The following is a 108,807-nucleotide window of genomic DNA, read 5'->3' as shown; positions in this document are numbered from 1 at the left end:
TCCGTCCGGTATTTGCGTCAAACAATACGATAGACCGGTTCTGCGTTTCCGCGAAACGATGAACCGTCCAGCGGCGGTCAGATCGCCGGCACCCACTTCCAGAACACGCCTTCCTTGCGTTCGGGGTAGTGCTTGAACTCGCATTCGAAGCGCCAGCCGTAGTTCTTGGCGGCGGCAAGCGCCTCCTTGCTGACCGGGTTCATGCCGGTTCCCGGCGCAAACCAGTCCTCCAGCAAGTCGTCGGGGATATAGGCGCCTATCCTCAAAGGCAGCTTTTCGAGGACGACATCCATTTCAGGTGGTGCAGGCACGGGGGGCGCTCCTTTGAAACCTACCCGCGAAGAAGCCGTTTAACGCCAAGCGGGTTCATTCTTCTGTTCATAGTCCTGGAACGCCTTCTGGAGACCGCCGATCACCTCGGCGGACGTCTCGAACATCGCCTTCAGCTGCGGCTCATCGACCTTCTCGATGTCCTCGCGAAGGTGCTGCTTCACCTCCTCCAACTTTTTCTGCATTTTCTGCGTGTGGTGGCGCGGATCGCGGTCGGCAGCGCTAGTCATGATCAATCTCCAATTTGTGGATCTCGGAAAACTCGCCCGGCTCTGAGGATCGACAGGCGGGTTTGCAGCGTAAACGGCTTGCCGATAGCTGTGGTTCCCGACTGCGGATGCGGTCTTCGCGCGCCCAACGCGCTGTTCCTGGGTTCAACCGCCCGGTAGCAAGTCCGAAGGGCGCTTGCCGCGAATTCAAGACGCAAGCAGTGGCAGACGAGCATTGATGAAACTGAGAACTGATGGCGTCTCTGGCCAAGGACGGCAATCCACGACCTATAGCCTACGCCTCGTCCGCGATCCATTCGAGCGAGGCGCCATGCGGGTCAGTCCAAGCTACAGGGGAGCCGTTCGCAGATAGGAGGAAGCGGCCAGGCGGCCAGCTTGTTCCGGCGCGTGTGGCGATGGACGGGAAGACGCGAGGGAACTCGTTCGATACCCAATAAGGCGAGAGACGCATCGCCTGCTCGGCGAAAGCTTCTCTGTCACCAAGGTCGGAGACATAGTCGAGGACGGCTGTGTGAAAGATGACGAGTGTAGCGTCGTTTGGCGCTTCGTTGCAGAGTTGCACGAGGTCGCTCCCGCGCAGGTCGCCCTTCACCACCCGAGGCTTGACTGTGGCAGCGATCTTTAGGGCCGCCCGCAGATTGGCAAGCCGTGCTGTCTGTTCCGGCCAGACCAGTGTCTCAAGCCATGCGACTTGCGAGTCGTCCGAAGCATCTATCGGGCTCAGGTCCAATCCAGCCCGCCAGACGACTTGCGGCAAGGCCGTCGGCAATGGCGTTGTTTCGCTAGCGAGGCATCGGAAGACAGGCGGCTCCAAGGCCATTGCAGGTGCGCGGATCACCTTGCGTCCGTAGTCATAGCCGTAGAGGTCGGGCATGAGGCAGAGCCCTGCGGAGGTCCCGACCTCGATGAGGGCCAGCGGCTGCGGCAAACGCGCCAGGACGGGGAGCAGGGTGGCGCATCTTCCCGGCTCGTTGGTTTGCGTTGAGCGCTCGAGCATGAGCGAGCGGATAGCGTCGGGATTAGCCTGAAGCGCCTGGCGAAGCTCGGTCCACCCTGTTGGCGTGCCGAACAAGTGACGCACCGCTGCAAGTAGAAGGTTCGGTTGCCGCTTTAGGTCCGGAAGAGTCGACAGGAAACCGAGCGCCTCCCGATCCCCAGCGACTGCCCGAGCCAACTCCTCGTAGAGCGGCGAGCGACCGCGAGCTTCCGTATCGGCGAAGCGAATATATCGGGCTGAGATCTCGGCCAAGCCCTCCTCGTCCATATCCGCTGATCCTCGGTCCCGACGTCCCATCACAATACACGATCCACGGATCTGATTGGACCAGGCCACGGCGTTTTTACACAGGCTTGACCCCAGCGGACTTGCCGCGGTCGCCTACTTAACCGTTGCGTTATGAGGTCGTACGCAATCCAAAATCTGGGGAACTGTCCCTAATTGGTGTCTCACCCAGGGATGCGGTCCACCATGTCTCCGGTATAAACCGCAACCCATGTCTCCGGGTTGGACAATTTGAGATTTGGCGCACCCGACAGGATTCGAACCTGTGACCTCTGCCTTCGGAGGGCAGCGCTCTATCCAGCTGAGCTACGGGTGCTTTCAGGATCGGTGATCCCAAAAACGAACCAGCCGGTAAACCGGCCAGCCACGGCTTCTTAGCGGAAGCAGGCGCCGGCTTCAACGGGCAATCGCCAGCGGGCTCAAACTGCCGTAGCAGCCCGGGGGAGACAGACACCGTCCCGTCCGCCGCCACCGCCTGCTCATTCGGTCACGGTAAGCACCGCCTTGCCGCTGATGCTGCGCTGCCGCAGCGCGTCGAGGGCTTGACCGACGTCCCGCCACGGCACGGTGAGGACCACCCGCGTTTCGAGCCGGCCGGCTGCGATCGGCGCGAGCAGCGAGGCGATGTCGGCGCCTACCTCCGGACCGGAAGCGTAGTAGGCGAAGGTCTGCAGCCGCGCACCTTCGTGCCCCGGAACGAACTGGCGGAAGCCGATGGGCGTGAGTTCGCCGCGGCTCGAGCCGAACATGACGACGGTCCCGCCGGGCGCGATCCGTTCGATCGCGTGGGCGAGGCTATCGCCGCCCACCGATTCGGTAATCAGCGAGAACAGTCCTTCGGTCAGCTCGATCGTTTCGACGACCCGCTCGGCTCCGAGGCCGCGGAGATCGTCGGCATGCCGTTCAGCGGCGACCGCCACCACCGACGCGCCCTGCTGGCGGGCGATCTGGATCTGGAAACGGCCGACCGCGCCGCTTGCGCCGGTAATCAGGACCCGCTGGCCGGCCAGGTCGCCGCCGAGGCGCAGGGTCCGCAGCGCGGTCGTGCCCGCGACCGGAACAGTGGCGGCGGAGACGAAGCTGACGTCGTCCGGCAGGACGGCGAGGTGGTCGGTCGGAACGGCGACCCGTTCGGCCCACCCGGCCTCGTCGACCAGAGCCGCAACCCGGGCGCCGACGGCCGGCCCGGAGCCGTCGGCCGCGGCGCGCTCGACAATTCCGGCGACGTCCTGGCCAGGCACCCAGCCGTTCGGACGGATGTTGAGCAAGCGCAGTTCGCCGCGGTTCAGCGAGACTGCCCGGACCGAGACCAGCGCCTCATGCGGGGCGGGCTCGGGCTCACCAAGCTCGGCGAGCCGCAACCCGGTGGCGCTGTCGGAAGATGTGACCAAGGCGAGCATTGGTATCGTCCCTTCTTGCTGCGTGGCGGACGCCAGCCTGTTTTCGTGCGCCGGGCTTGTTGGTCCGACGTTCAGAACGCAAGCAGGGCATGGCTAAATGGAAGTCCGCCTGTCGGCTTCTGAGTTACTCATCCCTAAACTATCGACTTTCCTGTTTGAGTAATTTAGATATCTTGGCAGTCGATCGCTAAAAACAGTCAATGTGAGACAGCCGCTCCGCTACCCCTGGCCTTTCGATCCGGATGACGTCCTCGCCCCGGCAATCGCCGTGCGCGTTGACGTTACCGAAACCGGGGCGGAGGTGCCGGACCACCACCACCGCAAGGGGCAACTCGTCTTCGCGCTGGGCGGCGGCGTCACATGTCGCGTCCCCAGCGGTCTGTGGATGGTGCCGCCGCATTGCGCGGTGTGGATTCCCGGCGACATGGAGCACAGCAATATCGCGACCGCCAATGCCCGGATTTTCTTCGTCTATATCGAACCGGGAGCTGCCGACCTGCCGGACCGGTGCTGCACGCTTTCGATCACGCCGTTGCTGCGCGAGCTCATCATAGAGCTGACGGATCGCGTTGAGGACGATGACGCGAGGGGCGAGCTCCTGACCAGGGCTCTGCTCACCGAACTGCCGCGCATGCCTGTCCAGCAGCTGCATTTGCCGATCTCGTCCGAGCCGCGCTTGAGGCGCATCGCGGCGGCGTTGGCGCAAGATCCTGCCGATCGCAGCACCCTGGCGGAATGGGCCAGTCGCGTCGCGCTCAGCGAGAGCAGTCTCGCACGTCTCGTGGTGAAGGAGACAGGGCTGACCTTCGGGCGCTGGCGCCAGCAACTGCACCTGATCGTCGCAATGCGCGAGCTGGCCTCCGGCGCCAGCGTGCAGCAGGTTTCGGCCGATCTCGGTTACGAATCGGTCACCGCCTTCATCACCATGTTCAAGAAAGCGCTTGGCAAGCCGCCGGCAAAGTATCTCAGCAGTGTCGCGCAAAACGGCGGCTCTGCGTTTGTCGCCTGAACCCGCACGCGGTCAACACTCGGACTTCAACTATCACTGCTCCTCGGCATACAGCAGCCGCGTCTTTGCCTCGGAGGTCGGCAACAGGCTGCGCTGGATCAGCGCCTCGACGTGGTCGTTGCGCTGGCGCGCGCTGTCGGCGCCCATCACCACGATGATCAGCCTGTGCCCGTCTGCATTATAGGAGGTGACGATGTTGAAGCCCGAAGCCCTGATGTAGCCGGTCTTGATGCCGTCGACCCCGCGCACCCGGCCGAGCATGTCATTGTGGCCGCGCACCAGCCTGCCGCGGAACATGAAGTCGCTTTCAGAGAAATAGTGGAAATGCTGCGGGAAGCGGGCGTGCAGCGCCATGCCGAGCACCGCCATGTCGCGCGCGCTCGTGTGCTGGTCGCCGTCCGGCAGGCCCGAGGCGTTGCGGAACACGGTGCTGCTCATGCCGATCTGGCGCGCCTTGGCGGTCATCATGCCGGCGAACGCCTCTTCGCTGCCGCCGAGATATTCGGCAACGGCGACCGCCACGTCATTGGCCGATTTGACGATGATGGCGCGGATCGCCGAATCGACGTCGATGGTCTCGCCGCGCCTGAACCGCAGCTTGGTCGGCGGCTGCCGGGCGGCGTTGTCCGACACCGGAATTTGCGTCTCCTTGCTGATGCGGCCCTGGTCCAGCGCCTCGAACAGGAGGTAGAGCGTCATCATCTTGGTCAACGACGCCGGATAACGCGGCGCCGTCGAATTGACCTCGAACAGCGTATTGCCGGTGCCGGCATCGATGACCATGGCGGCATATTTCTGCGGCGGCGCCGGTACCGCCAGCACGCTGTCGGGCGGCGTGACAGTCGTGCAGCCGGCAGCAAACAGCAGCAGCGCCAGCACAGCGACGCATTTGTGGATGGACGAAAAGAACCGGAAGGCGGACAAGTCAGTTCCGAAGGCAGGCAGTTTCTGAGACGAGGCGAAGCTATCTTAACGCAAAGGCACAGTCCATTTGGTTAATATCGGTCTGGCCCTCGAACGGTGCCCTGTCCACAGGCCGACGTGGCGCCGCCTGATGTGAATTGCCGGCCACCGCGCTTGCGCAACCGGCGGCGAGTGGGCTTTGCTGGCGCCGACAGAATCGGGCCGCCAGAATCGGGCTGGCAGAATCGGGCTGAATCGGTAGGTGCACATGGATACGGTCACGATCACGGCGAAGGGCATTTCGGTATCGGTCGATCTTGCCGTCGGCCATCTCGCCGACATGACGGTCGATATCGATGGCCGCCGGCTGAAGCCGCTGCATCGCGCACCCTGGGTCGGCGAGCCGCGCGAGATGCTGCCGAAAGACCTGCCCGAAGGGACGGTCCACCTGTCCGGCGATTTCCTCTGCGCACCCTTCTCGATCAGCGACGTCGAAGCGGCACCTTTGCATGGCTGGCCGGCAAATAGTCGCTGGGACGTCGTCGACAGCGCGGCAACGGCCGACGGCTGGCGCGCCGTCTTCCGCCTGCAGCGCCCGGTCATGGGCGCAACCGTCGACAAGATCCTGACCTTGCGCGACGATCATCCCTTTCTCTATCAGGAGCACGTCTTTTCCGGCGGCGCCGGCGCCATTCCCGTCGCCCACCACCCGATGACGGTGATGACGGCCGGCGGCAGGCTAGCGTTCTCGCCGAAGCGCCTTGCCGCAACGCCGAGTGAGGCGCCGGAGCCCGATCCGGCCCGCGGCCGCTCGTTGCTCGCCTACCCGGCGCGAACCGCCGACCTGACGCGCTTTCCCGCTGCCGACGGCGGCACGATTGACCTGACCACCTATCGCATGGACCAGCTGCGTGAGGACTTCGTCACGCTGGTCGAAGCCGACCATGGCGGACCGGGCTGGACGGCGCTGGCGCGCCAGGCGGAAGCCGACCTCGTGCTGGTGCTGAAGAACCCGGCCGAACTGCCGGTCACCATGCTGTGGGTCAGCAATGGCGGGCGCGACTATGCGCCGTGGAGCGGCCGCCACCGCGGCGTGCTCGGCATCGAGGACGGCCGCACGGCCGTCGGCCACGCCGCATCGCTCGGCGACAATTGGCTGAAGCGCGAAGGCGTGGCGACCGCCTTTGCCCTTTCCGAAGGGCGCCGCTTTTCGTTCCGCCATGTCATCGGCGCGCTGCCTTGGCCATCCGGCGAGCCGCCGCACGACGTCACGACCTCGCCGGGCCGCATGCGTATCCTGGCGGCTGACGGTGCCGTGCGCGACATCGGCTTCGACGGCGATTTCCTGCGGATCGGTCAATCCAGGCCCGATTGAAGGCTTGGCACAATCCGGCGTTTGAAATTTCCGAAAACTGCCGCCAAAATGCGCCAGAACCACCGTAAGGGGGCCAATGTCAGAAATCGCCCATATCGCTGCTGCCATTTTCAAGCGCGCCGGCAAGGCGCCGCGCTTCATCGTTGCCATTGCCGGTCCGCCCGGCGCCGGCAAGTCGACATTGTCGGCAGGCTTGCACGACCTGCTGCCGGAAGGCACGGCGGAAGTCGTGCCGATGGATGGCTTCCATTACGATGACGTCGTGCTCGATCGACGCGGCCTTCGCGCGCGAAAAGGTGCTCCGGAAACCTTTGATTTTGCCGGCTTCGAAGCGCTGCTGAAGCGCATCCGCGCCGGCGAGCCGGATATCGCCATCCCGGTCTTCGACCGCAGCATGGAGCTGTCGCGCGCCGCCGCTGCGATTGTCGCCGCCGACACCAAATTCATCCTGGTCGAAGGCAATTATCTGCTGCTCGACGAGGAACCCTGGACGCGGCTGGCGCCGCTGTTCGACTTCTCGATCTTCGTCGATGTGCCGCGCGCCGAGCTCGAGCGCCGACTGCTGGCGCGATGGCACGAGCACGGCCGCTCCGACGAGGACGCGCGCGCCTGGATCGCCTCTAACGATATGCCGAACATCGACCGCGTGCTTGCCCGTCGGCGGCCCGCCGACCTGGTGGTCGGCGACCTGGCCTGACTTGCAAGGAACCGCCCGGCCGGAACCTTGCCAGTTTCAGGCCGTTATCCCGGACACGGCAATTGTGCCCATGAGGGAACCGTTCGATGGAAACCATGGCAAGAAAGCCTGCGCCCGCCAAGGGCAGGGCAACACGATCAAAAGCCACTCGAGTGAAAACCAGCGCCGGCCCGGCAGCAGCGGCCCGCTCCAAGGATGCGGCAAAGCCCAGCTTTGGCAAGGCGGCGCCGAAAAAGGTGATGCCTGCCGCGGCCAAAGCCGCTGCACCCAAGCCCAAAAGATCGGCAAGCAGCAGAGGATCGATCGCAGGCAGCGCAATGCGCACTGTTAAAGCAACGGCCAATGTCGCCGCCGGTGCCGTGCTTGCCACCGCCAAAGGTGCGGCGTCGCTTGCTGCTTCCGTAGTCGGCAAGGGCGGCTCAAAGCCCCGGACCAAGGCAAAATAGCCGAGCGGAATCGACGTAAGATCAGCTTCTGGCCGGAATGGTGAGGCCCCTCTGCACCGCCGGTCGGGCGAGGCCACGCTCCAGCCATGCGCCCACGCTGGGGAAATCGTCGAAACCGACGAGTTCCCGCGCCTCGTAGAAGCCGATCAGATTGCGCACCCACCCAAGCATCGAAATATCGGCGATCGTGTAATCGTCGCCCATGATCCAGCTACGGCCCTTGAGCCTCGTTTCGAGGACGCCGATCAGCCGTCGCGACTCGTCGCGATAACGTTCCAGCGGGCGCTTGTCGGCGATTTCGCGCCCAGCGAATTTGTGGAAGAATCCGACTTGGCCGAACATCGGCCCGATCGAAGCCATCTGGAAGAACACCCACTGGATCGTCTCATAACGCAGCGTCGCGTCTGCCGGGACCAGCTGGCCGGTCTTGTCGCTGAGGTAAAGCAGGATGGCACCGGATTCGAACAAGCCGATCGGCTTGCCGCCCGGGCCGTCCGGATCGATCATCGCCGGTATCTTGCCGTTCGGGTTCAAAGACAGGAATTCCGGGGTCCAGCTCTCGTTCTTGCCGATATCGACGGCATGCGGCTCGTAAGGCAGGCCAAGTTCCTCCAGCGCGATCGATATCTTCACCCCGTTCGGCGTCGGAAACGAATAAAGCTGGATGCGGTCGAGGTGGCTCGCCGGCCAGCGCCTGGCAATCGGAAACGCGGACAGATCGGTCATCGAAACTCCTGGTAGGGGACCGCGCCGAGCGGCACGGTCATGGCGGGTCGCAGAGAGTTAGGCGCGACGCCTGGCGCGATCAATATGCGCATGGAAAGTTTCGCCGGCCCCGGTGAAGGACCCGCAAGGGGTGCGGTCACACGGCCTTTACCGCCAGCACCGCATTGGTGCCGCCGAAGGCGAAGCTGTTGCTGATCGCGGTGCGCACGGTGCGTTCGCGCGCCACGTTCGGCGTGATGTCGAGATCGCAGTCGGCGTCGGCTTCCCGATAATTGGCGGTCGGCGGCACGATGCCTTCGCGGATCGCCATCACGCAGGCGATCATTTCCAGCGCGCCGGAGGCGCCGAGGCAGTGGGCGTGCATCGATTTGGTCGAGGACACCGAAAGCTTGTAGGCATGGCCGCCGAACACGCGTTTGATCGCCGCCGTCTCGATCTGATCGTTGGCCTTGGTGCCGGTGCCATGCGCGTTGAGATAGTCGACGTCCTCGGGATTGAGCCCGGCATCGGCGAGGCAGAAGCGCATCGCCGCCTCAGGCCCTTCGATGGTTGGCGCGACGATATCGGAGGCGTCGGCGGAAAGGCCGACGCCGGCGATTTCGGCAAGGATGGCGGCGCCGCGCGCCATGGCATGCTCATATGTTTCCAGCACCACCATGCCGGCGCCTTCGCCGAGCACGAGCCCCTGGCGGTCGGCCGAAAACGGCCGGCAGGTGTCCGGCGATAATACCCGCAGGGCCTCCCAGCCCTTGAGGATGCCCCAGACCAGCGGCGCATCGGTGCCGCCGGCGACCATGACGTCGGCCCGGCCGAGCCTGATCTGATCGACCGCCGAGGCAATGGCGTGGTTGGATGACGAGCAGGCAGAAGTGATGCCGAACACCGGCCCGCGCAGACCAAGATTCATGCTGACATGGCCGGCTGCAGCGCCCGGCATTACTTTCGGGACGGTGAAGATGCCGGCGCGGTTCTTGCCTTCGAGCAGGATGGCGCGATAGTTCTCTTCGATCGCCTCCCAGCCGCAGACGCCGACGCCGACGACGGTGCCCATCCGGTAGGTGTTGGCGGCGTGCGGGTTCAATCCCGCCTGCTGTGCCGCCTCCCGCGCGGCGATCGTCGCCAGAAGGCTGAAGCGGTCCATCGACACGACCTGCTTGCGCTCGATGCCGTGCTCGGGAAGCGCCTTGATTTCGCAGCCGACCTTGACCTTCAGATCATGCAGCAGCGGATTGTCGATCGCGCCGATTGCCGAACGGCCGGCGCGCATTTCATTCCAGATTGCCGGTGCGTTGGTGCCGAGCCCGCATAATCCGCCGATGCCCGTGATGACGACGCGCTTGTGCATTCAGTCAGGCTTTTTTCGCGATCAGCGCGCGAACCGCCTCGACCATGTCGCCGACATTCTTCAGATTGCTCCAGGCATCGACAGTGTTCATCTCGATTTCGATGCCGTACTCTTCCTCGAGATCGAAGATGATCTCCGTCAGTTCCAGCGAATGGATGCCAAGGGCGGTCAGTTCGGTACTGGTGGTGATTTCCTCGCCGCCCGGCTCGGCATGAGCCCTGATCTTGGCGATGATATCGTTTGCCAGCTGGTCAGCCATTCGGTTTCTTCCCCAACTCTGTCGTTTCCCGACGCCAACTGATCAGCGCCCCTTTTGTCCTCGATTACGTCGTCATCGTCGCCTTTTACCCCCGCCAGGCGCCGGTGACCGTACCAAGGTGGCTCCCTCTATAGAAACCGAAACGCTGTCAAGCAACAAGCTATATATCGACAAAGCCGCCGCAGTGCTTAACGTTGGTGTCGTGGATACGATCGCATATAGCTTGACTTCAGTGCCGCCGGCCCAGCGTGTTGCCGGCGTCGCGCGGCTTGGCTGCGACTGGAACGGAGGCCGCACGCGTCTTCGGCGTCTGTACCAGGACGGTTCGGCCAAGATCCGCATGCCGGCGGTCTCGGCCGATCCGCTCGAAGCCGTCCTGATCAACACCGCCGGTGGGCTGACCGGTGGCGACCGTCTCGCCTGGGAGGTCGATGTCGGTGCCGGCGCCTCCGCAACCATGACAACGCAGGCCTGCGAGAAAATCTATCGCGCCGCATCCGATCGCGCCGAAGTGCGGGTGCAGCTGACTGTCGGGGAAGAAGGCCACATTGCCTGGCTGCCACAGGAAACCATCGTCTTCGACCGCTCGGCCTTTGCCCGCAGCCTTGACGTGGAGCTTGCCACCGGAGCCGAGGCGCTGATCCTGGAGGCCACCGTCTTCGGCCGCCTGGCCATGGGTGAACGGGCCACGCAAGGCCATTTCCACGACCGCTGGCGCGTCCGCCAGGACGGGGCGCTGGTCCATGCAGAGGAGTTCCGCATCGGGCCGGACATTGCGGCCGCCTTGAACCGTCCCGCAGCGGCCGGCGGTGCCGTCGCCGTGGCGACGCTGCTGATGGTGTCGCCACGGGCAGAGGCTTTGCTCGAGCCGGCCCGGGGCATAGTCGGCGGCCAGGGCGGCGTCAGTTTCTGGAGCGTGCGGAAATCTGGCAAGCTTCTTGCGAGGCTGTTCGCCGAGGACGGCTACCAGCTCCGCAAGCGGCTGGTGCCGCTTGTCGAATTGCTCAACGGACGGGCGGGCCTGCCCAAATTATGGTCACTCTGATTTCGATTGTGCCACTGCAGGAAAAAGCATGAATCTGACGCCGAGGGAGAAAGACAAGCTGCTGATCGCCATGGCGGCGATCGTGGCCCGCAAGCGGCTCGAACGCGGCGTCAAGCTCAATCATCCGGAAGCGATCGCGCTGATCACCGATTTCGTCGTCGAGGGTGCCCGCGACGGCCGCGCGGTCGCCGAGCTGATGGAGGCCGGCGCCCATGTCGTCACCCGGGCCCAGGTGATGGAAGGCATTGCAGAAATGATCCACGATGTGCAGGTCGAGGCGACGTTTCCAGACGGCACCAAGCTGGTGACCGTGCACGAGCCGATCAGATAACACCGCCAAGGAGAGGAAAATGCTTGAGCTGCGTCCCAACTGCGAGTGCTGCGACAAGGATCTGCCGCCCGATGCGACGGATGCGGTGATCTGCACCTTCGAATGCACCTTTTGCGCCGACTGCGCACAAAACGTGCTCGGCGGCGCCTGTCCGAATTGCGGCGGCAACTTCTCGGCCCGCCCGATCCGTCCGGCAGCGCTGCTGAAGAAATATCCGGCCTCCACCAGGCGCGTCCTCAAGGCAGAGGGCTGCGCTCCGGCCCGCAAGGCGGCGTGAGAGGTACTCGAAGATGGAAGCTACGCCGATGATCCCCGCTACGATGAAACGCTCAACGCTGTCGGCGGTCCTGCTGCTGGCGGCAGCAATGCCAGCCTATGCCCATGTCGGCGTCGGCACGGTTTGGTCCTTCACCGCCGGCCTCTCCCACCCGCTCTCCGGCCTCGATCACATGACGGCGATGATTGCCGTCGGGCTATGGGCCGCGCTCAAGGGCGACAAAGCGATCTGGGCATGGCCGCTGGCCTTCGTAAGCGTCATGCTGGCCGGCGGCGTGCTCGGCATGCTGCATGTGCCGATGCCTTTCGTCGAGCCGGCGATACTGGCGTCCGTCGTGGCACTCGGGCTGCTGGTTGCGCCCGCCGTCGATCTTCCTGTCTCGGCCGGCGTCGCCGTCATCGGCCTGTTCGCGCTGTTCCACGGCTATGCCCATGGCACCGAGGTGCCTGAGAATGTCGGCGGACTCGGCTATATGGCGGGCTTTGCCGTTGCCACGGCACTGCTCCACGCCGTCGGCATCGCCGCCGGTCTCGGCCTCGGCTGGCGCTTCCGCGGGCTTGCCCGCGCCGCTGGCGCCGCTTGTGCCGCGATTGGCGCCGGCCTCGCTTTTGGCGTCATGTGAGGCCGCAATGATCCCCGGCGAAATCATCACGGCAAGCGGCGAGATCGAACTGAACAAGGGTCTGGCGACGGTCACCTTGAAGGTAGCCAACAGCGGCGACCGGCCGATCCAGGTAGGCAGCCATTATCATTTCTTCGAGACCAATGAGGGACTGAGATTCGATCGCGACAAGGCCCGCGGCATGCGCCTCGACATCGCTGCCGGCACCGCCATGCGCTTCGAGCCCGGCCAAGAGCGCGACGTTACCCTGGTGCCGTTCGGCGGCAAGCGCGAGGTCTACGGATTTCAGCAGAAGATCATGGGCGCGCTGTGAGATCGAAGGCGTTGAGCAGTTTCGGCTCAGCCGGGCGGCTTGGCCGCCGCATAGATGACGACCTTTCCCGGATCGTCGAATTCCACCGCCAGAACGTCCTCGGTTTGCACTCGCCGCGAATCGATGGCGTTGAACAGCAATGCGTTCGCTTCGATCTCCTTGCGCAGCTCGGCGATGTCGTCCCGATGTTGCCTGACCTTGTTTTCGATCGCCGGCGGCGGGCCGCCTTCGGTGCGCGCGGCATCGGTAAGAAACACGATATCGACCTTGTCGAGCTTGGATGTCTTGCGCACGGCGGCGATGTTTTCACGCGTGCGGTCGATCGCCGAACTGACCTTGCCGGCTTCCGCATTTGTCTGGGTCTCTTCCTGGCCGACCTCCGAGCCGACGATCCGGTTGACGGTCTCGGCGCTGTCGAGGCTCTGCGCGTTCAGCGCGGCGTGCGGAATGCTGGCTGCCAGAAACGCGGTCGCGGCAATCCCATGCAGCCATCTGGTGTCGGAGAAGGTGGTGATCGCCATCGCTCGTTCTCAGGGTCCTTTTCGAGGCTCGTGTCAGGGCGACAGGACCGAAACGTAACGTCCCCCGTGAAGGTTCCCTTTGTGATGCGGCGGGCTGGCCGGGCGCCGGCCCGCCGCCTCGTCTCGTCAGCTCGCTTTCTTGGTGATCAGCGTCAGCGCGCCATTGGTGCTCATGCTGGCGGCGATCACCTGCGCCGAGGTGAGCCCCTTGGCTTCGAGCGCGGATTTGACCTGCGGTGTCGCGTCGATCGAGCCGCGCAGTTTCTGCAGGTCGGCATCGCTGCGCTTGGCGATCACCTCGTTGACCTTGGCTTGAGTGTCCGCGGGCAGATCCTTGATATCGACGACGTTGATCGCCTGGATGGTGGGCGCCTGCGGCTGCGCCCCGGGCGCGGCAGGAGCAGGCGCAGCCGGCGCCGGACTGGGCTGCTGCGCAGGCTGTTGCTGGGCGCTGGCGGCGGTTGCGAGCACCAGCGTGGCGGCGGCTGCCAGAAGGGTCGTTTTGCGCATGGATGTTCCTTTCCATCGATTGGCAAATGGTCGTTTTGGGGTGGCCCGGCCACCTCAAACGCTAAATGGGATCGGAAAGTGTCGCTCAGCGGGTCATTGCGTGACCATAGGATGGCGGCAATGTGGAGCCCGGCTTCGACAAGCGGTATTTTCGGGCTGTATTTCGGGAGCAATTGCTGATGGCTAAAATCACCCGCGCCGCCTATGCGCAGATGTACGGCCCGACCGTCGGCGACAAGGTCCGGCTCGCCGACACCGAGCTGTTCATCGAGGTCGAAAGGGATCTCACTCTTTACGGCGAGGAGGTGAAGTTCGGTGGCGGCAAGGTCATCCGCGACGGCATGGGCCAGAGCCAGGTGTCGCGCGCGCAAGGCGCGGTCGACACCGTCATCACCAATGCGCTGGTCGTCGATGCCACCGCCGGTATTGTCAAGGCAGATATCGGCCTCAGGGACGGCCGTATCGCCGCGATCGGCAAGGCCGGCAATCCGGATACCCAAGGCGGCGTCACCATCGTCATCGGTCCCGGCACCGAGATAATCGCCGGCGAGGGCAAGATCCTGACCGCCGGCGGCTTCGACGCGCATATCCACTTCATCTGCCCGCAGCAGATCGAGGAAGCGCTGATGTCGGGCATCACCACCATGCTCGGCGGCGGCACCGGCCCGGCGCACGGCACGCTGGCCACCACCTGCACACCTGGGCCATGGCATCTGGCGCGCATGATCCAGTCTTTCGACGCCTTCCCGATGAATATCGGCCTGTCGGGCAAGGGCAACGCGTCGCTGCCCGCCGCGCTCGAGGAGATGGTGCTTGCCGGCGCCTGCTCGCTGAAGTTGCACGAGGACTGGGGCACGACGCCGGCTGCAATCGACTGCTGCCTGTCGGTTGCCGACGATTACGACGTGCAGGTAATGATCCACACCGACACGCTGAACGAGTCCGGCTTCGTCGAAAACACGGTCGCGGCGATCAAGGGCCGCACCATCCATGCCTTCCACACCGAAGGCGCCGGCGGCGGCCACGCGCCTGATATCATCAAGGTCTGCGGCCTGCCTAACGTCATTCCGTCCTCGACCAACCCGACACGCCCCTACACGATCAACACGCTGGCCGAACACCTCGACATGCTGATGGTCTGTCACCATCTGTCGCCGTCGATCCCCGAAGATATCGCCTTTGCCGAGAGCCGCATCCGCAAGGAAACCATCGCCGCCGAAGACATTCTGCACGACATCGGCGCCTTCTCGATCATCTCGTCGGACAGCCAGGCCATGGGCCGTGTCGGCGAAGTGGCGATCCGCTGCTGGCAGACCGCCGACAAGATGAAGCGGCAGCGCGGTTCGCTGCCGCAGGAGACCGGCGACAACGACAATTTCCGCGTCCGCCGCTACATCGCCAAATACACCATCAATCCGGCCATCGCGCATGGCCTGTCGAAGGACATCGGCTCGGTGGCGGTGGGAAAACGCGCCGACCTCGTGCTGTGGAATCCGGCCTTTTTCGGCGTCAAGCCGGACATGGTGCTGATCGGCGGCATGATCGCCGCCGCCCCGATGGGCGATCCCAACGCCTCGATCCCGACGCCGCAGCCGATGCATTACCGGCCGATGTTCGGGGCCTACGGCAAGGCGATGACCAATTCGTCGGTGACCTTCGTTTCGAAGGCCGCGCTCGACGCCGGCCTGCGCGGCAGGCTCGGCGTCGACAAGCAGATGGTCGCGGTCGAAAACACCCGCGGCGGCATCGGCAAGCATTCGATGGTGCTCAATGACGCCACGCCGCATGTCGAGGTCGACCCCGAAACCTATGAGGTCCGCGCCGACGGCGAACTCTTGACCTGCGAGCCAGCAACCGTGCTACCGATGGCGCAAAGGTACTTTTTGTTTTGAGGTGATGCGTGTTCTGGCGCACAAGCTCCCCGCTGGACGCCGACGACGAGGAGTGGCAGCTCGATTGCTGGGGTTGGCTGCTCAGGCATTTCGGCGGGGCAGCCGCGCTGCGCAAACGTTCGCTGATCTTGCCAACACGAACATTTTTCACCCCCTCTGAAGAACAGGGGCACGCCGCTGCATCGCACTATTTCGGGCAGGTGGCGGCATATTTTGGCATCGATGCGGCCCGCTTCAATCTCGTGCCACAGGAAGATTCAATCGACCCGGTTTTGGGACCGCTTCAGGTCCTTCAGGACGCGCCGCGGGAGCCTGCCGGGACCTTCTCCGTGTCCCGGGGCGGTGCCATGACAATCACCTACAATCCGGCGATCGTTCCCAAGTCCATGAAGCTCATTGCGACGTTCGCGCATGAGATTTGTCATCCATTGCTGTTCTCGGTGCCTGAAGAACCGCCGGGCGGCACCGAGATGGAGGAGTTCGCAACCGATCTCGCGGTCACCTTCTTCGGCTTTGGTATCTTCAATTCCAACACTGCGGCGAGTTTCACTCAGTACCGCGACACCGCCACCGGCACGCAAGGCTGGTCCTTCGAGCGACAAGGCTATCTGTCGCCAGCGGAACGCGCCTTTGCGCTGGCGCTGTTCATCCAGGCGCGCGGTCAGGGAATACAGGACGCGCGCGAGTATCTGGATTCCGGGCCGTTGGCCTATTTTCGCAAGGCAACGAAGTATCTGGCGCAGACGCCATCCATTTCATCCGATCTGCTTGCGGCGCACCAATAGCCAAGGTCTCAACGGACTCAACATTCGAACGGCAGGTCAGCGCAGCAGAAACCGGTTTTCACTTTTCAGATCACAATCTAGAACGCCAAATGTAGAACATGCCGCGCCAGGCCTATGGACCAGCAACTCCCCTACGCCCACGACATTTTCCCGCATATCCGCATCGTCCTGGGCATGGTGATCGGCCTCGGCGTCACACGGCTGCTGTCGGGGCTCGCCCGCATCGTCCAGCATCCCGGCCAGTACCGGCTCTATCCCGTTCACCTCGCCTGGGTTGCGTCGGTGCTTTTGATGCTGGTGCATTTCTGGTGGTGGGAGTTCGGTCTGTTCCAGATCGAGAATTGGACCTTCGGCAAATACCTGTTCATCATCTTCTACGCCGTCACGCTGTTCCTGCTCTGCGCGCTGCTGTTTCCGGATTCGATGCTGGACTACACCAGCTATGAGGATTTCTTTTATTCGCGCCGGGCCTGGTTCTTCGGCCTGCTGGCGGCGACCTATCTGCTCGACGTGATCGATACGCTGCTGAAAGGGCCGGAGCATTTCGCCCATTTTGGCGTCGAATATCTGATCCGCACGCCGGTTTTCGTCGCGCTTTGCGTCATTGCGATCCTGCTGCGCGACCGCCGCTTTCACATCGCCTTTGTCGCCGGCGCGCTCGTCTATCAGATATCGTTCATCCTGCGGCTCTTCGACACGATCGTCTGAGCCCCATTGGGGCGGCGGACGCGATAGGCTAGGCTTTTTGGGAGAGGCAGTTTTTACATGAAGCTCGATATTCGCACCGACTTCACCAAATTCCCGCGCGCCGTCTCCGTCCTGGCCGCAGGCGAAGCCGGAACGACCACGCCATACGACAGTGCGGTGCTTGCCCATGACGAGCGGCATCTGCGCCGTCGCGCCATCGAAACGGCCCGTAGCGACAAAGTGCTGGTCGACCTGCCCGAACCGGTGACCTTGAACCATGGTGACCGGCTGGTGCTGGAGGATGGCCGCCACATCGAGATCATCGCGGCCGAGGAGCCGCTCTACGATATCCGTGCCGGCGGCCCTGTCCATCTGGCCGAACTTGCCTGGCATATCGGCAACCGTCATCTCGCGGCAAGCATCGAGGCTGGCCGAATCCTCATTCTGCGCAACCATGTCATCAAGGCGATGCTGGAAGGGCTGGGCGCCACGGTGAGCGACGTCTCCGAGCCATTCAAGCCGGTGCGCGGCGCTTATTCCGGCCATGGCCATTCTCACGCCGAGGCGCATGCGCACAGCCATGCCGAAGCGCACTCCCATACCCATAGCGAATCGCATTCCCATAGCCATTCGCACGACCATGACCATGACTGACCAGCCTTCCGACGTTGCCCAGCCTTCCAATATTGCTTTGTTGCGGCTGATGGCGTGGCTGTCGCCTTCCTTCCCGGTCGGCGGCTTTTCCTACAGCCATGGTCTCGAGCAAGCCGTGCATGCCGGGCTGGTTGCCGACAGCAAAGAGCTCGCCGCGTGGCTGGAAACGCTGGTCGAGATGGGTTCGGGCTGGAATGATGCGGTGCTGTTTGCCGAAAGCTGGCGCAGGGCGCGCGAAACCGGCGATCTCGATGAAATCGTCGCCCTTGCAGAAGCTCTGGCAGGCTCGCGCGAGCGCCATGCCGAGACCATGCTGCAGGGCGCTGCTTTCCTGAAGGCGGCCATCGCCTGGCCGTGCCAGGTGCTGGATCGCCTGCCGGCCGAATGTGCCTATTGCGTTGCCGTCGGCGCCGTTGCCGGCGATCACGGCATTGCGCTGCGGGACGCCCTGGCGGCCTTTCTGCAGGCCTTCTTCTCCAATCTCGTCCAGGCTGCGATCCGGCTTGGCATCGCTGGCCAGAGTGCCGCGATGACGCTACTGGCCGCCTTCGAACCGCTTGCCCTGGCCACGGCCGACCGCGCTGCCGGCTCGACCCTCGATGATCTCGGCGGCTGCGCTTTCATCTCCGACGTCACGGCGATGAAGCACGAGGCCCAGTATTCGCGGCTGTTCCGCTCATGATCGTCCTTGCTTTCGCCCTCTCGCTCGTCCTGCTGTTGATCACGGCACTGCATGTCTATTGGGGCATTGGCGGCATCTGGCCGGGCAGGGACGCTGCCTCCTGCGCTCGTGCGGTCATCGGCTTTCGCGGCGTCGACGAAATGCCGGCACCCTTCGCCAGCTTCGCCGTTGCCGCCTGCCTTGGCCTTGCGACACTGTGGCCGATGGCGCTCGAAGGCGTGTTCGCCACGCCCTTTCCCAAGGCCGGGCTGGCCGCCACGGCGCTGCTCATCGCGCTGGTTTTCCTGGCGCGCGGCATTGCCGGCTTCACGCCTTGGTGGCGCCGGCTGACGCCCGAGCAGCCTTTCGTGCGGCTCGATCTGCGTTATTATTCGCCGCTGTGCCTGCTGATCGGGCTTGGCTTTGCCATTCTTGCCCTCACGGAGTTCCCCGCATGATATCACCCAACGGTCCTCTTCGCGTCGGCATCGGCGGTCCGGTCGGCTCGGGCAAGACGACGCTCACCGAAAAGCTTTGCAAGGCGCTGCGTGACGAGTTCTCGATCGCCGTCGTCACCAACGACATCTACACCAAGGAAGACGCCATGATGCTGGCCCGGCTGCAGGCGCTCCCTGAGGATCGCATCGTCGGCGTCGAGACCGGCGGCTGCCCGCACACCGCCATTCGCGAGGACGCCTCGATCAATCTGCAGGCGATCGCCGAGATGACCAAAAAATTCCCGGATCTCGACATCGTCTTCATCGAATCGGGCGGCGACAACCTCGCCGCCACTTTCTCGCCGGACCTTGCCGACCTGACGCTCTATGTCATCTCGGTTTGCCAGGGCGAGGAGATTCCGCGCAAGGGCGGACCGGCGATCACCCGGTCCGATTTCCTGGTCATCAACAAGAGCGACCTTGCGCCCTATGTGAACGTCAATCTCGACATCATGGAGAGCGATGCTGCCCGCATGCGCGGCAAGCGGCCGTTCGGCTTCACCGACCTGTCGCGCGGCAAGGGGCTGCAGGAGGTGATCGATTTCATCGTCGAGCATGGCGGGCTGAGGGTCGGCGCGGCCACCAGCACGGCGGCATAACGGCGCTCGCCTGCACCAAACGAAACCGGGTTGCGCGTGTTCCAGCCGCGCGGCATCCTTGCTTTTTTCACGGAGGTTTACGATGAGCATCACTCGCCTGCAGAAGGAAGTGCTGACCAACCTGGCGTTCTATGAGGAGCGCGTCGATCTGGCTTGCGCCTTCCGCTGGACGGCGCGGCTTAACATGCATGAGGCGGTGGCCAATCATTTTTCGCTGGCGGTCAACGACGATGGCTCGCAATTCCTGATGAACCCTAACCAGGTGCATTTCTCGCGCATCAAGGCGAGCGATCTGCTTCTGATCGACGCCAATGATCCCGACACGCTGGTCGGCCCGAATGCGCCTGACCCGACGGCGTGGGGCCTGCATGGTGCCATCCATCGCAACGTGCGTCATGCGCGCTGCGTCATGCATGTTCACTCGATCCACGCCACCGTGCTTGCCTCGCTCGCCGACTCGACGCTGCCGCCGGTCGACCAGAACTCGGCGATCTTCTTCAACCGCCATGTCGTCGACGCTCATTATGGCGGGCTGGCCTTCGAGGAAGAGGGCGAGCGCTGCTCCCAGCTTCTTGTCGACCCGAAGGTCAAGGTGATGGTGATGGGCAACCATGGCGTGCTGGTCATCGGCGACAGCGTCGCCGACACCTTCAACCGCATGTTCTATTTCGAGCGCGCCGCCGAAACCTATATCGAGGCGCTGTGGACCGGCCGGCCGCTGCGGGTACTGTCGGATGAGATCGCGGAGAAAGCGGCAAGGGAACAGGAAGACTATCCCGGCCAGGCCGAGCGCCACCTTTCCGAACTGAAGGCGATCCTCGACGAGCAGGAGCCTGCCTACCGGAGTTGAGCGGTCCCGCCGGGCCTGGCTTAAAGCCCGAGTTCGGCCCGCAATTCGCCGGCACTGTTGATGACAATCGCCCCCGGCGGCCCCTCCATGGGCACCTCTGGCCAGAAGATCGTCTTCATTCCCGCTGCCAGGCCCGCCGTGGCGCCGGTCACGCTGTCGTCGACCGCCACGGCCTTGGCGGGATCGACGTCGGCCAACCAGGCGGCGCGCAGGAAAGGTTCGGCATGCGGCTTGCCTTCGCGCACGTCGTTGCGGCTGATGGTCTTCATGCCGGGATAGAAAAGGCCGACGGCGCGCAGATTGGCGTCGACGATCAGCCGGTCGGAATTTGATACCACCGCCTGTGCCACGCCAAGCTCCCGCAACTCGTTGAAAATCTCGATCGCGCCGGTGCGTGGCGTCAGCGTTTCGGCCATCGGCAGATAGTGATCGTATTTGCGCACGATCCAGTCGTCGAAAGGCAGGTCGAGGCCGAACTCGTCGCGCAGCATTTCGTAGACCGGCCATGCGGCGATGCCGAGCACGCGCTCATGCAGGTCGGCCGGCGGCGCGATGCCGACGCTGTGCAGCGCCGCAATCAGCGCCGCCTCGTGCAGCGGCTCGCTGTCGACCAGCGTGCCGTCCATATCCCAGAAAACCGCTTTCGGCGTCATGCAAGGCTCCATTCTCAAAAAATTCCTTAAAGCGTTTAGCGCACGAGATAAACCGCCGCGTCCCCGCTAATGCATGTCGCGCAAAGTGTGCAGCGGTTTTGCAATGACGACATGCATAAAAAGCAACCTAAAACCCGTCGCATGAGGCCGATCGAACGCAACGCGCTTTAGAACCGGGATTGGTGCGACCTCGACAGCCTTGCTGTTGCAACGAGACTGGGTCGACCTGTCACTTCGCTCCAAACACCAAGTTTCATCACTAAGCAATTGCTCTTACAATAGGCAATTGCGCGCAAGTTCATTCCCTGCGAGACTACTGCGCTCCGCCTCTTATGCTCGGCGGGGTTGGGAGGTAGGAACTTGAATTCGCGGCAGGACAGCGGCGGCAACAGGCTGGACGACGCGGCGCGTGCCGGCTGGCTCTATTATGTCGCAGGCAACACCCAGGACCAGATCGCCGCCACGCTTGGCATCTCGCGGCAGACGGCGCAGCGGCTGGTGTCGCTCGCAGTCTCCGAAGGGCTGATCAAGGTGCGCGTCGACCACCCGATCGCCAATTGCCTCGACCTTGCGGCACGGCTGAAATCGCGCTTTGCGCTTGATCTGGTCGAGGTGGTGCCGAGCGACCCTTCTTCGTCCTCCACCGTCATCGGCGTCGCCGAGGCGGCGGCGGCCGAGATCGAACGGCGGCTGCGGTCGCCGGTGCCGATCGTCATGGCGATCGGCACCAGCCGCACACTGAAGGCCGCGATCGAGCAACTGCCGCCGATGGAATGCCCGCAGCACAAGGTGGTATCGCTGACCGGCAACATCTCGCCGGACGGCTCGGCGGCCTTCTACAACGTCATCTTCACCATGGCCGACAGGGTCAAGGCGCGTTCGTTTCCGATGCCTTTGCCGGTCATCGCTTCCTCGCCCGAGGAGCGCGAGATGCTGCTCAGCCAGCCGATGATCCAGCCGACGCTGGCGCTTGCGGCCGAGGCCGACGTCACCTTTGTCGGCATCGGCGATCTCGGCCCGAAGGCGCCGCTTTACGAGGACGGCTTCATTTCGGAGGGTGAATTAAAGGCGCTGCAGAAGGCCGGCGGCGTCGCCGAGATCGTCGGCTGGGTATTCGATCGTGACGGCCGCATGATCGAGGGCATCACCAATGATCGGGTGTCGTCGGCACCGCTGCCGTCGCGCGAAAAGTCGCTGGTGATCGCGCTTGCCATGGGCGACCGCAAGCTGCCGGGCATCTTCGCTGCCGTCAACCGGCGGCTGGTCAACGGCCTCATCACCGATGAGCGGACCGCCGCCGCCTTGCTGGCGGGCGCATGATCTCCGAGCCGCTGGCGGTCGGAAACGATCATGTGAAATCGAAACGCATCTGAATCCCGATAAAACGAGCGTCACTACTGGTGCCGGCCGCAAGGATCGTTGCCGTCGAGAAAGCCCATGTCGCGCTGCAGATGCGGCGGCAGCTCCCGGACGTCGAGATAGGCCCGTTTCCGCGCCGCGTGCCTTGCCAATCCCCGCGCCAACTGTGAAAACCAGCCATGGGCTGGAGCAAGAAGCAGCTTTTCCTGTATTGTGGTCATGATCGTCAGCCTTCGCTATCTCTAGGCGTAATTGATCTTCAATACGGAATATCGGTAGGACCGGCCGGTGCCGCCAATCAAACGTCGATCACTGCCCATAAGGAGGGCTTATGCCGGAGCTCAATTCACGACAGCTGGTTTCGCAGCTTCCTCCGCTTCAGGCGATCCGGGTGTTCGAGGCGGTGGCGCGGCATCTCTCGTTCACCAAGGCCGCCCAGGAGCTTGGCATGACGCAGGCGGCGGCAAGCTATCAGATCAAGCTTCTGGAGGAGCGCATCGGCGCGCCCCTATTCTTGCGCCAGCCAAAACAGATCGTGCTGACCGAACCCGGCCAGCGCCTGGCGCCCGCGGTCAGCGAGGCGTTCGCGCTGTTGAGCGGCGCCTATGCCGCCGCGCGCACCGGCGCCGACCGCGTGCTTTGCGTTTCGACGCTGCTGACATTTGCCTCCAATTGGCTGGCGCAGCATCTCGGTTCGTTCCAGGTCGCGCATCCGTCGCTGGCGGTGCGCGTCGATACTTCGAACAGGGTTGTCGACTTTGCCAGAGAGGATATCGACATCGCCATCCGCTCCGGCGGCGGCAACTGGCCGGGCGTCGAGACCCATATGCTTTTCAGGGCCGATTTCACGCCGGTCCTTAGTCCAAAGCTCGCGGCAAGCATCGGCGGCGTCAAGGAGCCGGCCGACCTGCTGCGGCTGCCGATCCTCGACCCGGGTGACATCTGGTGGCGGGACTGGTTTGCCGCCGCCGGCCTGCCGGTCGAGGAGCTGGCCAAGCGTCCCGGCACCAGCATGGGCGCGCAGGCCTACGAGGCCAATGCCGCGATTGCCGGCCACGGCGTGGCGATCGTTACCAAGGCGCTGTTCAAGACCGAACTTGCCGACGGCCGCCTGATCCAGCCCTTTGATCTGGTCGGTGACGACGGCCACGCCTATTGGCTGGTCTATCCGACGGCACGACGCAACGTGCCGAAGATCCGCGCCTTCCGCGATTGGATCCTGAGCGAGATCGCTTGCCAGTAGGCTGAATCCCAGCAAGCCCGAGCAAAGCGCCGGGCCCAATCAGCCCGGCCGAATCCTTCGTCAGACATGCCGCAAACGTCCCAGGCTTGCCGCTGCACAAGACCCGGCGTGCTGCGCTGCAGCAACGAATCCGTCTTGACATAATTCATCGCAAGTGAGTAATTGCTCACAGCCAAGGCAAATGCTCATCTTGGTTTATGGGAGGAATTTTGATGAAACTTCGCACGTTCACCCTAGGCCTGTTCTCGGCCAGCGCCCTCGCTTTCGCCGCGCATGCCGAATCCATCACCATCGCCACGGTCAACAATGGCGACATGGTCCGCATGCAGAAGCTGACCGACGACTTCACCGCCAAGAATCCCGACGTCCAGCTGCAGTGGGTCACGCTCGAGGAAAACGTCCTGCGCGAGCGCGTCACCACCGACATCGCCACCAAGGGTGGCCAGTACGACGTGATGACCATCGGCACCTATGAAGTGCCGATCTGGGCCAAGCAGAACTGGCTTTTGCCGCTCGACAAGCTCGGCGACGATTACGACGTCAAGGACATCATCCCGGCCATAGCCGGCGGCCTGTCGGTCGACGGCAAGCTCTACGCAGCCCCGTTCTACGGCGAAAGCTCCTTCGTCATGTACCGCAAGGACCTGATGGAAAAGGCCGGGCTCAAGATGCCCGATGCACCGACCTGGGACTTCATCAAGCAGGCCGCCGACAAGATGACCGACCGCGCCAACGGCGTGAACGGCGTCTGCCTGCGCGGCAAGGCCGGCTGGGGCGAGAACATGGCCTTCCTGACCGCCATGTCGAACTCGTTCGGCGCGCGCTGGTTCGACGAGAACTGGAAGCCGCAATTCGACCAGCCCGAATGGAAGAACACGCTGCAGTTCTATGTCGACCTGATGAAGGCCGACGGCCCCGAGGGCGCGTCGTCCAACGGTTTCAACGAAAACCTGGCGCTGTTCCAGCAGGGCAAATGCGGCATGTGGATCGATGCTACCGTCGCTGCCTCCTTCGTTTCCGACCCGAAGAACTCCACCGTCGCCGACAAGGTCGGCTATGCGCTGGCGCCGGACAATGGCCTCGGCAAGCGCGGCAATTGGCTGTGGGCATGGTCGCTAGCCATCCCCGCCGGCACGCAGAAGGCCGACGCCGCTCAAAAGTTCGTATCCTGGGCAACCAGCAAGCACTATGCCGAGCTCGTCGCCTCGAAGGAAGGCTGGGCCAACGTTCCGCCGGGAACGCGCTCGTCGCTCTATGCCAATCCCGAATACCAGAAGGCAGCACCTTTCGCCAAGATGACGCTGGACTCGATCAACTCCGCCGATCCGACGCACCCGACCGTCAAGCCGGTGCCTTATGTCGGCGTCCAGTTCGTCGCCATTCCTGAGTTCCAGGGTCTCGGCACCACCGTCGGCCAGCTCTTCTCGGCGGCACTTGCCGGCCAGTCGAGCGTCGACGATGCCTTGAAGCAGGCGCAGGACGCCGCCACCGCGACGATGACCGAAGGCGGTTACATCAAGTAAGCTCCTCCCGGTGCCGGTTGCCAATGGCGACCGGCAACGGCCGCCCGAATCCCAGTTCGGGCGGCCAGCTTTCACACCGCTGAAAAACTTGGCCGACCTCGAAGGGTGACCGTCATGGCTACTCAGCAGACCCGTTCGCTTGCCCGTTTCATGATGGCGCCATCCGTGGTGCTGCTGCTGGTCTGGATGATTGTGCCGCTGGCATTCACGCTGTGGTTTTCCTTCCAGCAATACAACCCGCTCAATCCGATGCGCGACGGCTTCGTCGGGTTTTCGAACTACGCGCTGTTCTATTCCAACCCGGCATTCCTGCAGTCGATCCTCAACACGCTCACCATCGTCGTCAGCGTGCTTTTGATCACGGTGATTGGCGGTATTCTGCTCGCCCTTCTGCTCGATCAGCCGATGTGGGGACAGGGCATCGTCCGCATCCTTGTCATCTCGCCGTTCTTCGTCATGCCACCGGTGGCAGCACTGGTCTGGAAGAACATGATCATGCATCCGCAGTACGGGGTTTTCGCCGATATTGCGCGCTTCTTCGGCGGGCAGCCGATCGATTGGTTCGGGCAGCACCCGCTCCTGGCGATCATCATCATCGTTGCCTGGCAATGGCTGCCGTTTGCTACGCTGATCCTGTTGACCGCGCTTCAGTCGCTCGACGTCGAGCAGAAGGAAGCCGCCGAAATGGACGGCGCCGGCTTCATCAGCCGCTTCATCTATTTGACGCTGCCTCACATGTCGCGCGCCATAACCGTCGTCATCCTGATCCAGACGATCTTCCTGCTGTCGGTCTATGCCGAGATCCTCGTCACCACCAACGGCGGCCCGGGTTACGCCTCCACCAACCTGCCCTTCCTCGTCTATCAGAAGGCATTGCTGGAGTTCAAAATCGGCCAGGCGTCCGCCGGCGGTATCATTGCCGTCATTCTCGCCAACATCGTTGCCTTCTTCGCCATGCGCGCTGTCGGCAAGAACCTGGATAAATAAGGGAGGATAAGATGGCACGTGCAGTCACCACCCAGCACAAGACGATTGCTACCGCGGCCGCCTGGATCGTCGCGCTGCTGATCTTCTTCCCGATCCTCTATACGATCATCACCTCGTTCAAGTCGGAGCAGGAGGCTATCCAGGGCTTCAACCTGTTCCCGTCGGGAACCACGGAGAGCTATTCCGAGGTCCAGGCGCAGAACGGCTATTTCAAATTCTTCCTGAACTCGGTGTTCCTGTCGGTCGGCTCGACCATCCTGGCTCTGCTCGTCGCCATACCGGCGGCATGGTCGATGGCGTTTTCGCCGGGCAAACGCACCAAGGACATCCTGATGTGGATGCTTTCCACCAAGATGATGCCGGCCGTCGCCGTGCTGTTTCCGATCTATCTGATCTTCCGCGATACCGGTCTGCTCGACAGCCGCATCGGCCTGATGGTCATGCTGATGCTGATCAACCTGCCGATCGTGGTCTGGATGCTTTACACCTATTTTCGCGAGATCCCGGGGGAGATCCTGGAAGCGGCGCGCATGGACGGCGCATCGCTCTGGAACGAGATCATCTACGTGCTGACGCCGATGGCGGTCCCCGGCATCGCCTCGACCATGCTGCTCAACATCATTCTCGCCTGGAACGAGGCGTTCTGGACGATCCGGCTGACCACCACCGAGGCCGCGCCGCTCACCGCTTTCATCAGCTCCTTCTCCAGCCCGCAGGGGCTGTTCTGGGCCAAGCTTTCGGCCGCCTCGACGCTGGCGATCGCGCCGATCCTGATCATGGGCTGGTTCAGCCAGAAGCAGCTGGTCCGAGGCCTGACATTCGGTGCGGTAAAGTAGCGGGCATCGCCTGACGCAAAACGAAAAGATAGCCCTTCGGGGGAGGAAACCATGGGAAACATCACGCTCAAGAACGTCTCCAAATCCTTCGGGGCGACGTCCATCATCCTCGGCCTCGATCTGGTCATCGAGGACGGAGAGTTCGTCGTCTTCGTCGGCCCGTCGGGCTGCGGCAAATCCACCCTGTTGCGTCTGATCGCCGGTCTCGAGGATACCAGCGGCGGCACCATCATCATCGATGGTCGCGACGTCACCGGCGAGGCGCCGGCCAAGCGCAAGCTGGCTATGGTGTTCCAGTCCTATGCGCTCTACCCGCACATGACGGTGGCCAAGAACATCGCCTTCCCGCTGAAGATGGCGGGCGAGGACCAGGCGACCATCGACAAGAAGGTGAAGGACGCCGCGCGGATCCTGAACCTCACCAACTACCTCGACCGCCGCCCCGGCCAGCTCTCCGGCGGCCAGCGGCAGCGCGTCGCCATCGGCCGCGCCATCGTGCGCCAGCCGTCGGCCTTCCTGTTCGACGAGCCTTTGTCCAATCTCGACGCGGCGCTGCGCGGCACCATGCGGCTGGAGATCAGCGAGCTGCATCACCAGCTCAAGACAACCATGGTCTACGTCACCCACGACCAGATCGAGGCGATGACCATGGCCGACAAGATCGTCGTGCTCAATGCCGGCAATATCGAGCAGGTCGGCTCGCCGATGGAGCTCTATAAGACGCCGAAGAACCTGTTCGTCGCCGGGTTCATAGGTTCGCCGAAGATGAACCTGATCGAAGGCGCGCCGGCCGCCAAATATGGCGCCAAGACAGTCGGCATCCGCCCGGAGCATATGAACATTTCGAAGACGTCAGGCGACTGGAAGGCGACGGTCGGGGTTGCCGAGCATCTCGGCTCCGACACGTTTTTGCACGTCCAGGCGGATGGTGTCGGGCAGCTGACGGTGCGTGCCGACGGCGAGTTGGCCGCCCATCACGGCGACACAATCTACCTGACGCCGGAAAAGGCCAAGCTGCATCGTTTCGGCGCCGACGGGAAGGCGATGCTGCAATGAGGCTCCGGGGTAAATCGGCGCTGATTACCGGATCGGCGCGTGGCATCGGCAGGGCGTTTGCCGAAGCCTACATGCGCGAAGGGGCGACGGTCGCGATTGGCGACATCAATCTCGAAGCCGCCGAGAAGACGGCTTCGGAAATCGGCCGCAATGCCTACGCGGTAAAGCTCGACGTCACCGATCTCGCGTCTATCGATGAGGCCGTCAAGGCGGTCGAAGCCAGGGCCGGCGGCCTCGATATCTTGATCAACAACGCTGCTTTGTTCGACTTGGCGCCGATCGTCGAGATCACCAAGACAAGCTACGACAAATTGTTTTCGGTCAACGTCGCCGGCACGCTGTTTACGTTGCAGGCCGCCGCCCGTTCGATGATTGCCCGCGGCAAGGGCGGCAAGATCATCAATATGGCAAGCCAGGCCGGGCGCCGCGGCGAGGCGGTGGTTGCCGTCTACTGCGCCACCAAGGCCGCGGTCATCTCGCTCACCCAGTCGGCAGGGCTCGACCTGATCAAACACCGCATCAATGTCAACGCGATAGCACCGGGCGTCGTCGACGGCGAGCATTGGGACCATGTCGATGCCTTGTTCGCCAAGTTCGAGAACCGGCCGAGAGGCGAGAAGAAGAGGCTGGTCGGCGAAGCCGTGCCTTATGGCCGCATGGGCGCGGCGCAAGACCTCACCGGCATGGCGGTGTTCCTGGCCAGCGATGAGGCCGAGTACATCGTCGCGCAGACCTATAATGTCGATGGCGGCCAGTGGATGAGTTGAGGGGGCGAAGGCGCTCTTCCCCCCGTCTCCTCCACGGGGGGAAGAGCCGTCCCGCTAAAGGGTAAAGCAGATGACCGTGAAACTCTCTTCTTCCATCCTCGCCAAGCTGCCGCCCAAGGTCGCCGGCCCGAAATACGATCGCGCCGCGCTCAAGGCCGGCTTCGTGCATTTCGGCGTCGGCAATTTCCATCGCTCGCACCAGGCCGTCTATCTCGACGACCTGTTCAATTCGGGTGTCGGCCACGACTGGGCCATTGTCGGCGCCGGCGTCTTCGAAGGCGAGAAGGTCGGCCGCGGCAAGCTGCAGGAGCAGGACTGGCTGACCACCGTGGTCGAGCAGGACAGCGGCCATATGAGCGCGCGCGTCACCGGCGTCATGATCGACTTCCTGGTGCCGGGCGATGCGGCCGCAATCGTCGAGCGGCTTGCCGATCCGGCGATCAAGATCGTCTCCCTGACCATTACCGAGGGCGGCTATTTCATCGATCCGGCATCCGGCGTCTTCAATCCGACACATCCCGACATCGTTGCCGACGCTGAGCCGGGGGCGACGCCGAAGACCGTCTTCGGCCTCGTTCTCGCCGGGCTGCTGCGCCGCCGCGCCGACGGTATCGTGCCCTTCACAATCATGTCCTGCGACAACATTCCCCATAACGGCCACGTCACCTCAGATGGCGTCATCGGCCTTGCGCGGCTAATCGACGAAGGTTTGGCAAACTGGGTGAGCGAGAACGTTGCGTTTCCCAATGGCATGGTCGACCGCATCACGCCGGCCACCACCGACCGCGAGCGCGGCATTCTCTCCAGCGAGTTCGGCCTCGACGACAATTGGCCGGTGTTTTGCGAACCGTTCAAGCAATGGGTGCTGGAGGACCGTTTCACCGACGGCCGCCCGCCGCTGGAAAAGGTCGGCGTGCAGTTCGTCAGCGACGTCGCGCCCTATGAGCTGATGAAGATCCGCATCCTCAATGGCGGTCATGCGACCATCGCCTATCCGGCCGGGCTGATGGACATCCATTTCGTCCATGAGGCGATGCAGGAGCCGCTGGTACGCGGCTTCCTCGACAAGCTCGAGCATGACGAAATCATCCCGACCGTGCCGCCGGTTCCGGACACCGATCTCGAAGATTACTACCAGCTCATCGAGCACCGCTTCTCCAATCCGAAGATCGGCGACACCATACGCCGGCTTTGCCTCGACGGCTCCAACCGCCAGCCGAAATTCATCATCCCGACCATCACCGACCGGCTGAAGACTGGCAAAAGTGTCACCGGCCTTGCGCTGGAATCGGCGCTCTGGTGTCGCTACTGCTTCGGCACGACGGATTCCGGTGCCGTCACCGAGCCCAACGACCCGAACTGGGGCCGGTTGCAGGCGACGGCCAAGGCGGCGAGGGACATGCCTGCCGCCTGGCTTGCCATGGAGGACATCTATGGCGATGTCGGCCGCTCGCCGCCGTTCGCTGAAGCCTTCGGCCAAGCGCTGAGACTGCTGTGGGCGGACGGCGCGCGCGCGACACTGACGCGCTATCTCGCCGGCGACCTCTGAAGCCGATCCAGCGCGATGACGCCTGAACTGGTCATTTTCGACTGTGACGGCGTGCTGGTGGACAGTGAGATGCTGTCCGTCTCGGCATTGCTGGAGATGATCGCGCTTGCCGGTGGCAACGTCAGCGAGGACATTGCCTACGAGCACTTCCTCGGCAAGAGCATGAAGAGCGTCCGCGAAATCCTCGCAAGCGACTTCGGGCTCGATCTCACCGAGCAGCATCTGACCGAGATGCGCTCCGAACTGATGCGCAGATTCCGCGAGGAGCTGAAACCGATGCCAGGTATCGCACAGGTCCTGCCGAGGCTCGGCGTACCGTGCTGCGTCGCCTCCTCCGGCACCCTGGAACGCATCCGCTATGCGCTCGACGTCACCGGGTTGCTTGGGCTGCTGGAGCCGCATTTGTTCAGCGCCGCCATGGTGGCGCGGGGCAAACCGGCGCCCGATCTCTTTCTCCATGCAGCAGATAAAATGAGAGCGGCCCCGCGAAACTGCCTCGTCGTCGAGGACAGCCCGGCCGGCATCGAAGCGGCGCGGGCGGCCGGCATGCGCGTCCTTGCCTTCACCGGCGGCTCGCACACCGGCAACCCGGCATTGAAAGCGCGGCTTGCGTCGAGTGAGCCGGACTTTATATTCGCTGACATGCTGCAATTGCCCGATCTGATTGCAGGCCTGGGAGCGAGAGCAAGAACACCTTGACCAACAGTTTCGTTTGCGCGGTCGATGTCGGCACCGGAAGCGCTCGTGCCGGCATTCTCGACACCGGTGGCGCCTTGCTCGGCCGCGCCGAGCACCCGATCGCCATGCAACAGCCAAAGGCCGACCATGCCGAGCACGATTCGCAGGATATATGGTCGGCGGTGTGCATGGCCGTCCGCGCTGCCCGCGAAAAGGCGGGCGTGCGGGCCGAGGATATCGTCGGCATCTCCTTTGATGCCACCTGCTCGCTGGTGGTGCGAGACCGGCAAGGCGGCCAGCTCAGCGTGTCCGTCACTGGTGAAAGGCGCTGGGACACCATTGTCTGGCTCGACCATCGCGCAATTGCCGAGGCCGACGAATGCACTGAAAGCGGCCACGCTGTGCTCGACTATATCGGCGGCGTCATGTCGCCGGAAATGGAGACGCCGAAGCTGATGTGGCTGAAGCGCAACCTGCCCGGAACATGGAACGAAGCCGGCTATCTATTCGACCTCACCGACTTCCTCACCTGGAAGGCGAGCGGCTCGCTCTCCCGTTCACAATGCACGCTGACCGCCAAATGGACCTATCTAGCCCATGAAGCGACCGGCTGGCGGCGCGACTTCTTCGAAGCCGTCGGGCTCGGCGATGTCTTTGAGCACGGCAACCTGCCGGAAAAGGCAAGCCCGGTCGGTGCCGATATCGGCCCGCTCGGCGCGCAAGCCGCGACGGAGCTTGGCCTCACCGAAAAATGCCGGGTCGGCGCCGGCGTCATCGATGCCTATGCCGGCGCGCTTGGCGTGCTCGGCGGTTTCGCCGGTGACGCGACGAACATCGGCCGCCATCTGGCCCTGATTGCAGGTACGTCGAGTTGCGTCATGGCGATGTCGCCCGATCCGCAGCCTTTCGCCGGTGTCTGGGGCCCATATTATGGCGCAGCCCTTCCCGGCCTGTGGCTGTCGGAAGGTGGCCAGTCGGCCACCGGCGCGCTGCTCGACCACATCATCCGCTGGCATGGCGCTGGCGGCGAGCCGGATGCCGCCATGCATGCCAGAATTGCCCGCCGCGTCGCCGAGCTGCGCGCCGCCGAGGGCGACAACCTCGCCGCAAGGCTGCACGTGCTGCCCGATTTTCACGGCAACCGCTCCCCGCTCGCCGACCCGCATGCCGTCGGCGTCATCAGCGGGCTGACGCTGGATGCCTCCTTCGACAGTCTGTGCAAGCTCTACTGGCGCACCGCCGTCAGCGTCGCGCTTGGCGTCCGTCATGTGCTGGAAGCGCTGAACGAGAACGGCTATCTGATCGACACGCTGCACGTCACCGGCGGCCACACCAAGAACCCGCTGTTGATGGAGCTCTATGCCGATGCCACCGGCTGCACGGTGGTCGAGCCGCTGGCGGACGAGGCGGTGCTGCTCGGCACCGGCATGATTGCCGCCACCGCGGCTAGGCTTTTTCCCGATTTGAACGCTGCCTGCGTCGCCATGCAACAGGGCGGCAGGACGCGAGAGCCCAATCCGGCTGCCGCCGGCCGGTTCGATCGCGACTACCGCGTGTTTCTCGAAATGCACAGGCAAAGGCAGGCGCTGGACGCGATCCGATAAATCGGATCGGTTGCTATCTCTGGTTCCAGCGCCGGATGACCGGCTCGTCAAGGTCGTGCTCATAACCGAGCACGCTTATGCTGGCGGTATCCAGCACGAAAAACGCGCCGGCTTGCGGCGGCAGGCCGAGCCAGCGTGCGGCCAGCACTCTAAGGAAATGCGAGCTTGAGAAGACCAGGACATTGCTGCCGACCTCGCGCAACCGGCTGACGATCCGGTCCGCCCTCGAGCCGACATCCGTGGCGGACTCGCCGCTCGGGCAGCCGTCGCGAAAAAGACGCCAGCCGGGGCGCTCGGCGACAATTTGTTTGGTGATCAATCCCTCATAGGCGCCATAATCCCACTCCGCCAGATCGTCCTTCTTCACGCCTGACGAGCCGAAGCCGGCCAGGGCACAGGTGTTGAAGGCGCGCTGCGACGGGCTCGACCACACCGCCGAGAAGGACAGGCCCTTGAGCCGCTCAGCGATCCGCCTTGCCGCTTCCTCGCCGGCCGGCGTCAGCGGTATGTCGGTTCGGCCGGTATGTTTTCCGGACGCACTCCATTCCGTCTCGCCATGCCGAACCAGATAGATTTCGGGAAACGTGCTCATCAGGCTGCCTTTCAAATGGATCTGCCGCGACCATAGCGGCTTCCATAGCCTCTCCAACAGCCTGCATGGAGCTGACTGGCTTAACCCTTCCGCAAGTCAGCCTCTTGCCACCGGTGCCTATTTCATAGACAAACTCGCCGTAATGCGGAATCCGGCCGATCATGGCCGTTTCCGCGCTGAGACGCGGCTTCCGGCTCTTGCCGACGTGCCGCAATCGGATAGGCGGAAAACTAGAATGTCTGCGATCGAAGCCGACGCTCGCGCGCCGGAAAACCTTTGGCGTCGGGAAATCAGGGCGATGCTGGCGCTCGCCTGGCCGATGGTGCTGACCAATCTCGGCCAGACCGCGATGACCGCTACCGACGTCATGATGATGGGACGGCTGGGGCCGGACACGCTGGCCAGTGGTGCGCTTGGTGCCAACCTCTACTTCATGCCGCTCATCTTCGGGCTCGGCCTGATGCTGGCGACCTCGCCGATGATGGCGACGGAGCTCGGCCGCCGTCGGCACTCGGTGCGCGACCTGCGCCGCACCGTGCGCCAGGGTCTGTGGCTGGCGATCCTCATTTGCATTCCGATATGGGCCCTTCTCTGGCACGGCGAGAGCGTGTTGCTGGCCATGGGTCAGGAACCGGCGTTGGCGCACCAGGCCGGCATCTATCTGCGCTGGCTCGAATGGGCGGTGCTGCCCTTTTTCGGCTACATCGTCCTGCGCTCGTTCATTTCGGCGCTGGAGCGGCCGGGCTGGGCACTGATCATCGTTTTCGTTGCCGTCGCCTGCAATGCCTTCTTCAACTGGCTGTTCATGTTCGGCAATCTCGGCATCCCTTCGATGGGCATCGCCGGCTCCGGCCTTGCCACCACTCTGTCCAGCACGCTGATGTTCGCCGGCATGGCGATGGTGGTGATGCTTGAGAAGAAGTTCCGGCGCTATCGTCTGTTCGGACGCTTCTGGCGCGCCGACTGGCCGCGCTTCAAGGGCCTGCTGCGGCTCGGCCTGCCGATCGCCGGCCTGCTGGCGTTCGAGGTGACGATCTTCAACGCGGCCGCCTTTCTCATGGGCCTGATCGATGCGGCTTCGCTTGCCGCCCATGCGATCGCCATCCAGATCGCCTCGGTCACCTTTATGGTGCCGCTCGGCCTCAACCAGGCGGTGACGGTGCGCGTCGGACTTGCCCACGGCGCCGGCAATCCGGAAGGTGTCAGCCGGGCTGGCTGGACCGCCTATGTCGTCGGTGTCTCCTTCATGGCGCTGATGGGGCTGGTGATGATCCTGTGGCCGCATCTCTTGATCGGCGCCTTCATCGATCTGGGCAATCCGGCTAATGCCGAGGTGGTGGCGCTTGCCGTCTCGTTCCTCGCCTTTGCTGCGCTGTTCCAGGTTTTTGACGGTGCGCAGGCGGTCGCCAGCGGCATGCTGCGCGGCCTGCACGACACCAAGGTGCCGATGATCTATGCCGCGATCGGCTATTGGGGCATCGGGCTGCCGCTCGGCGTGCTGCTGGCCTTTCGTTTCGGCTTCAACGGCGTCGGCATCTGGATCGGCCTGTCGTCGGGACTGGCGGTGGTTGCGGCACTCCTGCTGGTGCGCTGGCTGCGGCGTGACAGGATCGCGCCGCCGCTGGTATTCGGGCGTTGAATTGCTGGTCGCCCGCTCAGCGGGCCGCCGCCCGTTGCTCGAGCGAACGTGCGTATTGCGTCAGCGGAAAGCACATGACGAAGAAGATCAGCGCTACCAGCCCATAGACTTTGAACGGTTCGAAGGTCGCATTGTTGATCGCGTTGGATGTCCTCACCAGCTCCTCGAAACCGATGATCGAGGTCAGCGCGGTCGACTTGATCAGCTGCACCAGGAAGCCGACGGTCGGTGCGCGGGTGATCGAAAACGCCTGCGGCAGGATGATCAGCCGGAGTTCATGCAGATAGTGCAGGCCGAGGCTGGCGCCGGCGTCCCACTGGCCGCGCGGCAGCGCATCGACGCCGCCGCGCCAGATCTCGGCGAGATAGGCGCTGGCGAAGAAGGTCAGGCCAAGCACCGCCGCGGTCCACGGCTCGATGCGCAGGCCCAGCATCGGCAAGCCGAAGAACATCAGGAAGAGCTGCATCAGCAGCGGCGTGCCCTGGAAAAGCGCGATGTAGCCGGAGGCAAACCGGCGCGCCCATTTATTCTTGGCGATCCGGAAGAACAGCACGATCATGCCGACCACGGCCCCGCCGACAAACGCGGCCAGCGACAAGAGCACCGTCCAGCGCGCCGCCAGCAGCAGGTTGCGCAGAATGTCCCAGAAGGTGAATTCGATCATGAAACGCCGGCTCCGAGAAGCCGGCGGCCGCCGCCGACCAGCAGCCGGCGCAGCCCAATCGACAGGGCGAGGTAGACCATCGTCACCACGAAATAGGTCTCGAAAGCCCGGAACGTGCGCGCCTGCAGCATGTCGGCTTCATAGGTCAGCTCGCGAACGGCGATCTGCGATACCACGGCGGATTCCAGCATCATGATGACGATCTGGCTGGTCAGCGCCGGATAGATCACCTTGAGCGCCTGCGGCAGCACGATCTTGATGAAGACCTGGCGCGGCCTGAGCCCAAGCGCCAGTGCCGCTTCCGTCTGCCCGGGCGGCACCGCGTCGAGCCCGGCGCCAACGATCTCGATCGTGTAGGCGGCCATGTTGAGCGTCATCGCCAACATGGCTGCCAGCACCGGATCGAGCCTGACGCCGATGCTGGGCAGCCCGAAGAAGATGAAGAACAGCTGCACCAGGAACGGCGTGTTGCGGATCATCTCGACATAGACGCCGATCGCCCGCTTGAGCAGCAGCGGACCGTTCCGCCGCCCTGCCGCGCCGAGGATGCTGAGCAACGTTCCCGCCAGCGTGGTGACAGTGATCAGCAGGATCGTCGTGGCCGCGCCGCGCGCGATCGCCCCTGTTGCCCCGGCAAGCCAGCCGAAGTCGAGGCTATAGGTCACTGGCCGTCAATCCTTGAGATTGGCGGGATCGAGCGGTGTCTTCAGCCAGGCCTTCGAGCTTTCGTCCAGTTTGCCGTCGGCCAGCATCTTGGCGACCGCATCGTTGACCGCTTGCTTGAGGCGGTCTTCCTTCTTGTTGAGGCCGATATGCGAGGGCGAGGTGAGAAGCTGGAATTTCTGCTCCGGCTTCAGTTCCTCCTGCCGGGCGAGCACCTGGGCGCCGACATCGTTGCCGACCACCATCAGTTGGGTCTGGCCCGAGATGAACGCCTGGATGACGGAATTATAGTTGTCGAAACGGCGGATGTCGGCCGAGGCGGGTGCCGCCTCGGTCAGCGAGGTGTCCTCCAGCGTGCCGCGATTGACGGCGATCGACTTGTCGGCAAGGTCTTCCTTGCCTTTGACCGAGAGTGCTGCCGGGCCGATGACGGCGATGTAGTAGGGTGCGTAGGCGGCGGCGAAATCGATTACCTGCTCTCGCTCCTTGGAGTAGCCGACGCTCATCAGCAGGTCGACGCGCTTGTCGGTCAGGTACGGAATGCGGTTCTGGCCGGTCACGCTGACCAGATTGAGCTTGACCTTGAGCTGGTCGGCGATGGATTGCGCCACGTCGATGTCGTAGCCCTTGATGCTCATGTCGGCGCTGGCCGAGGAGAAGGGCGGGAAGTCGGAAAAGATGCCGACATTGATGGCGCCGGCCTTGGCGATGTCGTCGATCGCGTCGGCATTGACGGCCTGCGTGGTGAAAGCAAAACCGGTCGCGCCGAGCACCAGCACGGCGGCGATGGACGATTTGAGTTTCATGTGAAGTGTCATTGTCATTCCCCTGCTGGAAGCTTGTTTGTTTGAGTGCAACCGCCGGCTCCAGCGCGGCGGTCGCCTTTGGATTCTCTGGTGGACCATGATCTTCTCCGAAAACCGGTTCCCACTTTCGGGATCATGGTCGAGCGTGTCAGCCCGCCTTGCCGGTGATTGCCGGGCTGAAGACCATCAGGCTGAGGATCTCGAACAGCACCTGCGCGCCGGCGTGCGCCGTGTTGGTGGTCGCGTCGTACTGCGGTGCCACCTCGACCACGTCGCCGCCGACGATGTTGAGTCCCTTCAGGCCGCGCAGCAGCTCGAGCACTTCGCGCGTCGTCAGCCCGCCGACTTCCGGTGTGCCGGTGCCCGGCGCGAAGGCCGGATCGATGCTGTCAATGTCGAAGGAGACATAGGTCGGGCCGTCGCCGACTATCCTGCGCGCCTTCTCGATAATGGCGGGAATGCCGAGGCCGGTCACCTCTTCGGCATGCACGACGGTCATGCCGGACTCATAGGTGAACTCCCACAGATATTCGGCCGAGCCGCGAATGCCGATCTGGATGGTGCGGCTCGGGTCGAGCACGCCGTCCAGTACCGCGTTGCGGAACGGCCCGCCATGGTGGAACTTGGTCATGTCGAACAGGCCGCTGGTATCGCAATGAGCGTCGATATGGATCATGCCCACCGGCGCCTTCTTGCCGACCGCCTTCAGGATCGGGTGGCTGATCGAATGGTCGCCGCCGACAGACAAGGGTAGGACGCCGGCGTCGACGATCTGGTTGGTGCGGCGTTCGATGTCGTCATGGCTGGTCTCCAGCCGGTAACGGCTCTGGAACGGCACGTCGCCGATGTCGGCGACCTTCAGCTCATGCGTCGGTGCGCATTCCAGCACATGATTGTAGGGGCCGATGCGCTCGATGGCGCGCAACGCCCTTGGCCCGAAACGGGCGCCCGGCCGGTTGGTGACGCCCAGATCCATCGGCACACCGATCATCGCCACCTGCAGATCGCCGAAATCCGGATTGTCGGCGGCGATTTCACGATAGGGCGCCGCGAGGAAGGTCGGGATGCCGGAATAGGGCGCCAGTCGCGTGCCGGTCTTGGAGAAGATCTTGTCGGCGACACGCTGGAATTTCGGGTCGAACATTTCGCCGCCATGGCTCTCGCCGTATTTGCGGCGCAATGCTTCGAGCTTGCCGCGGTCGTAACCCATGTCGGTCCTCCATGGCTGGTGCGGCGCGCGGGCGGCGGCCTCGATAGCCGCAGCCGCCGGCTGCCTGCAGATTTCACGTCTTGATGCAATGCCTGGGCAAAGTGTCCCGTAGCTGCATTGAAAAATCAATTGATATTGTTAGTGTGTTATCTGTGAGAAAATCTCACAGAGCCCAGGGTCCAAATGGCCAAGCGTTTGCCACCGCTCAACCCGCTGCGCGCCTTCGAGGCGACGGCGCGCCACGCCTCGCTGAGCAAGGCGGCGGCTGAGCTCAACGTCACCCACGGCGCCATCAGCCATCAGATCAAGGCGCTCGAGCAATCGTTGGGTGTCAAGCTGTTCGAGCGTGCCGGTCAGCGGGTGAAGCTGACGCCGCACGGCGCCGAGTTGCTGCCGGCGGTGTCGACCGCCTTCGACGGCATTGCCGCCGCCACGCAGCGCATGACGAGACCGGCCAGCACCGGCGTTCTCTCTGTATCCTGCGTGCCGGCGCTACTGTTGCTGTGGATGATCCCGCGGCTGGGCAGCTTCACCTCGCAATATCCGGATATCAGGCTGACGCTGATCCCATCCAATGATGCCAAGGACGTCCGCGCACCGCACATCGATGTCTGCGTGCACTATGGTGACGGCAGCTGGACCGACTGCTGGATGCGCAAATGGTCGGGCCTCGAACTGTTCCCGGTGGTCAGCCCGACGCTGATCAACAACCGCCCGATCCGCACCGTCCGCGACCTCGCCGATCACGTCTTCCTGCATGGCGACGACGGCCGCGAATGGCATACCTGGCTGGCCGCCGCCGACGCACTGGACCTCGAGCGCGGCCGTCGCCATCATCTCGGCGATGCGCGGATGGCGACCGAGGCCGCGGTTCACGGCCATGGCGTGGCGCTCGGCGATACGGTGACGGCAAGCGGACTGCTCGCCAGGGGCCTGCTTGTCGCCCCGTTCAGTCTTTCCGTGCCGGCCGTCGACGATTTCTACGTCGTCTGCCGCAACGAGATGCGGTCGGCGCCGATCGTGCAATTGTTCATCGACTGGCTGTTTGCCGAGAAAGAACAGGCCGACCGCCGCGCTGACGCACCGGTGGCAGGCCGCATCGGCATTCGCCGCAAGCGTCCGGCGCTCAAGGTGGTCGGCGCCAAGACCGCATCCTGAGGCGGAAACTGCCGTAGGCGCCGCTTGCAGCAGGGGCTTCTTTTTGTCGGGCCAGCCCGCAAAGCGGGAGGCGCGTTCAAAAATTCGATGCTAAGAGGCATTTGGAGCAATTCCAGGAAAAGTGCGCAGCGGTTTTCCGTCCGGAATTGCGCTAGACAAAAGCTAGAGCGAGCAACGAAGGCGCATTAAGCGATGGCAAAGACCGATATAGCGCGGCGCGTCTACAATCACACCTGGAAGCTCGACCCGATCGTCCGCAGCTTGCTCGACACCGATTTCTACAAGCTTCTGATGCTGCAGATGATCTGGGGCATGTATCCCAAGGTCGACGCCACCTTCTCGCTGATCAACCGCACCACCTCGGTCCGCCTTGCCGAGGAGATCGATGAGACGGAGCTGCGCGAGCAGCTCGACCATGCCCGCACCTTGCGCTTCTCTAAGAAAGAGATGATCTGGCTCGGCGGCAACACCTTCTATGGCCGCAAGCAGATATTCGAACCGGAATTCCTCGCCTGGCTGGAAAATTTCCGGCTGCCCGAATACGAGCTTTCCAAGCGCGACGGCCAATACGAACTCGCCTTCAGCGGTCCGTGGATGTACACGACGCTGTGGGAGATCCCGGCGCTGGCAATTATCAATGAACTTCGATCTCGCGCGGCCATGCGGGCGTTCGGGCCGTTCGCGCTCGACGTGCTCTATGCCCGCGCCAAGGCCAAGATGTGGGCCAAGACCGAGCGGCTGAAGGCGCTGCCCGGCATCCGCATCTCGGATTTCGGCACCCGCCGCCGTCATTCCTTCCTGTGGCAGCGCTGGTGCGTCGAAGCGTTGAAGGAGGGCATCGGCGAGGCCTTCACTGGCACCTCCAACGTGCTGCTCGCCATGGACAACGATCTCGAGGCGCTCGGCACCAACGCGCATGAGCTGCCGATGGTGTTCGCCGCGCTCACCAATTCGGAAAAGGAATTGAAACGGTCGCCCTACAACGTGCTGCAGGACTGGCAGCGCTACTACGGCGGCAACCTGCTGATCGTACTGCCGGACACCTTCGGCACCGCGGCGTTCCTGCGCGATGCACCGGACTGGGTCGCCGACTGGACCGGCTTCCGCCCCGACAGCGCGCCGCCGATCGAAGGCGGCGAGAAAATCATTTCCTGGTGGCGCGAAAAGGGCAAGGACCCCAAGCAGAAGCTGCTCATCTTCTCGGATGGGCTGGAGGTCGAGACCATCGAGGAAACCTATCGCCATTTCCGCGGCAAGGTGCGCATGTCCTTCGGCTGGGGCACCAACCTGACCAACGATTTCGAGGGCTGCGCGCCGACCGAGACCAACCGGCTAGACGCCATCTCGCTGGTCTGCAAGGTCACCGAAGCCAACGGCAGGCCGGCGGTCAAGCTTTCCGACAATCCGGCCAAGTCGACTGGCGACGAGAAAGAGATCGAGCGCTATTTGCGCATCTTCGGCCAGAAGGACCGCGTGGAGCAGTTGGTGAAGGTGTGAAGTAGGGGAACTCTTGCGTAGTATGAGTTCCTTCGCGCCCCCCTCTGTCCTGCCGGACATCTTCCCCGCGAGGGGGGAGATTGCGCCCTCATTGCTGCTTTCGCCAATTGCTGAAGTTGCAGAAGGAGAGCCGACGGCGGAACCGCCGATCTCCCCGCTTGAGATGTCCGGCAGGACAGAGGGGGGCGCTGTAGAGCGCTGCATTTCGGCAATCAGGCCCTTTCCCGGCCTCGTCGCTTCCTTGGAATTCCCATCCACGCCCGCCTTCGCCCACGCCTCCGACCGCGGCCATGTCCTGCTGCTTCCCACCGGCTACTACGTCGTCGGTGGCGCGCTCGCGGTTGCCGCCAGCTTCCTTGTCCTGGCTCTACTGCCGCCGGACTCCCTCGACCGCTTCTGGCGCAAACGCCTGCCGCTTTTTACCTTCGGCGACGGCGCGCGGACTGCCGTCAGCCTGGTATCCTTTGTCGGCTTTGCAATTCTGATTGCCGCCGGCCTGTTCGGCAGCCGCGATCCGCTTTCCAATCCGCTGCCGCTGACCGTGTGGACGCTGCTCTGGGTTGGCCTGGCTCTGTTGCAGGGGCTCGCCGGCGATCTCTGGTCGTGGCTCAACCCCTGGTACGGGCCATGCCGCGTCGCCTCGCGCCTGTCCGGCAGAACGCAGCCGAATCTGCTCCCCCAACGGCTCGGCTATTGGCCGGCTTTCCTGCTGTTCTTCGCCTTCGCCTGGTTCGAGCTGATCGACCCTGCGCCAGACGATCCGGCGCGGCTGGCCTGGGCCGCCGGCGCCTATTGGCTGCTGACCTTTGCCGCTATGCAGGTCGTCGGATACCGCGACTGGAGCCTGCGCGGTGAGTTCCTGACGGTGTTCTTTTCCATGGTAGCGCACTTCGCCATCATCGAGCGCAACGAAGACGGCCGGCTCAAACTCTGCTGGCCGGGTGCCAAGCTGCTCGGTGGCGCGCCGCTACCGCTCAGCGGCGTCGCTTTCCTGCTGCTTGCGCTGTCGTCTGTGTCCTTCGACGGCCTGTCGAAAACCTTCTTCTGGCTAGGCTGGTTCGGCATCAATCCGCTGGAGTTTCCTGGACGCACCGCTTTGATCGGCATCGGCAGTTTCGGTCTTGTGCTGAGCTTTGCCGTGCTTGCGGCCGTGTTCGCGCTAGCCGTCTTTCTTGGCCAGCACCTTGCCGGCAGCAACCATTCGCTCGGTCACGCCGCCGGGCTTTTGGCCTGGTCGATCGTACCGATCGCGCTCGCCTACCACTTCGCGCATTATCTGACGGCGCTGCTGGTCGACGGCCAATATGCAATTGCCGCTCTCTCCGACCCGTTTGCGTTTGGCTGGAACCTGTTCGGTACCGCAGACATGTCAATTGAAGCCGGCGTTGTCGCCGGCGCCGGCTCGGCGTGGTGGCTGTGGAACCTCCAGGCCGGCGTCATCATTGGCGGCCACATGCTTGCTGTGCTTGTCGCCCATGGCTTGGCCTGGCGGCTGCACGCCATTCCGGCTCGCGCCGCGCTCAGCCAGTTCCCGCTCACCGTGCTGATGATCGCCTACACCGTCCTCGGCCTATGGCTGCTTGCGACGCCGAGCGCCGGATGAACGAGGTGTGCGATGGCAGTCAATCGAACCTTGGGGAAAGCTCGCTTGCCACGTCAGAGCTTTGGTGATTTAGTTTGTACACATGCAATTTTCGCCCCTCTTAACAAGAGTGGCCTGCCTGCTACAGCCATTGGTCAAAGCTCAAAAACAAGGGGAACTGCCGTGACTGACAAGAATGGGTTTTTCGATCTCTCCAGATCCGCTCTCACCCGCCGCACGGCGCTGAAGGGCCTTGCCGCCGGCGCCGGTCTTGCCGTCGCGCCGGGTTTCGTGCGTTACAGCCAGGCGCAGAACTCGGCGCCGATCAAGATCGGCTTCCAGTCGCACCGCACCGGCATCGGCGCCGCCTATGGCCGCTGGTACGAGAAGACCACAGCGGCTGCCGTCAAGGCGATCAACGATGCCGGCGGCATCAACGGCCGACCCGTCGAGGTGATCATTGAGGATGACGGCACCGATCCCGGCCGGGGAGCCGAAGTCGTCGGCAAGTTCGCCTCTCAGCACAAGACCGATATCGTCTACGGCACGCTGTTTTCGCATGTCGTCATCGGCTCGGCGCCGGCCGCCGGCGAGGCCAAGATGCCCTATTTCGTTGTCAGCGAAGGCCACCACGTCGCCTCGACCAAGTTGAACCGCTACGTCTTCCAGCCCGGCATCACCGATGTGAAGAGCCAGATCCAGTCGATGGCGCCGTGGATTGCCGCCAATGCCGGCAAGAAGGTGACGCAGATCTTCCCCGATTTCGCTTTCGGCTACGACCATCGCGACTACCTGCCGCCGGCCCTGAAGGCGCAAGGCGCCGAGGTCATTGCGCAGATCGCGATTCCGCCGACGGAATCCTCCTTCACCAAATATTTCCCGCAGATCCCCGCAGAGACCGAGGTGATCTACCACGTCATGGTCGGCCCGGCGGTGCTCACCTTCGTCAAGGAGCTCGGCGAGTTCTACGGCTCCAATCGGCCGCAATTGTTCGGCTTCATCGATTCGCTCGAAGCCACCGACATCAACAGCCCCGGCCTCGAATTCCTCGACGGCAGCCATTTCTGGGAAGGCTCGCCGCGTTATGCGCAGCCCGATGACTCCCCTGCGCAGAAAGCCTACCGCGCCGCCGTCGGCATCGACGACAATGGTGCCGCCGTCGGCGACCCCAAGGACGTCTCCACCGCCGCGCACATGTTCGGCTGCTGGGAAACGCTCTACGTCGTCAAGAAGGCGATGGAGGATGCCGGCTACAAGGGCCCGGAAGACCGCGCCAAGCTGGTCGAGGCGACCGAGGCGTTGACCGAGTTCGCCGAGGGGCCGGAGCACCCGCAAGGGCCGAAAACCTTCAACGGCAAGATCCACCAGTGCTTTGGCATCCAGAACATCTCCAAGGTTGAAGGCGGCCGGCTGAATGTCGTCCACAAGACCAAGATCGAGGACGGCCTCTACGAGCCTGAGGGGGATTACACGACGCAGACGCTGTGAGCTTGGCTGCTGCAGCAAGCGTGAGCGCCAAGATACCCCCCTCTGGCCAGAGGGGGGTGCTTCGCGCATCCGCCGGTGCTTAGGCGATGCACTTCGGACCTCACCTGCTCCTCGCCGCCCTCGAAGGCCTCGTCACCTCCGCCGTGCTGGCGCTGACGGCGCTTGGGCTGTCGCTGGTGTTCGGCGTCATGCGCGTCGTCAATGTCGCGCATGGCGAGTTCTTCATGCTGGGCGCGGTGCTTGCCTGGGCGATCTCAACGGCGATATCCGGCCATCCGGCGCTCGGCTTCCTGGCCGCCCTGGTGCTGGCGCCGCTGATCGTCGGCCTGATCGCGCTGCTCGCCGAACGGCTGGTGCTGCGCCGGCTCAACTACAATCCGGAAGCCACCATCGTCGCCACCATCGGCATGCTCTACATCATCCAGCAACTGGCGCTGACCTTCTACGGCCCGGAGGCGCGGCCGGTGGAGCCGCCGTTCAGCTACCGCATCCTCCTGCCGTGGTTCGGCTATTCCGGCTACAAGCTGTCGATCATCGCCGCGTCGGCGCTGCTGCTGGTCGCGACCTGGCTGGTGCTGACGCGCACGAAAATCGGCCTCGTCATGCGCGCCACGCAATATGACAGCGAGACGGCGCAGGCCTTCGGCATCCCGGTGACCAGAGTCTATGCCGGTGTTTTCGCGCTCGGCGCCATGCTGGCTGCTGTCGCCGCGGTGCTGATCGTGCCGATCAGCCAGGCCCACTATCTGATGGGACAGGACCCGCTGTTGCTGTCGTTCATCGTCGTCATCATCGGCGGCCTCGGCTCGCTGCGCGGCACGGTCGTCGCCGCGGTGCTGATCGGCCTTTCCGACGGCATCATCTCGGTGTTCTTCTCACCGACGCTGGCCAAGATCATCGCCACCTTGCTCGTCGCCATGGTGCTGGTGTTCCGGCCGCAGGGCCTATTCGGGACGACATCGCGATGAAGGATGCTTCGCCGGCAAAGCCATATGCGCTGCACCTCGGCGTCATCGCCCTGCTTTTCGGGCTTAGCTTCGTCCTGCCGGAATACCATCACGGCCTGCTCGCCCGCATCATGGTGCTGGCGGTCTTCGCCATGGGCTACAATCTGCTGTTCGGCTATGTCGGGCTGCTCAGCCTCGGCCATGCCATGTTCTTTTCAGCCGGGCTCTATGGCGCCGGCCTTGCCGTCATCCATCTCGGCTGGAGCGTACCGGCCGCCTTCGCAGCCGGGCTTGCCTACGGCGCGCTTCTCGCGCTGGTGATCGGGCTGCTGGCGCTGCGCACCTCCGGCGTCGCCTTCATGATCGTCACCATGATGTTCGCTCAGGTATTTTATCTCGTCATTCTTTATTTCGCTGCCTGGACCGGTGGCGACCAGGGCATGGTCGTGCCGCAGCCGATGCGTGTCCTTGTCCTGGGCAGCACGTCACTCGACCTCACCAACCCGACCGTGCGCTATATGAGCGCGCTGGCACTGTTCTCGATCGTGCTGCTCATAAGCCTGGCGATAGTCCGCTCCGGCTACGGTCGCGTGCTGGTCGCCATCCGCGAGAACGAGGAGCGGACCAAGATGCTTGGCTACGACACGTTCTCCAGCAAGCTCGCCGCCGTCGTCATCTCCGGCAGCATCTGCGCGGCTTCCGGCGCGGCCTATGCGCTGCTGTTCGGCTATGTCGGCTCGAGCTTCGCCTCGGTGCAATACTCCATCCTGCCGCTGCTCTGGGTGCTGCTGGGCGGTGCCGCCACCACGCTCGGTCCGCTGATCGGCACGCTGTTCATGTATTATGTCATCGACGTCGCCAGCGGCTACACCTCGGCCTATCTGCTGGTCGTCGGCATAGCGCTCATCCTGCTGGTGCTGTTCTTCCCGAGAGGCATTCTCGGCAGCATCCGCCAGCGCTGGCTCGGGTGGTTGCCATGATGCCGCTGCTCACCACCAAAGGCCTGTCGCGCAGTTTCGGCGGCTTGCGTGCCGTCGACGGCGTCGACTTCGCGCTGATACCGGGCGAGATTCGCGCCATTATCGGCCCCAACGGTGCCGGCAAGACCACCTTCGTCAGCCTGGTCAGCGGCCGCATCCAGCCCTCGTCGGGCATGATCGTCTTCGACGGCGCCGACATCACCAGCCTGCCTGCCTACGCCCGGGTTCGCCTCGGCATCGCCTATACGTTCCAGATCACCAGCGTCTTTGCCAATCTCAGCGCCTACGACAATGTTGCCCTGCCGGTGCAGCGCACGCTGACCGACGGCCGCTCGAAGGGCGCGGTTCACACCGGCGTCATGGCGGCTCTCGAGCGCACCGGCCTTGCCGACCGGGCGCAAATGCCTGCCGGGCAATTGTCCTACGGTCACCAGCGGTTGCTGGAAGTGGCAATGGGACTGGCACTGAAGCCGCGGCTGCTGATCCTCGACGAACCGACGCAAGGGCTTGCCGACAGCGAGATCGACAATTTCATCGAGCTGGTGCGCGAGATCGCCGATAGCGCCACCGTGCTTTTGATCGAGCACAACATGCCGGTGGTCATGCGGCTCGCCGACCGCATCACCGTCTTCAACGCCGGCAGGATCTTGGCTGAAGGCACGCCCGAGCAGATCCGCGCCAATGCCGCGGTGCAGGACGCCTATCTGGGGACGACCCATGGCTGAGGCCCAGTCCAAGGCACTGACGATCTCCGGGGTCGACTGCTTCTATGGCGAGGTCCAGGTGCTCTATGGCCTCGATCTTGTGTTGAACGAGGGCGAAGTGCTCTGCCTGTTCGGCCGCAACGGCGCCGGCAAGACGACGACGCTGAAGGCAATCATGGGCCTGGTGCCGGTAAGCTCCGGCTCGATTCGGCTCGAAGGGCGGGAATTGAGCGGCTTGCCGGCGCACGAGGTGCCCAAGGCCGGCGTCGCCTACGTGCCGCAGGGCCGGCGGCTGTTCGCCGAGATGACGGTGGCGGAAAACATCGAGATCGGCCTGATGGCCCGCAACAAGGGCAAGGCGACGCGCGAGAACGTGCTCGATCTCTTCCCGCTGTTGCGCCAGCGCCTCAGGCAGCGTTCGGGCACGCTGTCCGGCGGCGAGCAGCAGATGCTGGCCATGGCCCGCGCCCTGTGTCTGGAACCGCAGGTGCTCCTGCTCGACGAACCGACCGAAGGGCTGATGCCGTCGATGATCGCCAAGATCCGCGAAACCGTGTCGAAGCTGCGTGCGCTTGGCGTGTCGACAATTCTTGTCGAGCAGCGCGTCGATGCCGTGCTGTCGGTCGCAGACCGCGTTTGTTTCATCGAAAACGGCCGCAACCGCGAGACGGTCGATGTCGAGGAACTGCGTTCCGATCCCTCCGCGGTCCGTCGCTATGTCGGCGTCGGCTGATCAGGCAAAGAACAGCAAGCCGGCAAGCAGGAATGTCGGGATCAGCACCGCGCCCGACCATGCCATATAGCCAAAGAAGCTCGGCATCTTGATGCCGCGATGCCTGGCAATGGCATAGACCATGAAATTCGGCGCATTGCCGACATAGGTGTTGGCGCCCATGAACACCGCGCCTGCCGAGATCGCCGCCAGCGTCGAGGCGAGCTCGGTCATCAGATGCTGCGCATCGCCGCCAGCCAGCTCGAAGAACACCAGATAGGTCGGCGCATTGTCGAGGAAGGACGACAGCGCTCCGGTCAGCCAGAAATAGGCAAGGTTGTCCGGCGCGCCGGTCGGCGAACTGACCAGCAGCACCAACGGCGCCAGCGCGCCATCGAGCCCGGCCCGCAAGATGGCGACGACCGGCACGATGCAGATGAAGATGCTGGCGAACAGCTTCGCCACCTCGGCAATCGGCCCCCAGTTGAAGGCGTTTGCGCCGCGAAACTCCTTCGGCGAGACGACAAGCGAAGTGAAGGCCAGTATCAGGATGGCGGCGTCGCGCACCAGATTCTGCAGCTCGAGGCTGACGCCCTGAAAAGAGAAACTCACTCCCGGCTTCCAGGCAGCGGAAATCAGGATCGCGGCGATTACGCCGGCCAGCAGCGGAATGTTGGCCAGGCCGCGAATGCGCACCTTGCTGTCGGGCGTCGGATCCTTGATCTTCGGCGCGCCTTCCTCCCGGCGATGCATGATGATGTCGATCGCCAGGAAAACAGCCAGCACCACGCCGGCGACGAACAGCATCTCGGGCAGCAGGTGAACTGTCGTCCAGAAGAAATCGACGCCGCGCAGAAAGCCGACGAACAGCGGCGGATCGCCCAGCGGCGTTAGCGACCCGCCGATGTTGGACACCAGGAAGATGAAAAAGATGACGACATGGGCGTTGAAGCGCCGGTTGTCGTTGGCGCGGATGAGCGGCCGGATCAGGATCATCGAGGCGCCGGTTGTGCCAATGATCGAGGCAAGCAGCGCCCCTCCCAGCAACAACCCGGCATTGACCAGCGGCGTGCCGTGTATGTTGCCGGCAACGAAGATACCGCCCGAAATGGTGAACAGCGCAAACAGCAGGATGATGAACGACATGTATTCCGTGAGCAGCGCATGCAGCACCGCCTGCGTGGCGGACGGGATGCCGAAGGCGATGGCCAGCGGCCCGATCACCAACGCTGCCCAGAAGGCAGCGATCTTGCCGTAATGGTGCTCCCAAGCATGATGGAACAGCAGCGGGCCGGTCGCGATGCAAAGCAATAGCCCGGCAAACGGCAGCACCCACCAAAGCGACATGGCGGCGCCCGGCAATTCGTGCGCTTCGGCCGCGAGAACCGCTCTCGGAGAAAAGATTGCTGCAATAAGTGCAGCACTTGCCGTCAACGCCGCAAACCGCATGAAGCCCCTCAAAAGTCTGTCAGGTTCGGCTGGATGACGTTCAAATCAGTGTCACGCCGGCATCGCGCATCCGGCCCAGCATCCTCTCCACGGAGCCGTTGAGATCGATGCCGCGGCAGGCGTCGAGCCGCACGGACGTCTCAAAACCGAGCTTGACCGCGTCGAGCGCCGAAAAGGCGACGCAGAAATCCGTCGCCAGGCCGACCAGGGTCAGCGTCTCGATGTTCCGATCCCGGAGATAGCCGGCAAGGCCGGTCGGCGTCGTCCGGTCGTTCTCGAAGAATGCGGAATAGCTGTCGATCGCAGGACGGAACCCCTTGCGGATCACCAGCTCGGCCTTGCTCCAGGCGAGGCCCGAATGGAAATCCGATCCCAGGCTGCCCTGGATGCAGTGATCCGGCCACAGCGTCTGGTGGCCATAAGGCACGTCGATCGTTTCGAACGGGTGCTTGCCGGGGTGGCTGGAGGCAAAGCTCGAATGGCCGGCAGGGTGCCAGTCCTGCGTCAGCAGGACGTGCTCGGTCCGCCGGATTAGGTCATTGACCAACGGCACGATTTCGTCGCCACCGGCCACTTCAAGGGCGCCACCCGGGCAGAAATCGTTCTGCAGGTCGATAACGACAAGCGCTTCGTCGGCCATGGAGCCTCCTTATTTTCTTGGTCTTGAGCTTAGGCTCCAATAAAAACGCGACCGGACGCAGAAACTTGACCAGATGGCCGGCTGCGTCAACCTCTCATGGCATAACAAATGCATTCCGGATGCACCGGTGCCAACAGTCGTGCAAACTCTGGCTTTGACAATTCCTGCCGGCTTGATATCATTTGCACACGAATGAATTTCCTGCCTTGAATGCTCGGGAAAATCTTTCGGCAGGATCCCCTCTCGGGAAGCCCATTCTGGGAAGGCAAAGCGTGATCCGTTACGCAAAACCCACCACGGTCGACGACGCCCTCGCTTTGCTGGGCGAAGGGCAATGGCGCATCCTCGCCGGCGGCACCGACTTCTATCCGGCACAGGGCAGCAAGCCTTTCCGCGACAATGTCCTCGATATCAATGGGCTGGTGGCATTGCGCGGCATTGCCGAAGCCGAAAACCATTGGCTCGTCGGCGCGCGCACCACCTGGACCGATCTCGTCCGCCATCCTCTGCCGGCGGCTTTCGACGCGCTGAAGCAGGCGGCGCGGGAAGTCGGCTCGGTGCAGATCCAGAACGTTGCCTCGATTGCCGGCAATCTCTGCAACGCCTCGCCGGCCGCCGATGGCGTGCCGGCGCTGCTGGTGCTCGATGCCGAAGTCGAACTGCGTTCCGCTGTGGCGACCCGGCATCTGCCCCTTGCAGAGTTCATCCTCGGCAACCGTCGCACCGCACTGCAGCCCGGCGAAATGGTCACGGCAATCCGCATTCCCAAACCCGCGACCGCCGGCAGCTCCGCCTTCGTGAAACTCGGCGCGCGGCGGTATCTCGTCATCTCCATCGCCATGGCCGCCGCACGCCTGGCCGTCGAAGATGGAATGGTCAGGAACGCGGCCGTCGCCGTCGGTTCCTGCTCGGTTGTCGCCAGGCGCCTGGCGGGTGTCGAGGCGGCGCTACGCGGCCGGCCCGTCGGCCAAGCGCTGGCCACTGCGATCCAATCCGCACCGATGGACGAGCTGTCGCCGATCGGCGACGTGCGCGGCAGCGCCGAATATCGGCTGGACGCTGCGCGCGAGATCGTCGCCCGCGCCGTGCTTGGTGCGATGGGCGCTGTTCCCGGCGAAAGGGCGGCGGCCTGATGGGCATGGAGCGCGCCGACATCGCCTTCGAAGTCAACGGCGCCGCCGTCAGCGTTTGTGTGCCGCCGGTGCGGCGGCTGTCCGCGGTGCTGCGCGACGAGTTGCGGCTGACTGGCACCAAGATCGGCTGTGATGCCGGCGACTGCGGCGCCTGCACGGTGCTGGTCGACGGCGAGCCGGTCTGCGCCTGCCTGATTCCCGCGGCTTCCGCCTCCGGCACCGTGGTGACGACCGTCGAAGGCCTCGCCAATGGCCGGCTGTCGGGGCTGCAGGCCTCGTTTCTCAGCCATGGCGCAGCGCAATGCGGCGCCTGCACGCCCGGCCTGCTGGTCGCCGCAACGGCACTCCTGGACAGGACGCCTTGCCCGAGCGAGGCCGAAACGCATGATGCGCTGGGCGGCGTGCTCTGCCGCTGTACCGGCTACCGCAAGATCGTCGCCGCGGTGATGGATGCTTGGCGCCACGCCGACGGCCTCGATCAGCACATGCCATCCTCTGGCCATGCCGTCGGCTCCTCCCCGATCCGCCTCGATGGCCTGCCGAAAGTCACCGGCGACGAAAAATTCGGCGGTGATTCTTTCCCGGCCGACGCATTGTCGGTGCTGGTGGTCCGCTCGCCGCATTATCATGCCGCTTTCACTTTTGGCGACCTCGGCAGTTGGGTGAAATCCCGTCCCGGCATTGCCGGCGTCTTCACCGCCGCTGACATTCCGGGAAAGAATTGTTTCGGCGTCATCGCGCCCTTCGCCGACCAGCCGGCGCTGGCCGAAGGGGTTTCGCGCTTTCGCGGTGAGGCGGTGGCCCTGGTTGCCGGCGAACGCGAGGCTATCCTCGATCTCGACCTTGCCGATTTGCCTGTCAGTTGGACCGAGTTGCCGCATTTTCTGGAAACTGGCGAAGCGCAGGCCGGCGGCGCGCAACTGGTCCATGAAAACCGGCCCTCGAACCTGCTCACCTCCGGCTTCGTCGAGCGTGGCGACCCCGAAGCCGCGCTCGCCGGTGCGGCTTTCGTCGTTTCCGGCGCCATCGACACTTCCTATGTCGAGCACGCCTATATTGAACCGGAAGCCGGCTATGCCTTCATGGACGGCGACACGCTGGTCGTCGTCGCCTGCACGCAGGCGCCCTATATGGACCGCGACGACACGGCAAAAGTGCTCGGCCTTGCCCCGGAACAGGTGCGCATCGTGCCGACCGCCACCGGCGGCGGCTTCGGCTCCAAGCTCGACGTCTCGCTGCAACCGCTCATCGGCCTCGTCGCCATGAAAACCGGCCGGCCGGCGGCGCTCGCCTACAGCCGCACCGAATCGATGATCTCGACCACCAAGCGCCATCCGGCTCTGATGAGAGCGAGCATCGGCGCCGATGCCGACGGCCGTGTCACCGGCATGGTCTTCGCCGGCGATTTCAACACCGGCGCCTATGCCAGCTGGGGGCCGACGGTCGCCAACCGCGTGCCGGTGCACGCCTCCGGCCCCTATGCGACGCCGAACTATCGCGCCGAAGGCCGCGCCATCCACACCAACGGCCCGATTGCCGGCGCCTTTCGCGGTTTCGGCGTGCCGCAGGCGACGATCATGCAGGAGACCCTCTATGACGACCTAGCCGACAAGCTCGGCATGGATCGGCTCGCCTTTCGCCTGAAGAACTGCCTTCGGAACGGATCCGAAACAGTCACCGGCCAGCGGCTCGAGTCGGGCGTCGGCATCGCCGACTGCCTCGAGGCCCTCCGTTCACATTGGCAGCGTGCCGTTCGCGATGCCGAAGCGTTCAATGCCGGTAGCAGCATCAAAAAACGCGGCGTCGGCATCGCTTCTTGCTGGTACGGCTGCGGCAACACCTCGCTGCCCAATCCGTCGACCATCAAGGTCGGCATCTCGGCATCGGGCGCAGTCGTCCTGCATCAGGGTGCGGTCGATATCGGGCAAGGCTCGAACACTGTCATCGCGCAGATCTGCGCCGATGCGTTGGGTCTTCCGCTCGAAAAATTCCTGCTGAAAGGCGCCGACACGGCGATCACCCCCGACGCCGGCAAGACCTCGGCCTCGCGCCAGACCTTCGTCACCGGCAAGGCCGCCGAAAAGGCCGGCCGCGCCTTGCGCGAGGAGATCTTGCGTTTCGCCAATGTCTCGGAAAAGGCGGCGATTGCGCTGGACGGCACAAGCCTGAGCATCAGGGAAGGCGAAGCGACCCGCCGCGTCGATCTTTCCTCGCTGAAGGCAGACCCCGAAGGCTTTGTCTTTCGCGCCGAGGAAAGCTACGACCCGCCGACGCTGCCGCTCGATGCCAAGGGCCAGGGCAAGCCTTATGCCGTCTATGGCTATGGCGCGCAGATCGCCGAACTGGAGGTCGACCTCAGGCTCGGCACCGTGAAGCTTATAAAAATCACCGCCGCTCACGATGTCGGCAAGGCCATCAACCCTTTACTGGCAGAGGGCCAGATCGAGGGTGGCATCGCCCAGGGCATCGGCATGGCGCTGATGGAGGAATTCATCCCCGGGCGCACCGAAAACCTGCACGACTATCTGATCCCGACGATCGGCGACGTGCCACCGATCGAGACCATCCTGATAGAAGTTCCGGATCCGGAAGGACCCTTCGGCGCCAAGGGTTTGGGCGAGCATGTGCTGATCCCGACGGCGCCGGCGATCCTCAACGCCATCCGCCACGCCACCGGTGTGCTGGTCACCAAAATTCCGGCGACGCCGACCCGCATCCGCGCCGCCATCCTCGACAAGGAGGCGCGCCGATGAGCGAGCTTGCCGAACGCTTCGAGACCCACGATCCCGGCGAGAAGCTGGTGGCCGAGAAGATCCGCTGCGATGCCTGTCCAGTCATGTGCTACATCGCCGATGGCCGCACCGGCGCCTGCGACCGCTACGGCAATGTTGGCGGCAGGATCGTGCGGATGGATCCACTGACCATCCTCGACCACGCGGCCGAGACCGGCGCCGCAATCGTACCCTTTGCCGAAGAAGGCGAGGCATGGGACGGCGAACTGGTCAACACCGGCCGCCGCTTCGTCACCGCCATCGGCGCCGGCACCACCTATCCCGATTACAAGCCGGCGCCCTTCATCGTCAGCCAGGAGGTCGAGGGCGTCGATCTGGTCACCGTCGTCACCGAGGGCATCTTCTCGTATTGCGGCGTCAAGGTGAAGATCGACACCGACCGTCATATCGGCCCCGAAACGGCTACGGTCCGTGCCCAAGGCGAGGCGATCGGCCATGTCACGACCGGCGAATACGGCTCGCAGATGCTGTCGCTGGGCGGCGTACATCATCTGACCGGCGGCTCGAAGGCTGAAGGGCGCGCCACCTGCGACGCCATGCTCGCCCTGTGCAACCGCAAACCGGTTGAACTCGTCATCGACGGCGGCGCCACCGTCATCGTCGAAGCCGGCAAGCCGCCGGTCATCGACGGCAAGCTCGAGCAGCGCATGCGCGTCGGCTGCGGTTCGGCTACCATAGGCATGTTCGCGACCCAATGGCGCGGCCTTGTCGACGAGGTGGTGGTGGTCGATGACCACATCACCGGCGTCGTCTCCGAGCATCAGGCCGGCAAGGTGCTTGGCTGGCAGGATACCGGCATCAAGATCATCGGCCGCCGTTCGACGCCGGGCCGTTATTTCAAGGTGTCGGAGCCCGGCCTCGGCTGGGGCGGCACCAGCATTTCCGACCCGCTGTCGATCCTTGGTGAATGGAACGCCAAAAAGGGTGCGCGCCCCGGCATGTCGCTGCTGATGGTCTCGACCACTGGTGAGCAATTCGCCTATTACGAGCTCGACGACGAATTGAAGCCGGTCCAGAAACCGTTCCCGGAGCGGCTGCGGAAGTCGGTCGAACTGATCGAGGACAATTGCGAGCCGGCGCTCTGCACCGTGCTTTTCGTCGGCGGCGCCGGCGGCTCGCTGCGCGCCGGCGTCACCGAGAACCCGGTCAATCTGACCCGCTCGGTGCAGGGCTTGACGACCTACGTGACGGTCGGCGGCGCGCCGGTCTATGTCTGGCCGGGCGGCGGCATCACGCTGATGGTCGACGTCACCCGCGTCCCGGAAGGCGCCTTCGGCTATGTGCCGACGCCGGCGCTGGTGGCGCCGATCGAGTTCACCATGCGCCGCGACGATTATGTCAGGCTTGGCGGCTACGAAGGCGAAATCCGCAGCGTCGACGATATCCTGGCCAAGGGCGGCGAATATCTCAATCCGCGCCGCGGCACGGCCGCACCCCGTGACAATCCCTGGCCGCCGCTGGCGCAGTTGCGTCGCGCGACCGCAAACGGGGCCGGGCGATGAACGGCCCGCAGGCGCATTGGCTCGAGGACGGCCGGAGGCTTCACCTCAATCATGGGCCGATCGATCTGATCGTCGAGGCATTCGGCGAGGCGAGTGAATGCAGCGCCGCATATCGCCAGGCAGTGGCGCGCTTCCAGACAATCCTGGTTGAACTGGTCGAAGAGTTGCCCGAACTGCGGCGCCCGGCCGCCTCGCGGCCACGTGCTTTCGTTGGCCCGACGGCGCGCCGCATGGAAGTGGCGGTCGTTCCGCTAGCGAAACAATTCATCACGCCGATGGCGGCCGTCGCCGGCTCGGTAGCCGACGAAGTGCTTGGCGCGCTGCTTGCCGGCCGCCGGCTCGAGCGCGCCTATGTCAATAATGGCGGCGACAGCGCGATCTATCTCGGCCACGGGCAGTCGATGATGCTTGCCATTGCCGGGACAGGTCATGGGTTGGCAGATCGTCTCACGATCCGCCCCGAAGACGGGATCCGCGGTGTCGCGACAAGCGGCTGGCGCGGCCGCTCCTTTTCGCTGGGCATCGCCGACGCGGTCACGGTGCTGGCGCGAACGGGTGCTGAAGCCGATGCCGCCGCGACCTTGATCGCCAACGCCGTCGACCTGCCCGGTCATCCGGCCGTTAGGCGCGTACGGGCGCGCGATCTCGCACCTGACAGCGACCTCGGCGACCGTTTGGTGACGCAGGGCGTGGGGCTGCTTTCCGCCGCTGAAATCGCTATCGCGCTGGAAGGCGGATTTGCCGTTGCCGAGGAGTTTCGGCGGCGCGGCCTGATTGCCGCCGCGGCACTTTTCCTCGGCGGTCAGGCGCGCATCGCAGGTCCGATGGCGCTCGCCAATAAAGTTTTAGAGAGGGAAATTGCTCATGCCTGAGTTTCCGATCCGCAAGATCGCCGTGCTGACCGAAGAGATTTTTCACGAAGGCGGGCCGGTGGCGAAGGTGCCGCGGCGCCGCGCGGCGGCCATGGCTGTGGTCAAGAACCCGTTCGCCGGCCATTACGTCGAGGAACTGCAGAGCGCCATGGAGGATTTGAAGCCGCTCGGGCTGCTGCTCTCCGACAGGCTTGTTGCCGCATTGGGCGGCGACGTCAAACAGATCGACGGTTACGGCAAGGGCGCCATCGTCGGCATGGCGGGCGAGCTGGAGCATGGCGCGCTGTGGCATGTGCCGGGCGGCTATGCCATGCGCGAACGGCTCGGCGACGCCAAGGCGATCGTGCCCTCGGCAAAGAAGGTCGGCGGCTTCGGCGCGCGGCTCGATGTGCCGCTCGGCCACATCAACGCCGCCTATGTGCGCAGCCATTTCGATGCCATGGAAATCGGCATCAGCGATGGCCCCCGTCCCGACGAGATCCTGTTTTGCCTCGCCATGACCTGCGGCCCGCGCGTGCACGACCGCATGGGTGGGCTGGCGGCCAAGGAAATTAAGGCATGGGATGGGCTGCGGTGAGCGCCGAGGACAATCGGCTCAAGCTGGTCGAGGCCGAGGAGCCTGACGAAAACGACTATCGCTTGCAGGAGCAGGTCGGCTTCATCCTGCGCAAGGCGCATCAGCGCCATGTCTCGATCTTCGCCGCACACATCGCCGATCTGACGCCGCCGCAATTTGCCGCTTTGGCCAAATTGCGCGACGTCGGCGAGACCTCGCAGAACCAGCTTGGCAGCCTGATCGCCATGGATGCGGCGACCGTGAAGGGCGTCATCGACCGGCTGAGAGCGCGTGGCTTTGTCGAACTTAGCAAACACGAAGTCGACAAACGGCGCCTGCTGGTCAATCTGACCGCTGAGGGGCGCGACGCGATCGAGCGGCTGATCCCGCTTGCCCGTGAGATTACGCAGGAAACGCTGGCGCCGCTTTCTGCCAAGGAAGCGGCCATTTTCATGAAGCTGCTGGCCAAGCTGGCTTAATCTGCTGCCTGCCGGCGCTTGGTTGTTGTTCCTGCCGGGCGCTGAACGCCCGGCAGGAAAGCCTCGTCTCAGAGGCCGTTGTCCTTCAGGATCTGGGCGGCATTTTCCTTGGTGATCTTCTCCGTCGGCAGGGTGATGGTCTTTTCCACTTTCTCCCCGTTCAGGAACTTGATCGCCTGCCGCAGCCCTTCGGCGCCCGGCGTCACATAAGTGAACGTCGCCGTCAGCTCGCCATTGGCGACCAGCTGCACGCCTTCATTGGGCAGGCCGTCGATGCCGATGAACTTGATGTCCTTCTCACGTCCGACGTCCTTGGCGGCAAGATAGGCGCCATAGGCCATCGGATCATTGTGGCCGTAGACAAGATCGATTTTCTCGTTGTTGCGCAACGCCGTCGCCATGATGTTGTAGGCCTGGTCCTGCTTCCAGTCGCCCGACTGCTGGTCGAGCAGGTATTTTATGCCCGGCTCCTTGTCGGTGAATTCATGGAAACCGTCATGGCGGTCGTGTGCCGGCTGGGTGCCCATGCCGCCCCAGATCTCGACAACGTTGCCGGCGGCCTTGCCCTTGCCGCCAAGCAGCTCGACGGCATATTCACCGGCAGCCCGGCCGATCAGCTTGTTGTCGCCGCCGACGAACTGCGTGTAGTCGTTGGTTTCGACGTTGCGGTCGAGCACGAAGACCGGGATCTTGGCATCGATCGCCTGCTGCACGACACCGGTCAGGCCGGCGGATTCTTTCGGTGATACCAAGAGCGCATCGACCTCCTGACGGATAAGGTTTTCGACATCGGCGACCTGCTTCTCGGTCTTGTCCTCGCCGTCGGTGATGATCAGCTCGACTTCCGGATGCTTGGCCGCTTCGGCCAGGATGTCCTTGTTGAACTGGGCGCGCCAGGGTTCGATGGTCGTCACCTGCGAGAAGCCGATCTTCCACTTCTTGTCCTGCGCATGGGCGCCGCCGGCAAGCATGGCGGTCGTGGTCAGGAGTGCCGCTGTCAGCCCGGCGAGCTTCAACAATTCACGTCGTTTCATTTCTTGTTTCCTCCAATATTCAGAGACGCGGTCTCTTGCGACGGCCGCTTTGCCGCGGCCGTTTCCTTGTGCGCTTGCCCGCCGGGCAGTCGCAGATAGAAGAGAAGATCACCGGCATTGCGCTCCTGTACGAGCACGGTACCGATGATGATCATCCCCTTCAGCACCAGCTGAAGGTTCGAATTGATGTTGTGCAGCTGCAGGATGTTGGAGAGCAGCCCGAAGATCAGCACGCCGCAGAACGTCCCGGTGAGGCTGCCGCGTCCGCCCATCAGGCTGGTGCCGCCGATGACCACGGCGGCGATCGCGTCGAGCTCCAGCCCGGCGCCGGCATCAGGCTTGCCTTGCCGGTATTGCGCGACATAGAGCACCGCCGCGATGCCGGCCAGCAGCCCTGACACGGCATAGGTGGCAATCTTGACGCGGCCGGCGGCGATGCCCGACAGTCGCGCCGCCTCCTCATTGCCGCCGATCGCATAGACATAGCGGCCAAACGGCGTGAACCGCAGCACGGCGCCGTAGGTCAGGATGGCGCCGAGGAAGAACAGGCCCGGCATCGGGATCACGCCGAATACCAGCGAGCGCAGCATTTCGAAATCGGCGGTGGCATTCGAGCCGGTGTAGACCGGCAGCACCGCATTGTTCTGGCCGGCTGTCAGCCGGGCGATGCCGAGCGCAGTGACCATCATCGCCAGCGTCACGATGAAGGGCTGCAGCCGCCCGGCGACGATGATGAAGCCGTTGAGCGCGCCGAACAGCAGGCCGACGCAAGGCGCCACCAGCAGCACGCCGAGCACGCCGAATTTTGAGCCCACCTGCGGCAGCAGGAACCACAGCACCAGACTGCACAGGATCACCCCGACAATGCCGGGTGTCACCAGCCCGCGAACGCTGTCCAACCTGATGTCGTGCGTGGCCTGCGCGCCGGCGCGGGATTTTTCGATGTTCAGCAGGATGAAACGAGTGACGAGAATGCCGAGGCAAAGGGCTGCCAGGGCAACTGTCGGCACCCCCAGCACCACCGCCGGCGTCACGCCGGGGACCGTCAGCAGCATGGCACAGACGACCGTGCAGATAGCCATCAGCGAGCCGACGGAAAGGTCGATACCGCCGGTGATGATCACCGCAGTCATGCCGGTGGCAATCAGCCCGGTGGTCGACACCTGGCGCAGCACGTCGAGCAGGTTGCCGTAGGACAGGAAGATGTTGTTGCCCTTGGAGCTGATCGGCGAGCCGAGCACGCCGATCAGGAAGATGGCGATCAGGCCCCAATAGAGCTTCGTCCGGGACAGGATATGCAAAATGCTCATGCGGCAGGCCTCGTCATCGTCCGTCGCGGCGCCGCAAGCCGCATGATGGCCTCCTCGCTGGCTTGCGCGCGGGACAGGATTCCCGTCTGGCGGCCGTCGGCCATGACCAAGATACGGTCGGAAAGATGCAGCAGTTCCGGCAATTCCGAGCTGATGACGGCGATCGCCAGCCCGTCTCGCGCCAGCTTGAAGATGAGATCGTAGATTTCCCGCTTGGCACCGACATCGATGCCGCGTGTCGGCTCGTCGAGCAGCAGCACCCGCGGCCTCGTCGCTAGCCATTTGCCGATGACGACCTTCTGCTGGTTGCCGCCGGACAGCGTGCCGGCCGGCTGCTCGACGGTCTCGCAGCGAATGCCGAGCGCCTTGACGGCGTCCCGTGCCAGCCCTTGCTCACCGGCCAGCGAGCGCACGCCGAACCGCGCCAGCGCGCCGACCAGCGGCAGCGCGACATTGTCGGTGATCGAGGCCTCGAGATGCAGGCCTTGCGTCTTGCGGTCTTCCGTGACCAGGGCGATGCCGAGCCGGCGCGCATCGCGCGGCGAACGGATTTCTACTGCCTCGCCATCGAGCCTGATCTCACCGCCGGCACGTCCGCCGCTGGACCCGAAGATGGTTTCCAGGATTTCGGTACGGCCCGAGCCCAGCAGCCCGCCGATACCGAGGATTTCTCCTGCGGCAAGATCGAAGCTGACGCCGTCGAGCACGGTGCGCCAACCATGGCGATTGGGCTTCGACAACGACAGCTCGCTTACGGACAGGACCGTGTTGCCACCGGGGATGCGGTGCTCCTGGGAGGAAGCAAGCAGGTTTCGCCCGACCATCGCCGAAATTATGGCGTCTTCGTCGAGCTTGTCCATCACCCGCGTCAGGACGTGGCGTCCATCGCGAAACACGGTGACGCGGCTGGCCAGATGCATGACCTCGTCGATGCGGTGCGAAATGTAGACGATCGCCACGCCGCTGTCGGCGAGCTGGCGGATGATGCGGAACAGCCGCTGGCATTCGGCCGGCGAAAGCGCCGAGGTCGGCTCGTCCATGATCAGAATGCGCGCCGACATCGACAGCGCCTTGGCGATCTCGACCAGCTGCTGTTCGCCGACGCGCAAGGCACCGACGCGCGCATCCGGGTCGAGCTCGATGCCGAGCCTTTGCAAGAGCGCGCCGGCAGCGCGGCTGCTCGCCTTGCGGTCGACGATCAGCCCGGCGATCAGCTTCTCGCGGCCGAGAAAGATATTGTCGGCGACGCTAAGTTCGGGAACGAGGTTCAGCTCCTGGTGGATGATGGCGATGCCGGCGCGCTCGGCTTCGCGGACGCCGGCAAAGCGCACCGGATGGCCATCGATACTGACCGTTCCGTTATAGTCCGTATAGACGCCGGACAGGATCTTCATCAGCGTCGACTTGCCGGCGCCGTTCTCGCCCATCAGCGCATGGACCTCGCCGCGCCGCAGTTCGAAGCCGACATCGACAAGCGCGGCGATACCGCCGAAGGACTTGGAGATGTGCTCGGCGCTCAGCACGATCGCCGAGCCGTCCGCCACAACGCCTTGCGCAGGGATGGAATTGCCGTGCTGCATGATAAGGACGGCCTCCCTCCGTCGTCACCGAACACCTCAAACGCTAATCTAAACGTTTCGATCATGTCAAGGTAATATCTGGAGCCTGAGATTGTTCCATTTCAATTCTTGCGCAAAATCATAAGATTCCGTACGTATTGCTACCGTGGAGTGGTGAAACGTTTCGAAAATGACAGCGTCAGGACGAAAAAAGCAGCGCAAATTCACTGCCCCGACTATGCTTCATGTGGCCGAGGCCGCGCGTGTTTCCGTGGCCACCGTATCGGCGCTGATCAATGGCACCGCGACCGTCAGCCCCGAGCTCAGCCAGCGGATCGAACAGGCGATCCGCGACATCGGTTATAAGCGCAACGCTATCGCCCGCAGCCTCAAGATGGGCACCACACGCACCATCGGGCTCACCGTCCCACACATCACCAATCCGTTCTTTACCGACGTGGTTTCGGTCATCCAGCAGGCTTTCGACAGGGCCGGCTACGCCGTCATGCTGTGCTGCACCGACGAGCACCTGAACACGCAGGACGACCAGATCAGGCTGCTGCTCGACCGCATGGTCGACGGACTGATCGTCGCGCGTGTCGGTGACGGCGCGATCCTCAAACGGATTGTCGACGACGCCAATGTGCCGGTCGTGCTGCTCGACCGTGTTTGCCAGGGTGTCGACACCGATGCCGTCGTTCTCGACAATCAGCGCGCGGTGTTCGACGCCATCACTTATCTGATCGATCTCGGCCATCGGCGCATCGGCTACATCTCCGGCTCGTTCGATATCTCGCCGATGCATGACCGCATGGCGGGATACCGCGAGGCCCTCCAGGCCGCCGGCCTGCCGGCCGAACCCGAGCTCGTCCGCTTCGGCAACTTCCACGAAGTCGATGGCTACAACGCCACCATGCAGCTGCTTTCGCTGCACGACCGGCCGAGCGCCATCTTTTCGGCCAACAACCCGATGGTGATCGGCACCATGAAGGCCATTCGCGATATCGGCCTGTCCTGTCCGGAGGATATTTCCGTCGCTTGCTTCGACGATTTTCCGTGGTCGGATGTGTTCCGGCCGCAATTGACCACGGTCGCACAGCCCGTGCAGGCGATCGGCGAACAGGCGGCCAATCTGCTGCTCGACCGGCTCGCCGGAAACAGGGATGCGCCGCCGCGCAAGCTGACGCTCAAGGGACGCTTGATGATCCGCAATTCATGCCGTCCGCTAGGTGCGACTGCGCAGAGCGTCAGCGCGTAGCGCGTGGGCTCTGTTCAGAAACTTTGCAATGCCGGACGGACAGCGCTCCCTCTGTCCTGCCGACCCCAGGTCTGCGCAGCCACTACGGGGGTTCGTCGTTCAAAAACCGAGCAATTGAAGGACGCGGCGCCGATCGGGCCAAGTGGCCAACAATTAGCCAGCCGACAGTCAGGAAAATCTTGGCAATCGAAGCATGTCGGATTAGGAATATGACGAGATGCGACAGATCGTTCACACGGGCGCCGGCTTGAGTCATGCGCGTGAAATCGATCCTAATCGGGCTGGTACTTGCTGGGATGGCCGCATTCTCCGGCTGCACCACCGGCGGAGCGTTACAGACCTTTCCCCAGGCCTATGGCGGCCTCACCGACGCCGGTTTTCGCGTTCCGCCGGTTCCGATCTACAAGGTTGACCAAAAGTTCCATCGGCAGACAGTGCCTTATGCGACTGAAGAGGCGCCGGGCACCATCATTGTCGATACAGGAGCGAAGTTCCTCTACTACGTGTTGGGAGACGGTCAGGCGCTGCGCTACGGAATCGGCGTCGGCAAGGCGGGCTTCGAGTGGCATGGCACTGCTCACGTTGCGAGGAAGCGCGAATGGCCGGATTGGAGCGCGCCGTCTGCGATGATCGTGCGCGAGCAGAAGCGAGGCCGCATCATACCGGCCCATATGGAGGGCGGACTCATGAACCCGCTCGGGGCGCGGGCGCTCTATCTTTTTAACGAGAAAGGTGACACTGGATATCGCCTGCACGGTAGCCCTGAATGGTGGTCCATCGGCAAAGCTGTGTCGGCGGGCTGCATTCGCCTCATGAACCAGGACATCATCGATCTCTATGACCGCGCCACAATCGGCACCAAGGTGATCGTTATTTAGTGGACGCCGCGTTTCCCGCTAACGGACGAGCATGACGGATCGAAAACCTCCGCGCAAAACGCGCGAAATGTTCGCTATGTTTTCGCACACCTGTTCGCGATGTTCCCTGCCTAAGGCCGGCCTTGCCCGCAACAGTGGCAAGTGGCGAACCAACTCTCAGGCAGCTTCCGACAGCGATTTGTGGGCGTCGGCCAGGATCTCGAACGAGCGCACCCGCGCCGCATGGTCGAAAATCTGCGCTGTGACCATCAACTCGTCGGCGCCTGTCCGGCGCACAAACGCCTCGATGCCTTGCCTGACTGTTTCGGGAGAGCCGACGACGGCGCAGGAAAGCGCTTGGCCGAGCATGGTCTTGGCCATTGGATCGAGGTCGCGCTCATATCCTTCGACCGGCGGCGGCAATCGGCCGGGCCGGCCGGTGCGCAGATTGACGAAGGCCTGCTGCAGCGAGGTGAACAGCAGCCGCGCCTCGGCATCGGAAGGAGCGGCGAAGACGTTGAGGCCGAGCATCACATAAGGCTTGTCGAGCTGCTCCGAAGGCTGGAAACGCGAGCGGTAGATCTCCAGAGCATGGTCGAGCTCGGCCGGCGCAAAATGCGAAGCGAAAGCGTAGGGCAGGCCGAGCATGGCGGCAAGCTGCGCGCCGTAGAGGCTGGAACCGAGAATCCAGATCGGCACCTTTTCGCCTTCGCCGGGCACCGCGCGGATGCGTTGGCCGTCTTCGGCCGGCTGCAAGTAACCCATCAGCTCGACGACGTCCTGCGGGAAATTGTCGGCGCCAGCGTCGAGGTTACGGCGCAGCGCCCGTGCCGTGGCCATGTCGGTGCCGGGCGCCCGGCCGAGGCCGAGATCGATGCGGCCAGGATGCAGAGCGTTGAGCGTACCGAACTGCTCGGCGATGACCAGCGGGGAATGATTGGGCAGCATGACGCCGCCGGCGCCGACGCGTATCGTATCGGTGCCGCCGGCCACATGGGCAATGACCACCGAGGTGGCAGCGCTGGCGATGCCCGGCATATTGTGGTGCTCTGCCAGCCAATAGCGCCGGTAACCCAGCCGCTCGGCATGACGGGCGAGATCGAGCGAATTGGCGAGTGACTGTGAAGCGTTGCTGCCTTCGACGATCGGCGACAGGTCGAGAACGGAAAGAACGGTCATCGGCGCGGGTTTCCTGTGGCCGAAGGGATGTAGGAAGCCGTTGCCGAGGCGGCAAATTCAAAATGTTGATGGAGCGCTGAGGGCACAACGGACGTGCGACCGATGCAAGGTCGTGATCTGCACCATCGGGGGGACGCTTTTGACCCTTTAAGCCGCTACTTGTTCACCTCGGAAATCTCTTCGTCCTCGATCGCTGCCGTGTGTTGCGCCGCCAGGAAATTGCCGACATGGCTGAGACCGTCGAAATGATCGCAGAACACCTTGATGACGACCAGCAGCGGCACCGCCAGCAGCGCGCCGACAAAACCCCATAGCCACGACCAGAAGGCGATGGCGATGAGGATCGCCACTGCGTTGATTTCGAGACGGCGGCCGACCACCGTCGGCGTCACGAACTGGCCTTCGACGATGTAGCATAGAACGACGAAGGCCGGCGCCAGCAGCGCGTAGGAAATCGTGTCGAAGCTTATCAGCGCAATGATCGTGACCAGCGTGATGGTGATTAACGCTCCGATATAGGGCAGGAAATTGAGCAGAGCCGCTGCCGCGCCCCAGACCTGCGCGTTTGGCACGCCGAGTGCCCACAGGCCGAGCCCGATGACCACGCCGAGACATGTATTGATGATCGTGACGGTAAGCAGATAGTGCGAGATTTCACGTTCGACGTCGTAGACGACACGCAGTGCCCGCTTCTTTTCGCTGAGACTGGGGAAGGATTGGACGATCTTTTCATAGAACATCGTGCCGGAGGCGAGCAGGAACAGCGACAGGACGAAGACGATGGTGACGCTGGTGCCGGCCGACAGTACATTGCCGGCGGCCTGCGAGAGAATACCGGATGGCGCCATCGCCACCCTCTGAACGCCCGGCTCCTGGGATGTCTGCGTCAGTCCCTCTATCTGACGCGAAACCTCCACGATCCTTTCGAACGGACGGCGCAGTTGTGCCAGACGTTCGGTAAGCTGCTGGCCGATCGTCGAGGTGTTGTTGATGAGATCGATGACCGGGCCGCTGAGCAGATATCCCGCGACGGCGACGAGGCAGAACGAAAGCAGCACCAGCAGTGTCGCTGAAATGACATCGGGCATGCCATGCTTGCGCAGGAGGCGAACGATCGGCGTCAGCGTCAGCGCCAGCAGGAAAGCCAGAATGACCGGCATGAAGAAGGCGCGGGCGAAGTAAAGCGCGTAGATCGCCATGAGGATGAAGATGCCGACGAGCAGCGAACGCATCAGATGCGCATCCGCCCGCGCCTCGACGCGCGGATCCGGGCTTTCGGCAGCGCTTGCGCCCGAAGCGTCGGGTTCGGCTTTCATTCTGACCCTCGGCGGCACACCGCGATTGGTGCAGACCGTTGGCGAAAACGCCTCTGTCGCTTCAAGGTTCCGTTAGCCGGCGTCACCGGCAAGGCCGCCTCGCGGCCTTGCCAATGAATCAGGTGACTGGGAATCAGGCAACCGGCGCCGCCACGGCGGGAACGGCCTTCGCAGTTTCCCGGCGCACGATCGGCGCCACTTTGGTGCCGTAGAGTTCGATGGCCTTCATCACCTTGGCGTGCGGCATGGTGCCGATCGCCATTTGCAGCAGGAAGCGGTCGTTGCCGAATATCCTGTGCTGGGCAACGATCTTCTCGGCCACCTGTTCTGGATTGCCGACGAACAGCGCGCCGTTTGGGCCGCGCGATTGGTCGAAATGCGCCCGCGATGTCGGCCCCCAGCCGCGCTCGCGGCCGATGCGGTTCATCACCTCGGCCTGCGGCCCGTAAAAATCGTCGGCTGCCTGGTCCGTGCTGTCGGCAATGAAGCCGTGCACGTTGAGACTGGTGGCAAGGCTTGCCGGATCGTTGCCGGCGCGCCTGGCTGCATCCCTGTAGATGTCGAACAGCGGTGCGAACCGCGCCGGCTCGCCACCGATGATCGCCAGTGCCAGCGGCAACCCGAGCACGCCCGCGCGGGCGACGGATTGCGGTGTTCCACCGACGGCGATCCAGATCGGCAATTTGTCCTGCAAGGGCCGCGGATAGACGCCGCGGTCGTTGATCGGCGCGCGCAGACTGCCCGACCAGGTCACCTTGACATGATCGCGGATGGCGAGCAGCAGGTCGAGCTTTTCGGCGAAGAGCTCGTCATAATCTTCGAGATTGTAGCCGAACAGCGGAAAGGACTCGATGAACGAGCCGCGCCCGGCCATGATCTCGGCACGGCCGCCGGACAGAAGATCGAGGGTGGCAAACTGCTGGAAGACGCGCACCGGATCGTCGGACGACAGCACGGTGACAGCGCTGGTCAGCCTTATGCGCTTGGTCCGTTCGGCCGCCACCGCCAGCGCCACCACCGGAGCCGAGGCAGCATAGTCGGGACGGTGGTGCTCGCCGAGACCAAAGACGTCCAGCCCGACCTGGTCGGCGAGCTCGATCTCCTCGATCAGGTTGCGCAACCGCTCATGCGCACCGATCGCACCGGGACCTGGTTCCGGGCTGACGTCGGCGAAGGTGTAGAGACCGAGTTCCATAGTGTGTCATCTCAGCGTTTTGTCTTGGCGCTACACGTAGCGATCAGTCCGCCGCCCCGCCAGATGCCTGGATGGTGAACAGTGCGGGTGCCTTTCAGCCGAATTCAATCGAAATGGCGTCTCCCGGCTGCAACAGATCAGAATTTCATGGCTGGCATACCGTTTTGGCGCTTGAACTCTCGGTTTTCACGCGTATGTAAGCCTCGCAAATTGACTTCAGGGAAGTGGACTTGGCTATCTATAGGGAAAAAGACGTTTTCGAGCGGCGCAATGCCGCAAACGAGGCAAAGAAGGCGCTTCTGGAGCGCTTCAAGGCAAAGCCGGCGGCAGATGATCCAGCGGTGCTGGCACGACAGGCCGAGCGCAAGGCGATCCTCGAGGCCCGCGCTATACGCGAGGCCGAAAAGGCCAGGCTGAGGCAGGAAAAGCTGGCGCGCGAAGCGGTCGAAAAGGCCGAGCGCGAGGCAGCTGCCGAAGCGGCACGCATCGCTGCGGAAGAAGCCGCACAGGCCGAAGCGAAGATCCGGGAAGCTGAAGAGAACGAGCGCATCGCCCGTTTTCTTGCCGACGAGGCCGAACGCAAGGCCAAGCGTGATGCGCGCTATGCCGCGCGCAAGCAGCGCACCGGCAGGACGCCGCCCGGCTTCTCCGCGCGATAGCGCCTTCCGGCACTGATCAGCCGAATTCAAGAATCAGGGGCCGCCTTGCAGCGGCCCCGAACGCGTTCGTCTGTCAGAATCGGCTAAGCCGCGAGCTTCAGTCCCATGATGCCGCAGACGATTAGCGCGATGCAGGCCAGCCTGATCGCCGTCGCTGGGTCGCCGAGCTGCCATATCCCCAACAGCGCCGTGCCGACGGTGCCGACGCCGGTCCACACCGCGTAAGCGGTGCCGACCGGCAACGCCTTCAGCGCCAGGCTGAGCAAGGTCAGGCTGACGATCATCGAGGCAACCGTCAGGACGGTTGGCAGCGGCTTCGAGAATCCGTCGGTGTATTTGAGGCCGATCGCCCAGCCGATCTCGAACAGGCCGGCGAGGAACAGGAAAACCGACGACATCGGAACGCTCCGTTTCGATGGCTTTCGGCCGATTTCTTGAAAAGCGCAAAAATTGCCTTCGCCGCATCCAAGGGGATGCGCGTGAGCTTAATGAACAATCATACCGGCCGCGTTTGCGGCCGGTCGAAATAAGCCGGTAGCTGCGGCTCTACTTGTCCTTCAGCTTCATCGCCTTCACTGGCGGTGCCTTCAGGGCCGGCGCCGGAGCCGGTTTCTTCGCGTCCTTCTTCGGCTTGCGGGCCTCCTTGCCTGCCTTCATCGCACCCTTAGCCATGATTCGTTCCTCCAGTTGATATCTGGCGAAGTGAAACAAGAGAAAACGCTCGACTGCAAGAGGCCGCTGCCGTGCAGTCGCCTGGCCGATGGGCTGTCAACCGGTTTCTAATTCCCTCGTAAACCGCAGCGGTCCGTGCCATGGTCTTCTTCGCACTGCAGCATCAGCCCTCGCGTTTCGCCAGCTGATGATCAGGCAGGCCGGTCAGGACGACAATGCGGATCCACATCGGTTGCCAGATGAGCTTCGACTTCCCGCAGGAAACACCGCTGATCGCGATGCTAAATGTCCATTATTCGCGCGCATCCGATCTTGAGCGGCCGGACTTCCTGACGTCGAACCCGCCGGTGCCGATCGAGAGCTACCGCGACAGTTTCGGCAATTGGTGCAACCGTTTCGTTGCGCCGGCCGGGCGCTTTGCGTTCGGCACGGACGCGGTGATCCGCGACCCCGGCTCCTTCGAGACGCGCGAGCTGACGGCGTGGCAGCACGAGGTCCGCGATCTGCCGTCGGAGACGCTGCTGTTCCTGCTGCCCAGCCGCTATTGCGAGAGCGACGTGCTGTCGAATGAAGCGTGGCGGCTGTTCGGCAGCACCCCGCTCGGCATTCCGCGCGTCCAGGCGGTCTGCGACTTCGTCCATAACCACATCGTCTTCAACTATTTCAATGCGCGGCCGACGCGCACCGCCGCCGAGGCCTATCGCGAGCAGAGTGGTGTATGCCGCGACTTCGCTCATCTCGCTGTCGCCTTCTGCCGCGCCCTGAACATTCCGACCCGCTACTGCACCGGCTATATCAGTGATATCGGCCTGCCAAAGCCGTGGTCGGACATGGATTTCGCCGCCTGGATGGAAGTCTATCTCGGCGGCCGCTGGCACGCGTTCGACCCGCGCAACAACGCGCCGCGCATCGGCCGCATCCTGATTGCCTCCGGACGCGATGCCGCCGATGTGCCGCTGACCCACATTTTCGGGCCGGGCGCGCTGGCTGGCTTCAAGGTCTGGACGGACGAGGTCGTCGAATAGCCCGCGCCGCCCTTTTGAACAACTGACCTTGTGAACAACTGGGCGCTTCAGGCGTTGTGAGAGCTGTGGAGCGTGGGCGGACGCTCCGCCAATCTCGGGGCATCAACCAGGGCAGCACACCATGGCGGCGCATGGCGGGTCGAAAAAAGTGATCTATGCGGCGCTCGCCGGAAATCTTGCGATCGCACTGACCAAATTCGCCGCTGCCTTGTTCACGGGCAGCTCGGCAATGCTCTCGGAAGGCGTCCACTCGCTCGTCGATACCGGCAATGGCAGCCTGCTGCTTTACGGCATGCACCGTGCCGCGCGCCCGGCCGACCGCACGCATCCGCTCGGCCATGGCCGCGAGCTGTACTTCTGGAGCTTCATCGTCGCGCTCCTTGTCTTTGCACTGGGCGCCGGCATATCGTTCTACGAAGGCGTGATGCACATCATGGCGCCGGAGCCGATCGCCAACGCCAAGGTGAACTACGCTGTCCTCGGCCTTTCCTTCCTCTTCGAAGGCACCTCTTGGCTGGTGGCGCTGAAGGAATTCCGCCACCAAAAAGGCAGCCACGGCTGGCTCGAGGCGGTGCAGCTCAGCAAGGATCCGAGTGTCTACACCGTACTCTTCGAGGACAGCGCGGCACTTCTCGGCCTCGTTGTCGCCTTCGCCGGCATATTGGCGGCGGAACTGCTGGACATGCCGAAGCTCGACGGCGCCGCGTCGATCGGCATCGCGCTGATCCTGGGCGGGACCGCGATCTTCCTGGCGCGCGAAAGCAAGAGCCTGCTGCTCGGCGAGCCGGCCTCGCCCGAGGTGCAAACAGAGGTGCTGGCCATCGTCCAGCAGGACCCGGCGGTGCAACGGGCAAATGGCGTGCTGACGCTGCATATGGGTCCGCAGGAGATCGTCGCCGCTTTGAGCATCGAGTTCGAGGATCATTTGTCGGCGCCGGAGATAGAGACCTGTGTCGAGCGCCTCGAGACGCGGCTGAAAGCGGAGATGCCGGAGGTGACGCGGCTGTTCGTCAAGCCGCAGACCACCGGCACCTGGGAACGCCGGAGCAAGGCCTTGGCGGCGTCCGGAGGGGAACCGGCCTGAGGAAATGGCTGCGCCATCGGGCAGTCCCGGTTATGATTGCGGGCAAAAGCTCCAGGAGGAACGAAGATGAAAATCGACGGCGCGTGTCATTGTGGCGCTATCACTTACGAGGCCGAAGTCGATCCGGAAAAGACCACCATTTGTCACTGCATCGATTGTCAGAAGCTAACCGGAACGGCCTTTCGCGTCACCGTGCCGGCGTCCGAGGACAATTACAGGATCACCAAGGGCACGCCGAAGATCTACATCAAGACCGGTTCGAGCGGCGCCAAGCGCGCCCAGGCATTTTGCGGTGAGTGCGGCTCGCATCTCTACGCCACGTCGGCGGGCGAGGGACCGAAGGTTTACGGTATCAGGGTCGGCACGGCACGGCAGCGCGAGCAACTGGTGCCGAGAAAGCAGATCTGGCACCGCTCGGCGCTGCATTGGCTGCCGGAATTCGAAGGCACAACCATCATCGAGGAGCAGTAGCGCCAGACCGGGGCGAAGCCTCCGGTTCCGGCGCAGCTCTCAATCGTCGCCTTCGACGACCCTTAGCCTCAACTGCCCGGTTTTCGAATCGGCGACGCGCGGGCTGCTTTCCGCTTTTGCTCCGCTGCCATTCGAACCAGCGGTGTCCTCCGCCGGCTGCACGCCAAACTCCAGCGCCTCGATCTTTTGTCCGCGCCTGGTCACCTTCGATGTCGAGACCAGAATGTCGTCGATATCCTTGGCCGATTGGCCAAAATGCGTCTGCAATTTGCGCACCCGCTCGTCTAGCCGGGAGACGTCTTCCATCAGCCGGATAACCTCGCCCTGGATCAGGTGTGCCTGCTCGCGCATGCGGGCATCCTTGAGGATCGCCTGGATGACCTGGATCGACAGCATCAAAAGCGATGGCGAGACGATGACGATCCGTGAGCGATGCGCCTTCTGGACAACGGCCTCGAAATTCTCGTGGATTTCGGCGAACACCGATTCCGAAGGCACGAACATGAAGGCGGTGTCCTGCGTCTCGCCCTGGATCAGGTATTTTTCGGAAATATCGCGGACATGCACCTCGATGTCGCGGCGGAAAGCCTGTGCGGCGGTCTTCTGCAGTTCGGCGCCTTCGGCGGCCCGGATGGCATTCCAGGCCTCGAGCGGAAACTTTGCATCGATGGCAAGCGACGGTGCGCCGTTCGGCATCTTCACCAGGCAGTCGGGCCGGCTGCCATTCGACAAGGTCGCCTGGAATTCATAGGCGCCGTGCGGCAATCCGTCGGCGACGATGGCTTCCATACGCGACTGGCCGAAGGCGCCGCGCGTCTGCTTGTTGGAAAGGATCGCCTGCAATTGCACGACCTGGCCGGCCAGCGACTGGATGTTGCCTTGCGCGATATCGATGACCGCCAGCCGTTCCTGCAGCTTGGCGAGGCTCTCATGCGTCGATCTCGTCTGCTCGGTCATGGTCTGGCCCAGGCGGCCGGTCATGGCATCGAGACGCTGGCCGATCGACTGTGTCAGTTCCGCCTGGCGCGCCCCGAACACTTCGGCGATGGCGCCCATGCGGCCCTGCATTTCCGCCTGGCTTGCCAAGATGCCGGCCATCCGCACCTCGGCGTCGCGGGCGTGGTCGGCGGCTTCGGCGGCCGCCACTGCACGCGCCTTGGCCGATCGCCAGAGCGCAACGACGAGCGCCACGAACAGTCCAAGGAACAGCATTGCGCCGAAACCCAGGGCATGGCCGAGCGTGATCGTGGTGGCGCCTAGGCGGGCGACAGGTTCGGACAGGATGGTGGCCAGATCGTTCATGTCGACAGCATAGATGATTCGGTCTGCCAGCACAGATCAAAACGTGAACGACCCGAAGGCGCCCCGGTTGACGCTTTTCCTGCGAGGTCTTAGGTGAGACGCCATGTCGATCAAGCCGCTTATCATCCTTCCCGATCCCGTCCTGCGTCAGGTTTCAAAACCGGTCGAGCGTGTCGACGGGGATTTGCGCAAACTGGCCGGCGACATGCTGGACACCATGTATGACGCGCCCGGCATCGGCCTCGCAGCGATCCAGGTCGGCGAACCCTTGCGCATGCTGGTGATCGACCTGGCCAAAGAGGACGAGACGCCGGCACCGCACGTCTTCATCAATCCCGAAATCCTCGAAAGCTCCGACCAGCGTTCGGTCTACGAGGAAGGCTGCCTGTCGATCCCGGATTACTATGCCGAGGTCGAGCGTCCGGCGGCGGTGCGGGTGAAGTTTCTCGACCGCGACGGCAAGCTGCAGGAGATCGAGGCCGAGGGGCTGATGGCGACCTGCCTGCAGCATGAAATCGACCACCTCAACGGCGTGCTGTTCATCGATTACATCTCCAAGCTGAAGCGCGACATGGTGGTCAAGAAATTCAAGAAGCTCGCCAGGGACAAGGCGCCGGGCAAGATGGTGGGGTAGGCGTCGACGAATGCCCCTGCGTGTCATCTTCATGGGTACGCCCGAATTCTCCGTGCCGACGCTGCGGGCGATTGCCGGGGCCGGGCACGAGTTGGCAGCCGTCTACACGCAGCCGCCGCGCGCCGGCGGCCGGCGCGGGCTCGAACTGACGCCGTCGCCGGTGCAGCGCGAGGCGGAGCGGCTTGGCATCGAGGTGCGGTCGCCGGTGTCGCTGAAGGGCGAGGCGGAGCAGGAGGCGTTCCGCGCCTTAGGTGCCGACGTCGCCGTGGTCGTCGCCTACGGGCTGCTCCTCCCCAAACCCATTCTCGAGGCGCCGCGGCTCGGTTGCCTCAACGGCCACGCATCGCTGCTGCCGCGCTGGCGCGGCGCTGCCCCTATCCAGCGCGCCATCATGGCCGGCGATACCGAAACGGGCATGATGGTGATGCGGATGGAGGAAGGCCTCGACACCGGCCCGGTGGCAATGGTTGAAAAATGCGCCATTGGACCCGACATGACGGCCGGCGATCTGCACGATCGGCTGATGGTCTTGGGTGCTTCGCTGATAGTGCAAGCGCTCGAACGGCTGGAGCGGAATACGCTGACATTTACCACACAGGCGGAGGTGGGGGTGACCTACGCCAAGAAAATCGATAAATCGGAGACTCGCATAGACTGGCTGCGACCTGCCGGCGACGTGCACAACCAGATTCGCGGCCTGTCGCCCTTTCCCGGTGCATGGTGCGAGGCCGAAATCGGCGGCCGCGTGGAACGGCTGAAACTGCTTCGCTCGACGCTCTCGCAAGGCGCCGGCGAACCGGGAGGAATTCTCGATGACCGGCTGACGGTCGCCTGCGGGTCAGGCGCGATCAGGCCGGTCGAAGTTCAACGTGCGGGCGGAAGGCCCATTGCCGCGCAGGAGTTTCTGCGCGGGGCCAAGCTCGAAAAAGGAATGAAATTGTCATGAGCATGATGTCCATACGCGCGGCGACGCCGCGGGACCGCGAGGCGATCCGCCTTGTCGAAGAACACGCATTCGGCCAGCAGACGGAGGCCGGACTGGTCGACGCGCTGGTCACCGGCGGTGATGCCGTCGTCGAACTGGTGGCGGACGAAGACGGGCAAGTGGTCGGCCATATCCTGTTTTCACGGCTTTTCGTGCAGAATGGCGGCAAGAGCTTCCCGGCGGTGGCTTTGGCTCCTTTGGCGGTCGAGCCGTCGTTCCACGGCACCGGCATCGGAGGTGCGCTGGTCCGCGAGGCGCATATCCGCCTGAAGGCTGCTGGCGAGACGCTCGCCGTGGTGCTCGGCGATCCGGCTTACTATGGCCGTTTCGGCTACAGCCGCGCCCGTGCAGCAAAATTCGAGAGCGAGTACCAAAGCGAGGCTTTGCAGGCGCTTGCCTGGGGCGAGGCGCCGGAGACCGGCATGCTGGTCTACGCCTCGGCCTTCGGCTCAGCCCTCGCCGCCTGATTTCGCCTCGATCCGGGAATGCCGCGTTTTCGCCTCGACATCGAATATGACGGCAGTCTCTTCGCCGGCTGGCAGCGCCAGGCCAACCAGCCTTCGGTGCAGCAGGCGATCGAGCGGGCGATCGAGAAGTTCTGTGGCGAGCAGGTTTCGCTGCGCGCCGCCGGCCGCACCGATGCTGGCGTCCATGCGACCGCTCAGGTGGCGCATGTCGATCTGATCAAGGCATGGCCCGGCGACAAGGTGCGCGACGCAGTCAACGCGCATCTGCAAGCGGCCAAGGTGCGCATCGCCATCCTGAAGGCCGCAGTCGTGCCGGATGGCTTCGATGCGCGTTTCTCGGCGATCGGCCGCCATTACCTCTACCGCATCGTCAATCGCCGCGCGCCGGCGGCGCTCGACAAGGGCAAGATCTGGTGGGTACCGAAGCAGCTCGATGCCGGTGCCATGCACGAGGCGGCAAAGGTGCTGGTTGGCCGGCATGATTTCACCACCTTCCGCTCGACCCAGTGCCAAGCCACCAGTCCCGTCCGCACGCTCGACCGGCTGGATGTCAGCCGCACCGGCGATTTCATTGAGGTCCGCGCTTCGGCGCGGTCATTCCTGCACAACCAGGTGCGCTCGATGGTCGGCTCGCTCAAACGTGTCGGCGAAGGCGGCTGGACTGTTGCCGACCTCAAGGCGGCGCTTGAGGCGCGCGACCGTGCGGCCTGCGGTCAGGTGGCGCCGCCCGACGGGCTGTTTCTCGTCGGCGTCGATTATCCGACGCCTGGCTGATCCGGAACGCTGATCCCGAGCAGCGCCTGCAGGCCGAACAGGACGATCAGCGACGCCACGAACATGCCGGCAAAAACGGCGCTGCCGGTGGCCGCACCCCTGCCGATCGCAACGTTGGTCATCCGCCAGGTCAAGACCATCGACAGCGCGAACAACAGCAGCGACACGAGTCCGGAGACTTCGTTGGCCGACGTCAGGAAGAGCCGGATCAACGCCGATGGCAGCATCATCCAGGCGATGATCGCCGAGGCCCAATTGCTGGCCACGACATAATGGACGAATCGGCCGCCGACGCCGACCCGCGGCGCCACCAGGGCGAGGCCTATGAGCGGCAGCACCCAGGCGCCGATATCGACGGTTGCCAGGCGGATCAACATGCTGAAACGGCCGACGAATGCGTTGGGATCGCCGATCTCGTTGGCAATACCGACCCAGCCGACGATCAGTGCCGGCGCCGCGACGACAATGGCAAAAAAGGAGTTCCAGAAACCGTCCGCCGAAAGGTCGAGCAGGCGAAATCCATCGGCTTTGCCGAGCATCAGCCGCCAGGCACCGGCAAGCGAAGCGTAGGTTTCATCCGCTGAAAGCATCACTAGGATATGTCCTGCGCAAACCAGTCTTCAACGAAGCGCAGATAAATCTGCGTCAGCGTCTCGAGGTCGGCAATCGCCACGCGTTCGTCGACCATGTGCATGGTCTTGCCGACCAGTCCGAATTCGACCACCGGACAATAATCCTTGATGAAGCGGGCATCGGAGGTGCCGCCGGAGGTGGAGAGCGCCGGCTTCCTGCCGGTCACCGCCTTGATCGAGCCGCCAAGCGTCTCGATCAACCTGTCGTCGCGTGTCAGGAAAACGTGGCTCGGTCCGTCGCGCCAGACGATCTCGTAGTCGACCGGCGTCTTCTTGCCGGCGCGGTATTTCTTGCGTTTCGCCGCCCGGTCGAGGCGGTTGTGGATCTCGGCCTGGATCGTCTCGGCGGTCCATGTGTCGTTGAAGCGAATATTAAAGGTAGCCGCCGCCTTCGCCGGGATGACGTTGGTGGCAGGATTGCCGACATCGATGGAGGTCACCTCAAGATTGGTCGGCTGGAAATCCCTTGTTCCGTTGTCGAAGACGGGGTGAAGCAAGGCGTCGACCAGCGTCACAAGGCCGCGCACCGGGTTGTCGGCTAGCTGCGGATAGGCGGCGTGGCCCTGGCGGCCGTTGACGACGACCGTGCCGGAGAGCGAGCCGCGCCGGCCGATCTTGATCATATCGCCGAGCGCATCGGGATTGGTCGGCTCGCCGACGATCGCAGCATGCCATTTCTCGCCCTTGGCAGCCGCCCATTCGAGCAGTTTCGTCGTGCCGTTGATCGCCGGCCCTTCCTCGTCGCCGGTGATCAGCAGCGAGACCGACCCCTTCGGGCCGCCCTTCTGCGCGATATGTCGCGCTACCGCCGCGACGAAACAAGCAATGCCGCCCTTCATGTCGACGGCGCCGCGGCCGAACATCTCGCCATTGGCGATCTCGGCGCCAAAGGGTGGGTGCGTCCAGGCTGTTTCATCGCCCACCGGCACCACATCGGTATGACCGGCAAACATCAGATGCGGGCCGTTGCCGGAACGCCGCGCGTAAAGGTTCTCTATGTCAGGTGTGCCGGATTCGGAAAACACCGGGCGCTCGACGGCAAAGCCGAGCGGCTTCAACATTTCTTCCAGCGCGCTCAGCGCACCGCCTTCGGCGGGCGTCACGGAAGCGCAGCGGATGAGAGCAGCCAGATTTCTGGTCGGATCGGTAGGCAGCGTCATGGGCAAAAGCGATAGTCGAAAGCGCAAGGCCTGTCACGGCCAGACATAAGGGCCAGCCATGCCGCCGACATTATGGTTTTCATGCCGTATGATTGCGGCAAAGGCCTCTCGACCAAGGCAGGGCCATTGCATGGTCACGCGTGGCAAGACAATCGTAATCGCAGGTGCCGGCAGTATCGGATGCTACGCCGGCGGCTGCCTGATACTTGCCGGGCGAAAGGTGGTTCTGCTGGCGCGGCCTCGCATCGAGAAGGCGCTGCAAAAAGGTGGATTGCGCATCACCGACCGTGATGGCCGCGACCGATCCGTCAAGCCGGAGGCATTGTCGGTCACCGCCGATCCGGCCGCGGCATTCCCCGGTGCCGATGTCATCCTGGCAACGGTCAAGAGCGGCGCGACGCAGGACATGGCCGGGCTTATTGCGGCCCATGCCCGACCGGATGCGGTGATACTCAGTCTGCAGAACGGCGTCGACAATGCCGATAAATTGCGAGCCCATCTCACCGCCCGGCGGGTGCTCGCGGGCATGGTGCCGTTCAACGTGGTCCAATCGGCGGAGGGCGAATTGCCGCTTCGCCTGCACCGCGCCAGCGGCGGCAAGGTGATGATCGAACAGGGCGCGACAGGCCTTGACGAACTGCTCGACGTCGAGGGCTTTGCCGTCGCCACGCATGGCGACATCGAAGCGGTGCTATGGGGCAAGCTGCTGCTCAACCTCAACAACGCGCTGGTGGCGCTTTCCGGCCTGCCGCTGGTGGCAGAGCTTGCCGATCGCCGCTGGCGGCTGATCCTGGCCGGCCAGATCGACGAAGCATTGGCGGCAATGACGGCGACAGGCATCGAACCCGCTCGCATCGCCGGCCTGCGTCCCGCGCTGCTGCCGAAAGTGCTTCGCCTGCCCGACTGGCTGTTCAAGTTCTTGGCGCGGCGGATGCTTGCCATCGATCCGGCCGCGCGTTCGTCGATGTGGGATGACCTTCAGCGCCGCCGGCCGACGGAGATCGGCGAACTGCAAGGCGCGGTCCTGCGTTTGGCCGAAAAGGCCGGCACGCCGGCACCTTTGCTGAAGCGCGTGGCGGCACTGGTGCGCGCGGCCGAGCAGGAGAGAAGCGGATCGCCCTGCCTGTCGCCGGAAGCCGTTGTCGCGACCGTCAGATCGTAGCCCGCACAGGCGCCCAGTAACGGCCCTTGCCGGTGCGCTTGGCTTCGTACAGCGCATGGTCGGAACAGGTGAGCAGGATTTCCGGATCGCCGCCGTCGGCGGGTGCGAAGGCGCTGCCGACGCTCAAGCCGACATGGATGGCGGAACCGACCCCGAGGTCGAAAGGCACCGAGACCTTTTCGATGGCCCGCTTTGCCAGGTAGGTGGCCTCGATCTCCGAGGTTGCGGGCAAAAGGATGACGAATTCATCGCCGCCAATGCGGAAGACCACGTCCCCCGGACGGAAGCCGCGCTTCAATCGTTCGGCCACCTTGCGCAGCAGCACGTCGCCGACGGCGTGGCCAAAACGGTCGTTGACCTGTTTGAAACCGTCGAGATCCATGCTGAGCACTGCAAACGGCTTGCCGCCATTGGCGGCCGGCGCCGCAAGGTCGCGGCACATGTCGCGCAATTTCTCCTGCAGGAAGATGCGGTTTGGCAGGCCGGTCAGCGCGTCCTTGATGGCCAGGTCGCGATTGTCCAGTTCGGCGCGGATCATGCGGGCATTGATTGCGTGGTTCTGAAGCAGCACGATGATGACGCCGACCACATAGAACGGCGTTTGAATTCCGACGATCGGCATTCCGGGCGCCGCAGAAAACAATGCGCCGACCACGTAAGGCAGGCTTACGGCCAACATGACGAATATGGCGAAGCGCGGGGTCGCCGCATTGCGTGACGACACCACGCCGACGACGCCTGCGACATTCAAGGCGGCAAGTACGGAAAGCGCCATATTCCCGCTGGCAACACAGCCATAGCAGCCGAGGCCGAAAACGACCGACCAGACGCCGCTGGCTGCCATCAGGCCCGCCAGCGGCCCTTTCGAGCCGCGCCTGCGGGCCTGCTCGCATTCCCGCATCAGCAGAACGCGGACGGTGAAAAGCATCAGGTCGGCGGCAATCCAGGCGTAGGGCCACCAATCCCCGGTGGCAAGAGCGGCGCTGACCGCAACCAACAGAACGCTGATGGTGCCGAACAGGACTGCGAATTTGCGGTCGAAGGTGGTGTCGAGAAGCCGGGCGCGGACAGCTTCCGGTTCCAATTTCATCGGCGAAGAGAACCAGGCAAACAGGCGAGCGGCGGCGCTCCACGTTTTGCGCGGCTCCTTGGTGGTCAGGGATAGGTCGCTTGCCAGTCGAGCGCTCCGTGCCGGTCGACACAGTCTTCGCCGGCATGCTGGGCCAGGGTGATTAACATTCGCTTAGAGCATCCGGCGCAAAACCGGGCTTTCGGAACTCCCCGCTCCGCCGCTCTGGAGCAATTCCAGGAAAAGTGTGAAGCGGTTTTCCGTCCGGAATTGCGTCAAAACAAAAAAGATAGAGCGGTTCGGCGTTTCTGCGAAACGATGAACCGCTCTAGCGGATCTGCCGCCGGGTTGCCGGTTTTAGCTTGCCGGCCCCGGTCGTCTGCGGACTGCAGGCCGGCGCGGCGGGCCCGGCTCGGGATCGGTCTTCGCCGCACGTGCCGGCTGCCCATGAGGGGTTTCGATCAGCGTGATCTTCTGCCAGATCTTTCGCGAGAGGTTCGAAGCCAGGTTCTCGATGTCATTGACGCCGTCGATGACCACGGCGTCATTCACCGATTGCGCGAACAGCGCGGCGATCTTGCCGGTGATCGACAGCATTTCGGAGCAGTAGTCGAGATAGCGGGCAAGGTCGGCGGCGTTGGTGATGCGGGCTGGCGAATGCGCAGTCGGCTTGAAACTGGCTGAAAGCGTTGCCGGATCCTTGGTCAGCTGGTGCATGTCGATGACGTGGATCAGCGACCGCAGCCCGTGGAGCTGGCGAAACACCCGCTTGCGCTTGATCCGCTCCTCGGAGCGAATCAGGGCCAGGAAGCCCAGCACCGCGAGGATGATCATGTTGAGGGAGGCTTCGATGCCTTGCACCGACTGGAAGGCATCGTGGTTTCCCGAGATGCGGCCGAGCGGCAGGATTGTGCCGACGAACAGGAACATCAGCGCTCCGACGACGAAGGCGGCGATGATGAGGCCGCGCAGCCACCAGATCGGCGCCTCCAGCGCCTTGGCTGCCTTTGCCAGATCGCGCGACAGCGACACGAGCTCGGCGGCGACGCCGCGCAAGCCTGCATCGGGAAAGCGCTCGGCGACGCGCCCTTCCAGCCGTTCGGCGGTTTCGAGGATCAGTTTCGGATCAAGCGAGCGGTAGCGCATGACGAAATGTCCGATCGGTGCTCAGGGTTCGGCCGGGGCGTTGGTGCGCTTGCCGTAGCGGTTGGGGCCGGGTTGCCCTGGAAACAGGCAAAGCACGAGGAAAGCGATGATCGAGACAACCGGCACGAACAGCACCAGCGCCGCAACGCCCGGCTTGTCGAGGTCGTGCAACCGCTTGACCGCCAGCACCACGTTCGACCAAAGCGAGGCAATGAAGGCGATGAAGAAAATGAACGACCACATGTTGCTCTCGGTGGTGCCCTCCGGCACCAGCGTGAAACGGTAGAGCGGGAAGGCCTGTATGATGGCCACCAGCAGTCCTCCAAGAAAATAGGCCGCGCGGCTGACGCGGCCCGAAGCTTTGAAGAAAAGCCAGATGAGGTCTGATCTATCAGGCAAGCGAATTCCGTCCGTATTCGTTGAGAAAGATCAATCGCGCAGCAATTCGTTGATCGATGTCTTGGAACGGGTTCTGGCATCGACCCGCTTGACGATGACGGCGCAGTAGAGGCTGGGGCCGGGCTCGTTGTTTGGAAAAGGCTTGCCCGGCAGCGAGCCGGCGACGACGACGGAATTAGGCGGCACCTCGCCGTAGAAGATCTCGCCGGTGGCACGGTCGACGATCTTGGTCGACTGGCCGATGAAGACGCCCATGCCGAGCACCGAGCCTTCGCGAACGATGCAGCCTTCGACCACTTCGGAACGGGCGCCGATGAAGCAATTGTCCTCGATGATGGTTGGGCCGGCCTGCATCGGCTCCAGCACACCGCCGATGCCTACGCCGCCCGACAGATGCACATTCTTGCCGATCTGGGCACAGGAGCCGACCGAAGCCCAGGTGTCGACCATGGTGCCGCTGTCGACATAGGCGCCGACATTGACGAAGGACGGCATCAGCACGGCGCCGGGCGCGACGTAGGCGGAGCGGCGCACGATCGACGACGGCACGGCGCGGAAGCCCGCCTTCTCGAAATCGACGGCGCTCCAGCCGTCGAATTTTGAGGGCACCTTGTCCCACCATACCGCCTGACCGGGACCGCCCTCTATGATCTCCATCGGGGTGAGCCGGAAGGACAGCAGCACCGCTTTTTTCAGCCACTGGTTGACGTGCCATTTGCCGTCGGCCTGCCGCTCGGCGACGCGTGCGACGCCCCGGTCGAGCAGGTCGAGCGCCGATTGGATGGCCTCGCGCGTCTCGCCGCGGGTTGCGGTCGAAATCGTGTCGCGTTCCTCGAAGGCGTTCTCGATGATCTCCTCGAGGCTCGCGAGATCGGGCTTCGACATGAATTCGCTCCATTACCAAGCTGTTAAGGGCCGGCGCCTTAACCTGTTTGAAAGTCGCGCGGACCCTATGTGAAGGCTTGGGGAGGGTCAATCGCGGCAGCGTCACGGGACGGCGCAGGTGAATGATTGGACGGGTAAAGCAAATATGACTCCCATGGAAAAGGCGGGATGGACGCCGCTGCCGCATTCGGACGAGGATCTGGAGCGATCGAAAAGCGTGCCGGACACGCCGCAAACGCGCGCGGAGACATATCGGCTGGCCTGGAACGACCCCGATTTCATGACGCGGCGCGAGTTGCGCGCGGTCAGGCTGCAACTCGAACTGCTGAAGCCGGAGATGATCCTGGCCGAGCGCGGCATCCAATCGACCGTCATCCTGTTCGGCGGCGCGCGCATTCCCGAGCCCGGCGGCGAAGCCTGGGCGGCCAAGAACGAGACGCAGAAGAAGAACCTCGAGCAAAACAGCAAATATTACGAGGAGGCGCGCAAATTCGCCCGCCTCTGCTCACAGCAGTCGGCCACCTCGTACTATCGCGAATTCGTCGTGGTGACCGGCGGCGGGCCGGGTGTCATGGAGGCCGGCAATCGTGGCGCCGACGATGTTGGCGCGCCGTCGATCGGTCTCAATATCGTGCTGCCACACGAGCAGGCGCCAAACGCCTACGTGACGCCGGAACTCTGCTTCAACTTCCACTATTTCGCGGTCCGCAAGATGCATTTCGTCATGCGTGCCAAGGCCGTTGCGGTGTTTCCAGGCGGCTTCGGCACGATGGACGAGTTCTTCGAGACGCTGACCCTGATCCAGACCGGCCGCATGGAACGCGTGCCGGTCATTCTGTTCGGCAAGGCTTTCTGGGCAAAGGCGATCGACCTCGATTTCCTCGCCGAGCAAGGCACGATCACACCCGGCGATCAGGATATCATCGATTTCGTCGACACCGCTGACGAGGCCTGGGGGATCGTCAGCCGCTTCTATAAACTTTGACATGCAAGCAAGGACTTGAAGCGCGCCGGCTGCCTCAAGCAGGGACTTCCACGATCGCCGTGAGAAAGCTGGCGAGGTCGTCGGTGACGAAGTCCACATCGTCCTCGTTGGCCGGGTCGCGTTCCCAGATTTCCGAGAAGGTCGGCTCGAAATTGCGCGGCACCACCAGCACCGTGGTCATGCCCAGCGATTTCGGCACCGACAGGTTGCGGGCAAGATCTTCGAACATCACCGCATTTTGTCCGGTAACGGCGTGGAGTTCGGCAAATTTCTCATAGGATTGCCGCGCCGGCTTCGGGTTCAGTCCGGCTGCGACGATATCGAAAATATCATCGAAATGCTCGAGAATGCCCAACTGCCGCGCGGTGCGTTCGGCATGCCGGCGATCCCCGTTGGTGAAGATGAATTTACGGCCGGGAAGCTGGCGAATGGCGGTGCCGAGGACGGGATCGGGCACCAGCCAGGAATAATCGATATCGTGCACTTTCTCGAGAAAATCGTCGGGGTCGATGCCGTGGCGCGTCATCAATCCGTTCAGCGTCGTGCCATATTCGCGGTAGAGCTCCTTTTGCAGCTTGCGTGCTTCCTCGCGCGGCAGCGTCAGCAATTCTCCGACGTAGGCGGTCATCTTCACATCGATCTGCGAGAACAGATTCGAATGATGCGGATAAAGCGTGTTGTCGAGATCGAACACCCAGTCGGTGACATGGGCAAAGCGGGCGGGGTCGGGAAGTGTCGTCATACGTCCTTATGGCACGAAACGATCTTTCTAACAGGAGGTTTATCCACAACCTATGCGCGCCCTGGGTGGTAAAAATGGCGCCATGATTAAAATCTTAAGCATCGCCGAAAGGTGACATTCAGCGCTTTGCTGGAACCAAGACGGACCAGTGGGAGCAAGCGATGAATCGCATATTTCTAAAGTCTGCCGCCATCGCTTTCGCCTCCGTCGCGGTCTCGCTTTTGCTGACGCTGATCGTCGTGCCGGCAATGGGGTTTCCGATCAATCGCACCATCTGGCTGACATCCACCGTGTGCCCGCTCGCGCTGGCCTGGAGCGTCGGCGCCTATACGTTCTGGCAGGGCGAAAGGTTGCAGACCGCGCATCGCGAGCTCGCCCGCGCCCATGCCCAACTCGCCGCCGCACACAGGCGCTTGGCGGAAAAGGCGAGCCGCGACGACATGACCGGCATGCTCAACCGCGAAAGTTTCTTTGCCGCTCTCGACGGCTCCCGGCGCAAATCCGATCGCGGGGCATTGCTGATCGTCGATGCCGACCATTTCAAGACCATCAACGACAGCTACGGCCATCTGATCGGCGACGATGCGCTGCTCCTGATTGCAAACGCGATAGAGCGTGGCGTGCGCAGCGGCGACGTGCTTGGCCGCATCGGCGGCGAGGAATTCTGCGCCCTTCTGATTGGTGCCACCGAACACGAGGCCAGGCGCATCGCCGAGCGCATCCGCCGTGAAGTCGAGCGTATCCGTTTCCGGCCCGTCGACGAACGAACGGTTCCGCTGACAGTCAGTATTGGCGGCATCACCTGCGGCAGAGACGCCGCAGTGTCGGAGCTAATGCGCGCCGCCGACCAGCGGCTCTACGAGGCCAAGCATCGCGGCCGGAATCTGTCGATCATCGACCGCGATATTTCCGAAGCCGCCTGAGCTCGGCCCTAAGCCTTCTGCTGCATTCAACCGCGCCGCTGCCAGACTGTCAAAATCCGACGATGGCGATGCGGAACAGCAGGGCGGCCGCCGCCAGCGCCACCAGAGCGATGCCAAGGCCAATGGGAGAGCCCCAGCCATACCACTCCATCGCCAGCTTGGCATATCTGAACTCCTCGGCCGGTGTGAATGGGCCGCGCGTTGGGGTCTGATTCATGTTTCACTCCTTGCAGGCTGCGACAGGCCTTTGCCTTGCGCCTGATGCAGCATATTACTATAATGGCGGTAATGTTATGCAAATTGATAGTTAGATGATCGAAATAAATTCGTCAAACATGAATCGGGCCGACATGAAGACCGCCGTCAGCCTTGCCATTATGGGCTGGCAGGACGCGACGCAGGCTTATGACGAGGCAGTGGGCGATAAGCTTGGGCTGAGTATGGCGGAACGCCATTGCCTGGCGCTGCTCTATGGCGGCCCGCGATCGGCTGGCGAGGTCGCGGCCGCAACAGGGTTGACGCCGGCCGCGGTCACCGCGCTGATCGACCGGCTGGAGGCACGCGGCCTGCTGACACGAACGCGCAGCCTCGAGGACAGGCGCAAGGTGGTCATAGAGGCGACGGAACTCACGCGAGAACTATCGACGCGCTATTATGGCGCGATCGCGCAGGAGGGGGAAAAGGTGATCGCCACATTCAGCGACACTGAACTCGCCACGATCCTGCGCTTCGTCACGGCGTCGCTCGACCTTCAGCGCGACCAGCTGGCCCGGCTGAAGGCCGAGGCTTTGGAAACAGCCGACAGCCTATAGGCTCGCCGGGTCGAGCGCTGGCTCGCCTTTGCGGCGCGCCACGATCGCCGCAAGATCGGCGGTCTCGAAAGCATCACGCAGGGCGTCGAACGACGGCAGCACGAAATAGGCACGCTGGAACTTGTCGATCTCGTAGCCGGTGCGCATCACGGTTTCCAGGTCGAACGGGACATGGTGCGCCTCGCCGCCTTCGACCGCGAACTGAAGCTCCGTGAAGGATGACATCAGCCCGGCGCCGAAAGCCTTCAGCGGCTGGCCCGGCTCGCGTATCAGCCCGTATTCGACGGTGTACCAGTAAAGCCTGGTGATCATCTCGTCGCCGCCGAGCGCAATCACGCTATCGGCCTTTTTGCCATACATCTGCATGAAGTCGGCAAAGACCGGCTGCGTCAGGATCGGCACGTGACCGAAGAAATCGTGGAACATGTCGGGCTCGACGATGTAGTCGAGCTCCTTTTGGGTTCGAAGCCAGTTGGTGACCGGGAAGCGGCGGTTGGCGAGGTGGTCGAAGAACGGCTGGGCGGGGATGAGCCCCGGCACGGCGACGATCTCCCAGCCGGTGAACTTGCGCAGCTTCTCGCTGACCGCACCGAAATCCGGGATCTTGTCGAGAAGGCCGAGCGCCGCAACGCCATCGAGATAGGAATGATGGGCGAGCTTCCTGGTCAGCTTCGTCTGGCGGTCGCACAGTGTGCGCCACACCGCCTGTTCTTCGTCGTTATAATTGTAGCCCTGCGCCACGGTGAAATCGGCACGGCAGACCGAATAATCGCCGCGAAGACCTCGCGCCGCGCATTCGCGGGCATAGTCGGCAACGTTCATTGTCATGGCTTGCTCTCCCTGGAAATCATGATCAGCGGATTGCCGGAAATTCTAGCCGGATGGCGCGAGGCAAATCAGCTTTGATGGTGGCTCAAACGCAGGGTTGGAGGTAAAAGGCTCCACGATCGAGCTTTGGGAGAGTGAAAATGCCTCAGTTTGACGAATTCGAGATCAAGATGCTCGACATCCTGCAGCGCGACGGGCGCAAGCCGGTCTCCGAATTGGCGCAGGAGATCGGCCTGTCGACGACACCTTGCGCGCGGCGCTTCGAGGCCCTTCAGCAGGCGGGCATCATAAAGGGCTTCGCTGCGGTGCTCAGCCGCCGCGCCGTCGGGCTGATGGTCGAGGTGTTCATCCAGGTGCGCCTCGTAACCCACAGCGACGGCTCGCCCGAAAACTTTATCGCCGCCGTGCAGCGCATGGACGAGGTGTCGTCGTGCTGGACGATGACTGGAGACTACGATTTCCTGCTGCATGTCATGGTGCCGTCGGTCGACGAACTCAATGCCTTCGTCATGCACCGGCTGATGCGGCTCGAAGGCGTGCGCGACGTACACACGCAGCTTGTGCTGCAGAACATCAAGGGGCCAGGCCATGTCCCGCTTGCACATCTCAGACGATAGGCATTTCTGCGGAAAAGCTGCACACGAACTGCTGAATCGAGCCAATCTCCAGAGCTAGATCGCCGACTACGACATGCGGACCGCCATTGCATAAGGTCCGCCATGAAAATCGTCCTGATCAATCCGCCACATACAGCTATCGGCAGCCGCGTGCCGGACGACCATCTGCCGCCGCTCGGTTTGCTGGCACTGGGCGGTCCGCTGATCGACGCGGGACATCAAGTGCGGCTTGTGGACGCCGAATTCGGGCCGATGGCGCTTGCCACGCTGGTCCGGGACGCGTTGAGCGATCATCCCACTGTATTCTGATCGGCCATTCCGGCTCGACGTCTGCGCATCCGACAGCCCTGCTGATCGCCGGCATGGTCAAGCACATCGATCCGGCGGCAATCCTGATTTATGGCGGCGTGTTTCCGACCTATCACTGGCGCGACATACTGGCTGAAACGAATGTCTTCGACTTCATCGTTCGTGGCGAGGGCGAGGCGACCATCGTCGCGCTGGTCGAAGCGCTTGAAAACCGCAAGCCGCTGTCGGATGTGGCGGGCATCGCCTTTCCTGACGATTTGCGCCAGCCCTTTGCCACCAAGCCGGCAAGAACGATCGCCAACCTGGACGACTACCGCATCGGCTGGGAACTGATCGACCTCAGTCGCTACAGCTATTGGGGAGGCAAGCGCGCGGTGGTCATGCAGTTCTCGCGAGGCTGTCCGCATCTGTGCAACTATTGCGGCCAGCGCGGCTTCTGGACGCGCTGGCGGCACCGCGACCCCGGGAAGTTCGCGCGGGAGATTGCCTGGCTATACCGCGAGCATGGCGTCGAGCTGATCAACCTTGCCGACGAGAACCCGACGTCGTCCAAAAAAGCCTGGCGCGCCTTTCTCGATGCGATGATCGCCGAGAATGTGCCGGTGCTGATCGTCGGCTCCACCCGCGCCGACGACATCGTCCGCGACGCCGACAGCCTGCATCTCTATCGCCGGGCCGGCGTCATCCGCTGGCTGCTTGGCATGGAAAACACCGACGAGCGGACGCTTGCATTGATCCGCAAGGGCGGCAGCACCTCGTCCGACCGCGAGGCGATACGGCTGCTGCGCCTCAACGGCATCTTGTCGATGGCGACCTGGGTGGCCGGTTTCGAGGACGAAAGTTTGCGCGACCTCTGGCGCGGCTTCCGCCAGCTGATCGCTTATGACCCCGACCAGATCCAGGCGCTCTATGTGACGCCGCATCGCTGGACGCCGTTCTTCAGGATTGCCAAGGACCGCAAGGTGATCCAGCTGGACGCCCGCCTGTGGGACTACAAGCATCAGGTCCTGCGGATGACCCGCCTCAAGCCGTGGATGCTGTTCTTCGCCGTCAAGCTGATCGAACTGGCGGTGCAGTCGCGGCCCAAGGCCTTGGCGCGCATCCTGTTCCACAAGGATCCGGAGCAACGGCATTCGATGCGCTGGTACACCAGAATGGGCCGCCGCGTCTGGTTTCGCGAAGTCTGGGGCTTTCTGGTCCGCGACCGCCGCCTCAAAAATGGCCCGACGCTCGCCGAATTCTGGGGCGCGCCGCAAGACGAGGAAGAGGAATCGATGGTTGTCGAACGCCTGCCGCGTAAGTCCGTGACCGCTATTTCGCCAAACGCATGAGCCCCTCAGACACCCGGCCTCACGGCACGATCAGCGTGCCGGCGCCGTGTTCGGTGAACAGCTCGAGCAGCACCGCATGCGGCGTCTTGCCGTTGAGGATGACGACGCCTGCGACGCCGCGCTCGATTGCCTCGATGCAGGTCTCGACTTTGGGGATCATGCCGCCCGAGACCGTGCCGTCCTTGATCAGGGCCTTGGCCTCGGCCACGGTCAGCTCGTCGATCAGCTTCTTGTCCTTGTCGAGCACGCCGGGCACGTCGGTAAGGAACAGCAGGCGCGTCGCCTGGCAGGCGCCGGCGATGGCGCCGGCAAAAGTGTCGGCGTTGATGTTGTAGGTATGGCCGTCGCGGCCGGGCGCCACCGGCGCCAGCACCGGGATCATTTCGGACCGCGCCAGGAGGTCGAGCAATGTGCGGTCGACCTCGACAGGCTCACCAACGAAGCCCAGGTCGAGCACCCGTTCGATGTTGGAATCCGGATCGATCATGGTCTTTCGTGCCTTTTCGGCAAACACCATGTTGCCGTCCTTGCCGCACAGGCCGATCGCCCACTCGCCCTCGGCATTGATCAGCGCGACGATCTCCTTGTTGATCGACCCGGCCAGCACCATCTCGACAATCTCGACGGTTTTCTGGTCGGTGACGCGCAAGCCGCCCTCGAATTTGGATTCGATGCCCATCTTGGCGAGCATGGCGCCGATCTGCGGCCCGCCGCCATGCACGACGATCGGGTTGACGCCGGATTGTTTCAAAAGTGCGATGTCGCGGGCGAAAGCCTTGCCGAGCGCGATGTCGCCCATCGCGTGGCCGCCATATTTCACCACGACCGTCTTGTTCTCGTAGCGCTGCATGTAGGGCAGCGCCCTTGAAAGCAGCGCGGCCTGCATTTCGGCGGTGGCGGCGACATCCGTCATCGGCGTGGATCCCAGCTTGGCATGAACGGCGGCGTCTTAGCGGGAATTAGACGACGGGGCAAACGGCTTTGCTGTCACGATCGATCAAATCACCGCCTATGCCGGCCGCTGCAGCGGCGCCCGTCGGCCCAGCCAGCCCGAGATCCTTTCCATCTGCGCGGCGAACGACAAAAGCGTTTCCTCGTCGCCGGGGCGGCCGGCGGCCTGGACGCCGAGCGGCAGGCCGGCATCGGTGACGTAAACCGGAAGCGTGATCGACGGTTGCCCGCTGACGTTCTGGATCGCCGGCCAGTGGGTGAACCACAGGCTCTTGTCCATCAGCTGGCCGAATAGCGGCTTGAACTTCAGCAGGCCGGCGAGGCGCAGTCTGTCCAGGACATTCTCGATGAATTCGTCGGCGCCTTTCGGGTCCATGGTGCCGCAGGCGAGCGGCGGGTGCGCGATGACAGGCATCAGCACTGCATCATAGTGCGCGGTTTCGGTGATAAGCCGGCGCGAGGTTGCGTGCAGCCGCTGCAGGCCGGCATAGATTTCGCCGGCCGAGAGGATTTCACCGAACCGGCTCATCACGCGCGTGGCGCGTTCGATGTCGCCTGAGATGGAGCGGCCGACGCGCAAGGCCTCGCCACGCATCGTGCCGGCCACCGCCGCGGCGACGGTTCTGGCGAAATCGGCGATGAAATCACGATCGATATAGGGCAGGTCGATCTCCTCGACGCCGTGCCCGCCTTCGCGCGCCAGCGCAATCGCCGCATCCAGAGCTTTCAACGTCTCTTCGGATATCGGCAAGCCGAGCGGCGATTTTCGATAGAAGGCGAGCTTGAGCTTGCCCGGATCGCGCCCGGCGGCCGCAGTGAAACTGCCGTTCGGCGAGGGTGCCGCGTAGGGCGACAGCGGGTCGGGCCCGTGGGTCAGGTCGAGCAGCAGGGCCGTATCGCGCACGGAGCGGGCCAACGCATGGTCGACGACGAAGCCGTACCAGCTTTCGGTGACGAGCGGCGTCAAGGGTACGCGGCCGCGCGAGGTTTTCAGCCCGACCAGCCCGGTGCAAGCGGCAGGCACCCTGATCGAGCCGCCGCCATCCGAGGCATGCGCCACCGGCACGACGCCGGCCGCGACCAGCGCAGCCGCACCGCCCGAGGAACCGCCGGTCGTATGCGCGGTGTTCCATGGATTGCGGGTGACGCCGTAAGCCACCGACTCGGTCACCAGCCTCAGCCCGTGTTCGGGTGCGGTGCTGGTGGCGATCGGGATCAGGCCGGCGGCCAGATAGCGTTCCGTCATCACCGAACTGAAATCGGGGGTGAAAGCTGGGATGCGGCTGCCGCCATGCGTCGGCACGCCTTTCATGGCGATGCCGAGGTCCTTCAGCGCAAAGGGCACTCCGGCAAGCGGCAGCTTGTGGTCGACGGTTTTCGCTCGCGCCCGCGCCGCCTCAAAAAGCGGTTCGGCGATGGCGTTGATCTCCGGCAGGGTGGCCTCGGCCCGGGCGATCGCCGCATCGACGAGATCTTGCGGTGTGATCTCTCCCTTGTGCACGAGTGCGGCCTGGCCGGTTGCGTCATGCTCCCACAGAACCCGCTCGATCGACATGGTCGCCCTCCCGCTCATTGCAAGCTAGCGGGCGGCGATTTCATTGGCAATCGACGCTGGCGCTGCCGGTGCGCAAGACCATTTCAGTCGTTGCAAATACATTACAATCGCCTAATTTGGCAGCGAATGACGCCGCAGGACATCAGCAACCTGATTGTCCGGACTTCGATGAAGGACCGGGCTGCGTTCGATCTGCTCTACCGGCAGACCAGCGCGAAACTTTTCGGCGTCTGCCTTCGTGTATTGAAGGATCGGGGAGATGCTGAAGAAGCGCTTCAAGAGGTCTTCGTCAAGATATGGACGAAGGCGGACCGTTTCGCCGTTTCGGATCTGAGCCCGATCTCCTGGCTGGTGGCCATTGCGCGCAATCATGCGATCGATCGGATCAGGGCGCGGCGAGAGCCTGCCGCCTATATCGATGCCGCGCTCGACGTGGCCGATCCGGCGCCGGGGCCGGAGACCATGGCCGTGGCGGGCGGTGAGTCCGAACGCATCTACCATTGTCTCGAGGAATTGGAGAAGGACCGGGCGGCGGCCGTTCGGGGCGCCTATCTGGATGGCAAAAGCTATGCCGAACTGGCGGAGCGCTATGGCGTACCGCTGAACACGATGCGGACCTGGCTGCGGCGCAGCCTGTTGAAACTGAGAGAATGCCTGGAGAGATGACGCTGGCTGACGACAATGGACCGGAACGTGGGGGCGACGACCTGTTCGCCGCCGAATACGTTCTTGGCGTTCTGGCCGCCGATGAACGCGAGATCGCGTCGCGCCGCATCGATGCGGACGCCGCCTTCGCGCGCCTTGTCGATGCCTGGGAGGCGCATCTTTCGCCGATGGCCGCCGCCTATCCGGAGACAGAGCCTCCGATCAGGGTCAAGGAAGCATTGGACCGCCGGCTTTTCGCTGCAGAGCCGCGCGCCGGCCTGTGGTCGAGCCTTGGCTTCTGGCGCGGTCTTGCCGCCGCCGCCATTGCGGCGCTGGCGATCTACATCGCCGTGCCTTACTTCCGCCCGTCCACCGAGCCGCCGCAGGCGCGGCTTGTCGCCTCGCTGGCGGCCGAAGGCAGCGACGTCAAATATCTCGTCGTCTACGATGCCGCCCGTCACGAGGTCGGTCTTTCCCACGTTTCCGGCGAGCGGGCCGCCGGCAAGGACTTCGAGCTGTGGATGATCGAAGGCAAGAAGGCGCCGGTGTCGATGGGCGTCATCCCGGCCGGTGCGACCGCGCATTTGGCCATCCCGCCCGCCGTCCAGGAGAAATTGGCGCAAGGCGCCGTGCTTGCGGTCAGCGTTGAGCCGGCCGGCGGTTCACCGACCGGCCAGCCGACTGGACCGGTGGTCGCAGCGGGCGATCTGAAGAGCATCTGACCGCTTCTCATCGCGGGAAGCAGACCTGAAATCTATCTCCCGCGATGTAGACGCCTGCAAAGCTTGTTGGCGGCTGTCGATCCGAGCCCGGCAAATTGCAGCGACAAATATTTTTTTGCGGAGAGGGCGAAACTCCAGCATTTCTATCGCGTATCTCCTTGCGTTCCCAAATGAGGGGAACGATAACCCGAGGAGATTGAAATCATGCGTAAATTCGCCACCCTTTTGCTTGCCGGCACGGTCGCCATTTCCGCGCTCGCCACCATTGCCTATGCTCAAAATCCGATGGTCGGCGGCGCCGCCATGTATGCCCAGAAAAACATCGTCGAAAATGCTATCAACTCGAAGGACCACACGACGCTGGTCGCTGCCGTCAAGGCAGGCGGCCTGGTCGATACACTGCAAAGCGCTGGCCCCTTCACTGTGTTCGCGCCGACCAACGAGGCCTTTGCGGCACTTCCAGCCGGCACGGTGGAGACGCTGCTCAGGCCTGAAAACAAGGACAAGCTTGTCAAGATCCTGACTTGCCATGTCATCGGCGCCAAAGCGATGGCCGCCGACGTCGCCAAGATGGTCAAGAACGACGGCGGCACCCACAAGGTCAAGACGGTCGGTGGTTGCGAACTGTCGCTCAAGGCCGACGGCGGCAAGGTCACCGTGACCGACGAGAACGGCAACGTCGCCAATGTGACGATCGCCGATGTCGAGCAGTCCAACGGCGTCATCCACGTCGTCGACAAGGTTCTCCTGCCGAAGATGTAACAAACGCACGCTGCCGGCGAAGATATCGCTAAGGGCCTCCCTGCGCACGCTCCGCGCCGTTCACGCAAGATGTGGATAGGCGCGGAGTCCCGCTTTGAGGACAGCGATCGTCACCGGCTTTTGATTTCCGTGTGGCGGTCGAATTTGGCACAAGCAATGACAGGAGGAATGGCCATGAACCGTCGCGAGCTTCTTTTGAGTGGTGCGGCAGCCATTGGCGTTGTCGCAGGCGCCACCGCGCTGCGCATGGGCGGAGCCCAGGATGCACGCGCGGCTGAGACTTTCGAGGTTACCAAGACCGAAGCCGAGTGGCGCGCCATCCTGTCCGACGCGGCCTTCAATGTGCTGCGCAAGGAGGGCACGGAATACCCGGGCACCAGTCCGCTGCTCAACGAGCACCGCAAAGGCATCTTCGCTTGCGCCGGCTGCGGCCTGCCGGTCTATTCGTCAGAGACCAAGTTCGATTCCGGCACAGGCTGGCCGAGCTTCTGGCAGGAAATCCCGAATTCCGTCGGCAAGACCGTGGACAGGTCTTTGGGCATGACCCGCACGGAGGTCCATTGTCGCCGCTGCGGCGGCCATCTCGGCCACGTATTCGACGACGGTCCGCCGCCGACCGGGTTGCGACACTGCATCAATGGCGTTGCCCTGACCTTCAAGCCGGCGACCGGGTGAGGACGGCTGCGACCCTGACTTTGTCGGAGCGCGAGAGGACTTCGTAATGGTTGATTTTGCGCATGACCCCGAAAATCGCTTTTCGGGGTCATGCGCGAGGGCGCCAGGCGGGGGATCCAGCGCGCCTCAATGGCCCCCGCCACCGCCGCCCTGAGCGGCTGGCTTGCGGATCACCAGGGTGAAGAGCCCAAGCGTCGCGAACAAAACCGTCAGCATGAAGAATACGTCCATGAACGACAGCAGCGACGCCTGCTGCTGGACCATGCCTGACAGTTTGGAGATGGCCGCCTTGGAGGCGTCTAGCCCGGCGGTCTGCTCGAAGTTGAGCGTCATGTTCTGCAGCTTCTGCTGCGCAGCGGCACTTCCCCATTGCACGTGCTCGGAAAGCCTGGCGTAGTGGAAGGCATTGCGGTCGATCAGCACGGTGTTGATGACTGCCAGGCCGACGGCGCCGCCGAGATTGCGGGTCAGGTTGAACAGGCCAGACGCATTCTTCAGCCGCTCCGGCGGCAAGGTTCCGAGCGCAATGTTGTTGATTGGCACCATGCAAAGCATCATCGAGCAGCCGCGCAGGATCTGCGGGATCAGCAGTTCATAGAAATCCCAGTCGGCGGTGAGATGCGTCATCCACCAGGTCCCCGTGGCGAAGCCGAAGAAGCCGATCATCATCATGATGCGCGGGTCCATCTTGTTCGACAGGATGCCGGAGATCGGCGCAGTGAAGAACATGGCTAGGCCGCTGACGAACAGCGCCTCGCCGATCATCATCGAATCGTAGCCGCGGATCCGCCCCAGAAACACCGGATAAAGATAGGTCAGACCGTAGAGGCCGATGCCGACGACGAAGGAGAACAACGAGCCGAAGGCAAAATTGATATTGCTGAAAGCCCTCAGGTCGACAATCGGCTCCTCGGCGGTGAACACGCGCCAGAAGAACAGCACCGCGCCGAAAGTCATGATGACGGCGCAGATGAACACCGCCTGATCCTGCAGCCAGTCGTTGTTGGGACCTTCCTCCAGCACATATTCCATGCAGCCCAGGAAGGCGGCCATGCCGGCAAGCCCCCACCAGTCGAACTTGCTGAACAGCTTGAGATTGGGTTTGTCGAAGTCGATCAGCGACCAGGCGGCCGTCGTCACCAGAATGCCGGGCACGACGTTGACCAGGAACAGCCAGTGCCAGGACATGGCATGGCTGATATAGCCGCCGACGGTCGGGCCGATGGTTGGCGCCAGCGTCGCCACCAGACCGATCATCGGCGAGACGATGGCGCGACGCGACGGCGGGAAGATGGTGAAGGCGGCTGCAAAGACGCTCGGGATCATGCCGCCGCCGATGAAGCCCTGCACGGCGCGGTAGACGATCATCTGGTCGATATTGGTTGCGGTCGCCGCCAGCGCGCTGGCCGCGGTGAAACCTGCCGCCGAGATTGTGAACAGTACCCGCGTCGACAGCATCCGGCTGAGGAAGCCCGACAGCGGGATCATCACCACCTCGGCAATCAGATACGCCGTCTGCACCCACGGAATCTCGTCCGAACTGGCGCTCAGGCCCGCCTGGATCTCGGCCAGCGAGGCCGAGACGATCTGGATGTCCAGGATGGCCATGAACATGCCGAACACCATTGCCAGGAAGGCGATGACGCGGCGCGTCGAGATGTGGTCGACCGGCACCGGCATGGCTGGCGCCGGCGCCGATCCTGCAGTTAGGGTTGCGGTCGCCATGACCCTTGCTCCCGGTTCCGCTTTACTTCGATGCCGAAGGCGCGGTGCGGCTGTCGACGGCGACGACGACGCTCAGGCCGGCGCGCAGCTTGCCCGTCTTCAGCACATCCGCGGGCACGTCTATGCGAACCGGAACGCGCTGCACCACCTTGGTGAAATTGCCTGTGGCGTTTTCCGGCGGCAGCAGCGAGAACACTGCTCCCGAAGCCGGGGCCAGCGACGACACGGTACCCTCGATGTCCTGACCGTCGATCGCGTCGACCGACACTCTGACCTTTTCACCAGGCACCAGCCGGGCAAGCTGGGTCTCCTTGAAGTTGGCGACGATGTAGAGCTTGTCCATTGGCACGATGACGGCGAGCTTCTGTCCGGGGCTGATCAGGTCGCCCTGCTCGACCGAGCGGTTGCCGACCACGCCGTCATAGGGTGCGCGCAGCACGGTGAAGGACAGATCCCGCACCGCCTTGTCGTGGGCAAGCTGCAGCGAGCCCAGCGTACTTGCCGATTCCGCCCGCTGCGCCTGGAGCACGCCGATATTCGCCTGAGCCGCCGCGATCTGCGCGTCGGCGCCGGCTAGTGCGGCATTGGCTTGCTCGACCGCCGTCTGGGCATCGTCCAACTGGGCCTGGGTACCGACGCGGGTCTTGAGCAACTGGGCGGCACGAACCTGAGCTCGCTTCGCATTATCGGCCGCGGCCTGGTCGGCGGTCTTCTGCGCCTGCGCCTGCTTGAGCGAGGCGCGCGCCGCCTCGGTCTGGGCATCGATGCGGTCGAGCGTCTTGCTCAACGTGGCGATCTGCGCCTCGGCCTGAGCAACGGCTATCTTGTAGTCACCGTCATCGACGATCAGCAACGGGTCGCCGGCCTTCACCTGCTGGTTCTCGGTCACTTTGACCTGATCGACATAACCCGAGATTTTTGGCGAGATGAACGCGGTGTCGGCCTGGACATAGGCATCGTCAGTCGTGATCATGAAGCGCCCGTCGGTCCAGTAATCATAGCCATACCAGGCGCCGGCGCCCAGCAGGGCCAGGCCGATGATGGGCAACAACATCGAGCGCGTCGAGCGCTTCTTCTTGGCGGGAGCCAGCGGGGTGACGTCGGCGGGCTTGAGAGGGGTTTCCGGCGCTTCGATCGCAGGCTGGACCTTGGCACTGGGGAAGGGGCGGACTTCGGCACTGGTGGGCGCGTTCGAGGACATGATATCTCTCTAAATTAACTGGCGCTGAATTTTGTCAGACTGAACCGTTCGGTTCGATCTCGACGTTGACTTAGCGCTTAAAGAGGACCATATCAAGAGCAATCGAACCGGATGGTTCGAATTATTTTACGAGGTGTGACATTATGGCCGAAGCCCCCAAGGCCGCTCCTTTGCCTGATTCAGGCCCATTGCCCGGCGCTGGCAAGGACCAGTGCGATCTGCTGGACAGCCTGCCGCGCGGCCGCCCGGCCGCGGGTCAAGACCCGGTCAAGCGCAGCCAGATCATCGACGGTGCGCGCCGTGTCTTCATCGAAAAGGGCTTCGAAGCCGCGTCGATGAACGACATTACGCGCGAGGCCGGCGTGTCCAAGGGCACCATCTATGTCTACTTCGCCAACAAGGAAGAGCTCTTCGAAGCGCTGATCGAGGAAGAGCGCGGCACGATTTTCAAGAACATGTATGAGGTGCTCGACCAGATCGGCGACCTTCGCCAGACGCTGGTGAAGTTCGGCATCGTGCTGTCCATGAAGATCACTTCCGCGAGGGTCATCCTGGCGCAGCGGACGGTGATCGGCGCGTCGGAACGCATCCCGGAGCTTGGTGCCCGGTTCTACGAACGCGGCCCGAAGCGTGGCCATGACAGGGTCGTCGTTTTCCTCAACATGGCTATCGAACGCGGCCTGCTGAAGATCGACGACGTCGAGCTTGCCGCCTATCAGTTCACCGAGCTGTGTCTGGCCGGTCTTTTCCGCCAGTGCATTTTCGCCTATCGCACCAAGGCGCCAAGTGTGGCCGAGATCGAACACATCGTCAGGTCGGGCGTCGATGTGTTCCTGAAGGCCTACAGCACCGAACAGCTTGCAGAGCAGGAACGGGCCTCCAGCCCCGCCTGACAGGCTGCCAGGGTCGGTGGCCTATCCGCCATTGGCGGCGAGCACGATCGCCGCACGCAATTCCTCGAGGCCCTCGCTCTTTTCCGACGACGTGGCGAGCACGAAGGGGAAGGCCGCCGGGCGTTTCTTGATCTTCTGGAGCGTTTCCTCGACCAGTCGCGGTACCCCCGCCGCCTTGATCTTGTCGGTCTTGGTCAGCACGATCTGATACGACACCGCCGCCTTGTCGAGCAGCGACAGCACCTCGTCGTCCTTGGCCTTGATGCCATGGCGGGCATCGATCAGCACGTAGACGCGCTTCAGCGTCACCCGGCCCTTCAGATAGTCGAACACGAGCTTCGTCCACTCGTCGACCTTTTCCTTCGGTGCCGTGGCGTAGCCATAGCCTGGCATGTCGACCAGCGCCATCGGCGGCAGATCGGCGCCTTCTCCCGAAAATCCGCCAGGCACGAAATAGTTGAGCTCTTGCGTCCTGCCCGGCGTGTTGGAGGTGCGCGCCAGCCCCTTCTGGTTGACCAGCGCGTTGATCAGCGACGATTTGCCGACATTGGAGCGGCCCGCAAAGGCGATCTCGGGCGGACCCTCCGGCGGCAGGAATTTCATTGCCGGCACGCCGCGGATGAATATCCAGGCTCGCGTGAACAATTCGATGCCGATCGTGGTCTTGTTCAACGCGTTCAAACCGCTGCCTCCAGAAGAAAAATGTTGCTGCCACGAATGGCATTGAGATTGCGGCTGATCTTTTCTACCGGCCAGTGCCACCACGCCAGCGCCAGCAGCCGCCGGATGGTCCTGTCATCGAAGCGCATCTTCACCACCTTCGACGGATTGCCGGCGACGATCGCATAGGCCGGCACATCGTGCGTCACCACCGACTTTGCCGCGACGATGGCACCGTCGCCGATCTTCACGCCGGGCAGCATAACCGCTTCCATGCCGATCCAGACGTCGTTGCCGACGATTGTGTCGCCACGCACCTCCTTCGACCATGTCGCCGGGTCGAAACCTTCCTCCCAGCCGTGACCAAAGATGTTGAACGGATAGGTCGAAAAGCCGGACATGGCGTGATTGGCGCCGTTCATGATGAAGCGCGCGCCTTCGGCAATGGCGCAGAACTTGCCGATGATCAGCCTGTCGCCGATGAACGGATAATGATGCAGCACGCATTTTTCGGCGAATTTGTCGGGTCCGTCAGGGTCGTCATAATAGGTGAAGTCGCCGATCTCGATATTCGGCGCCGTCACCAGCGGCTTCAGAAAGCCGACGCGCGTGTGCAACGGGATCGGATGCTTGATCGATGGATTGGGTCCGGTCATATCGAGCTCCGTCGAGCAACTGCCAGGCAGGTCAAAATAGCGCGATCCGTCCGGCAGTACCAATCGCTTAATCCAGACCGGCAGCCTGTGCAAAAAGCCCCGGACGAACCAGGGCTTTTTGGTCTCGCATCGTCGGAGCGCCGGCTATTCCGCCGGCGACGGTTTCTTGCGGAACAGCGCGACCAGATTGTCCCACAATTCGATCTTGGCGCCCTGCCGCTTCATGATCACGCCCTGCTGCAGGATCGACAGCGTGTTATTCCAGGCCCAGTAGATAACGAGGCCGGCCGGAAAACCCGCCATCATGAAGGTGAAGATCACGGGCATCCACGTGAAGATCGCCGCCTGCGTCGGGTCCGGCGGCGTCGGGTTCATGCGCATCTGCAGGAACATCGTCACGCCCATGATCAGCGGCCAGACGCCGATCATCAGCATGTGCGGCAAGGTAACGGGGATCAGCCCGAACAGGTTGAAAATCGATGTCGGGTCCGGCGCCGCCAGATCCTGGATCCAGCCGAAGAACGGCGCGTGCCGCATCTCGATGGTGATGTAGAGCACCTTGTAGAGCGAGAAGAACACCGGGATCTGCAATGCCACCGGCCAGCAGCCGGCGAGCGGATTGATCTTCTCGGTCTTGTAGAGCTCCATCATCGCCTGCTGCTGCTTCATCTTGTCGTCCGCGTATTTCTCGCGGATCTCGAGCATCTTGGGCTGCACCTTCTTCATGTTCGCCATCGACGCATAGGACTTGTTGGCGAGCGGGAAGAACAGCGCCTTGACGATGACGGTGGTGGCGAGGATCGCCAGACCGAAATTGCCGAAGAATTTGTAAAGCGTGTCGATCAGCCAGAACATCGGCTTGGTGATGAAATAGAACCAGCCCCAGTCGATCAGCAGATCGAACTGGCGGATATGACGGTCCTTTTCATAGGCGTTGATCGTCGAAACTTCCTTGGCGCCGGCGAATATCTCCGACTCCACGGTCGTCGATTGCCCGGGAGCGATTGTGACCGGATCGGACAGGAAATCGGACTGGTAGCTGTGCGGATGGGGCCCGCTTTTGAACTCGAAATAAGAGAATTTGGGCTGAAATTCGCGGCCGCTCGGCGGCACCAGGGTCACCGCCCAGTATTTATCGGTGATGCCGAGCCAGCCGTCGGTCGATTTGCCTGGCTTGAATTCTCTCTCCGATTCGACCTTGGAGTATTTGTACTCTTGCAGGCCTTCGCTGCCGGTAACACCGATCAGGCCTTCGTGCAGCACATAAGTGCTGGCGATAGCCGGCTTGTCGAAACGGGTGACGCGGCCATAGTTCGACAACGTCGCGGGTGCCGAGCCCCCATTCTGGACCGTGTCGGACACGGTGAACATATATTGGCTGTCGACAGAGAAGGTGCGCTTGAAGGTCAGGCCCTTGTCATTGGTGAAGGTCACCGTGACCGGCGTCGCTGGCGTCAGAGTCGCATTGCCGTCGGTCTGCCAGACCGTGTCAGGGCCGGGCAGCCTGCCCAGATCCGGCGTGCCGGAAAAGCCGATCTCGGCGAAATAGCCGTTCGGCAGGGACGCCGGGTTGAGCAACGCGATCTCGGGCGAAGTCTTGTCGACCGTCTCCGTGTAGTGCTTGAGCCGGAGGTCGTCGAGGCGCGCACCGATGAGGTTGATCGAGCCTTCGAGGCTCGGCGTGTCGATCTTGACGCGGCTGGTCGAGGCAATCGCCTGGTCGCGGCCGGCCGCGGTGACGGCTTCGCCGCCAGGCGCGTTCGGAATGGCGCCCGGCTGCACCGGTGTTTCGCTGGCGCCCGGGCTGGTGCCTTGGGCGGCCTTCTTCCGCTCCGCCACGCGCTGCTCTTCGATGCGGGCGGCTTCGCGCTGCATCTCGCTGCGCGGCATCACATAGAAATATTGCCAAAGCGCCAGGATCAGCACCGACAGTGCGATGGTGATGAAGAAGTTGCGGTTGTTTTCCATCGAAGCCCTTGGCCTATCGTGTTCCACGCAATCTGCGGGAGAGTTCGGCCTTCAACTGGCCGAACGGAGTGGTAAGCACGTCTTCGCGCCCGACGATGACATAATCATTGCCGGGCGCCATGTCATCGGCGGCATGCGTGCGCACGGCCTCTCTGAGCCGCCGCCGGATGCGGTTGCGAACGACGGCGTTGCCGACCTTCCTGGTGACGGTGTAGCCGACACGCGGCGCCTCGCTGTCGCCGCGGCCCAGGACCTCGACGAGGAAAAGCCGCCCGCGGCGCTTTTCGCCGCGGCGGACAGCCAGGAATTCCGCGCGCTTCAGAAGCCGCTTGGGATGGGCACCCGTTGGCTTGCCGGTTGCGGGCAACGATCTTGTCTCTCGCTTGGTGCTCAGGCGCTGAGACGCTTGCGGCCGCGGTTGCGGCGGGCTGCGACGACGCCGCGGCCACCTTTGGTGGCCATGCGGGCGCGGAAACCGTGCCTGCGTTTGCGGACGAGTTTGGACGGCTGGTAAGTACGCTTCATTTGTTTAAATACCGCGGGGTGCGGCCCTTCTTGATTCTGTCACTTTGTAACAGGAGCTTTGCCGGGCCGGTTTTGGCGCGATCGAAACCGCGCCGGGACGAATGGCCCGAGCGTGAGCGGGCTTATAGAAAGAAGGGTTTTGGAAGTCAATCCAGGGTGTCGGGCCGGCGTTGTCGGACCGGCAGGGAAGTCCTTGCGGCCCTTTGTCCGGCTTCGACCAAGGATGAATTTGGCAAAAAAGCCGCAATCGCCTAATCTTGCCCGATCAAGCGATCGTGAAGACGAGCAGTCCCTAAGACAAGCAGCCGTGATGACAGGCAGCCGTGACGACGAGCATGAGTGAAGTCCCAGCAACCGACGAAAGCATCGCCCAGGCGAAGGCCGCCACCCGCAGGGTGCCGCTGGCGCGCGGCCTGTCGACCAAGTTGCTGCTGCTCACCATCGTCTTCGTGCTGTTGGCCGAAATCCTCATCTTCGTGCCCTGGATCGCCAGCTACAGGCTGAGCTGGCTGAAGGAGAGGCTGAGCACCGCCGCCGCGGTGTCGATCGTCCTGGTACAGGGCGAACCTGCCTCGCTGTCGCGTGCCGCCCAGAACGACGTACTGATGGCGATCGGCGCCAAGGCGATCGCCGTGCGCGACGGCGGCGTCTCGCGGCTTCTGGTCGTGGCCGAAATGCCGCCGCAGGTCGACGAGCATATCGATATCGCCAATGTCGGCATGATCAAGGGCATGACCGGCGCGCTGGACACGCTGTTTTTCGGCGGCAAGCGGATGCTGCGCGTTTTCGGGCCGGTCGGCGACAGCGACAAAGAATTCGAGCTGATCATGCCCGACCACCGCCTGCGCAATGCCATGCTGATCTATTCGCGCAACGTCGCCTTCGTCTCGCTGCTGATCTCGCTGTTCACCGCCATGCTGGTCTACGCCGCGATAGACCTGATCATGATCGGCCCGATCAGGACAATGACACGCTCGATGCTGTCCTTTTCCGAGGCGCCCGACGATCCCGGCCGCATCATTCACCCCGCCGCCCGGGCCGACGAGATCGGCGTCGCCGAACGCGAGCTGTCGCAGATGCAGGAGCGGCTGCAGAAGATGCTGACCGAGCAGAAGCACCTGGCCGATCTCGGCCTGGCCGTGTCGAAGATCAACCACGACATGCGCAACATCCTCGCCTCGGCGCAACTGATGTCGGACCGCCTGCGCCAGGTCAAGGACCCGACCGTGCAGGCCTTCGCACCAAAACTGCTGCGCGCGCTCGACCGTGCGGTGTCCTACTCGGAGGGCGTGCTGGCCTATGGCCGCACCCAGGAGCCGCCGCCGTCGCGCCGCAGGCTGCGGCTGCGCCAGCTGGTCGAGGACGTCCAGGGCCTGCTCGACATCGAATGCGGCATCGAATTCGTCAACGCCGTCGATCCGGTGCTCGAGGTCGACGCCGATTCCGACCAGCTGTTCCGCGTGCTCACCAATCTTAGCCGCAACGCCGTGCAGGCGATGGCGGCGGACACCGAGAGCGCCGTGGTGCGCCGCCTGACCATATCGGCCGAGCGCATCGGCAGCGTCAGCCGCATCGTCGTCACCGACACCGGCCCCGGCCTGCCGCCAAAGGCGCGCGAAAACCTGTTCGCGGCATTTCGCGGCTCGGCCCGCAGCGGTGGCACCGGCCTTGGCCTGGCGATCGCCCATGAATTGATCCGCGCCCATGGCGGCACGGTGGAGCTGGTCGAATCGATCGGCGGCCGCACCACATTCGCGGTCACCATTCCCGACCAGCCGGTCCGGCTCGACCAGGCCCGCAACGGGCTGCGCCGCCCGGCGTAACGAACCGTTTCGTTACGGATCGTTTCAATCACAAAGGGTTGGTCCGAGACTACGAGCCATCGACTCGGCCGCCGTGCAACGGCTCGTTTCGTTACGGACCGTTCCGATTGGCAAATGACCGATCCAAGACGACGACATATCGGCTCGGCCGCTGCGTGAAGTGATCTTGCCTTCGCCGGCCGGCGCATGACGGCAAAACATGACGGGCAAAACTTTTGGCCAGGATCGGCTTGCTTTTCGTAAATTCAGTCGCTAGGGAACACGTCACATCGCGGCCGGTCGCCAGGATCGGATCGCGGGGCTATGCAAAGCATGGCCTGTTGCGCGCCCGTAGCTCAGCTGGATAGAGCACCAGACTACGAATCTGGGGGTCAGGAGTTCGAATCTCTTCGGGCGCGCCATTAAACTCAATGTACGGCCCGGGGACATAGGTAACAGAATCTGCCGCCACTGGCCGGAAGGTTGCCTTGAGTGAGCGCCGTCCTTGCAAAGAGCGGATGGTCCGCTGATGCTACTCAGTCGGCCTGCTTAATCTCCGGGCCCGGTTCAGTCGGCGGGCCTGGCGTGCAATCCTGGCCGGTGCATTCCTGCACCGGATCTTTCGCCGGCGGCAGACAATTTTGGCCTTCACAATGAACGGGCGGCTGCGCTGTTGCGGCTTTATTGTTCTGCGGCACAGGCCGATCCTCAGCGCGAACGGCCGGTATTCCAAGGTCGATCACGGCCGTGCACAAGAGCGCAATCCGAAGCAAGTTCATTTTCGCCTCCGCAACTGACAGGGAGACGCAAATTATATCTTCGAACTGCGGCCAACATCCTGTCACCCGCGAACGGCGTTAACAGTGCGTTTCATTGCCGGTCGGAAGGGCGTACCGATTGAGATCGAGCGTCATCCTCTTCCTGGCGAAATAGCGCCAGAAACGGAGCTTTCGGCCAGAGGTGACTGAAGCCAACCTTCCGATTTTTCTGTACACCTGTTCGAAGGGTTCGAGGTGCGTTAGGGCCTCGCATATTCGAGGTTTTCAGTTCTTTCACGGGGGAACGTACATGACGGCATTCAACAGCGTCCGTTTCCGGGTCAAGCCGGGTAGTGAAGACGAATTCGTCGAACTGTTCAGCAGCGCTCCGCGCAATTTCGAGGGATTGCGAAAAATGGCTCTCATCAAATCGGGAGATGGCGCCTTCTTCTCGATTGGAGAGTGGGACACGTTTCAGCATATGGTCGATGCCAGGCCCAAAATGCTGGGCAATCTTGATCGGTTCCGGCATACGTTGCAGCAGCTTGAGGGCGGATATACGGATGCTGTTTCCGGCGAGGCTGTCTTCGAAACGGACGGCAGGAGCAGCGGCAGGTCGGTATAGTTTCGCACTTCGAAAAGCTTATGCCGTGCGCCACTTCCCGGCTCTATCACCTAAACCGCACATTCCCCCTGGAAAGCTCTGCCACCGACCTGCATCCCATCAGCCGCATGTCGCGTTCGATCTCGGTTCGCATCAGGCCGAGTGCCCGTTCGACGCCGGCCTGTCCGGCGGCTGCCAGCGGGAAGAGATAGTAGCGCCCGACGCCGACGGCCTTGGCGCCCAACGACAGGGCTTTCAGCACATGCGTGCCGCGCTGGACGCCGCTGTCGATGATGACGTCTATCTTGTCGCCCACCGCGTCAACGATCTCCGACAGCTGGTCGAAGGGGCTGCGCGAGCCGTCCAGCTGCCTGCCGCCATGATTTGACAGAACGATACCGGTGCAGCCGATGTCGACGGCTTTTCTGGCATCGGCGACGCTCATGATCCCCTTCAGGCAGAACTGGCCGTTCCAGAAGCGGACCATGTCTTCGACGTCCTTCCAATCCAGCGATGGATCGAGGATCTCGGTGAAATAGCGGCTGATGGAAAGCGCTCCGCCACCGAGATCGATATGGCCGTCCAACTGCGGCAGGCTGAACTTTTCGTGTGTCAAATAGTCGATAGCCCATCTCGGCTTGATCGCGAACTGCATCATGCCGCCGGGCGTAAGCCGAAAGGGGATGGAAAAGCCGGTCCGCAGGTCACGCTCGCGGTTTCCGCCGGTGACGCTGTCGACCGTCAGCATCATCACCTCGACGCCGGACGCCTTGGCGCGCTCCATCATGGCGCGGTTCAGGCCGCGATCCCTATGGAAATAGAACTGATAGACCTGCGGCGTCCTGTGCTTGCGGACTTCCTCCAGGCTGACCGTGCCGAGCGACGAGACGCCGAACATCGTGCCGAACTTCTCCGCCGCCGCGGCGACGGCGCGCTCGCCGCTATGGTGAAACAGTCGCTGGAGAGCCGTCGGCGAACAATAGACCGGCATCGCCAGCTTCTGGCCCATGACGGTGACCGACATGTCGACCTGTCCGACGCCGGCAAGGACGTTGGGGACGAGATCGCAGTCCTCGAACGCCGCCGTGTTGCGCCGCAGCGTCGTCTCGTCGTCCGCGCCGCCATCGATATAATTGAAGATCGGACCTGGCAGGCGCTGTTTTGCCAGCCGGCGGAAGTCCTGAAAATTGTAGCAGCTTTGCAACCTCATGAAATCAATCGGGTATATGCCGGGCCCGATGTCAAGCCTGTGCCATTGTCGATCGCCGGCGCTCTCGCCTCAGCCCGCCAGAGCGCCAACCGACTCCCGCTCCACCAGCGGGCATTCGAGCTTGGTGATGGGATAGCGGCCACGACCGGGAGCAGCGGGGACTTCGAGCTGCTCGATCGCCCATTGTCCCATCGCCATATGCGGCAGGATCGACGTCGTCAGCGGCGGGAACAGATGCCGCGCGATCTCCTCGTCGTCATAACCGATCACCGAAATATCCCGGGGGATGTGCAGGCCGGCCTCCTTCAGCGCCTCGTAGCAGCCGATCGCGGTGCGGTCGTTCTGGCAGAAGATGGCGGTCGGCCGGTCCTTCAGCGCCAAGAGCTCGACGGTCGCGGCATAGCCGGCGCTCGCCGACCAGTCGCCTTCGACGACCAGCGCCGGGTCGAACGGAATGTCGGCCGTCGCCAGCGCCCGGCGGTAGCCCTTCAGCCTGTCCTGCGCCGCCTGCATCCAGGGCTCGCCGGTAATGGTGGCGATACGCCGGTGGCCATGGCCGATCAAGTGGCGGGTGGAGCTCTGGCCGCCGGCGATCTCGCTCGGCACCACGGCGGGGAAGGCATAGTCGGCGGTGTAGCAGTTGAGCAGGATGACCGGAATGTCGAGGCCGTAGAGATAGTCCGGCGCGACGATCTCGCGGGTGAAAATGGTCATGTAGATCAGCGCCGAAATGCCCCGCTTGGTCAGAGCCGCGATGGCACGGGGCTCCATCACCTCGTCGCCCATGGTCTGCGCCACCAAAAGCACATTGCCGGCGTTCCACGAGGCTTGCCGCGCCCCTTCAATGGCGACGACCGCCTCCGGGCTGGTCGCCAACTGGTCGACGACGAAGCCGATCACGCCATCCAGCCCGTCGAATGCGGCAACCGGGGCTCGCAAGGCAGAAAACACGGGCGGCGAATAGCCCAGCGTTCGCGCCGTCTCGATCACCCGCTCGCGGGTTTGCTGCGACAGCCTGATGCCCGGCGTGTTGTTGAGCACGAACGAAACCGTCGCCTGCGAACAGCCTGCCGCCCTTGCGATGTCGGTCATGGTAACGCGGCCCTTGGGGTTTTTCCCGGACAGCTTGCGCCGCCTGGTACCCTCAAGGACGGGATCACGCAGTGGTTCGTTCATGTCATTGGTCCCGCGAATCTCGCATTTATAGGGCGAAGCGATACTAATAGATATAATCGACTCTCTTAGGCGATTTAATCCCCGATCCAAAACGGTTGCGACTGGGGAGGCCTCACTTGTTTGTGGGCGAGAATCCCGACCAAACTAATACTCTTTACTAATATCTGGCATCCCTATAACGTCAATCCATCATGCCCGGACGACGTCGGACCGCGCATGTTCGGAACGCAAGTCAGCCTGGTATCGGACGGTTCCCGTCAGTCGAAGCTTGCCTGCCGCTCCGGGAAATGTCAGACAAATCGGACTATTTACGAACGGCGAATGAGTCTCTAAAGTCGACGATAGCGGCTGGAATGGCGTCGTTCTTCGCTGCCGGAAACCCTTGAGGAGGAGGGCGTCCAAGCCGCGCCGGCACGTTCATCATCAGCGAAAATTACTGAGTCAAATGGGAGGTTGAATATGAAATCTGCGATACGAAATGCGTCCGTCGCCGCTGCGGCCCTGCTGCTCGGCCTTTCCGCCAGCGCAATTGCGCGGGCCGACGACAAGCCGACTCTGGCCTTCGTCGTCAACGGCGCTTCCGATTTCTGGAAGGCGGCCGAAGCCGGCGTCAAGAAGGCTCAAGGCGAACTGCCCAAATACAATCTGGAGCTCAAATATCCGGAGCAGTCCTCGGTCGCCATCCAGCAGCGCCTGATGGACGATCTGGTGACGGCCGGCGTGAAGGCGATCATGGTCTCGGCCGTTGATCCCAAGACGTCGACCGACGGGCTGAACAAGATCGCCTCGGAAACGGCGTTGTTCACCACCGACAGCGACGCACCGCAGACCAAGCGTGTCGCCTATATCGGCTCTTCCAATGTCGATGCCGGCAAGCAGGCGGCAGAGATCGCCAAGAAGGCAATGCCTGACGGCGGCAAGTGCCTCGGCTTCGTCGGCCTGCTCGGCGCCGACAATGCCAAGGAACGTATCCAGGGCATGAAGGACGGCCTCGCGGGCACCAAGATCGAATTGGTCGACGTGCGTGGCGACGACATCGATCAGGCTCGCGCCAAGAAGAACGTCGAGGACGCGCTGGTCGCCAGCCCCGACGTCACCTGCATGGTCGGCTTCTATTCCTACAACACGCCGCGCATCTATGAAGCGCTGCGCGATGCCGGCAAGCTCGGCCAGATCACCGTCGTCGGCTTCGACGACGATCCGATCACGCTGGGCGGCGTCAAGGAAGGCACCGTCGCCGCTACCGTCGTGCAGCAACCCTTCGAATGGGCCTATCAGGGCATGAAGCTGATGGCTGCCTATCTCGAGGGCGACAAGTCGGGCATTCCCGCCGATGGACTGATCATCATCCCGACCAAGATCATCGGCAAGGACGATGTCGACGCCTACGCCGCCAGCCTCAAGGCGATGTCTGGAAACTGAGCGAATTAGGTTGCGCCGGCTCAAGGTTCGCCTTGAGCCGGCGTTCTATTGACGGGCTTCGCGAGGCCCGTCAGTCTGAGACCAAACGGCTCACCGGCTGCTGTCAGCGTGATGAATTATTCCGACCCATCCATCGTTGCATCCACGGACGCTCCGTTCCTGAGCCTCGACGGTGTGCGCAAGACCTATCCCGGCGTTGTCGCGCTGGACGGGTTCTCGATCGAGGTCAGGCCCGGCGAGGTCATCGGCCTGGTCGGCGAAAACGGCGCCGGCAAATCGACGCTGATGAAGATCCTCGGCGGCGTGACCCGGCCGGACACCGGCACCATCACCGTCGATGGCGTCGCCCATGACGGGCTGACCGTCGAGGCAAGCATCGGCTCGGGCATCGCTTTCGTCCACCAGGAACTCAACCTGTTCGAAAACCTCGACGTGGCCGCCAATATCTTCTTTGGCCGCGAACCGCTGCGCGCCGGGCCGCTCAAGCTCGTCGACCGCGCCAGGCTGCGAGCGCAGGCGGCGCCGCTGCTCAAACGCGTGGGCGCCAATTTCTCGGCCGATACGCCGGTGTCGGCGCTGTCGCTGGCGCAGCAGCAAATGGTCGAGATCGCCAAGGCGCTGTCGATCGAGGCAAGGCTGGTTATCCTCGACGAACCGACCTCGAGCCTGCCGATCGCCGAAACCGACAAGCTGCTCGGTGTCATCAAGGCGCTGAAGGCAGACGGCATCAGCGTCATTTTCATCTCGCACCGCCTGCACGAGGTCGAGCGCGTCGCCGACCGCGTCGTCGTGCTCAGGGACGGCATGCTCGCCGGAACCTTGCCGAAGAGCGCCATCAATCACGACCAGATGGTCAAGCTGATGATCGGCCGCATGCTGAAGGAGCGCGAGAAGGCCGCGGAATCGGCGCGCCCACCGGGCTCTGTCGCGCTGTCGGTCAAGGCCATTCGCACCGCTGCCTATCCCGACCGGCCCGTCGACCTCGATGTCAGGCATGGCGAGATCCTCGGCCTCGCCGGTCTCGTCGGCTCCGGCCGGACGGAGCTGGCGCGCGTCCTGTTCGGCATCGACAGAAGCTTTGGCGGCTCGTTCCAGCTTGACGGAAAAGATCTGGTTCTTGGTTCGGCCGCGGACGCAGTGGCCAACGGTATTTTCCTCGTCCCCGAGGATCGCAAGCTGACCGGCATCCTGCTCGACCTGTCGATTGCCCAGAACATTTCGCTGCCCAATCTGCCGGCGCATTCGCGGCGCTCGCTGGTCTCGGCCGGCGCGGAATCCGCCACCGCCGAGAAGCAGAAGACCGATCTCGGCATCAGGGCGCCCTCCGTCCAGACGCGCACCGGTACGCTGTCGGGCGGCAACCAGCAAAAGGTCGTGCTGGCCAAATGGCTGGCGATGAAGCCGAAGGTGATGATTCTCGACGAACCGACCCGCGGTATCGACATCGGCGCCAAGGCCGAGATCTACGGGCTGATGCGGGCGCTGGCCGATGCCGGCGTCGCCGTGCTGATGATCTCCAGCGACATGGAGGAGGTGATCGGCGTTTCCGA

At 63.4% G+C, this 108,807-nt stretch carries 115 protein-coding genes, 2 tRNA genes and 1 pseudogene (1 of these 118 cut by a window edge); 69 read left to right on the top strand and 49 right to left on the bottom strand.

Features of this window, described 5'->3' with window-relative positions:
• Nucleotides 1-77: 77 nt before the first annotated feature.
• From NKH60_RS09630 to NKH60_RS09610, 5 genes are all read right to left on the bottom strand, one after another.
• A complete protein-coding gene (locus NKH60_RS09630; protein WP_352539901.1) occupies nt 78-311 on the bottom strand; it encodes a hypothetical protein in 234 nt (77 codons plus the stop codon).
• Between the two features lie 39 nt (nt 312-350).
• A complete protein-coding gene (locus NKH60_RS09625) occupies nt 351-560 on the bottom strand; it encodes a hypothetical protein (RefSeq protein WP_352474763.1) in 210 nt (69 codons plus the stop codon).
• A gap of 274 nt (nt 561-834) precedes the next feature.
• Nucleotides 835-1,824 (bottom strand): DUF2332 domain-containing protein, encoded by a 990-nt coding sequence (locus NKH60_RS09620; RefSeq protein WP_352539902.1) that lies wholly within the window; start codon nt 1,822-1,824, stop codon nt 835-837.
• Nucleotides 1,825-2,081: 257 nt separating this feature from the next.
• Nucleotides 2,082-2,158: transfer RNA gene (locus NKH60_RS09615), tRNA-Arg, on the bottom strand.
• A gap of 163 nt (nt 2,159-2,321) precedes the next feature.
• Entirely contained in the window at nt 2,322-3,242 is a 921-nt protein-coding gene (locus NKH60_RS09610; protein WP_352501145.1) for a zinc-binding dehydrogenase, read from the bottom strand.
• A 202-nt stretch (nt 3,243-3,444) separates the two neighbouring features.
• On the opposite strand from NKH60_RS09610, the gene NKH60_RS09605 reads away from it, so the two are divergent.
• Entirely contained in the window at nt 3,445-4,251 is an 807-nt protein-coding gene (locus NKH60_RS09605) for an AraC family transcriptional regulator (protein WP_352474758.1), read from the top strand.
• 33 nt (nt 4,252-4,284) lie between these two features.
• Here the strand turns inward: NKH60_RS09605 and NKH60_RS09600 are convergent, their stop codons facing one another.
• Entirely contained in the window at nt 4,285-5,175 is an 891-nt protein-coding gene (locus NKH60_RS09600) for a D-alanyl-D-alanine carboxypeptidase family protein (RefSeq protein WP_352836125.1), read from the bottom strand.
• 247 nt (nt 5,176-5,422) lie between these two features.
• Between NKH60_RS09600 and NKH60_RS09595 the strand changes: the two genes are divergently transcribed.
• From NKH60_RS09595 to NKH60_RS09580, 4 genes are all read left to right on the top strand, one after another.
• A complete protein-coding gene (locus tag NKH60_RS09595) occupies nt 5,423-6,529 on the top strand; it encodes a hypothetical protein (protein ID WP_352836122.1) in 1,107 nt (368 codons plus the stop codon).
• Between the two features lie 76 nt (nt 6,530-6,605).
• Nucleotides 6,606-7,226, top strand: a complete 621-nt coding sequence (locus NKH60_RS09590; RefSeq protein WP_352539906.1) for a nucleoside triphosphate hydrolase — start codon at nt 6,606-6,608, stop codon at nt 7,224-7,226.
• 70 nt (nt 7,227-7,296) lie between these two features.
• Entirely contained in the window at nt 7,297-7,557 is a 261-nt protein-coding gene (locus NKH60_RS09585) for a hypothetical protein (protein WP_352539907.1), read from the top strand.
• Nucleotides 7,544-7,672: a hypothetical protein gene (locus tag NKH60_RS09580; protein ID WP_302893450.1), complete on the top strand. Its 129-nt coding sequence runs from the start codon at nt 7,544-7,546 to the stop codon at nt 7,670-7,672. Before NKH60_RS09585 ends, NKH60_RS09580 begins: the two co-directional genes overlap by 14 nt.
• 21 nt (nt 7,673-7,693) lie before the next feature.
• Here NKH60_RS09580 and NKH60_RS09575 read toward each other — a convergent pair whose 3' ends face one another.
• The 3 genes from NKH60_RS09575 to NKH60_RS09565 all read right to left on the bottom strand — a co-directional run bounded on the left by NKH60_RS09575 (nt 7,694) and on the right by NKH60_RS09565 (nt 10,002).
• Nucleotides 7,694-8,398: a glutathione S-transferase family protein gene (locus NKH60_RS09575; protein WP_352771134.1), complete on the bottom strand. Its 705-nt coding sequence runs from the start codon at nt 8,396-8,398 to the stop codon at nt 7,694-7,696.
• A 136-nt stretch (nt 8,399-8,534) separates the two neighbouring features.
• Nucleotides 8,535-9,743, bottom strand: a complete 1,209-nt coding sequence (locus NKH60_RS09570; protein ID WP_352872001.1) for a beta-ketoacyl-[acyl-carrier-protein] synthase family protein — start codon at nt 9,741-9,743, stop codon at nt 8,535-8,537.
• Between the two features lie 4 nt (nt 9,744-9,747).
• Nucleotides 9,748-10,002 (bottom strand): acyl carrier protein, encoded by a 255-nt coding sequence (locus tag NKH60_RS09565; RefSeq protein ID WP_352871999.1) that lies wholly within the window; start codon nt 10,000-10,002, stop codon nt 9,748-9,750.
• A 202-nt stretch (nt 10,003-10,204) separates the two neighbouring features.
• Here NKH60_RS09565 and NKH60_RS09560 point away from each other — a divergent pair, with 202 nt between their 5' ends.
• The 5 genes from NKH60_RS09560 to NKH60_RS09540 are packed head-to-tail and all read left to right on the top strand — an operon-like array spanning nt 10,205 to nt 12,590.
• Nucleotides 10,205-11,047: an urease accessory protein UreD gene (locus NKH60_RS09560; protein ID WP_352871997.1), complete on the top strand. Its 843-nt coding sequence runs from the start codon at nt 10,205-10,207 to the stop codon at nt 11,045-11,047.
• Nucleotides 11,048-11,075: 28 nt separating this feature from the next.
• Entirely contained in the window at nt 11,076-11,378 is a 303-nt protein-coding gene (locus tag NKH60_RS09555) for an urease subunit gamma (protein WP_023677011.1), read from the top strand.
• 19 nt (nt 11,379-11,397) lie between these two features.
• Nucleotides 11,398-11,655 (top strand): DUF1272 domain-containing protein, encoded by a 258-nt coding sequence (locus tag NKH60_RS09550; protein WP_352539910.1) that lies wholly within the window; start codon nt 11,398-11,400, stop codon nt 11,653-11,655.
• Between the two features lie 28 nt (nt 11,656-11,683).
• Entirely contained in the window at nt 11,684-12,277 is a 594-nt protein-coding gene (locus NKH60_RS09545; RefSeq protein ID WP_352836117.1) for a HupE/UreJ family protein, read from the top strand.
• A 7-nt stretch (nt 12,278-12,284) separates the two neighbouring features.
• Nucleotides 12,285-12,590 carry an urease subunit beta gene (locus NKH60_RS09540; RefSeq protein WP_023677008.1) on the top strand — a complete coding sequence of 102 codons (306 nt, stop codon included), beginning with the start codon at nt 12,285-12,287 and terminating at the stop codon, nt 12,588-12,590.
• Nucleotides 12,591-12,616: 26 nt separating this feature from the next.
• Here the strand turns inward: NKH60_RS09540 and NKH60_RS09535 are convergent, their stop codons facing one another.
• Nucleotides 12,617-13,111, bottom strand: coding sequence for a hypothetical protein (locus NKH60_RS09535; protein WP_023677007.1), 495 nt, complete (start codon nt 13,109-13,111; stop codon nt 12,617-12,619).
• A gap of 126 nt (nt 13,112-13,237) precedes the next feature.
• Nucleotides 13,238-13,621 (bottom strand): hypothetical protein, encoded by a 384-nt coding sequence (locus NKH60_RS09530; RefSeq protein ID WP_023677006.1) that lies wholly within the window; start codon nt 13,619-13,621, stop codon nt 13,238-13,240.
• Between the two features lie 179 nt (nt 13,622-13,800).
• On the opposite strand from NKH60_RS09530, the gene ureC reads away from it, so the two are divergent.
• The 8 genes from ureC to NKH60_RS09490 all read left to right on the top strand — a co-directional run bounded on the left by ureC (nt 13,801) and on the right by NKH60_RS09490 (nt 20,246).
• Nucleotides 13,801-15,513: an urease subunit alpha gene (gene ureC / locus NKH60_RS09525; RefSeq protein WP_502898626.1), complete on the top strand. Its 1,713-nt coding sequence runs from the start codon at nt 13,801-13,803 to the stop codon at nt 15,511-15,513.
• A gap of 8 nt (nt 15,514-15,521) precedes the next feature.
• On the top strand, nt 15,522-16,298 hold the full coding sequence (locus NKH60_RS09520) for a hypothetical protein (RefSeq protein ID WP_352836115.1): 777 nt from the start codon (nt 15,522-15,524) through the stop codon (nt 16,296-16,298).
• A gap of 114 nt (nt 16,299-16,412) precedes the next feature.
• A complete protein-coding gene (locus tag NKH60_RS09515) occupies nt 16,413-17,006 on the top strand; it encodes a hypothetical protein (protein WP_352474742.1) in 594 nt (197 codons plus the stop codon).
• A gap of 57 nt (nt 17,007-17,063) precedes the next feature.
• Nucleotides 17,064-17,639, top strand: a complete 576-nt coding sequence (locus NKH60_RS09510; RefSeq protein WP_352836112.1) for an urease accessory protein UreE — start codon at nt 17,064-17,066, stop codon at nt 17,637-17,639.
• Complete coding sequence (locus tag NKH60_RS09505; RefSeq protein ID WP_352836110.1) at nt 17,632-18,321, top strand: urease accessory protein UreF; 690 nt, start codon at nt 17,632-17,634, stop codon at nt 18,319-18,321. Before NKH60_RS09510 ends, NKH60_RS09505 begins: the two co-directional genes overlap by 8 nt.
• Complete coding sequence (locus NKH60_RS09500) at nt 18,318-18,758, top strand: DUF3995 domain-containing protein (RefSeq protein ID WP_352836107.1); 441 nt, start codon at nt 18,318-18,320, stop codon at nt 18,756-18,758. The genes NKH60_RS09505 and NKH60_RS09500 overlap by 4 nt, the downstream gene beginning before the upstream one ends.
• Nucleotides 18,755-19,396 (top strand): urease accessory protein UreG, encoded by a 642-nt coding sequence (ureG, locus tag NKH60_RS09495; protein WP_352836104.1) that lies wholly within the window; start codon nt 18,755-18,757, stop codon nt 19,394-19,396. The genes NKH60_RS09500 and ureG overlap by 4 nt, the downstream gene beginning before the upstream one ends.
• Nucleotides 19,397-19,478: 82 nt before the next feature.
• A complete protein-coding gene (locus NKH60_RS09490) occupies nt 19,479-20,246 on the top strand; it encodes a class II aldolase and adducin N-terminal domain-containing protein (protein WP_352871993.1) in 768 nt (255 codons plus the stop codon).
• Between the two features lie 20 nt (nt 20,247-20,266).
• On the opposite strand, the gene NKH60_RS09485 is transcribed toward NKH60_RS09490, so the two are convergent.
• Entirely contained in the window at nt 20,267-20,899 is a 633-nt protein-coding gene (locus tag NKH60_RS09485) for an HAD family hydrolase (protein ID WP_352474734.1), read from the bottom strand.
• A gap of 360 nt (nt 20,900-21,259) precedes the next feature.
• On the opposite strand from NKH60_RS09485, the gene NKH60_RS09480 reads away from it, so the two are divergent.
• Complete coding sequence (locus NKH60_RS09480; protein ID WP_352871991.1) at nt 21,260-22,219, top strand: sugar-binding transcriptional regulator; 960 nt, start codon at nt 21,260-21,262, stop codon at nt 22,217-22,219.
• Between the two features lie 74 nt (nt 22,220-22,293).
• On the opposite strand, the gene NKH60_RS09475 is transcribed toward NKH60_RS09480, so the two are convergent.
• A complete protein-coding gene (locus NKH60_RS09475; RefSeq protein ID WP_023676996.1) occupies nt 22,294-22,479 on the bottom strand; it encodes a hypothetical protein in 186 nt (61 codons plus the stop codon).
• 110 nt (nt 22,480-22,589) lie between these two features.
• Between NKH60_RS09475 and gcvA (NKH60_RS09470) the strand changes: the two genes are divergently transcribed.
• The 9 genes from gcvA (NKH60_RS09470) (at nt 22,590) to NKH60_RS09430 (ending at nt 32,501) form a co-directional block, all read left to right on the top strand.
• Nucleotides 22,590-23,501: a transcriptional regulator GcvA gene (gcvA, locus tag NKH60_RS09470; protein ID WP_352835803.1), complete on the top strand. Its 912-nt coding sequence runs from the start codon at nt 22,590-22,592 to the stop codon at nt 23,499-23,501.
• Between the two features lie 212 nt (nt 23,502-23,713).
• Nucleotides 23,714-25,024 (top strand): ABC transporter substrate-binding protein, encoded by a 1,311-nt coding sequence (locus NKH60_RS09465; RefSeq protein ID WP_352814026.1) that lies wholly within the window; start codon nt 23,714-23,716, stop codon nt 25,022-25,024.
• 114 nt (nt 25,025-25,138) lie between these two features.
• Entirely contained in the window at nt 25,139-26,011 is an 873-nt protein-coding gene (locus tag NKH60_RS09460; protein ID WP_023676993.1) for a carbohydrate ABC transporter permease, read from the top strand.
• 11 nt (nt 26,012-26,022) lie between these two features.
• Nucleotides 26,023-26,847, top strand: coding sequence for a carbohydrate ABC transporter permease (locus tag NKH60_RS09455; RefSeq protein ID WP_023676992.1), 825 nt, complete (start codon nt 26,023-26,025; stop codon nt 26,845-26,847).
• A gap of 51 nt (nt 26,848-26,898) precedes the next feature.
• Complete coding sequence (locus tag NKH60_RS09450; RefSeq protein ID WP_352835801.1) at nt 26,899-27,903, top strand: ABC transporter ATP-binding protein; 1,005 nt, start codon at nt 26,899-26,901, stop codon at nt 27,901-27,903.
• The gene (locus NKH60_RS09445) at nt 27,900-28,670 is read left to right on the top strand and encodes an L-iditol 2-dehydrogenase (RefSeq protein WP_352835798.1); all 771 of its coding nucleotides are present in this window, start codon (nt 27,900-27,902) and stop codon (nt 28,668-28,670) included. Before NKH60_RS09450 ends, NKH60_RS09445 begins: the two co-directional genes overlap by 4 nt.
• A gap of 70 nt (nt 28,671-28,740) precedes the next feature.
• Nucleotides 28,741-30,219, top strand: coding sequence for a mannitol dehydrogenase family protein (locus NKH60_RS09440; RefSeq protein WP_352835795.1), 1,479 nt, complete (start codon nt 28,741-28,743; stop codon nt 30,217-30,219).
• A 15-nt stretch (nt 30,220-30,234) separates the two neighbouring features.
• Nucleotides 30,235-30,918 carry an HAD family hydrolase gene (locus NKH60_RS09435; RefSeq protein WP_352449475.1) on the top strand — a complete coding sequence of 228 codons (684 nt, stop codon included), beginning with the start codon at nt 30,235-30,237 and terminating at the stop codon, nt 30,916-30,918.
• A complete protein-coding gene (locus tag NKH60_RS09430; protein WP_352835793.1) occupies nt 30,915-32,501 on the top strand; it encodes an FGGY-family carbohydrate kinase in 1,587 nt (528 codons plus the stop codon). The genes NKH60_RS09435 and NKH60_RS09430 overlap by 4 nt, the downstream gene beginning before the upstream one ends.
• A gap of 13 nt (nt 32,502-32,514) precedes the next feature.
• Here the strand turns inward: NKH60_RS09430 and NKH60_RS09425 are convergent, their stop codons facing one another.
• A complete protein-coding gene (locus NKH60_RS09425) occupies nt 32,515-33,096 on the bottom strand; it encodes a histidine phosphatase family protein (RefSeq protein ID WP_352835806.1) in 582 nt (193 codons plus the stop codon).
• Between the two features lie 232 nt (nt 33,097-33,328).
• On the opposite strand from NKH60_RS09425, the gene NKH60_RS09420 reads away from it, so the two are divergent.
• Entirely contained in the window at nt 33,329-34,732 is a 1,404-nt protein-coding gene (locus NKH60_RS09420; RefSeq protein WP_352615069.1) for an MATE family efflux transporter, read from the top strand.
• A gap of 16 nt (nt 34,733-34,748) precedes the next feature.
• Here the strand turns inward: NKH60_RS09420 and NKH60_RS09415 are convergent, their stop codons facing one another.
• From NKH60_RS09415 to speB, 4 genes are all read right to left on the bottom strand, one after another.
• Nucleotides 34,749-35,396, bottom strand: coding sequence for an amino acid ABC transporter permease (locus NKH60_RS09415; RefSeq protein WP_352539924.1), 648 nt, complete (start codon nt 35,394-35,396; stop codon nt 34,749-34,751).
• Nucleotides 35,393-36,061 carry an amino acid ABC transporter permease gene (locus tag NKH60_RS09410; RefSeq protein ID WP_352819616.1) on the bottom strand — a complete coding sequence of 223 codons (669 nt, stop codon included), beginning with the start codon at nt 36,059-36,061 and terminating at the stop codon, nt 35,393-35,395. The genes NKH60_RS09415 and NKH60_RS09410 overlap by 4 nt, the downstream gene beginning before the upstream one ends.
• Before the next feature lie 6 nt (nt 36,062-36,067).
• Nucleotides 36,068-36,877: a transporter substrate-binding domain-containing protein gene (locus NKH60_RS09405; RefSeq protein ID WP_352835791.1), complete on the bottom strand. Its 810-nt coding sequence runs from the start codon at nt 36,875-36,877 to the stop codon at nt 36,068-36,070.
• Nucleotides 36,878-37,013: 136 nt separating this feature from the next.
• Complete coding sequence (speB, locus tag NKH60_RS09400; RefSeq protein WP_352449470.1) at nt 37,014-38,075, bottom strand: agmatinase; 1,062 nt, start codon at nt 38,073-38,075, stop codon at nt 37,014-37,016.
• Between the two features lie 183 nt (nt 38,076-38,258).
• On the opposite strand from speB, the gene gcvA (NKH60_RS09395) reads away from it, so the two are divergent.
• The 8 genes from gcvA (NKH60_RS09395) (at nt 38,259) to NKH60_RS09360 (ending at nt 47,164) form a co-directional block, all read left to right on the top strand.
• Nucleotides 38,259-39,233 carry a transcriptional regulator GcvA gene (gene gcvA / locus NKH60_RS09395; protein ID WP_023676980.1) on the top strand — a complete coding sequence of 325 codons (975 nt, stop codon included), beginning with the start codon at nt 38,259-38,261 and terminating at the stop codon, nt 39,231-39,233.
• 192 nt (nt 39,234-39,425) lie between these two features.
• Nucleotides 39,426-40,730, top strand: a complete 1,305-nt coding sequence (pncB, locus tag NKH60_RS09390; protein ID WP_352472380.1) for a nicotinate phosphoribosyltransferase — start codon at nt 39,426-39,428, stop codon at nt 40,728-40,730.
• A 163-nt stretch (nt 40,731-40,893) separates the two neighbouring features.
• The gene (locus NKH60_RS09385) at nt 40,894-42,333 is read left to right on the top strand and encodes a hypothetical protein (protein WP_352871985.1); all 1,440 of its coding nucleotides are present in this window, start codon (nt 40,894-40,896) and stop codon (nt 42,331-42,333) included.
• A 162-nt stretch (nt 42,334-42,495) separates the two neighbouring features.
• Nucleotides 42,496-43,800, top strand: a complete 1,305-nt coding sequence (locus NKH60_RS09380) for an ABC transporter substrate-binding protein (RefSeq protein WP_352472378.1) — start codon at nt 42,496-42,498, stop codon at nt 43,798-43,800.
• Between the two features lie 86 nt (nt 43,801-43,886).
• On the top strand, nt 43,887-44,768 hold the full coding sequence (locus NKH60_RS09375) for a branched-chain amino acid ABC transporter permease (protein ID WP_352455934.1): 882 nt from the start codon (nt 43,887-43,889) through the stop codon (nt 44,766-44,768).
• Nucleotides 44,765-45,727: a branched-chain amino acid ABC transporter permease gene (locus tag NKH60_RS09370; RefSeq protein ID WP_352819612.1), complete on the top strand. Its 963-nt coding sequence runs from the start codon at nt 44,765-44,767 to the stop codon at nt 45,725-45,727. Before NKH60_RS09375 ends, NKH60_RS09370 begins: the two co-directional genes overlap by 4 nt.
• Nucleotides 45,724-46,452, top strand: a complete 729-nt coding sequence (locus tag NKH60_RS09365; protein WP_352736693.1) for an ABC transporter ATP-binding protein — start codon at nt 45,724-45,726, stop codon at nt 46,450-46,452. Before NKH60_RS09370 ends, NKH60_RS09365 begins: the two co-directional genes overlap by 4 nt.
• Entirely contained in the window at nt 46,445-47,164 is a 720-nt protein-coding gene (locus tag NKH60_RS09360) for an ABC transporter ATP-binding protein (RefSeq protein WP_352472376.1), read from the top strand. Before NKH60_RS09365 ends, NKH60_RS09360 begins: the two co-directional genes overlap by 8 nt.
• Here NKH60_RS09360 and NKH60_RS09355 read toward each other — a convergent pair whose 3' ends face one another.
• Nucleotides 47,165-48,592, bottom strand: coding sequence for a sodium:proton antiporter (locus tag NKH60_RS09355; protein WP_352835785.1), 1,428 nt, complete (start codon nt 48,590-48,592; stop codon nt 47,165-47,167).
• A 40-nt stretch (nt 48,593-48,632) separates the two neighbouring features.
• Nucleotides 48,633-49,232, bottom strand: coding sequence for a bifunctional nicotinamidase/pyrazinamidase (gene pncA / locus NKH60_RS09350; protein ID WP_023676971.1), 600 nt, complete (start codon nt 49,230-49,232; stop codon nt 48,633-48,635).
• 272 nt (nt 49,233-49,504) lie between these two features.
• Between pncA and NKH60_RS09345 the strand changes: the two genes are divergently transcribed.
• The 6 genes from NKH60_RS09345 to NKH60_RS09320 are packed head-to-tail and all read left to right on the top strand — an operon-like array spanning nt 49,505 to nt 56,566.
• Complete coding sequence (locus tag NKH60_RS09345) at nt 49,505-50,365, top strand: FAD binding domain-containing protein (RefSeq protein WP_352835783.1); 861 nt, start codon at nt 49,505-49,507, stop codon at nt 50,363-50,365.
• Nucleotides 50,365-53,118 (top strand): molybdopterin-dependent oxidoreductase, encoded by a 2,754-nt coding sequence (locus NKH60_RS09340; protein ID WP_352835780.1) that lies wholly within the window; start codon nt 50,365-50,367, stop codon nt 53,116-53,118. The genes NKH60_RS09345 and NKH60_RS09340 overlap by 1 nt, the downstream gene beginning before the upstream one ends.
• Entirely contained in the window at nt 53,115-54,659 is a 1,545-nt protein-coding gene (locus tag NKH60_RS09335) for a 6-hydroxynicotinate reductase (RefSeq protein WP_352769453.1), read from the top strand. The genes NKH60_RS09340 and NKH60_RS09335 overlap by 4 nt, the downstream gene beginning before the upstream one ends.
• Entirely contained in the window at nt 54,656-55,531 is an 876-nt protein-coding gene (locus tag NKH60_RS09330) for a UPF0280 family protein (protein ID WP_352835777.1), read from the top strand. The genes NKH60_RS09335 and NKH60_RS09330 overlap by 4 nt, the downstream gene beginning before the upstream one ends.
• On the top strand, nt 55,524-56,108 hold the full coding sequence (locus NKH60_RS09325) for an amino acid synthesis family protein (protein ID WP_352506039.1): 585 nt from the start codon (nt 55,524-55,526) through the stop codon (nt 56,106-56,108). Before NKH60_RS09330 ends, NKH60_RS09325 begins: the two co-directional genes overlap by 8 nt.
• Complete coding sequence (locus NKH60_RS09320) at nt 56,105-56,566, top strand: MarR family winged helix-turn-helix transcriptional regulator (RefSeq protein WP_352506064.1); 462 nt, start codon at nt 56,105-56,107, stop codon at nt 56,564-56,566. Before NKH60_RS09325 ends, NKH60_RS09320 begins: the two co-directional genes overlap by 4 nt.
• Before the next feature lie 68 nt (nt 56,567-56,634).
• Here the strand turns inward: NKH60_RS09320 and NKH60_RS09315 are convergent, their stop codons facing one another.
• Genes NKH60_RS09315 through NKH60_RS09305 form a run of 3 tightly spaced genes read right to left on the bottom strand, consistent with a single transcriptional unit; the run spans nt 56,635 to nt 60,490 of the window.
• Nucleotides 56,635-57,600 carry a substrate-binding domain-containing protein gene (locus tag NKH60_RS09315; protein ID WP_352835774.1) on the bottom strand — a complete coding sequence of 322 codons (966 nt, stop codon included), beginning with the start codon at nt 57,598-57,600 and terminating at the stop codon, nt 56,635-56,637.
• Nucleotides 57,597-58,910 (bottom strand): ABC transporter permease, encoded by a 1,314-nt coding sequence (locus NKH60_RS09310; protein ID WP_352835773.1) that lies wholly within the window; start codon nt 58,908-58,910, stop codon nt 57,597-57,599. The genes NKH60_RS09315 and NKH60_RS09310 overlap by 4 nt, the downstream gene beginning before the upstream one ends.
• On the bottom strand, nt 58,907-60,490 hold the full coding sequence (locus tag NKH60_RS09305) for a sugar ABC transporter ATP-binding protein (protein WP_352472367.1): 1,584 nt from the start codon (nt 60,488-60,490) through the stop codon (nt 58,907-58,909). The genes NKH60_RS09310 and NKH60_RS09305 overlap by 4 nt, the downstream gene beginning before the upstream one ends.
• Nucleotides 60,491-60,707: 217 nt before the next feature.
• On the opposite strand from NKH60_RS09305, the gene NKH60_RS09300 reads away from it, so the two are divergent.
• Nucleotides 60,708-61,727, top strand: coding sequence for a LacI family DNA-binding transcriptional regulator (locus tag NKH60_RS09300; RefSeq protein ID WP_254815864.1), 1,020 nt, complete (start codon nt 60,708-60,710; stop codon nt 61,725-61,727).
• A 254-nt stretch (nt 61,728-61,981) separates the two neighbouring features.
• Complete coding sequence (locus NKH60_RS09295) at nt 61,982-62,605, top strand: L,D-transpeptidase (RefSeq protein WP_352539938.1); 624 nt, start codon at nt 61,982-61,984, stop codon at nt 62,603-62,605.
• A gap of 156 nt (nt 62,606-62,761) precedes the next feature.
• Here the strand turns inward: NKH60_RS09295 and NKH60_RS09290 are convergent, their stop codons facing one another.
• The 3 genes from NKH60_RS09290 to NKH60_RS09280 all read right to left on the bottom strand — a co-directional run bounded on the left by NKH60_RS09290 (nt 62,762) and on the right by NKH60_RS09280 (nt 66,274).
• Nucleotides 62,762-63,763 (bottom strand): LLM class flavin-dependent oxidoreductase, encoded by a 1,002-nt coding sequence (locus tag NKH60_RS09290; RefSeq protein ID WP_352814003.1) that lies wholly within the window; start codon nt 63,761-63,763, stop codon nt 62,762-62,764.
• A gap of 155 nt (nt 63,764-63,918) precedes the next feature.
• Nucleotides 63,919-65,079: an AI-2E family transporter gene (locus tag NKH60_RS09285; protein ID WP_352835767.1), complete on the bottom strand. Its 1,161-nt coding sequence runs from the start codon at nt 65,077-65,079 to the stop codon at nt 63,919-63,921.
• Nucleotides 65,080-65,212: 133 nt separating this feature from the next.
• A complete protein-coding gene (locus tag NKH60_RS09280) occupies nt 65,213-66,274 on the bottom strand; it encodes an LLM class flavin-dependent oxidoreductase (protein ID WP_352835764.1) in 1,062 nt (353 codons plus the stop codon).
• A 230-nt stretch (nt 66,275-66,504) separates the two neighbouring features.
• Here NKH60_RS09280 and NKH60_RS09275 point away from each other — a divergent pair, with 230 nt between their 5' ends.
• Nucleotides 66,505-66,933, top strand: a complete 429-nt coding sequence (locus NKH60_RS09275; protein ID WP_352835761.1) for a DUF6481 family protein — start codon at nt 66,505-66,507, stop codon at nt 66,931-66,933.
• A gap of 83 nt (nt 66,934-67,016) precedes the next feature.
• Here NKH60_RS09275 and sugE read toward each other — a convergent pair whose 3' ends face one another.
• Together sugE and NKH60_RS09265 are read right to left on the bottom strand one after the other, a co-directional pair.
• Nucleotides 67,017-67,331: a quaternary ammonium compound efflux SMR transporter SugE gene (gene sugE / locus NKH60_RS09270; protein WP_352472361.1), complete on the bottom strand. Its 315-nt coding sequence runs from the start codon at nt 67,329-67,331 to the stop codon at nt 67,017-67,019.
• A gap of 148 nt (nt 67,332-67,479) precedes the next feature.
• On the bottom strand, nt 67,480-67,605 hold the full coding sequence (locus NKH60_RS09265) for a hypothetical protein (RefSeq protein ID WP_013528464.1): 126 nt from the start codon (nt 67,603-67,605) through the stop codon (nt 67,480-67,482).
• Nucleotides 67,606-67,820: 215 nt separating this feature from the next.
• On the opposite strand from NKH60_RS09265, the gene NKH60_RS09260 reads away from it, so the two are divergent.
• From NKH60_RS09260 to NKH60_RS09250, 3 genes are all read left to right on the top strand, one after another.
• Nucleotides 67,821-68,630 (top strand): transglutaminase-like domain-containing protein, encoded by an 810-nt coding sequence (locus tag NKH60_RS09260; protein WP_352501143.1) that lies wholly within the window; start codon nt 67,821-67,823, stop codon nt 68,628-68,630.
• A gap of 121 nt (nt 68,631-68,751) precedes the next feature.
• On the top strand, nt 68,752-69,714 hold the full coding sequence (locus NKH60_RS09255) for a cation diffusion facilitator family transporter (protein ID WP_352835758.1): 963 nt from the start codon (nt 68,752-68,754) through the stop codon (nt 69,712-69,714).
• 66 nt (nt 69,715-69,780) lie between these two features.
• On the top strand, nt 69,781-70,185 hold the full coding sequence (locus tag NKH60_RS09250) for a GFA family protein (RefSeq protein ID WP_023676952.1): 405 nt from the start codon (nt 69,781-69,783) through the stop codon (nt 70,183-70,185).
• A 39-nt stretch (nt 70,186-70,224) separates the two neighbouring features.
• Here NKH60_RS09250 and NKH60_RS09245 read toward each other — a convergent pair whose 3' ends face one another.
• Nucleotides 70,225-71,487 (bottom strand): DNA recombination protein RmuC, encoded by a 1,263-nt coding sequence (locus NKH60_RS09245; protein WP_352835755.1) that lies wholly within the window; start codon nt 71,485-71,487, stop codon nt 70,225-70,227.
• Between the two features lie 103 nt (nt 71,488-71,590).
• Here NKH60_RS09245 and def point away from each other — a divergent pair, with 103 nt between their 5' ends.
• Genes def through truA form a run of 4 tightly spaced genes read left to right on the top strand, consistent with a single transcriptional unit; the run spans nt 71,591 to nt 74,347 of the window.
• Nucleotides 71,591-72,121 carry a peptide deformylase gene (gene def / locus NKH60_RS09240; RefSeq protein WP_352539945.1) on the top strand — a complete coding sequence of 177 codons (531 nt, stop codon included), beginning with the start codon at nt 71,591-71,593 and terminating at the stop codon, nt 72,119-72,121.
• A 16-nt stretch (nt 72,122-72,137) separates the two neighbouring features.
• Nucleotides 72,138-73,067, top strand: coding sequence for a methionyl-tRNA formyltransferase (gene fmt / locus NKH60_RS09235; protein ID WP_352835804.1), 930 nt, complete (start codon nt 72,138-72,140; stop codon nt 73,065-73,067).
• On the top strand, nt 73,064-73,573 hold the full coding sequence (locus NKH60_RS09230; RefSeq protein WP_352835752.1) for a GNAT family N-acetyltransferase: 510 nt from the start codon (nt 73,064-73,066) through the stop codon (nt 73,571-73,573). Before fmt ends, NKH60_RS09230 begins: the two co-directional genes overlap by 4 nt.
• An 18-nt stretch (nt 73,574-73,591) precedes the next feature.
• Nucleotides 73,592-74,347: a tRNA pseudouridine(38-40) synthase TruA gene (gene truA, locus NKH60_RS09225; protein ID WP_352835749.1), complete on the top strand. Its 756-nt coding sequence runs from the start codon at nt 73,592-73,594 to the stop codon at nt 74,345-74,347.
• On the opposite strand, the gene NKH60_RS09220 is transcribed toward truA, so the two are convergent.
• The gene (locus tag NKH60_RS09220; RefSeq protein WP_352455970.1) at nt 74,329-74,937 is read right to left on the bottom strand and encodes a transporter; all 609 of its coding nucleotides are present in this window, start codon (nt 74,935-74,937) and stop codon (nt 74,329-74,331) included. The two genes, truA and NKH60_RS09220, sit on opposite strands and share 19 nt — an antisense overlap.
• Before the next feature lie 2 nt (nt 74,938-74,939).
• Nucleotides 74,940-76,139, bottom strand: coding sequence for a succinyl-diaminopimelate desuccinylase (gene dapE, locus NKH60_RS09215; RefSeq protein ID WP_352472355.1), 1,200 nt, complete (start codon nt 76,137-76,139; stop codon nt 74,940-74,942).
• A gap of 130 nt (nt 76,140-76,269) precedes the next feature.
• On the opposite strand from dapE, the gene NKH60_RS09210 reads away from it, so the two are divergent.
• The gene (locus NKH60_RS09210) at nt 76,270-77,301 is read left to right on the top strand and encodes a 2-dehydropantoate 2-reductase (RefSeq protein ID WP_352835748.1); all 1,032 of its coding nucleotides are present in this window, start codon (nt 76,270-76,272) and stop codon (nt 77,299-77,301) included.
• On the opposite strand, the gene NKH60_RS09205 is transcribed toward NKH60_RS09210, so the two are convergent.
• The 4 genes from NKH60_RS09205 to dapD form a co-directional block, all read right to left on the bottom strand.
• Nucleotides 77,291-78,391 (bottom strand): GGDEF domain-containing protein, encoded by a 1,101-nt coding sequence (locus tag NKH60_RS09205; protein WP_352813998.1) that lies wholly within the window; start codon nt 78,389-78,391, stop codon nt 77,291-77,293. The genes NKH60_RS09210 and NKH60_RS09205 overlap by 11 nt on opposite strands.
• A gap of 336 nt (nt 78,392-78,727) precedes the next feature.
• A complete protein-coding gene (locus NKH60_RS09200; protein WP_352455973.1) occupies nt 78,728-79,516 on the bottom strand; it encodes a hypothetical protein in 789 nt (262 codons plus the stop codon).
• Nucleotides 79,517-79,537: 21 nt separating this feature from the next.
• On the bottom strand, nt 79,538-79,915 hold the full coding sequence (locus NKH60_RS09195; protein WP_352455974.1) for a DUF805 domain-containing protein: 378 nt from the start codon (nt 79,913-79,915) through the stop codon (nt 79,538-79,540).
• Between the two features lie 30 nt (nt 79,916-79,945).
• On the bottom strand, nt 79,946-80,800 hold the full coding sequence (gene dapD / locus NKH60_RS09190; RefSeq protein WP_352455975.1) for a 2,3,4,5-tetrahydropyridine-2,6-dicarboxylate N-succinyltransferase: 855 nt from the start codon (nt 80,798-80,800) through the stop codon (nt 79,946-79,948).
• 145 nt (nt 80,801-80,945) lie between these two features.
• Here dapD and NKH60_RS09185 point away from each other — a divergent pair, with 145 nt between their 5' ends.
• Nucleotides 80,946-81,785, top strand: coding sequence for an LOG family protein (locus NKH60_RS09185; RefSeq protein WP_352832661.1), 840 nt, complete (start codon nt 80,946-80,948; stop codon nt 81,783-81,785).
• A gap of 34 nt (nt 81,786-81,819) precedes the next feature.
• On the opposite strand, the gene NKH60_RS09180 is transcribed toward NKH60_RS09185, so the two are convergent.
• A complete protein-coding gene (locus NKH60_RS09180; protein ID WP_352455977.1) occupies nt 81,820-82,527 on the bottom strand; it encodes a pyrimidine 5'-nucleotidase in 708 nt (235 codons plus the stop codon).
• Nucleotides 82,528-82,688: 161 nt separating this feature from the next.
• Here NKH60_RS09180 and NKH60_RS09175 point away from each other — a divergent pair, with 161 nt between their 5' ends.
• Nucleotides 82,689-83,450, top strand: coding sequence for a GGDEF domain-containing protein (locus NKH60_RS09175; RefSeq protein WP_023677477.1), 762 nt, complete (start codon nt 82,689-82,691; stop codon nt 83,448-83,450).
• A 49-nt stretch (nt 83,451-83,499) separates the two neighbouring features.
• Here the strand turns inward: NKH60_RS09175 and NKH60_RS09170 are convergent, their stop codons facing one another.
• The gene (locus tag NKH60_RS09170; RefSeq protein WP_352472352.1) at nt 83,500-83,667 is read right to left on the bottom strand and encodes a hypothetical protein; all 168 of its coding nucleotides are present in this window, start codon (nt 83,665-83,667) and stop codon (nt 83,500-83,502) included.
• A 94-nt stretch (nt 83,668-83,761) separates the two neighbouring features.
• On the opposite strand from NKH60_RS09170, the gene NKH60_RS09165 reads away from it, so the two are divergent.
• Nucleotides 83,762-84,262 carry a MarR family winged helix-turn-helix transcriptional regulator gene (locus NKH60_RS09165; RefSeq protein WP_352850026.1) on the top strand — a complete coding sequence of 167 codons (501 nt, stop codon included), beginning with the start codon at nt 83,762-83,764 and terminating at the stop codon, nt 84,260-84,262.
• Here the strand turns inward: NKH60_RS09165 and phhA are convergent.
• Nucleotides 84,257-85,090, bottom strand: coding sequence for a phenylalanine 4-monooxygenase (gene phhA / locus NKH60_RS09160; protein ID WP_352615014.1), 834 nt, complete (start codon nt 85,088-85,090; stop codon nt 84,257-84,259). The genes NKH60_RS09165 and phhA overlap by 6 nt on opposite strands.
• Nucleotides 85,091-85,230: 140 nt before the next feature.
• Between phhA and NKH60_RS09155 the strand changes: the two genes are divergently transcribed.
• Nucleotides 85,231-85,707, top strand: a complete 477-nt coding sequence (locus tag NKH60_RS09155) for an Lrp/AsnC family transcriptional regulator (RefSeq protein WP_352455982.1) — start codon at nt 85,231-85,233, stop codon at nt 85,705-85,707.
• A 102-nt stretch (nt 85,708-85,809) separates the two neighbouring features.
• A pseudogene (gene bchE, locus NKH60_RS09150) lies at nt 85,810-87,347 on the top strand (magnesium-protoporphyrin IX monomethyl ester anaerobic oxidative cyclase).
• 19 nt (nt 87,348-87,366) lie between these two features.
• Here bchE and argB read toward each other — a convergent pair.
• A complete protein-coding gene (argB, locus tag NKH60_RS09145; RefSeq protein WP_352472350.1) occupies nt 87,367-88,260 on the bottom strand; it encodes an acetylglutamate kinase in 894 nt (297 codons plus the stop codon).
• 96 nt (nt 88,261-88,356) lie between these two features.
• Entirely contained in the window at nt 88,357-89,853 is a 1,497-nt protein-coding gene (locus NKH60_RS09140) for an amidase (protein ID WP_352472349.1), read from the bottom strand.
• Between the two features lie 126 nt (nt 89,854-89,979).
• Here NKH60_RS09140 and NKH60_RS09135 point away from each other — a divergent pair, with 126 nt between their 5' ends.
• The 4 genes from NKH60_RS09135 to msrB all read left to right on the top strand — a co-directional run bounded on the left by NKH60_RS09135 (nt 89,980) and on the right by msrB (nt 92,657).
• Nucleotides 89,980-90,519 carry a sigma-70 family RNA polymerase sigma factor gene (locus tag NKH60_RS09135; protein WP_352540035.1) on the top strand — a complete coding sequence of 180 codons (540 nt, stop codon included), beginning with the start codon at nt 89,980-89,982 and terminating at the stop codon, nt 90,517-90,519.
• Nucleotides 90,516-91,220: an anti-sigma factor gene (locus tag NKH60_RS09130; RefSeq protein WP_352472348.1), complete on the top strand. Its 705-nt coding sequence runs from the start codon at nt 90,516-90,518 to the stop codon at nt 91,218-91,220. The genes NKH60_RS09135 and NKH60_RS09130 overlap by 4 nt, the downstream gene beginning before the upstream one ends.
• Nucleotides 91,221-91,424: 204 nt before the next feature.
• Nucleotides 91,425-91,982, top strand: coding sequence for a fasciclin domain-containing protein (locus NKH60_RS09125; protein WP_352539955.1), 558 nt, complete (start codon nt 91,425-91,427; stop codon nt 91,980-91,982).
• 174 nt (nt 91,983-92,156) lie between these two features.
• Entirely contained in the window at nt 92,157-92,657 is a 501-nt protein-coding gene (gene msrB, locus NKH60_RS09120) for a peptide-methionine (R)-S-oxide reductase MsrB (RefSeq protein WP_352615007.1), read from the top strand.
• 126 nt (nt 92,658-92,783) lie between these two features.
• Here the strand turns inward: msrB and NKH60_RS09115 are convergent, their stop codons facing one another.
• Together NKH60_RS09115 and NKH60_RS09110 are read right to left on the bottom strand one after the other, a co-directional pair.
• Complete coding sequence (locus NKH60_RS09115) at nt 92,784-94,337, bottom strand: DHA2 family efflux MFS transporter permease subunit (RefSeq protein WP_245274730.1); 1,554 nt, start codon at nt 94,335-94,337, stop codon at nt 92,784-92,786.
• 67 nt (nt 94,338-94,404) lie between these two features.
• Nucleotides 94,405-95,583 carry an HlyD family secretion protein gene (locus NKH60_RS09110; RefSeq protein WP_352819580.1) on the bottom strand — a complete coding sequence of 393 codons (1,179 nt, stop codon included), beginning with the start codon at nt 95,581-95,583 and terminating at the stop codon, nt 94,405-94,407.
• Between the two features lie 143 nt (nt 95,584-95,726).
• On the opposite strand from NKH60_RS09110, the gene NKH60_RS09105 reads away from it, so the two are divergent.
• Nucleotides 95,727-96,476 carry a TetR/AcrR family transcriptional regulator gene (locus NKH60_RS09105; RefSeq protein WP_352832650.1) on the top strand — a complete coding sequence of 250 codons (750 nt, stop codon included), beginning with the start codon at nt 95,727-95,729 and terminating at the stop codon, nt 96,474-96,476.
• Nucleotides 96,477-96,497: 21 nt separating this feature from the next.
• Here the strand turns inward: NKH60_RS09105 and yihA are convergent, their stop codons facing one another.
• From yihA to rpmH, 5 genes are all read right to left on the bottom strand, one after another.
• Nucleotides 96,498-97,157, bottom strand: coding sequence for a ribosome biogenesis GTP-binding protein YihA/YsxC (gene yihA / locus NKH60_RS09100; RefSeq protein ID WP_352472343.1), 660 nt, complete (start codon nt 97,155-97,157; stop codon nt 96,498-96,500).
• Nucleotides 97,154-97,792 carry a CatB-related O-acetyltransferase gene (locus tag NKH60_RS09095; protein WP_352682273.1) on the bottom strand — a complete coding sequence of 213 codons (639 nt, stop codon included), beginning with the start codon at nt 97,790-97,792 and terminating at the stop codon, nt 97,154-97,156. The genes yihA and NKH60_RS09095 overlap by 4 nt, the downstream gene beginning before the upstream one ends.
• A 144-nt stretch (nt 97,793-97,936) precedes the next feature.
• The gene (gene yidC / locus NKH60_RS09090) at nt 97,937-99,760 is read right to left on the bottom strand and encodes a membrane protein insertase YidC (protein ID WP_352832647.1); all 1,824 of its coding nucleotides are present in this window, start codon (nt 99,758-99,760) and stop codon (nt 97,937-97,939) included.
• Between the two features lie 13 nt (nt 99,761-99,773).
• A complete protein-coding gene (gene rnpA / locus NKH60_RS09085; protein ID WP_352539960.1) occupies nt 99,774-100,127 on the bottom strand; it encodes a ribonuclease P protein component in 354 nt (117 codons plus the stop codon).
• A 23-nt stretch (nt 100,128-100,150) separates the two neighbouring features.
• Nucleotides 100,151-100,285 carry a 50S ribosomal protein L34 gene (rpmH, locus tag NKH60_RS09080; protein WP_008833937.1) on the bottom strand — a complete coding sequence of 45 codons (135 nt, stop codon included), beginning with the start codon at nt 100,283-100,285 and terminating at the stop codon, nt 100,151-100,153.
• A 335-nt stretch (nt 100,286-100,620) separates the two neighbouring features.
• On the opposite strand from rpmH, the gene NKH60_RS09075 reads away from it, so the two are divergent.
• The 3 genes from NKH60_RS09075 (at nt 100,621) to NKH60_RS09065 (ending at nt 103,470) form a co-directional block, all read left to right on the top strand.
• Nucleotides 100,621-102,108, top strand: coding sequence for an ATP-binding protein (locus NKH60_RS09075; protein ID WP_023677495.1), 1,488 nt, complete (start codon nt 100,621-100,623; stop codon nt 102,106-102,108).
• Between the two features lie 324 nt (nt 102,109-102,432).
• A tRNA-Arg gene (locus NKH60_RS09070) sits at nt 102,433-102,509 on the top strand.
• Between the two features lie 646 nt (nt 102,510-103,155).
• Nucleotides 103,156-103,470 carry an antibiotic biosynthesis monooxygenase family protein gene (locus NKH60_RS09065; protein ID WP_352619465.1) on the top strand — a complete coding sequence of 105 codons (315 nt, stop codon included), beginning with the start codon at nt 103,156-103,158 and terminating at the stop codon, nt 103,468-103,470.
• 46 nt (nt 103,471-103,516) lie between these two features.
• Here the strand turns inward: NKH60_RS09065 and NKH60_RS09060 are convergent, their stop codons facing one another.
• Together NKH60_RS09060 and NKH60_RS09055 are read right to left on the bottom strand one after the other, a co-directional pair.
• Nucleotides 103,517-104,659, bottom strand: coding sequence for an alpha-hydroxy acid oxidase (locus tag NKH60_RS09060; RefSeq protein ID WP_352832644.1), 1,143 nt, complete (start codon nt 104,657-104,659; stop codon nt 103,517-103,519).
• 69 nt (nt 104,660-104,728) lie between these two features.
• Complete coding sequence (locus NKH60_RS09055) at nt 104,729-105,751, bottom strand: LacI family DNA-binding transcriptional regulator (RefSeq protein ID WP_502898572.1); 1,023 nt, start codon at nt 105,749-105,751, stop codon at nt 104,729-104,731.
• Between the two features lie 543 nt (nt 105,752-106,294).
• On the opposite strand from NKH60_RS09055, the gene NKH60_RS09050 reads away from it, so the two are divergent.
• Both NKH60_RS09050 and NKH60_RS09045 read left to right on the top strand, forming a co-directional pair.
• The gene (locus NKH60_RS09050) at nt 106,295-107,257 is read left to right on the top strand and encodes a sugar-binding protein (RefSeq protein ID WP_352453003.1); all 963 of its coding nucleotides are present in this window, start codon (nt 106,295-106,297) and stop codon (nt 107,255-107,257) included.
• Nucleotides 107,258-107,368: 111 nt separating this feature from the next.
• Nucleotides 107,369-108,807 carry the 5' portion of a sugar ABC transporter ATP-binding protein gene (locus tag NKH60_RS09045; RefSeq protein ID WP_352832673.1) on the top strand. 106 nt of this gene lie beyond the right edge of the window, so 1,439 of the gene's 1,545 nt are visible here — the first part of the coding sequence; its start codon is at nt 107,369-107,371; the stop codon falls past the right edge of the window.

It is taken from the genome of Mesorhizobium sp. M1006 (assembly GCF_040318825.1).
Taxonomy (GTDB): Bacteria; Pseudomonadota; Alphaproteobacteria; order Rhizobiales; family Rhizobiaceae; genus Mesorhizobium.
Note: the sequence above shows the minus strand (reverse complement) of the source record. Positions and strands in the feature narration are given on the sequence as shown.

Excerpts from the sequence above, each read along its gene's own strand:
- NKH60_RS09625 (WP_352474763.1), bottom strand. The coding sequence starts at position 560 with ATGACTAGCGCTGCCGACCGCGATCCGCGCCACCACACGCAGAAAATG.
- NKH60_RS09620 (WP_352539902.1), bottom strand. The coding sequence starts at position 1,824 with ATGGACGAGGAGGGCTTGGCCGAGATCTCAGCCCGATATATTCGCTTC.
- NKH60_RS09610 (WP_352501145.1), bottom strand. The coding sequence starts at position 3,242 with ATGCTCGCCTTGGTCACATCTTCCGACAGCGCCACCGGGTTGCGGCTC.
- NKH60_RS09595 (WP_352836122.1), top strand. The coding sequence starts at position 5,423 with ATGGATACGGTCACGATCACGGCGAAGGGCATTTCGGTATCGGTCGAT.
- NKH60_RS09590 (WP_352539906.1), top strand. The coding sequence starts at position 6,606 with ATGTCAGAAATCGCCCATATCGCTGCTGCCATTTTCAAGCGCGCCGGC.
- NKH60_RS09585 (WP_352539907.1), top strand. The coding sequence starts at position 7,297 with ATGAGGGAACCGTTCGATGGAAACCATGGCAAGAAAGCCTGCGCCCGC.
- NKH60_RS09580 (WP_302893450.1), top strand. The coding sequence starts at position 7,544 with ATGCGCACTGTTAAAGCAACGGCCAATGTCGCCGCCGGTGCCGTGCTT.
- NKH60_RS09575 (WP_352771134.1), bottom strand. The coding sequence starts at position 8,398 with ATGACCGATCTGTCCGCGTTTCCGATTGCCAGGCGCTGGCCGGCGAGC.
- NKH60_RS09570 (WP_352872001.1), bottom strand. The coding sequence starts at position 9,743 with ATGCACAAGCGCGTCGTCATCACGGGCATCGGCGGATTATGCGGGCTC.
- NKH60_RS09565 (WP_352871999.1), bottom strand. The coding sequence starts at position 10,002 with ATGGCTGACCAGCTGGCAAACGATATCATCGCCAAGATCAGGGCTCAT.
- NKH60_RS09555 (WP_023677011.1), top strand. The coding sequence starts at position 11,076 with ATGAATCTGACGCCGAGGGAGAAAGACAAGCTGCTGATCGCCATGGCG.
- NKH60_RS09550 (WP_352539910.1), top strand. The coding sequence starts at position 11,398 with ATGCTTGAGCTGCGTCCCAACTGCGAGTGCTGCGACAAGGATCTGCCG.
- NKH60_RS09545 (WP_352836117.1), top strand. The coding sequence starts at position 11,684 with ATGATCCCCGCTACGATGAAACGCTCAACGCTGTCGGCGGTCCTGCTG.
- NKH60_RS09540 (WP_023677008.1), top strand. The coding sequence starts at position 12,285 with ATGATCCCCGGCGAAATCATCACGGCAAGCGGCGAGATCGAACTGAAC.
- NKH60_RS09535 (WP_023677007.1), bottom strand. The coding sequence starts at position 13,111 with ATGGCGATCACCACCTTCTCCGACACCAGATGGCTGCATGGGATTGCC.
- NKH60_RS09530 (WP_023677006.1), bottom strand. The coding sequence starts at position 13,621 with ATGCGCAAAACGACCCTTCTGGCAGCCGCCGCCACGCTGGTGCTCGCA.
- ureC (WP_502898626.1), top strand. The coding sequence starts at position 13,801 with ATGGCTAAAATCACCCGCGCCGCCTATGCGCAGATGTACGGCCCGACC.
- NKH60_RS09515 (WP_352474742.1), top strand. The coding sequence starts at position 16,413 with ATGGACCAGCAACTCCCCTACGCCCACGACATTTTCCCGCATATCCGC.
- NKH60_RS09510 (WP_352836112.1), top strand. The coding sequence starts at position 17,064 with ATGAAGCTCGATATTCGCACCGACTTCACCAAATTCCCGCGCGCCGTC.
- NKH60_RS09505 (WP_352836110.1), top strand. The coding sequence starts at position 17,632 with ATGACTGACCAGCCTTCCGACGTTGCCCAGCCTTCCAATATTGCTTTG.
- NKH60_RS09500 (WP_352836107.1), top strand. The coding sequence starts at position 18,318 with ATGATCGTCCTTGCTTTCGCCCTCTCGCTCGTCCTGCTGTTGATCACG.
- ureG (WP_352836104.1), top strand. The coding sequence starts at position 18,755 with ATGATATCACCCAACGGTCCTCTTCGCGTCGGCATCGGCGGTCCGGTC.
- NKH60_RS09490 (WP_352871993.1), top strand. The coding sequence starts at position 19,479 with ATGAGCATCACTCGCCTGCAGAAGGAAGTGCTGACCAACCTGGCGTTC.
- NKH60_RS09485 (WP_352474734.1), bottom strand. The coding sequence starts at position 20,899 with ATGACGCCGAAAGCGGTTTTCTGGGATATGGACGGCACGCTGGTCGAC.
- NKH60_RS09475 (WP_023676996.1), bottom strand. The coding sequence starts at position 22,479 with ATGACCACAATACAGGAAAAGCTGCTTCTTGCTCCAGCCCATGGCTGG.
- gcvA (WP_352835803.1), top strand. The coding sequence starts at position 22,590 with ATGCCGGAGCTCAATTCACGACAGCTGGTTTCGCAGCTTCCTCCGCTT.
- NKH60_RS09465 (WP_352814026.1), top strand. The coding sequence starts at position 23,714 with ATGAAACTTCGCACGTTCACCCTAGGCCTGTTCTCGGCCAGCGCCCTC.
- NKH60_RS09460 (WP_023676993.1), top strand. The coding sequence starts at position 25,139 with ATGGCTACTCAGCAGACCCGTTCGCTTGCCCGTTTCATGATGGCGCCA.
- NKH60_RS09455 (WP_023676992.1), top strand. The coding sequence starts at position 26,023 with ATGGCACGTGCAGTCACCACCCAGCACAAGACGATTGCTACCGCGGCC.
- NKH60_RS09450 (WP_352835801.1), top strand. The coding sequence starts at position 26,899 with ATGGGAAACATCACGCTCAAGAACGTCTCCAAATCCTTCGGGGCGACG.
- NKH60_RS09445 (WP_352835798.1), top strand. The coding sequence starts at position 27,900 with ATGAGGCTCCGGGGTAAATCGGCGCTGATTACCGGATCGGCGCGTGGC.
- NKH60_RS09440 (WP_352835795.1), top strand. The coding sequence starts at position 28,741 with ATGACCGTGAAACTCTCTTCTTCCATCCTCGCCAAGCTGCCGCCCAAG.
- NKH60_RS09435 (WP_352449475.1), top strand. The coding sequence starts at position 30,235 with ATGACGCCTGAACTGGTCATTTTCGACTGTGACGGCGTGCTGGTGGAC.
- NKH60_RS09420 (WP_352615069.1), top strand. The coding sequence starts at position 33,329 with ATGTCTGCGATCGAAGCCGACGCTCGCGCGCCGGAAAACCTTTGGCGT.
- NKH60_RS09415 (WP_352539924.1), bottom strand. The coding sequence starts at position 35,396 with ATGATCGAATTCACCTTCTGGGACATTCTGCGCAACCTGCTGCTGGCG.
- NKH60_RS09405 (WP_352835791.1), bottom strand. The coding sequence starts at position 36,877 with ATGACACTTCACATGAAACTCAAATCGTCCATCGCCGCCGTGCTGGTG.
- speB (WP_352449470.1), bottom strand. The coding sequence starts at position 38,075 with ATGGGTTACGACCGCGGCAAGCTCGAAGCATTGCGCCGCAAATACGGC.
- gcvA (WP_023676980.1), top strand. The coding sequence starts at position 38,259 with ATGGCCAAGCGTTTGCCACCGCTCAACCCGCTGCGCGCCTTCGAGGCG.
- pncB (WP_352472380.1), top strand. The coding sequence starts at position 39,426 with ATGGCAAAGACCGATATAGCGCGGCGCGTCTACAATCACACCTGGAAG.
- NKH60_RS09385 (WP_352871985.1), top strand. The coding sequence starts at position 40,894 with ATGTCCGGCAGGACAGAGGGGGGCGCTGTAGAGCGCTGCATTTCGGCA.
- NKH60_RS09375 (WP_352455934.1), top strand. The coding sequence starts at position 43,887 with ATGCACTTCGGACCTCACCTGCTCCTCGCCGCCCTCGAAGGCCTCGTC.
- NKH60_RS09370 (WP_352819612.1), top strand. The coding sequence starts at position 44,765 with ATGAAGGATGCTTCGCCGGCAAAGCCATATGCGCTGCACCTCGGCGTC.
- NKH60_RS09365 (WP_352736693.1), top strand. The coding sequence starts at position 45,724 with ATGATGCCGCTGCTCACCACCAAAGGCCTGTCGCGCAGTTTCGGCGGC.
- NKH60_RS09360 (WP_352472376.1), top strand. The coding sequence starts at position 46,445 with ATGGCTGAGGCCCAGTCCAAGGCACTGACGATCTCCGGGGTCGACTGC.
- NKH60_RS09355 (WP_352835785.1), bottom strand. The coding sequence starts at position 48,592 with ATGCGGTTTGCGGCGTTGACGGCAAGTGCTGCACTTATTGCAGCAATC.
- pncA (WP_023676971.1), bottom strand. The coding sequence starts at position 49,232 with ATGGCCGACGAAGCGCTTGTCGTTATCGACCTGCAGAACGATTTCTGC.
- NKH60_RS09340 (WP_352835780.1), top strand. The coding sequence starts at position 50,365 with ATGGGCATGGAGCGCGCCGACATCGCCTTCGAAGTCAACGGCGCCGCC.
- NKH60_RS09335 (WP_352769453.1), top strand. The coding sequence starts at position 53,115 with ATGAGCGAGCTTGCCGAACGCTTCGAGACCCACGATCCCGGCGAGAAG.
- NKH60_RS09330 (WP_352835777.1), top strand. The coding sequence starts at position 54,656 with ATGAACGGCCCGCAGGCGCATTGGCTCGAGGACGGCCGGAGGCTTCAC.
- NKH60_RS09325 (WP_352506039.1), top strand. The coding sequence starts at position 55,524 with ATGCCTGAGTTTCCGATCCGCAAGATCGCCGTGCTGACCGAAGAGATT.
- NKH60_RS09315 (WP_352835774.1), bottom strand. The coding sequence starts at position 57,600 with ATGAAACGACGTGAATTGTTGAAGCTCGCCGGGCTGACAGCGGCACTC.
- NKH60_RS09310 (WP_352835773.1), bottom strand. The coding sequence starts at position 58,910 with ATGAGCATTTTGCATATCCTGTCCCGGACGAAGCTCTATTGGGGCCTG.
- NKH60_RS09305 (WP_352472367.1), bottom strand. The coding sequence starts at position 60,490 with ATGCAGCACGGCAATTCCATCCCTGCGCAAGGCGTTGTGGCGGACGGC.
- NKH60_RS09300 (WP_254815864.1), top strand. The coding sequence starts at position 60,708 with ATGCTTCATGTGGCCGAGGCCGCGCGTGTTTCCGTGGCCACCGTATCG.
- NKH60_RS09295 (WP_352539938.1), top strand. The coding sequence starts at position 61,982 with ATGCGCGTGAAATCGATCCTAATCGGGCTGGTACTTGCTGGGATGGCC.
- NKH60_RS09290 (WP_352814003.1), bottom strand. The coding sequence starts at position 63,763 with ATGACCGTTCTTTCCGTTCTCGACCTGTCGCCGATCGTCGAAGGCAGC.
- NKH60_RS09285 (WP_352835767.1), bottom strand. The coding sequence starts at position 65,079 with ATGAAAGCCGAACCCGACGCTTCGGGCGCAAGCGCTGCCGAAAGCCCG.
- NKH60_RS09280 (WP_352835764.1), bottom strand. The coding sequence starts at position 66,274 with ATGGAACTCGGTCTCTACACCTTCGCCGACGTCAGCCCGGAACCAGGT.
- sugE (WP_352472361.1), bottom strand. The coding sequence starts at position 67,331 with ATGTCGTCGGTTTTCCTGTTCCTCGCCGGCCTGTTCGAGATCGGCTGG.
- NKH60_RS09265 (WP_013528464.1), bottom strand. The coding sequence starts at position 67,605 with ATGGCTAAGGGTGCGATGAAGGCAGGCAAGGAGGCCCGCAAGCCGAAG.
- NKH60_RS09260 (WP_352501143.1), top strand. The coding sequence starts at position 67,821 with ATGCGGATCCACATCGGTTGCCAGATGAGCTTCGACTTCCCGCAGGAA.
- NKH60_RS09255 (WP_352835758.1), top strand. The coding sequence starts at position 68,752 with ATGGCGGCGCATGGCGGGTCGAAAAAAGTGATCTATGCGGCGCTCGCC.
- NKH60_RS09250 (WP_023676952.1), top strand. The coding sequence starts at position 69,781 with ATGAAAATCGACGGCGCGTGTCATTGTGGCGCTATCACTTACGAGGCC.
- NKH60_RS09245 (WP_352835755.1), bottom strand. The coding sequence starts at position 71,487 with ATGAACGATCTGGCCACCATCCTGTCCGAACCTGTCGCCCGCCTAGGC.
- def (WP_352539945.1), top strand. The coding sequence starts at position 71,591 with ATGTCGATCAAGCCGCTTATCATCCTTCCCGATCCCGTCCTGCGTCAG.
- NKH60_RS09230 (WP_352835752.1), top strand. The coding sequence starts at position 73,064 with ATGAGCATGATGTCCATACGCGCGGCGACGCCGCGGGACCGCGAGGCG.
- truA (WP_352835749.1), top strand. The coding sequence starts at position 73,592 with ATGCCGCGTTTTCGCCTCGACATCGAATATGACGGCAGTCTCTTCGCC.
- NKH60_RS09220 (WP_352455970.1), bottom strand. The coding sequence starts at position 74,937 with ATGCTTTCAGCGGATGAAACCTACGCTTCGCTTGCCGGTGCCTGGCGG.
- dapE (WP_352472355.1), bottom strand. The coding sequence starts at position 76,139 with ATGACGCTGCCTACCGATCCGACCAGAAATCTGGCTGCTCTCATCCGC.
- NKH60_RS09210 (WP_352835748.1), top strand. The coding sequence starts at position 76,270 with ATGGTCACGCGTGGCAAGACAATCGTAATCGCAGGTGCCGGCAGTATC.
- NKH60_RS09205 (WP_352813998.1), bottom strand. The coding sequence starts at position 78,391 with ATGAAATTGGAACCGGAAGCTGTCCGCGCCCGGCTTCTCGACACCACC.
- NKH60_RS09200 (WP_352455973.1), bottom strand. The coding sequence starts at position 79,516 with ATGCGCTACCGCTCGCTTGATCCGAAACTGATCCTCGAAACCGCCGAA.
- dapD (WP_352455975.1), bottom strand. The coding sequence starts at position 80,800 with ATGTCGAAGCCCGATCTCGCGAGCCTCGAGGAGATCATCGAGAACGCC.
- NKH60_RS09185 (WP_352832661.1), top strand. The coding sequence starts at position 80,946 with ATGACTCCCATGGAAAAGGCGGGATGGACGCCGCTGCCGCATTCGGAC.
- NKH60_RS09180 (WP_352455977.1), bottom strand. The coding sequence starts at position 82,527 with ATGACGACACTTCCCGACCCCGCCCGCTTTGCCCATGTCACCGACTGG.
- NKH60_RS09175 (WP_023677477.1), top strand. The coding sequence starts at position 82,689 with ATGAATCGCATATTTCTAAAGTCTGCCGCCATCGCTTTCGCCTCCGTC.
- NKH60_RS09170 (WP_352472352.1), bottom strand. The coding sequence starts at position 83,667 with ATGAATCAGACCCCAACGCGCGGCCCATTCACACCGGCCGAGGAGTTC.
- NKH60_RS09165 (WP_352850026.1), top strand. The coding sequence starts at position 83,762 with ATGATCGAAATAAATTCGTCAAACATGAATCGGGCCGACATGAAGACC.
- phhA (WP_352615014.1), bottom strand. The coding sequence starts at position 85,090 with ATGACAATGAACGTTGCCGACTATGCCCGCGAATGCGCGGCGCGAGGT.
- NKH60_RS09155 (WP_352455982.1), top strand. The coding sequence starts at position 85,231 with ATGCCTCAGTTTGACGAATTCGAGATCAAGATGCTCGACATCCTGCAG.
- argB (WP_352472350.1), bottom strand. The coding sequence starts at position 88,260 with ATGACGGATGTCGCCGCCACCGCCGAAATGCAGGCCGCGCTGCTTTCA.
- NKH60_RS09140 (WP_352472349.1), bottom strand. The coding sequence starts at position 89,853 with ATGTCGATCGAGCGGGTTCTGTGGGAGCATGACGCAACCGGCCAGGCC.
- NKH60_RS09135 (WP_352540035.1), top strand. The coding sequence starts at position 89,980 with ATGACGCCGCAGGACATCAGCAACCTGATTGTCCGGACTTCGATGAAG.
- NKH60_RS09130 (WP_352472348.1), top strand. The coding sequence starts at position 90,516 with ATGACGCTGGCTGACGACAATGGACCGGAACGTGGGGGCGACGACCTG.
- NKH60_RS09125 (WP_352539955.1), top strand. The coding sequence starts at position 91,425 with ATGCGTAAATTCGCCACCCTTTTGCTTGCCGGCACGGTCGCCATTTCC.
- msrB (WP_352615007.1), top strand. The coding sequence starts at position 92,157 with ATGAACCGTCGCGAGCTTCTTTTGAGTGGTGCGGCAGCCATTGGCGTT.
- NKH60_RS09115 (WP_245274730.1), bottom strand. The coding sequence starts at position 94,337 with ATGCCGGTGCCGGTCGACCACATCTCGACGCGCCGCGTCATCGCCTTC.
- NKH60_RS09110 (WP_352819580.1), bottom strand. The coding sequence starts at position 95,583 with ATGTCCTCGAACGCGCCCACCAGTGCCGAAGTCCGCCCCTTCCCCAGT.
- NKH60_RS09105 (WP_352832650.1), top strand. The coding sequence starts at position 95,727 with ATGGCCGAAGCCCCCAAGGCCGCTCCTTTGCCTGATTCAGGCCCATTG.
- NKH60_RS09095 (WP_352682273.1), bottom strand. The coding sequence starts at position 97,792 with ATGACCGGACCCAATCCATCGATCAAGCATCCGATCCCGTTGCACACG.
- yidC (WP_352832647.1), bottom strand. The coding sequence starts at position 99,760 with ATGGAAAACAACCGCAACTTCTTCATCACCATCGCACTGTCGGTGCTG.
- rpmH (WP_008833937.1), bottom strand. The coding sequence starts at position 100,285 with ATGAAGCGTACTTACCAGCCGTCCAAACTCGTCCGCAAACGCAGGCAC.
- NKH60_RS09075 (WP_023677495.1), top strand. The coding sequence starts at position 100,621 with ATGAGTGAAGTCCCAGCAACCGACGAAAGCATCGCCCAGGCGAAGGCC.
- NKH60_RS09065 (WP_352619465.1), top strand. The coding sequence starts at position 103,156 with ATGACGGCATTCAACAGCGTCCGTTTCCGGGTCAAGCCGGGTAGTGAA.
- NKH60_RS09060 (WP_352832644.1), bottom strand. The coding sequence starts at position 104,659 with ATGAGGTTGCAAAGCTGCTACAATTTTCAGGACTTCCGCCGGCTGGCA.
- NKH60_RS09055 (WP_502898572.1), bottom strand. The coding sequence starts at position 105,751 with ATGACCGACATCGCAAGGGCGGCAGGCTGTTCGCAGGCGACGGTTTCG.
- NKH60_RS09050 (WP_352453003.1), top strand. The coding sequence starts at position 106,295 with ATGAAATCTGCGATACGAAATGCGTCCGTCGCCGCTGCGGCCCTGCTG.